78 protein-coding genes are annotated in these 82,781 nt (G+C 71.2%); 47 read left to right on the top strand and 31 right to left on the bottom strand.

Translation table 11 applies throughout. The annotated features are described in order from the left end of the window. Positions 1-40: 40 nt before the first annotated feature. On the bottom strand, positions 41-262 hold the full coding sequence (locus ACLZN2_RS32785; RefSeq protein WP_416983030.1) for a hypothetical protein: 222 nt from the start codon (positions 260-262) through the stop codon (positions 41-43). Positions 263-305: 43 nt separating this feature from the next. Next, on the bottom strand, positions 306-1,547 hold the full coding sequence (locus ACLZN2_RS32780) for an anion permease (RefSeq protein ID WP_416983029.1): 1,242 nt from the start codon (positions 1,545-1,547) through the stop codon (positions 306-308). A 150-nt stretch (positions 1,548-1,697) separates the two neighbouring features. On the opposite strand from ACLZN2_RS32780, the gene ACLZN2_RS32775 reads away from it, so the two are divergent. From ACLZN2_RS32775 to ACLZN2_RS32765, 3 genes are all read left to right on the top strand, one after another. Next, on the top strand, positions 1,698-2,354 hold the full coding sequence (locus tag ACLZN2_RS32775; RefSeq protein ID WP_416983028.1) for a class II aldolase/adducin family protein: 657 nt from the start codon (positions 1,698-1,700) through the stop codon (positions 2,352-2,354). 117 nt (positions 2,355-2,471) lie between these two features. Continuing rightward, a complete protein-coding gene (locus ACLZN2_RS32770) occupies positions 2,472-3,608 on the top strand; it encodes an alpha/beta hydrolase (RefSeq protein WP_416983027.1) in 1,137 nt (378 codons plus the stop codon). Between the two features lie 169 nt (positions 3,609-3,777). Continuing rightward, positions 3,778-5,205, top strand: coding sequence for a hypothetical protein (locus ACLZN2_RS32765; RefSeq protein ID WP_416983026.1), 1,428 nt, complete (start codon positions 3,778-3,780; stop codon positions 5,203-5,205). Between the two features lie 31 nt (positions 5,206-5,236). Here the strand turns inward: ACLZN2_RS32765 and ACLZN2_RS32760 are convergent, their stop codons facing one another. Beyond that, complete coding sequence (locus tag ACLZN2_RS32760) at positions 5,237-5,656, bottom strand: VOC family protein (RefSeq protein ID WP_416983025.1); 420 nt, start codon at positions 5,654-5,656, stop codon at positions 5,237-5,239. A gap of 156 nt (positions 5,657-5,812) precedes the next feature. Between ACLZN2_RS32760 and ACLZN2_RS32755 the strand changes: the two genes are divergently transcribed. The 3 genes from ACLZN2_RS32755 to ACLZN2_RS32745 all read left to right on the top strand — a co-directional run bounded on the left by ACLZN2_RS32755 (position 5,813) and on the right by ACLZN2_RS32745 (position 8,899). Then, on the top strand, positions 5,813-7,411 hold the full coding sequence (locus ACLZN2_RS32755; protein WP_416983024.1) for an ABC-F family ATP-binding cassette domain-containing protein: 1,599 nt from the start codon (positions 5,813-5,815) through the stop codon (positions 7,409-7,411). A 347-nt stretch (positions 7,412-7,758) separates the two neighbouring features. Beyond that, complete coding sequence (locus ACLZN2_RS32750; protein WP_004002281.1) at positions 7,759-7,980, top strand: helix-turn-helix domain-containing protein; 222 nt, start codon at positions 7,759-7,761, stop codon at positions 7,978-7,980. Positions 7,981-8,095: 115 nt separating this feature from the next. Then, entirely contained in the window at positions 8,096-8,899 is an 804-nt protein-coding gene (locus ACLZN2_RS32745) for an enoyl-CoA hydratase/isomerase family protein (protein ID WP_416983023.1), read from the top strand. 457 nt (positions 8,900-9,356) lie between these two features. On the opposite strand, the gene ACLZN2_RS32740 is transcribed toward ACLZN2_RS32745, so the two are convergent. Continuing rightward, positions 9,357-10,070, bottom strand: a complete 714-nt coding sequence (locus ACLZN2_RS32740) for a nucleopolyhedrovirus P10 family protein (RefSeq protein WP_416983022.1) — start codon at positions 10,068-10,070, stop codon at positions 9,357-9,359. Positions 10,071-10,158: 88 nt separating this feature from the next. On the opposite strand from ACLZN2_RS32740, the gene ACLZN2_RS32735 reads away from it, so the two are divergent. The 5 genes from ACLZN2_RS32735 to amaP are packed head-to-tail and all read left to right on the top strand — an operon-like array spanning position 10,159 to position 12,510. Next, positions 10,159-10,641: an Asp23/Gls24 family envelope stress response protein gene (locus ACLZN2_RS32735; RefSeq protein WP_416983021.1), complete on the top strand. Its 483-nt coding sequence runs from the start codon at positions 10,159-10,161 to the stop codon at positions 10,639-10,641. A gap of 30 nt (positions 10,642-10,671) precedes the next feature. Beyond that, positions 10,672-10,857, top strand: coding sequence for a hypothetical protein (locus tag ACLZN2_RS32730; RefSeq protein ID WP_133910355.1), 186 nt, complete (start codon positions 10,672-10,674; stop codon positions 10,855-10,857). Continuing rightward, entirely contained in the window at positions 10,854-11,273 is a 420-nt protein-coding gene (locus tag ACLZN2_RS32725; RefSeq protein WP_416983020.1) for a hypothetical protein, read from the top strand. Before ACLZN2_RS32730 ends, ACLZN2_RS32725 begins: the two co-directional genes overlap by 4 nt. Continuing rightward, the gene (locus ACLZN2_RS32720) at positions 11,270-11,926 is read left to right on the top strand and encodes a DUF6286 domain-containing protein (protein ID WP_416983019.1); all 657 of its coding nucleotides are present in this window, start codon (positions 11,270-11,272) and stop codon (positions 11,924-11,926) included. Before ACLZN2_RS32725 ends, ACLZN2_RS32720 begins: the two co-directional genes overlap by 4 nt. A 5-nt stretch (positions 11,927-11,931) precedes the next feature. Further along, positions 11,932-12,510 (top strand): alkaline shock response membrane anchor protein AmaP, encoded by a 579-nt coding sequence (gene amaP, locus ACLZN2_RS32715; RefSeq protein WP_416983018.1) that lies wholly within the window; start codon positions 11,932-11,934, stop codon positions 12,508-12,510. Positions 12,511-12,616: 106 nt separating this feature from the next. Here the strand turns inward: amaP and ACLZN2_RS32710 are convergent, their stop codons facing one another. The 5 genes from ACLZN2_RS32710 to ACLZN2_RS32690 form a co-directional block, all read right to left on the bottom strand. Continuing rightward, positions 12,617-13,372, bottom strand: coding sequence for an SDR family oxidoreductase (locus ACLZN2_RS32710; RefSeq protein WP_416983017.1), 756 nt, complete (start codon positions 13,370-13,372; stop codon positions 12,617-12,619). A gap of 5 nt (positions 13,373-13,377) precedes the next feature. Beyond that, positions 13,378-15,165, bottom strand: coding sequence for a glycoside hydrolase family 15 protein (locus ACLZN2_RS32705; RefSeq protein ID WP_416983016.1), 1,788 nt, complete (start codon positions 15,163-15,165; stop codon positions 13,378-13,380). 166 nt (positions 15,166-15,331) lie between these two features. Then, positions 15,332-15,646, bottom strand: a complete 315-nt coding sequence (locus ACLZN2_RS32700) for a hypothetical protein (protein ID WP_416983065.1) — start codon at positions 15,644-15,646, stop codon at positions 15,332-15,334. A gap of 101 nt (positions 15,647-15,747) precedes the next feature. Then, positions 15,748-16,329 (bottom strand): RNA polymerase sigma factor, encoded by a 582-nt coding sequence (locus ACLZN2_RS32695; RefSeq protein ID WP_416983015.1) that lies wholly within the window; start codon positions 16,327-16,329, stop codon positions 15,748-15,750. Then, positions 16,326-17,882, bottom strand: a complete 1,557-nt coding sequence (locus tag ACLZN2_RS32690; protein WP_416983014.1) for a sodium:solute symporter family protein — start codon at positions 17,880-17,882, stop codon at positions 16,326-16,328. The genes ACLZN2_RS32695 and ACLZN2_RS32690 overlap by 4 nt, the downstream gene beginning before the upstream one ends. Before the next feature lie 248 nt (positions 17,883-18,130). On the opposite strand from ACLZN2_RS32690, the gene ACLZN2_RS32685 reads away from it, so the two are divergent. From ACLZN2_RS32685 to ACLZN2_RS32675, 3 genes are all read left to right on the top strand, one after another. Then, the gene (locus ACLZN2_RS32685) at positions 18,131-20,284 is read left to right on the top strand and encodes a carbon starvation CstA family protein (RefSeq protein ID WP_416983013.1); all 2,154 of its coding nucleotides are present in this window, start codon (positions 18,131-18,133) and stop codon (positions 20,282-20,284) included. Next, the gene (locus ACLZN2_RS32680) at positions 20,281-20,472 is read left to right on the top strand and encodes a CstA-like transporter-associated (seleno)protein (RefSeq protein ID WP_416983012.1); all 192 of its coding nucleotides are present in this window, start codon (positions 20,281-20,283) and stop codon (positions 20,470-20,472) included. The genes ACLZN2_RS32685 and ACLZN2_RS32680 overlap by 4 nt, the downstream gene beginning before the upstream one ends. 72 nt (positions 20,473-20,544) lie before the next feature. Beyond that, complete coding sequence (locus ACLZN2_RS32675) at positions 20,545-21,504, top strand: hypothetical protein (protein ID WP_416983011.1); 960 nt, start codon at positions 20,545-20,547, stop codon at positions 21,502-21,504. Positions 21,505-21,538: 34 nt separating this feature from the next. On the opposite strand, the gene ACLZN2_RS32670 is transcribed toward ACLZN2_RS32675, so the two are convergent. The 3 genes from ACLZN2_RS32670 to ACLZN2_RS32660 all read right to left on the bottom strand — a co-directional run bounded on the left by ACLZN2_RS32670 (position 21,539) and on the right by ACLZN2_RS32660 (position 23,728). Beyond that, positions 21,539-22,339, bottom strand: coding sequence for an SURF1 family protein (locus ACLZN2_RS32670; RefSeq protein ID WP_416983010.1), 801 nt, complete (start codon positions 22,337-22,339; stop codon positions 21,539-21,541). 82 nt (positions 22,340-22,421) lie between these two features. Continuing rightward, entirely contained in the window at positions 22,422-22,655 is a 234-nt protein-coding gene (locus ACLZN2_RS32665) for a hypothetical protein (RefSeq protein ID WP_079061473.1), read from the bottom strand. Between the two features lie 80 nt (positions 22,656-22,735). Then, a complete protein-coding gene (locus ACLZN2_RS32660) occupies positions 22,736-23,728 on the bottom strand; it encodes a DEDDh family exonuclease (RefSeq protein WP_416983064.1) in 993 nt (330 codons plus the stop codon). A gap of 137 nt (positions 23,729-23,865) precedes the next feature. Between ACLZN2_RS32660 and ACLZN2_RS32655 the strand changes: the two genes are divergently transcribed. The 4 genes from ACLZN2_RS32655 to ACLZN2_RS32640 all read left to right on the top strand — a co-directional run bounded on the left by ACLZN2_RS32655 (position 23,866) and on the right by ACLZN2_RS32640 (position 26,234). Continuing rightward, positions 23,866-24,600 (top strand): VIT1/CCC1 transporter family protein, encoded by a 735-nt coding sequence (locus tag ACLZN2_RS32655; protein WP_416983009.1) that lies wholly within the window; start codon positions 23,866-23,868, stop codon positions 24,598-24,600. 121 nt (positions 24,601-24,721) lie between these two features. Next, a complete protein-coding gene (locus tag ACLZN2_RS32650; RefSeq protein WP_416983008.1) occupies positions 24,722-25,348 on the top strand; it encodes a sterol desaturase family protein in 627 nt (208 codons plus the stop codon). Continuing rightward, positions 25,345-26,067: a lysoplasmalogenase gene (locus ACLZN2_RS32645; protein WP_416983007.1), complete on the top strand. Its 723-nt coding sequence runs from the start codon at positions 25,345-25,347 to the stop codon at positions 26,065-26,067. The genes ACLZN2_RS32650 and ACLZN2_RS32645 overlap by 4 nt, the downstream gene beginning before the upstream one ends. After that, entirely contained in the window at positions 26,064-26,234 is a 171-nt protein-coding gene (locus tag ACLZN2_RS32640) for a DUF6281 family protein (protein WP_416983006.1), read from the top strand. Before ACLZN2_RS32645 ends, ACLZN2_RS32640 begins: the two co-directional genes overlap by 4 nt. 87 nt (positions 26,235-26,321) lie before the next feature. Here ACLZN2_RS32640 and ACLZN2_RS32635 read toward each other — a convergent pair whose 3' ends face one another. Beyond that, positions 26,322-27,851, bottom strand: a complete 1,530-nt coding sequence (locus ACLZN2_RS32635) for a S8 family peptidase (protein ID WP_416983005.1) — start codon at positions 27,849-27,851, stop codon at positions 26,322-26,324. 252 nt (positions 27,852-28,103) lie between these two features. On the opposite strand from ACLZN2_RS32635, the gene ACLZN2_RS32630 reads away from it, so the two are divergent. The 3 genes from ACLZN2_RS32630 (at position 28,104) to moaA (ending at position 31,249) form a co-directional block, all read left to right on the top strand. Further along, complete coding sequence (locus ACLZN2_RS32630; RefSeq protein ID WP_416983004.1) at positions 28,104-28,460, top strand: DUF485 domain-containing protein; 357 nt, start codon at positions 28,104-28,106, stop codon at positions 28,458-28,460. Beyond that, on the top strand, positions 28,457-30,085 hold the full coding sequence (locus ACLZN2_RS32625; protein WP_416983003.1) for a cation acetate symporter: 1,629 nt from the start codon (positions 28,457-28,459) through the stop codon (positions 30,083-30,085). The genes ACLZN2_RS32630 and ACLZN2_RS32625 overlap by 4 nt, the downstream gene beginning before the upstream one ends. Positions 30,086-30,259: 174 nt before the next feature. Continuing rightward, a complete protein-coding gene (gene moaA / locus ACLZN2_RS32620; protein ID WP_416983002.1) occupies positions 30,260-31,249 on the top strand; it encodes a GTP 3',8-cyclase MoaA in 990 nt (329 codons plus the stop codon). Positions 31,250-31,267: 18 nt separating this feature from the next. Here moaA and ACLZN2_RS32615 read toward each other — a convergent pair whose 3' ends face one another. Both ACLZN2_RS32615 and ACLZN2_RS32610 read right to left on the bottom strand, forming a co-directional pair. Further along, positions 31,268-31,483 (bottom strand): hypothetical protein, encoded by a 216-nt coding sequence (locus tag ACLZN2_RS32615; protein ID WP_416983063.1) that lies wholly within the window; start codon positions 31,481-31,483, stop codon positions 31,268-31,270. A 196-nt stretch (positions 31,484-31,679) separates the two neighbouring features. After that, the gene (locus ACLZN2_RS32610) at positions 31,680-32,054 is read right to left on the bottom strand and encodes a DUF3099 domain-containing protein (RefSeq protein WP_416983001.1); all 375 of its coding nucleotides are present in this window, start codon (positions 32,052-32,054) and stop codon (positions 31,680-31,682) included. A gap of 202 nt (positions 32,055-32,256) precedes the next feature. Here ACLZN2_RS32610 and ACLZN2_RS32605 point away from each other — a divergent pair, with 202 nt between their 5' ends. Then, complete coding sequence (locus tag ACLZN2_RS32605; protein WP_416983000.1) at positions 32,257-32,535, top strand: GlsB/YeaQ/YmgE family stress response membrane protein; 279 nt, start codon at positions 32,257-32,259, stop codon at positions 32,533-32,535. Between the two features lie 118 nt (positions 32,536-32,653). On the opposite strand, the gene tyrS is transcribed toward ACLZN2_RS32605, so the two are convergent. From tyrS to ACLZN2_RS32590, 3 genes are read right to left on the bottom strand one after another with little or no spacing between them, the layout of a single operon-like run. Then, the gene (gene tyrS, locus ACLZN2_RS32600; RefSeq protein ID WP_416982999.1) at positions 32,654-33,922 is read right to left on the bottom strand and encodes a tyrosine--tRNA ligase; all 1,269 of its coding nucleotides are present in this window, start codon (positions 33,920-33,922) and stop codon (positions 32,654-32,656) included. A 53-nt stretch (positions 33,923-33,975) separates the two neighbouring features. Then, positions 33,976-35,370, bottom strand: a complete 1,395-nt coding sequence (locus ACLZN2_RS32595) for a metallopeptidase TldD-related protein (RefSeq protein WP_416982998.1) — start codon at positions 35,368-35,370, stop codon at positions 33,976-33,978. After that, positions 35,367-36,890, bottom strand: a complete 1,524-nt coding sequence (locus ACLZN2_RS32590) for a TldD/PmbA family protein (RefSeq protein ID WP_416982997.1) — start codon at positions 36,888-36,890, stop codon at positions 35,367-35,369. Before ACLZN2_RS32590 ends, ACLZN2_RS32595 begins: the two co-directional genes overlap by 4 nt. A gap of 240 nt (positions 36,891-37,130) precedes the next feature. On the opposite strand from ACLZN2_RS32590, the gene ACLZN2_RS32585 reads away from it, so the two are divergent. From ACLZN2_RS32585 to ACLZN2_RS32575, 3 genes are read left to right on the top strand one after another with little or no spacing between them, the layout of a single operon-like run. Continuing rightward, positions 37,131-42,380 carry a DEAD/DEAH box helicase gene (locus ACLZN2_RS32585; RefSeq protein WP_416982996.1) on the top strand — a complete coding sequence of 1,750 codons (5,250 nt, stop codon included), beginning with the start codon at positions 37,131-37,133 and terminating at the stop codon, positions 42,378-42,380. Continuing rightward, on the top strand, positions 42,377-45,391 hold the full coding sequence (locus tag ACLZN2_RS32580; protein WP_416982995.1) for a helicase-related protein: 3,015 nt from the start codon (positions 42,377-42,379) through the stop codon (positions 45,389-45,391). The genes ACLZN2_RS32585 and ACLZN2_RS32580 overlap by 4 nt, the downstream gene beginning before the upstream one ends. Next, on the top strand, positions 45,388-49,794 hold the full coding sequence (locus ACLZN2_RS32575; RefSeq protein ID WP_416982994.1) for an Eco57I restriction-modification methylase domain-containing protein: 4,407 nt from the start codon (positions 45,388-45,390) through the stop codon (positions 49,792-49,794). Before ACLZN2_RS32580 ends, ACLZN2_RS32575 begins: the two co-directional genes overlap by 4 nt. A gap of 42 nt (positions 49,795-49,836) precedes the next feature. On the opposite strand, the gene ACLZN2_RS32570 is transcribed toward ACLZN2_RS32575, so the two are convergent. Together ACLZN2_RS32570 and ACLZN2_RS32565 are read right to left on the bottom strand one after the other, a co-directional pair. Then, positions 49,837-50,025 (bottom strand): DUF397 domain-containing protein, encoded by a 189-nt coding sequence (locus ACLZN2_RS32570; protein ID WP_416983062.1) that lies wholly within the window; start codon positions 50,023-50,025, stop codon positions 49,837-49,839. A gap of 2 nt (positions 50,026-50,027) precedes the next feature. Next, complete coding sequence (locus tag ACLZN2_RS32565) at positions 50,028-50,879, bottom strand: helix-turn-helix domain-containing protein (protein ID WP_416982993.1); 852 nt, start codon at positions 50,877-50,879, stop codon at positions 50,028-50,030. Between the two features lie 160 nt (positions 50,880-51,039). Between ACLZN2_RS32565 and ACLZN2_RS32560 the strand changes: the two genes are divergently transcribed. The 11 genes from ACLZN2_RS32560 (at position 51,040) to ACLZN2_RS32510 (ending at position 60,596) form a co-directional block, all read left to right on the top strand. Continuing rightward, positions 51,040-51,507, top strand: coding sequence for an ATP-binding protein (locus ACLZN2_RS32560; RefSeq protein ID WP_416982992.1), 468 nt, complete (start codon positions 51,040-51,042; stop codon positions 51,505-51,507). Between the two features lie 134 nt (positions 51,508-51,641). Next, a complete protein-coding gene (locus tag ACLZN2_RS32555; RefSeq protein ID WP_416982991.1) occupies positions 51,642-51,914 on the top strand; it encodes a hypothetical protein in 273 nt (90 codons plus the stop codon). A gap of 114 nt (positions 51,915-52,028) precedes the next feature. Further along, the gene (locus ACLZN2_RS32550) at positions 52,029-52,943 is read left to right on the top strand and encodes a helix-turn-helix transcriptional regulator (RefSeq protein WP_416983061.1); all 915 of its coding nucleotides are present in this window, start codon (positions 52,029-52,031) and stop codon (positions 52,941-52,943) included. A gap of 31 nt (positions 52,944-52,974) precedes the next feature. Beyond that, complete coding sequence (locus ACLZN2_RS32545) at positions 52,975-55,203, top strand: McrB family protein (RefSeq protein ID WP_416982990.1); 2,229 nt, start codon at positions 52,975-52,977, stop codon at positions 55,201-55,203. Continuing rightward, positions 55,200-56,459 (top strand): McrC family protein, encoded by a 1,260-nt coding sequence (locus ACLZN2_RS32540; RefSeq protein WP_416982989.1) that lies wholly within the window; start codon positions 55,200-55,202, stop codon positions 56,457-56,459. Before ACLZN2_RS32545 ends, ACLZN2_RS32540 begins: the two co-directional genes overlap by 4 nt. Positions 56,460-56,569: 110 nt before the next feature. Further along, a complete protein-coding gene (locus ACLZN2_RS32535) occupies positions 56,570-57,706 on the top strand; it encodes an SEC-C metal-binding domain-containing protein (RefSeq protein ID WP_416982988.1) in 1,137 nt (378 codons plus the stop codon). A gap of 84 nt (positions 57,707-57,790) precedes the next feature. Next, entirely contained in the window at positions 57,791-58,075 is a 285-nt protein-coding gene (locus ACLZN2_RS32530; RefSeq protein WP_416982987.1) for a type II toxin-antitoxin system Phd/YefM family antitoxin, read from the top strand. A gap of 5 nt (positions 58,076-58,080) precedes the next feature. After that, positions 58,081-58,467, top strand: coding sequence for a type II toxin-antitoxin system VapC family toxin (locus tag ACLZN2_RS32525; protein WP_416982986.1), 387 nt, complete (start codon positions 58,081-58,083; stop codon positions 58,465-58,467). A 181-nt stretch (positions 58,468-58,648) separates the two neighbouring features. After that, positions 58,649-59,368 carry a 3-oxoacyl-[acyl-carrier-protein] reductase gene (fabG, locus tag ACLZN2_RS32520; RefSeq protein ID WP_416982985.1) on the top strand — a complete coding sequence of 240 codons (720 nt, stop codon included), beginning with the start codon at positions 58,649-58,651 and terminating at the stop codon, positions 59,366-59,368. Positions 59,369-59,373: 5 nt separating this feature from the next. Then, complete coding sequence (fabI, locus tag ACLZN2_RS32515; protein ID WP_416982984.1) at positions 59,374-60,141, top strand: enoyl-ACP reductase FabI; 768 nt, start codon at positions 59,374-59,376, stop codon at positions 60,139-60,141. Between the two features lie 125 nt (positions 60,142-60,266). Beyond that, positions 60,267-60,596: a hypothetical protein gene (locus ACLZN2_RS32510; protein ID WP_416982983.1), complete on the top strand. Its 330-nt coding sequence runs from the start codon at positions 60,267-60,269 to the stop codon at positions 60,594-60,596. Between the two features lie 15 nt (positions 60,597-60,611). Here ACLZN2_RS32510 and ACLZN2_RS32505 read toward each other — a convergent pair whose 3' ends face one another. Then, positions 60,612-61,298 (bottom strand): FadR/GntR family transcriptional regulator, encoded by a 687-nt coding sequence (locus ACLZN2_RS32505; RefSeq protein WP_416982982.1) that lies wholly within the window; start codon positions 61,296-61,298, stop codon positions 60,612-60,614. 63 nt (positions 61,299-61,361) lie between these two features. On the opposite strand from ACLZN2_RS32505, the gene ACLZN2_RS32500 reads away from it, so the two are divergent. The 4 genes from ACLZN2_RS32500 (at position 61,362) to ACLZN2_RS32485 (ending at position 63,890) form a co-directional block, all read left to right on the top strand. Then, positions 61,362-62,729 carry a CynX/NimT family MFS transporter gene (locus ACLZN2_RS32500; protein ID WP_416982981.1) on the top strand — a complete coding sequence of 456 codons (1,368 nt, stop codon included), beginning with the start codon at positions 61,362-61,364 and terminating at the stop codon, positions 62,727-62,729. A 44-nt stretch (positions 62,730-62,773) separates the two neighbouring features. Then, positions 62,774-62,887 carry an SGM_5486 family transporter-associated protein gene (locus ACLZN2_RS32495; protein ID WP_416982980.1) on the top strand — a complete coding sequence of 38 codons (114 nt, stop codon included), beginning with the start codon at positions 62,774-62,776 and terminating at the stop codon, positions 62,885-62,887. 168 nt (positions 62,888-63,055) lie between these two features. Continuing rightward, positions 63,056-63,271 (top strand): hypothetical protein, encoded by a 216-nt coding sequence (locus ACLZN2_RS32490; RefSeq protein WP_416982979.1) that lies wholly within the window; start codon positions 63,056-63,058, stop codon positions 63,269-63,271. A gap of 100 nt (positions 63,272-63,371) precedes the next feature. Further along, positions 63,372-63,890 (top strand): SixA phosphatase family protein, encoded by a 519-nt coding sequence (locus ACLZN2_RS32485; RefSeq protein ID WP_416982978.1) that lies wholly within the window; start codon positions 63,372-63,374, stop codon positions 63,888-63,890. 83 nt (positions 63,891-63,973) lie between these two features. On the opposite strand, the gene serB is transcribed toward ACLZN2_RS32485, so the two are convergent. The 3 genes from serB to ACLZN2_RS32470 form a co-directional block, all read right to left on the bottom strand. Continuing rightward, positions 63,974-65,194: a phosphoserine phosphatase SerB gene (gene serB, locus ACLZN2_RS32480; protein WP_416982977.1), complete on the bottom strand. Its 1,221-nt coding sequence runs from the start codon at positions 65,192-65,194 to the stop codon at positions 63,974-63,976. A 244-nt stretch (positions 65,195-65,438) separates the two neighbouring features. Then, a complete protein-coding gene (locus tag ACLZN2_RS32475) occupies positions 65,439-65,843 on the bottom strand; it encodes a hypothetical protein (protein WP_416982976.1) in 405 nt (134 codons plus the stop codon). 129 nt (positions 65,844-65,972) lie between these two features. Beyond that, the gene (locus ACLZN2_RS32470) at positions 65,973-67,961 is read right to left on the bottom strand and encodes a streptophobe family protein (RefSeq protein WP_416982975.1); all 1,989 of its coding nucleotides are present in this window, start codon (positions 67,959-67,961) and stop codon (positions 65,973-65,975) included. Between the two features lie 233 nt (positions 67,962-68,194). Here ACLZN2_RS32470 and ACLZN2_RS32465 point away from each other — a divergent pair, with 233 nt between their 5' ends. Next, positions 68,195-70,747 (top strand): FHA domain-containing protein, encoded by a 2,553-nt coding sequence (locus ACLZN2_RS32465; RefSeq protein WP_416982974.1) that lies wholly within the window; start codon positions 68,195-68,197, stop codon positions 70,745-70,747. 94 nt (positions 70,748-70,841) lie between these two features. On the opposite strand, the gene ACLZN2_RS32460 is transcribed toward ACLZN2_RS32465, so the two are convergent. The 3 genes from ACLZN2_RS32460 to ACLZN2_RS32450 all read right to left on the bottom strand — a co-directional run bounded on the left by ACLZN2_RS32460 (position 70,842) and on the right by ACLZN2_RS32450 (position 73,736). Then, positions 70,842-71,588 (bottom strand): transglycosylase SLT domain-containing protein, encoded by a 747-nt coding sequence (locus ACLZN2_RS32460; protein WP_416982973.1) that lies wholly within the window; start codon positions 71,586-71,588, stop codon positions 70,842-70,844. A 298-nt stretch (positions 71,589-71,886) separates the two neighbouring features. Then, positions 71,887-73,041 (bottom strand): S-adenosylmethionine:tRNA ribosyltransferase-isomerase, encoded by a 1,155-nt coding sequence (locus ACLZN2_RS32455; RefSeq protein ID WP_416982972.1) that lies wholly within the window; start codon positions 73,039-73,041, stop codon positions 71,887-71,889. Further along, positions 73,038-73,736: an SDR family NAD(P)-dependent oxidoreductase gene (locus ACLZN2_RS32450; RefSeq protein WP_416982971.1), complete on the bottom strand. Its 699-nt coding sequence runs from the start codon at positions 73,734-73,736 to the stop codon at positions 73,038-73,040. Before ACLZN2_RS32450 ends, ACLZN2_RS32455 begins: the two co-directional genes overlap by 4 nt. A gap of 240 nt (positions 73,737-73,976) precedes the next feature. On the opposite strand from ACLZN2_RS32450, the gene ACLZN2_RS32445 reads away from it, so the two are divergent. Both ACLZN2_RS32445 and ACLZN2_RS32440 read left to right on the top strand, forming a co-directional pair. After that, entirely contained in the window at positions 73,977-75,155 is a 1,179-nt protein-coding gene (locus ACLZN2_RS32445; protein WP_416982970.1) for a GAF domain-containing sensor histidine kinase, read from the top strand. Beyond that, positions 75,148-75,789: a response regulator gene (locus tag ACLZN2_RS32440; RefSeq protein WP_416982969.1), complete on the top strand. Its 642-nt coding sequence runs from the start codon at positions 75,148-75,150 to the stop codon at positions 75,787-75,789. Before ACLZN2_RS32445 ends, ACLZN2_RS32440 begins: the two co-directional genes overlap by 8 nt. A 235-nt stretch (positions 75,790-76,024) precedes the next feature. On the opposite strand, the gene ACLZN2_RS32435 is transcribed toward ACLZN2_RS32440, so the two are convergent. Continuing rightward, a complete protein-coding gene (locus ACLZN2_RS32435; RefSeq protein ID WP_416982968.1) occupies positions 76,025-76,813 on the bottom strand; it encodes a hypothetical protein in 789 nt (262 codons plus the stop codon). A 153-nt stretch (positions 76,814-76,966) separates the two neighbouring features. On the opposite strand from ACLZN2_RS32435, the gene ACLZN2_RS32430 reads away from it, so the two are divergent. The 3 genes from ACLZN2_RS32430 to ACLZN2_RS32420 all read left to right on the top strand — a co-directional run bounded on the left by ACLZN2_RS32430 (position 76,967) and on the right by ACLZN2_RS32420 (position 79,380). After that, positions 76,967-77,764, top strand: coding sequence for an ABC transporter ATP-binding protein (locus ACLZN2_RS32430; RefSeq protein ID WP_416982967.1), 798 nt, complete (start codon positions 76,967-76,969; stop codon positions 77,762-77,764). A gap of 88 nt (positions 77,765-77,852) precedes the next feature. Next, positions 77,853-78,287 (top strand): NfeD family protein, encoded by a 435-nt coding sequence (locus ACLZN2_RS32425; protein WP_416982966.1) that lies wholly within the window; start codon positions 77,853-77,855, stop codon positions 78,285-78,287. A gap of 142 nt (positions 78,288-78,429) precedes the next feature. After that, positions 78,430-79,380 (top strand): SPFH domain-containing protein, encoded by a 951-nt coding sequence (locus ACLZN2_RS32420; protein WP_416982965.1) that lies wholly within the window; start codon positions 78,430-78,432, stop codon positions 79,378-79,380. 119 nt (positions 79,381-79,499) lie between these two features. Here ACLZN2_RS32420 and ACLZN2_RS32415 read toward each other — a convergent pair whose 3' ends face one another. From ACLZN2_RS32415 to ACLZN2_RS32405, 3 genes are all read right to left on the bottom strand, one after another. Next, positions 79,500-80,006 carry an HNH endonuclease gene (locus ACLZN2_RS32415; protein WP_416982964.1) on the bottom strand — a complete coding sequence of 169 codons (507 nt, stop codon included), beginning with the start codon at positions 80,004-80,006 and terminating at the stop codon, positions 79,500-79,502. A gap of 166 nt (positions 80,007-80,172) precedes the next feature. Then, a complete protein-coding gene (locus ACLZN2_RS32410) occupies positions 80,173-80,712 on the bottom strand; it encodes a YbhB/YbcL family Raf kinase inhibitor-like protein (protein ID WP_416982963.1) in 540 nt (179 codons plus the stop codon). Positions 80,713-80,757: 45 nt separating this feature from the next. Then, positions 80,758-81,540: a sporulation protein gene (locus ACLZN2_RS32405; protein ID WP_416982962.1), complete on the bottom strand. Its 783-nt coding sequence runs from the start codon at positions 81,538-81,540 to the stop codon at positions 80,758-80,760. Between the two features lie 150 nt (positions 81,541-81,690). On the opposite strand from ACLZN2_RS32405, the gene ACLZN2_RS32400 reads away from it, so the two are divergent. Beyond that, positions 81,691-82,341, top strand: coding sequence for a DNA-3-methyladenine glycosylase (locus ACLZN2_RS32400; RefSeq protein WP_416982961.1), 651 nt, complete (start codon positions 81,691-81,693; stop codon positions 82,339-82,341). Positions 82,342-82,781: the final 440 nt, after the last annotated feature.

Here is an 82,781-nt window from a genome sequence, read left to right as displayed (position 1 = left end):
CCCCCCCCCCCCCCACCCCGGGGGTGTCCGAACTCGTGGGTCAGGCCACGATCAGGGAGATCCCGTACGCCACCGCCGCCGCGCAGGCCGCGAAGCACACATACGCCCCCGTCACCGCGAGGCCGGCCGAGCCGCCCTCCGCGGAGGCCCGCTCCTGGCGGGACAGGCCCATGACGCCGAGGGTGAACAGGGCCACCAGGCCCACCGTGACCACGAGACTCACGCCGAAGACGGAGCCCAGGGCCGCCCAGTCGATGTCCATGCTGCTTCTCTTCCTTCGTACCGTTCGTACCGGGTGGGCGGGCTCAGACGGCCGGCGCCGTCGGCTCGGTGGTGGTGGCGGTGGCCGGGGAGGGGATGGTGGCCGTCAGGTCCTCGGAGACCGGGCCCACCGGGGGCGGGGTGACGGCCGCGATCGCCGTGGTGACCACGCCGGCCGGCTCCCCGTGGTGGTCGTTGACGTTGGTGTGGTCGACGACCTCGCGGCGGGAGATCTTCCAGATCGCCGCGCTGGAGGCGACGAGGAAGACCAGGACCAGGCCCGTGCCCCAGTCGCCCAGGTCGGTGACCGACTCGGCCAGCGCGCCCACCAGGGCGGCCGCCGGGAGCGTCAGGCCCCAGGCCACGAACATCCGGGTCGCCGTCGACCAGCGGACCACACCGCCCTTGCGGCCGAGGCCCGCGCCCATCACCGAACCGGAGACGGAGTGCGTGGTGGACAGGGAGAAGCCGAGGTGGGAGGAGGCCAGGATGACCGTCGCCGCGCTGGTCTGGGCGGCGAAGCCCTGCTGCGGCTGGAGGTCGGTCAGGCCCTTGCCCATGGTGCGGATGATGCGCCAGCCGCCGAGCCACGTGCCGAGCGCGATGGCCAGACCGGCGGAGAGGATGACCCAGGTGGGCGGGTCCGAGTCGGGGGCGACGGCGCCGCCCGCGACCAGGGCGAGGGTGATGATGCCCATCGTCTTCTGCGCGTCGTTCGTGCCGTGCGCCAGGGAGACCAGGCCGGCCGAGGCGATCTGGCCCGCGCGGTAGCCCTTCGCGGCGGCCTTGCCGTCGGCCTTCCTGTGGAGCGTGTAGGACAGCCGGGTCGCGAGCATCGCGGCGACGCCCGCCACGATCGGAGCCGCGACCGCCGGGATCAGGACCTTGGTGACGAGGACGTCACCGTGCACCGCGCCCAGGCCGGCCGAGGCGATGGTGGCGCCGATGAGGCCGCCCATGAGGGCGTGGGAGGAGCTGGAGGGCAGACCCACCAGCCAGGTCAGCAGGTTCCAGAGGATCGCGCCGACCAGGGCGGCGAAGATGACCTCGGGACGGATGCCGGTCTCGTCGACGAGACCCTTGGAGATCGTGTTCGCGACCTCCACGGAGAGGAAGGCGCCCACAAGGTTCAGCACGGCGGACATGGCCACCGCGACCTTGGGCTTGAGTGCACCGGTCGAGATGGTCGTGGCCATCGCGTTCGCGGTGTCGTGGAAACCGTTCGTGAAATCGAACGCGAGTGCGGTTACCACCACAATCGCGAGGATCAGCGAGAAGTTTTCCATTTACCCAGGCAATCGTTCGAAGTCATTGGCTCGTTGAAGTTAGGTAACCTGAGTGAACGGAAGGTTAACTGAGGTGGGCGTCAGGGTGTCCGAATGTTGGACTCGACGGCTTCCCGTGTCGGCGACCGCCGCCCCTGGCAGGATCGGGGCATGGGCGAACAGCTGAGCGACGAACAGCGGGCATGGGCGGCGCTCGTGGCGACGGCCCGCCGCACCGTCACCGACGGCCTCGTCGTCGGCACCTCCGGCAACGTCTCCGTACGGGTCGGCGACACCGTGCTCGTCACCCCCTCGGGCGTGCCCTACGACCGCCTCACCCCGGACGACGTCACGGGCGTCGACCTCACCGGCCGACAGGTGCTCGGCACCCTCGTCCCGACCAGCGAGCTGCCCATGCACCTCGCCGTGTACCACCACACCGACGCCCGCGCGGTCGTCCACACCCACGCGGTGCACGCCACCGCCGTCTCGACCCTCGTCACCGAGCTCCCGACCGTCCACTACATGGCCGGCGCCCTCGGCGGCCCCGTGCGGGTCGCCCCCTACGCGACGTACGGCACCGAGGAGTTGGCCGGGAACACCCTCCGCGCCCTGGCCGGCCGCACCGGCTGCCTCCTCCAGAACCACGGCACCCTCACCTACGGCGCCACCCTCGACCAGGCGTACGACCGAACGGCCCAACTCGAGTGGATGTGCCACCTCTGGCTCACGGCGTCCTCGGTACCGGGTCTGACCCCGAACCTCCTGACGGAGGACCAGCTGGCGGAGGCGGGCGAGCGCCTACGGGGCTACGGCCAGCGGGGCTGACGGGCTGACTTCCGGCCCTCCGCCACCCCGCGTCACCCCCAGCCCCACCTTCACTGTGGGGGTGCAGGTGGTCCGCCACCGCTGGCCGCGAAGAGCGATGGCCAGGACACTGGACGGGTGCGCACTGTCACAGCGACGGCCGCCGCCGTCACCGCAGCCCTGGTCGCCGGCGCCGCCAGTGTCGCCGCCGGCCGGTTCGCCAGCGACGCCGCACTCAAGGCGCGGCCCGGCCGCCCCCTGCCCACCGAACCCCGGCTCACCGTGCACGGCACGGCCGCCGGCCAGGTGACCCTCACCCGGCACCTCGCCGCCCTGCGCCCGGGCACCTACGGCCTCGCCGGCGACGGCTCCCACGCGGTCGTCGGCCCCGTCATCCCCGGCGCCGCGCACTCCGCCGACACCGTCGTACGCCGCCTCGAACGCGTGACGCACGGCACCCTCGACCCCGGCGACACCGTCTGGCTCACCCCCAATCTGTACGTCGGCACCCCGCGCGGCACCCTGGGCCTGGACCACGCCGACGTCGACGTGCCCGGCGAACTCGGCAACCTGCCCGCCTGGTTCGTCCCCGCCGCCCGCCGCACCTGGGTCATCGCCGTGCACGGCCTCGGCACCACCCGCGAGCACGCCCTGAACCTCCTGGCCTTCCTGCACCACCGCCGCTTCCCCGTGCTCGCCCTGTCCTACCGCGGCGACCTCGGCGCCCCCCGCCCCACGGACGGCCTGGGCCACCTCGGCCAGACCGAGTGGCGCGACCTGGACGCGGCGATGCGCTACGCCGTCCGCTACGGCGCCGAGCGCCTCGTCCTGCTCGGCTGGTCCACCGGCGCCACCATGGCCCTGCGCGCCGCGGCCCGCTCCGGACTGCGCGACCGCGTCTCCGGACTCGTCCTGGACTCCCCGGTGCTGGACTGGCCGTCCACCCTGCGCGCCCTCGCCGCCGCCCGGCACACCCCCGGCGTGCTGCTGCCGCTCGCCGTCCGCGCCGCCCAGGGCCGCACCGGTCTGCACGCCGCCCCCGACGGCCACGGCGACGAGATCGCCGACCCGGCCCGGCTGACGGTCCCGACGCTGATCTTCCACGGCCCCGACGACACCGTGGCCCCCTGGCACGCCTCCCGCCGCCTCGCCGCCCGCCGCCCCGACCTGGTCGCCCTCCACACCGTCGCACAGGCCCCGCACAGCGCCATGTGGAACGCCGACCCGGCGGCCTACGAGGAGGCACTGCGCCGCTTCCTCACCCCCCTCAGCTGAACCTCGCGCCCCTCCCCGCCATACCGGTGCCGAAGGTTCCGTTTAACCCCGTACCACTGGCCTGAACGCGTCTCCTCACCGCTCTTCGGACCCCGTGCGTTGGCCAGTCCCGTAGCCCGCCGTGACATTCCGTTTGGGTTTTCGGACCGTCAACCGGAAGACTGCACCCGTGACGTCCCGTATCCCGCGCGACTCCAGGCTTCGACTCGTCCGCCCGCGACCCCTGGCCGCCGCCCCCACAGCTGTGAACCAGCGGCGCCCGCGCCGCCCCGCGCCCCGCCCCCCGGAGGGCACTCCGGCCCCGGCGGAGCTGGCCAGAATGGCACGCTCAGGTCTGGCCGCCGCGGCCCGTGTCGCGCACTGGGCCGACAGCGTCCTCGGCCCCGGTGGTGACGCCGCGACCGCCGACGGCAAGGCCACGCTCTCCGACACGACCGCCGAACGCGCGGCCCGCGATCTGGCCCTGACCCCGGATCAGGTCCGCCACGACTGGGACACCGCCCGGCTGGCGGGTCTCGTCGAGGTGCACGGCGCGAGCGCCCGCCCCGGCTGGCGGCTGCGCGCCTGGAACCGCGACGACAGCGCCGTACTGCGCGGCTGGGTCGCCCTCTTCGACGCCTGGTCCCTCGCCACCCCGGAACCCGCCGAGGAGGAGCCCGCCGCCGTCGCCGAGGTCGTCTCGGCCATGCCGCAGGTGCTCTCCTTCCTCCAGCTGTCCGCCGGACCCGTCCCCGTGGACCAGCTCCTGGACCTGCTGCGCCAGCGCGTCACCGAACTGCGCACCGAGCGCTGCGAGATCCCCTACGCCGCCGACGCGACGGCCCCCGCGACCCCGGTGGCCGAGGCCGACGCCGACTCGGCCGAGCCCGCCCAGGACGCCGAACTCGCCCCCCTCCTCGACTGGGCCCTGCACGCGCTCGCCTCCGTCGGCGCCCTCACCTGCGGCGACGGCCAGGCCACGCTCACCCCGCTGGGCAACTGGGCGGTGTGGGTCAAGCTGGAGCAGATCTGCGTCGCCGCGCAGAGCCCGGCCGGCAACATCGAGCAGGCCGCCGAGGACATGCTCCGCGGCTGCGCCCAACTCCGCCCCAACGCGGCCCGCGCCGAGTACCGCGCCTGGCTCGCCGCCCGCCCCGTCGGCAGCGCCGTCACCGAACTGCTCGTCGCCGCCCGCGGCGAGGACGCCCTGCTGCGCGGCCTGGCCTTCGAGGCGCTGCGCGTCGTCGGGGCCCCCGCCGAGCCCGACGTACGGGCCGTCGTCGAGGTGTCCACCCTCAGGCCGTACGCCCTGCTCTGGCTCGCCGAGCACGACGGGGTCGACCCCGAGGACGCCCACGAGGTGCTCACCCGCGAGGAGGCCACCTGGCTGTGGGTCGACACGGCCGCCGCCGTCGCCGACCACGGCGAGGCCCCGATGCTCGTACGGCATCTGGAGTCCGCGCTGCAGCCGACCGTGCCCGCGCTGCTCGCCGAGGTGCGCGCCGTCGGACACCCGCGCACCGTGCAGGTACTGGTGGCGCTGGCCGCCGCGCACCCCGACCCGGCGCTGGCCAAGGCCGTCCGCCGGGCCGCCTTCCAGGTCCACACGGGCGGCTGACCCCCGGGGCTCCGCCCGGGGCCCCGGGCCGTCAGGCCTGGATGTCCGGCGCGTAGGTGCCGAAGCTCCAGATGTTGCCCTCCAGATCGCGGGCCATGTAGTCGCGGGAGCCGTAATCCTGGTCCGTCGGGGGCATCAGGACGTCGGCGCCGTGCTCCACGGCCCTGCGGTGGTGCGCGTCCACGTCGTCCACCACGACGTACACCCCGCACGGGCCCGCGTCCTTCATCGCCGTGTCGAACACACCGCCGCTGCCCTTCGAGCCGAGCATCACCGCGCCGTTGCCCTGCACCAGCTCGGCGTGCATCACCACCCCGACCCCGTCCACAACGCCTTCGTACACCGACAGCTCGGTGAACCCGAAGGCCTCCGTGAGCTGTCGTATCGCCGCCTTCGCGTCGGCGTACACCAGCGTGGGGTAGATGCTCGGGCGGCCGCTCGTGACTGTCATGCAGATCACTCCCTCGTCAAGATCGAACACCTGAACCCAGAAAAAGTGCTTGCACGGGCCCGTTAGACTGGCCTCATGGCCATTCTCCTCGCGCATTAGACGGCGGGAACGTCCTCAGCCGCCCAACCCGCCCCGACCCCGCACAGGAGTCTGACCGTGATCTCCGCCTCCGGCATCGAGCTGCGCGCCGGTGCCCGCATCCTCATCGAGAGCGCCTCCTTCCGTGTCGCCAAGGGCGACCGCATCGGCCTGGTCGGGCGCAACGGCGCGGGCAAGACGACCCTCACGAAGGTCCTGGCAGGCGAGGGCATCCCCGCCGCGGGCCAGGTCACCCGCTCCGGCGAGGTCGGCTACCTCCCGCAGGACCCGCGCACCGGCGACCTCGACGTCCTCGCCCGCGACCGCATCCTGTCCGCGCGCGGCCTCGACGTCCTCATCCGCAAGATGCGGGAGAACGAACAGCGCATCGCGAACGGCCAGGGCGCCACCCGCGACAAGGCGATGCGGCAGTACGAGCGCCAGGAGACGGAGTTCCTCACCAAGGGCGGGTACGCCGCCGAGGCCGAGGCCGCCACCATCGCCGCCGCGCTCAACCTGCCCGACCGCGTGCTGGGCCAGCCCCTGCACACGCTCTCCGGCGGTCAGCGCCGCCGTGTCGAACTGGCCCGCATCCTGTTCTCCGACGCGGACACCCTCCTGCTCGACGAGCCGACCAACCACCTCGACGCCGACTCGATCGTCTGGCTGCGCGACTACCTCAAGACCTACCGCGGCGGCTTCATCGTCATCAGCCACGACGTCGACCTGGTCGAGACGGTCGTCAACAAGGTGTTCTACCTGGACGCCAACCGGTCCCAGATCGACGTCTACAACATGGGCTGGAAGCTCTACCAGCAGCAGCGCGAGGCCGACGAGAAGCGCCGCAAGCGCGAGCGGCAGAACGCCGAGAAGAAGGCCGCGGCCCTGCACTCGCAGGCCGACAAGATGCGCGCCAAGGCCACCAAGACCGTCGCCGCCCAGAACATGGCCAAGCGCGCCGACCGGCTGCTCGCCGGCCTGGAGGCGGTCCGGGTCTCCGACAAGGTCGCCAAGCTCCGCTTCCCGGAGCCCGCGCCCTGCGGCAGGACCCCGCTGATGGCCGAGGGCCTGTCGAAGTCCTACGGCTCGCTGGAGATCTTCACCGACGTCGACCTCGCCATCGACAAGGGCTCCCGGGTCGTCATCCTCGGCCTCAACGGCGCCGGCAAGACCACCCTGCTGCGGCTGCTGGGCGGCGTGGAGCAGCCCGACACCGGCGAGGTCCGCCCCGGTCACGGCCTCAAGCTCGGCTACTACGCCCAGGAGCACGAGACCCTCGACCCGGACCGCACGGTCCTGGAGAACATGCGCTCCGCCGCCCCCGACATGGATCTTGTCGAGGTCCGCAAGGTGCTCGGCTCGTTCCTGTTCTCCGGCGACGACGTCGACAAGCCGGCGGGAGTGCTGTCGGGCGGCGAGAAGACCCGGCTCGCCCTGGCGACCCTCGTGGTCTCCTCGGCGAACGTCCTCCTCCTCGACGAGCCCACCAACAACCTCGACCCCGCCAGCCGTGAGGAGATCCTCGGCGCGCTGCGTACCTACAAGGGAGCGGTCGTCCTCGTCACCCACGACGAGGGCGCGGTGGAGGCGCTCCAGCCCGAGCGGATCATCCTGCTGCCCGACGGCGTCGAGGACCTGTGGGGCTCCGACTACGCGGATCTCGTCGCCCTGGCGTGATCGAATGGATGATCCACTGATGTGGATCATCCGCCTGGATCATTCGGCCTACCGGTGATCCATCATCTGTGTGAGATCTCCTCGTATCGAGGTGTGTCCTACATCCATTTCGCGGCCGATCCCTTTGTCGACAAGGGATCGGCCGTCGTGCGTCTCTGACCTGGTACTTCGTGAAAGAACCCGTTCGGCGGTACGAACATCTCCGGGTGGAATCACAGATTCCGGTTGTGGGGACGCGCTCCTGTCGTCAAAACCCTCTCGCACGGACCTTGCCGAATGGGTGGCCATCGGGCCCCGGAGGGGTGATCATGAGGGGACCAGAGCGCACTTCCCATGAGGAGGCACGGGTGGCCGAGACTCTGAAGAAGGGCAGCCGGGTGACCGGCGCCGCGCGCGACAAGCTCGCGGCAGACCTGAAGAAGAAGTACGACTCCGGTGCGAGCATCCGGGCGCTGGCCGAGGAAACCGGTCGCTCGTATGGCTTCGTACACCGGATGCTCAGCGAGTCGGGCGTCACGCTCCGTGGGCGTGGCGGTGCGACGCGAGGCAAGAAGGCCGCCTCGTCCTGACCCGGGCGGCCCACCGGCTTCGATGGTGCCACCCGGTCGGTCGACCGATCGGCCGGGTGGTTACTGTGCAGTCACTTAGCATCGCTCTGTAGACCGCACGCATCGGAGGCGCCCCATGGCCACGCCCGACCAGGAACTCGTTCCCCTGCTCGACAAGGACGGCGTACGGCTCACCGTCGACGACGCGCTCGCCACGGTGACGCTGACCAACCCGGCCAAGCGCAACGCGCAGAGCCCCGCGATGTGGCGGGCGCTCGCCGAGGCCGGGCGGTTGCTGCCGGGCTCCGTCCGGGTGGTCGTGCTGCGCGGCGAGGGCAAGTCCTTCTCCGCCGGCCTCGACCGGCAGATGTTCACGCCCGAGGGGATCGAGGGCGAACCCTCCTTCATCGACCTCGCGCGCAGTGGCGACGCCGAACTCGACGCCGCCATCGCCGGGTTCCAGGAGGGCTTCACCTGGTGGCGACGCAGCGACGTCGTGACCGTCGCCGCCGTCCAGGGGCACGCCATCGGCGCGGGCTTCCAGCTGGCGCTCGCCTGTGACGTGCGCGTCGTCGCCGACGACGTGCAGTTCGCCATGCGCGAGACCAGCCTCGGCCTGGTGCCGGACCTCACGGGCACGCATCCCCTCGTCTCCCTCGTCGGCTACGGCCGTGCGGTCGAGCTCTGCCTGACCGGGCGGTTCGTGGGGGCGCAGGAGGCGGTGAGCTCCGGGCTCGCGAACATCGCGGTGCCGGTGGAGGAACTCGACGCGGCGGTACGGGAACTGGTCGTGGCGCTGCTGGGTGCGCCGCGGGAGGCGGTGATCGAGACCAAGGCGTTGTTGCGTGGGGCCGGGGAGCGTGGCTACGACGAGCAGCGTGCGGCGGAGCGTGCCGCTCAGGGTAGGCGGCTGAGGGACCTTGCCGGCCTCGGCGAATGACAGCGTGAGTTTGCCGGTACCCGGCGCTGGTCGCTGTGCCCACCCGTTCCGCCCTGCGGAACGACTGCCCACGGCGAGGTGGGACGGCTGCCCGCAGCGAGGCGGAACGATTGCCTGCGGCGAGGTGGGACGGCTGCCCGCAGCGAGGCGGAACGAATTGCCCGCGGCGAGGTGGGACGGCTGCCCGCAGCGAGGCGGAACGAATTGCCCGCGGCGAGGCGGGACGGCTGCCCGCAGCGAGGCGGAACGAATTGCCCGCGGCGAGGCGGGACGGCTGCCCGCAGCGAGGCGGAACGAATTGCCCGCAGCGAGGCGGGACGGCTGCCCGCGGCGAGGTGGGACGGCTGCCCGCGGCGAGGTGGGACGATTGCCCGCGGCGAGGTGGGACGGCTGCCCGCGGCGAGGTGGGACGGCTGCCCGCAGCGAGGTGGGACGTGCTGCGGAGCAGCGGCGGTGATCAGTTCACCGCTGTGACCAGTACCGTCACCGTCGGGTGATCCGGTAGGGATCTGCTCACTGTCTCGCGGACCTCTCTTGCCACGTCCACGGCTCGGTGGTCCGGGTGGACCACGATCTCCACGCGTGCGTGCCGGTGGGGCAGGGCCGCGGGAGTGGCGTTCTCGAGGGTCTCCAGGCGTACTGCCCTGCCCAGTGCGCCGGTCGTGCCCGTGACCCCGGGTACCGACAGGGCCGCCTCCGCCGCTACGGCCTCCTCGCCGGTGAGGGGCGGGCCGGCGGGCGGTGTGGCCGGGGGCGGTACGGGGTCCGGGGTGGGCGCGTCCTCGTCGAGGAGGTCCGTCACCCTCAGGTCCACCTCTGTCACCGTCAGGCCGAGTCGTTCGGTCGCGGCCGTGGCCAGTGCCTGGCGCAGGCGGGCCGCCGTCGTCGGGAGAGGTTCCGAGGGTGGTGCCGCGAAGTCCGCCGTCACCCGGAGGGGCCCCGGCGGCAGACCGCTCGGCGGAGGCGGTACGACGGGTTCGTCCGCGTCCGCCGGATCCGCGGGGGCGAGCCGGAGCACCCCGAGCCGTACCCCCGGCACTTCTCGAACCGCCTTCCGCAGTACGCCCTTCGCCGCCTCCTCCGCGATCCACGCCCCGTCGCGCGGGCCGCCCAGGGGCAGGAGTCTGCCCAGGCCCAGCTGATGCCGTACCGCACTCGTCCACCCGTCCATTCCTCCAGCCTGCCGCATCCCCGGGGCGCGGCGGCGCAACGGCGCTTACCGTGGTCGAAGGGACGACGACCGAGAAGGACGTACGGCCATGACTGAGGCAACGGAGCAGACCCGGACCCAGAGCACGGACGGCGGCACGGAGGCCGTCTCGACCCGCAAGCCGACCCGGCGCGGCGGCGGCGACCCCTCGACCCGGGGGCGGACCACCATCGCCGACGGGGTGGTGGAGAAGATCGCGGGTCTCGCGACCCGGGACGTCGTCGGCGTCCATGCGATGGGCAGCGGCCTCAGCCGCACCTTCGGCGCGGTGCGCGACCGGGTGCCCGGCGGGACCAAGTCCGTGACGCGCGGCGTCAAGGCCGAGGTCGGCGAGGTGCAGACCGCGCTCGACCTGGAGATCGTCGTCGACTACGGCGTCTCGATCACCGAGGTCTCCCGGGACGTCCGGGAGAACGTGATCGCGGCCGTGGAGCGGATGACCGGCCTGGAGGTCGTCGAGGTCAACATCGCGGTGAGCGACGTGAAGCTCCCCGAGGAGGAGGAAGAGGAGCCGGAGCCCCGCATCCAGTGACATAACGGCCGACGAGCGGAGGAACACAGCATGAGTAGGGCCGTGATCGGGATGATCGCCGGCATGGCACTGGGCTTCGCCGGATACTTCGGCGGGTTCGGTGCCTTCCTCCTGGTGGCAGCCCTCGGCGCCATCGGGTTCGTCGTGGGCAGACTCCTGGAAGGGGACATGGAGGTCGGGGACTTCTTCCGTACGCGTGACGACCGGCGCAGGTGACGGACGTGAGCGAGGGGGCGGGCGCGGTCGGCCGACGGCCCGCCGACGTCCCGCCGGGTGAACGCGGGGCGACCCGCATCGCGGACCGGGTCGTGGCGAAGATCGCCGCGCAGGCCGCGCTGGAGGCGGTCCGCCCGCTGCCCCCCGAGGCGGCCCGCCCGCATGCCACGGTTGTGGTCCGCTCCCACTCTCAACCGAGTTCGAGCGGGGGGACCCCCACCGATGCCGCGCACGTCCACATCCACCTCGAACTCGACTACCCCACCGACATCGGCCCCCGCTGCCACGCGGTGCGTCGACATGTCACCGAGCGGGTAGGCGCGTTGGTGGGAATGCAGGTTCCGGAGGTCGCCGTCCAGGTGGAACGGCTGCACCTGACGGCGGCCCACGGCGCGGCACACGGGAGGACGCGATGAGCGAGCCCCGGGGCTCGGAGGCCACCACACCCCTGCCCGTACTGGACAAACCCACGGAGACGGGCGACCCGCCGGAGATCCCCGGCACCGCCACCGGTACCGGCACCGGTGAGGTGCACCGTTTCTGGTCGGCGCGCCGTGTCCCGGCGGCGATCGTCGCGGCCCTGCTGTTCGTCGTCGCGGGCGCCTTCCTCTACGACGTCGCCGCCGTCCGCGCGGGCCGGGCCGCCCTCGCCTGGCGGCGCGAACTCGCCACCCAGCTCGCCGAACGCCCCCTCGACGACACCTGGGTGCTGGTCGGCGCGGGCGTCGCGGCGGCCCTCGGCCTGTGGCTGATCCTGCTGGCCGTCACCCCGGGCCTCAGGGCCGTCCTGCCGATGCGGCGCATCCACCCCGACGTCCGGGCCGGCCTCCACCGGGACGCGGTGGCGCTGGTGCTGCGCGACCGGGCCATGGAGGTCGCCGGTGTCCAGTCGGTACGGGTCCGGGCCCACCGGCGCAGGGCCGACGTCCGCGCCCTCTCCCACTTCCGCGACCTGGACGCCGTACACGCCGACCTGGACACCGTGCTGACGGAGGCGATCCGGGGACTGGGCCTCGTACGTCCGCCGCATCTGTCGGTCCATGTGCGGCGGCCCGGGAAGAAGGGGTGAGGGTGATGCTCAGGACGGTCAACCGTGTGCTGCTGGGCCTCGTCGGCCTGGTGCTCGTCGCCGTCGGAGGTGCGGTGCTGGCCGTGGGACTGGGGGTCTCGCCGCCCTCCTGGTGGATCCACGACGGCCCCCACGACGTCCTGCTCAGCACCGCCGAGCGCACCAAATGGAGGGACGAGAGCTGGTGGTGGCCGACGGTCATCGCCGTCCTCGCGGTCCTCGTGCTGCTCGCTCTGTGGTGGCTCACGGCCGTGCTGCGCCGCCGCCGGCTCGGTGAGGTCCTGGTGGACACGGGCGACGGCGCGGGCGCGCTGCTGCGGGGCCGCGCCCTGCAGAGCGTGCTGACGGCCGACGCGGGCGCGCTGGAGGGAGTGGCCCACGCCCACGTCCATCTGACGGGCCGCAGGGACGCTCCGACAACCCGGGTACGCCTACGCCTGGAACCCCACGTGGACCCGGGAACGGCCCTGCGCGAGCTGGCCGACCAGGCCTTGGCCCACGCGAGGGACTCGGCGGCCCTGAAGTCCCTGCCCGCAGACGTGCGGCTGAGGGCAGCCAAACACAAGGCAACAAGGGTGAGTTGAAGCCAACCTTCAGGGAACGCACCTAAGGGGCGCGGGGCTGTGTCGATTTGCGCTCCGCCGCGTGGGCGCGAACAACCCCCACGACCCGCACCCGGCAACGAACCCCTCAAAACCCGTGCCGCATCCCGCCGTCCACGGGCACCATCACCCCGGTGAGATAGGACGCGGCCGGCGACAACAAGAACGCCGCCGTTCTCCCGAACTCCTCCGGCGTCCCATACCTCCGCAGCGGAATCCGCGACTCGTGCGCGGCCCGAGTGGCCTCGGGGTCGGCAGACAGCCCGTCCAGCTCCCGCACCCGGTCCGTGTCGATGCGCGCCGGAAGCAGCCCGACGACCCGGATCCCGCGCGGACCCAGCTCGTCCGCGAGCGACTTGGCGAAGCCCGCGAGCCCCGGCCGCAGCCCGTTCGAGATCGTCAGCCCCGGGATCGGCTCGTGCACGGAACCGGACAGCACGAACCCGATGACACCGCCCGCCTCCAGCTCTGCCGCCGCCGCCCGCGCGAGCCGCACCGCGCCCAGGAACACCGACTCGAACGCCGACTGCCACTGCTCGTCGGTGTTGTCCGCGACGAACCCCGGTGGCGGCCCGCCCACGCTCACCAGCACCCCGTCGAAGGCGCCGAAGGTCTCCCGGGCGGTGGCGACGAGCCGCGCCGCGGCCTGCGGATCGGCGTTGTCGACGGCCACCCCGACGGCGTTCGGCCCCAGTTCGGCCGCCGCGTCCGCGACGCGCCGGTCGTCCCGTCCGGTCACGACCACCTTCGCGCCGTCCGCGACGAGCTCGCGCGCGGTCGCGTTGCCCAGGCCGCGCGTGGCCCCGGTGACGACGTACACCCGGTCCTTCAGTCCAAGATCCATGGGCCCTATCCTGCCCGCTCGCCCCCGTACAGGGCGAGGGCGGTGTTCACCAGGCCGAGGTGGCTGAAGGCCTGCGGGAAGTTGCCGAGATGGCGGCCGGCGACCGGGTCGTACTCCTCCGCCAGCAGTCCCACGTCGTTCGTGAGGCCCACCAGCCGTTCGAACAGCTCCCGTGCCTCCTCGGGGCGGCCCGTCTCCCGCAGCGCGTGCGCGAGCCAGAACGAGCAGGCGAGGAAGGTGCCCTCGTCCCCGGGCAGGCCGTCCACCGTCTCGCCGTCGGTGCTGTAGCGGCGCACCAGGCCGCCGTGGCCGAGCTCCTCGCGGACCGCGTCGACCGTGCCGACCACGCGCGGGTCGTCCGGCGGCAGGAAGCCGAGGCGCGGGATGAGCAGCAGGGCGGCGTCCAGGTCACGGGAGCCGTAGGACTGGGTGAAGGTGTTGCGTTCGGGGTCGTAGCCCTTCTCGCACACCTCCCGGTGCACCTCGTCGCGCATCGCGCGCCAGCCCGCCAGGTCGCCGCGCAGCGCCGGGTCGTCCTCCAGCGTGCGGACGGCCCGGTCGGCGGCCACCCACACCATCACCTTCGAGTGCACGAACTGCCGGCGGCCCCCGCGCACCTCCCACAGCCCCTCGTCCGGCTGCCGCCAGTTCTCGCTCAGCCAGCTCATCAGCGCGCACTGGATCGCCCACACATGCGGTTTCGTCGGCAGGCCGGCGGCGCGCGCCAGGGCCAGCGAGTCGATGACCTCGCCGTAGACGTCCAGCTGGAGCTGGTTCACTGCCGCGTTGCCGACGCGTACGGGGGTGGAGCGGGCGTAGCCCGACAGCCAGGGCAGTTCGAACTCCGGCAGCCGGCGTTCGCCCGCGAGCCCGTACATGATCTGCAGGTCGGCCGGGTCGCCGGCGACGGCCCGCAGCAGCCAGTCCCGCCAGGCCTCGGCCTCGTCCTGGTAGCCGGCGGACAGCAGTGCGCCCAGGGTGAGGGTGGAGTCACGCAGCCAGCAGTAGCGGTAGTCCCAGTTGCGCACCCCGCCCAGCTGCTCGGGCAGGGAGGTGGTGGGGGCGGCGACGATGCCTCCGGTGGGCCGGTAGGTGAGCGCCTTCAGGGTGATCAGGGAGCGGACCACGGTGTCCCGGTGCGGGCCGTCGTAGCGGCAGCGCGCGGCCCACTCCTGCCAGTCCCGGACGCTGGAGCGCAGGGCCCGGTGCGGGTCGATCTGCGGTGGGCGCCGCTCGTGCGACGGGTGCCAGGTCAGCACGAACGCGACGGACTCGCCCGCGCCGAGCGTGAACTCCGAGTGGGTGGCGAAGTCCTCGCCCCAGGTGCGTACGGCCGGTTCGCTGCGCAGCCACACCGAGTCCGGCCCGGCGACCGCCACCCGGTGGCCGTCCGCCCGGCGCATCCACGGCACGATCGAGCCGTGGTCGAAGCGCAGCCGCAGATCGCAGTGGACGGCGACCCGGCCGCGCAGCCCCTCCACGATCCGCACCAGATCGGGATGGCGGTCGCGCTGCGGCATGAAGTCGGTGACCCGGACCGCGCCCCCGTCGGTCTCCCACTCCGTGTCCAGGACGAGGGTGTCGGGGCGGTAGGCGCGCCGGGTGCAGGCGCCGTCGACGCCCTTCGGGGCGATGCGCCAGTGGCCGTTGTGCCGGTCGCCGAGCAGGCGGGCGAAGCAGGCGGCGGAGTCGAAACGGGGCAGGCAGAGCCAGTCGACGGAGCCGTCCCGGCCGACCAGGGCGGCGGTCTGTTCGTCGCCGATGAGGGCGTAGTCCTCGATGCGGGGGTGCACGCCAGTGCGGGTTCCCGGCGGGCCGGGCGGGCAATCAGGGGTGCGGCCGGGGGAGTGACGGCCAGGGCCTGTTCTGAGTTGCCCCGCCTGCGCCCCGACGCCCGGCACGCCGATCGCACGCACCGAACGCCGCTGCGCCCGCGCTGCGCGCGGACGACGGGGCAACTCAGAACAGGCCCTGGCTCACGGTGTCGCCCGTCCCCGAGAAGATCACTCCGGGCCGGGCGGCGGGCGCCTGGTTGAGCACCCACAGGCCGATCAGGGTGGCCAGGGCGAAGACGACGGCGATCAGCACGGCCAGCACCAGCCTGCGCCGCCGCTCGCGCCGCAGCCACTCACCGCGCGCGGTGCGGTAGGCGTCGGGGGTGGAACGCGCGGGCCGCACACCGCCGGCGAGCGCTTCGAGGGCCTCCTGCAGCTCCCGCTCGGTCCGGGTGCGGTCGGGTCCGGTGTGACGGTGACCCAAGGCCTCGGGGCCCATGTCCTTCATCGCCTCGGGTGCCATGTCCTTCGTCGCCTCGGGGCCGGTGTCGTTCATCGCCTCGGGTCCGGTGCCACGCGACGGAGTCGCATCTCGATGAGTCATCGCCGGGCCTCCATCGCCTGGGTGAGCGCGGCGAGGCCGCGTGAGGTGTGGGTCTTGACGGAGCCGCAGGAGATACCCATCGCGGCGGCGATCTCGCTCTCCTTCAGGCCCAGCCAGTGCCGCAGCACGAGCGCCTCGCGCTGCCGGGCCGGCAGCTGCTGCAGGGCGTCGATCAGCACCCGCTGGTCGTCGCGGAGCAGCGCGGCGCTCTCGGCGGAGGCGACGGTCTCGTCGGGCAGTTCCGGCGGGCTCTCGACATGACGGCGGGCGACCTGGAGGTGACGTATCCGCATCCGGGTCAGATTGCAGACGGTGGAGCGCAGATAGGCCTCGGCCGCCTGGACGTCCCGCAGCCGCCGCCACTTCCGGTAGATCTGGTAGTAGGCCTCGGCGACCACGTTCTCCGGATCGTCCGCGCCGAGCAGCACGGCGAGCCGCAGCATCGACGAGTAGTGCAGCTCGAACAGCCGGGCGAGTCCGGCCTCGCGTTCCAGCTCCGCCGGGTCGGTCACGGCGAGCGCGAGCGGCTCGGCGTACGTCTCCGCCACGGGGGCCGGGATCGGGGGTCTGCGTCTCACGGGTGGTTCGCTCCCGTCGTGCGGGGCCGCCTGACGGTCAGGCGGGAGGGCAGGTCGGTGGTGTCCGCGCCGCGTGCGACGCCGAGGCGTTCCAGGGCCGCGGTGCCGGCCACCGCGACGGTCAGATTGAGCAGCAGGGCGGCGAGCCCGGCGTAGATCTCCAGCGGCCCGAACCCGAGGGTGACGATGGAGGAGAACCCCTCGCGGACGACCAGGAAGGTCCCGGCCGCCATACCGGTGGCCCACCCGGCGAGCAGCGCGCGCGGATGCAGCCGCCCGGTGAACAGCCCGACGGCCACGGCGGGGAAGATCTGCAGGATCCACACCCCGCCCAGCAGCTGCAGGTTGACGGCGTCCTGGTCGCGCAGCCCGAACACGAACGCCACCGCCCCCACCTTCGCGGTCAGCGACACCGCCTTGGCGATGCGCACCTGCCGCTTGGGCGTGGCCGTGGGCTGCACGTACTCGACGTAGACGTTGCGGACGAAGCTCGTGGCGGCCGCGATCGACATCACCGCGGCCGGCACCAGCGCGCCCACGGTGATCGCGGCGAACACCAGCCCGGCCAGCGGCGCCGGCATCAGCCGGTCCACCAGCATCGGTACGGCGGCCTCGGCGCCGCCCTCCGGAGCGCGCACCCCCGCCGCGAGCGCCGCCACGCCGAGGAAGCCGAACAGGGCGAGCAGCCCGGTCCAGGCGGGCAGCGCCACCGACACCTTGCGCAGGGTGCGCGGCCCGTCGGCGGCGAACCCGGCGGTGAGGACGTGCGGGTACATCAGCAGTGCCAGCGCGGAGCCGAGCGCGAGGGTGGCGTACGCGGGCTGCTGGGCGGGGGTGAGGACCAGCGGCGAGTGGGCCACGTCCGTGCCGCCCAGCCGCCGTGCCGCGCCCTCGAACACCGGCCCGGGCCCGCCGAGCTGCCGCAGCACCAGCCAGCACACGGCGGTCAGCGACACGAACACCGCCACCGCCTTCAGCGCCGAGATGACCGCCGGCGCCCGCAGCCCGTGCCGGTACGTCGCCACCGCCAGCCCCGCGAACAGCGCCACCATCACCAGGTCCCCGGCCGCGCCCCGCGGGTACACGCCCCCGGCGGTCAGCACCGCCCGTATTCCCAGCAGCTGCAGCGCCAGATACGGCATGGTGGCGAGGATCCCGGTCAGCGCCACGACGAGGGCCAGCGGCGGTGAGCCGTAGCGGCCCCGCACGAAGTCGGCGGCGGTGACATAGCCGTGCCGCCGGGCCACCTCCCACAGCCGGCTCAGCAGGACGAAGGCGAGCGGGCAGACGATCACCGTGTACGGCACCGCGAAGAACGCGGGCGCCCCGTTGCCGTACGCGAGGCCCGGTACGGCGGTGAAGGTGTACGCGGTGAAGATCGTGCCGCCGAGCAGCAGCCAGGTCCACACCGGGCCGAGGGAGCGGTCGGCCAGCGCCCAGCCCTCCAGGGCGGGCAGCCGGTCGCTGGGGCGCAGCCGGCGGGCGGTCACGGCGAGCAGCGACGCCCCGCCGATGACGGCGAGGAACGTCGTGGTCATGGCGCCGTCGGCCATGGGTCACCGCCTTTGGTGTGCCTGAGCCCTCACCGCTTCAGTTGCGCGGGAGGCCGGTTCGGTTGACGCGAACCGGCGGGAAATCCTCTGGAAAATCGACGGGAATTCGCTGTCAACCGGTGTCGGGGGGTGGGCAACTCTTGCACAGACCGACAGCGAACGGGAGAGCCGTCCTCGCTGGTACCGGTCGCCGATCTCGCCCGCCTCGGATCCCGAGGCGTACCGCACCGCCCAGGTGAGGAGCCGCCATGCCTGCGTCAGCCCTGCCCGAAACCGGCCGTCCCGTGCCGGAAAAGTCACGTATGCCACTGAAGTCCATCGCGCTGTGGACCGGTGTCGCCCTGCTCGGCGCCGTCGCCTGGGGCGTCCTCGCGCTCTCCCGCGGCGAGGAGATCTCCGCGGTCTGGCTGGTGGTGGCCGCGCTCGGGTCGTACGCCATCGCCTACCGCTTCTACTCCCGGTTCATCGCCCGCCGGGTCCTGAAGGCCGACGACAGCCGCGCCACCCCGGCCGAGCGGCTGGAGGACGGGGTGGACTACCACCCCACCGACCGCCGGGTGCTGTTCGGCCACCACTTCGCGGCCATCGCCGGCGCCGGCCCGCTGGTCGGCCCGGTGCTGGCCGCGCAGATGGGCTATCTCCCGGGCACGATCTGGATCATCACCGGGGTGATCTTCGCCGGCGCGGTCCAGGACATGATCGTGCTGTTCCTCTCCATGCGCCGGGACGGCAAGAGCCTCGGCCAGATGGCCCGGGACGAGATCGGCAGGGTGGGCGGCGCCGCGGCGCTGATCGGCGTCTTCGCCATCATGATCATCCTGCTCGCGGTGCTGGCGATGGTCGTCGTCAACGCCCTCGCGGAGTCCCCCTGGGGCACCTTCTCGGTCGCCATGACCATCCCGATCGCCCTCTTCATGGGCTTCTACCTGCGCTATCTGCGACCCGGCCGGGTCGTGGAGACCAGCGTCATCGGCGTGGCCCTGCTCCTGCTGGCCATCCTCGGCGGCGGCTGGATCCAGAACTCCTCGCTCGCCGAGTACTTCCTCTGGAGCCCGGAGACCCTTGTCTTCTGCCTCGTCGGCTACGGCTTCGTCGCCTCCGTGCTCCCGGTGTGGATGCTCCTGGCGCCCCGTGACTACCTGTCGACGTTCATGAAGGTCGGCACCATCGCCCTGATGGCCGTGGGCGTGGTGGTCGCCGCCCCCACCCTCAAGGCCGGTGCTGTGACCGAGTTCGCCTCCACGGGCGCCGGGCCGGTCTTCGCCGGATCCCTCTTCCCCTTCCTGTTCATCACCATCGCCTGCGGCGCCCTCTCCGGCTTCCACGCGCTGGTCTCCTCCGGCACCACCCCCAAGCTCATCCAGAAGGAGTCCCAGGTCCGGCTCATCGGCTACGGCTCGATGCTCACGGAGTCCTTCGTCGCCGTCATGGCGCTGATCGCCGCCTGTGTCCTCGAACCCGGCCTGTACTACGCCATGAACTCCCCGGCCGCGCTGCTCGGCCCGACCGCGCAGAGCGCCGCCGAGGCGGTCAAGGGCCTCGGCTTCGCCATCACCCCCGACCAGCTGACCGCCGCCGCCAAGGCCGTCGAGGAGCAGACGCTCGTCGGCCGCTCCGGCGGCGCCCCCACCCTGGCCGTGGGCATGTCGGAGATCTTCTCCAGCGTGTTCGGCAGCGGCCTCAAGGCCTTCTGGTACCACTTCGCCATCATGTTCGAGGCGCTGTTCATCCTCACCACCGTGGACGCCGGCACCCGCGTGGGCCGCTTCATGCTCCAGGACATGCTCGGCAACGTCTGGAAGCCGATCGGCCGCGTCACCTGGAAGCCCGGCATCTGGATCACCAGCGCCCTCGTCGTCGGCGCCTGGGGCTACTTCCTGTACGCCGGTGTCACCGACCCGCTCGGCGGGATCAAGCAGCTCTTCCCCCTCTTCGGCATCGCCAACCAGCTGCTCGCCGCGGTCGCCCTCGCCGTCACCACCACCATGCTCGTCAAGTCCGGCAAGGCACGCTGGGCCTGGGTGACCGGCGCCCCGCTGGCCTGGGTCGTGGCCGTCACCTTCACCGCCGGCTGGCAGAAGGTGTTCTCCGACAACCCGAAGATCGGCTTCTTCGCCCAGCGTGACGTCTACTCAGACGCCGCCGACGCGGGCAAGCTCCTGCCGGGCGCCACGGACATGGACGACATGCACACCATCGTCCTCAACAACACCGTCGACGGCGTCCTCATGGCCGTCTTCCTGCTGCTCGTCAGCATCGTCCTGGTCAACTGCGCGGTGGTCTGCGTACGGGCCCTCCGCGCGGGCGGTCCGCTGCCGACGACCGAGACGCCGTACGTCGCCTCCCGCATCGACGTCCCGGAGCGGCGGGACAGCGAGCCGCTGGTGGGAGCCGGCTCATGACCGCCGTACGCAGGGCGGTGGACCTCCTGCGCTGGTACGCCCGTGAACTGACCGGCGAGGCCGAGTACGACCGCTACTGCGCCCGGCACCGCCGCCGCCACCCGCACGCCCCGGTGCCGACCCGCCGGGAGTACCAGCGGATGCGCACGGTACGGCGCGAGGGGGAGTCGCCCGGCCGCTGCTGCTGATCCGGAGACGGGCGTGTCCGTCGTACGGCACGCCCGCCCCTCCCGAACACCCACTGCCGCCCAGGGACCGAGATGCTGAGACGCCGCCCCTCCCTGCTGATCCGCCCCGCGCTCGACGACGACCTCCTCCACACGACCCTGGCCGAACTCCGGCCCGCCCCGCAGCTCCACGGCCTCGGCGCGGGCAGCACCCGTCCCGTCTGGGAGCCCGCGGCCCGGCTGCTGCACGGCACCGGGCGGGACTGGGACCGCAGGGCGCACCGCGTCTTCGTCCTGGCCCGGCAGCTGCCGACGATGGTCTCGCAGCGCTGGGCCGTGGACCGGCCCGGCGACGGGGACGCCCTCGTCCTGCGGGCCTGCGTGGAGACGCTTCGCGCGCCCGCGGAGGGGCATGCCGCCGTGCGCGCGGCCGAGCGGACCTGTCTGCGGGCCGCCGACGCCTGTCCCGAGGACCCGACGCCATGGCTGGCCCTGCTGTCCCTGATGCACTCCTGCGCCGTACCGGTGAAGGACGCGGTGCCCGTGTGGGGCGAGGCGGTCGGGCGGGCGCCGTGGCACCGGACCGCGTACCACCGGCTCCTGGAGTACCTCTCCCCGCGCGCTCACGGGACGCTCCCGGACGTGATGGACTTCGCCTGGCAGGCCGCCGCCCGCGCACCGCACGGTTCCCCGGTGGCCCTACTCCCGGTGGCCGCCCGCGTCGAGCTGACGGCCCATCGCCGGGGGGCGTCGCCCCTCGAGGCCCTCGGAGCGAGCGGCAACTGGAGCGAGCCGCGCGCGGTCCAGGAGATCGACGTCGCCCTGACGGGCTGGTTCCGCACCGCCGCCCCGGCCCACGCCGAGGCCGTCACCGACCTCAACCTCCTGGCCTTCGCACTGACCCGCGCCCACCGCCCGGACGAGGCCGCACCCGTCTTCCGGCGCCTCGGCCGCCACATGACCCGCCACCCGTGGGACCTGCTGCCCGACCCGGAACGCACCTTCGTGTACTGGAGAGACAGCCTGACGGGCGACCGACGGCAACGGAACTAGACCGGAGCAGGCGAACTAGACCGGAGTGGGCGGACTAGACCGGAGTGGGCGCCGCTTCCTTCTCCGCCGCCGCAGCCGCCGCGGCCGCCGCCGTACGGTCCCGGCGCTCACGGCGGACCAGGACCACCCAGCCGACGGGGACGCCCGCGGCGAACAGCCACCACTGGATGGCGTACGCGTAGTTCAGCGCGGAGTCCTCGCTGCCGGGCTTGCCGACGAGCTCCGGGGTGTCGCCCTTCGGTTCGGGCGCCGTCTGCGCGATGTACCCGCCGAGCACCTCGGCGCCGAGCCGCTCGGCCTGCTCCTCGCTGTTGATCAGCATGACCTGCCGGTCCGGCAGGCCCTTGAGGTCCTTGATGCCGCTCGCCGCGGTGGTCTCGTCGGGCATCAGCCGCCCGGTGACGGTGACCTTGCCTGCGGGCGGCGCGGGGACCTTCGGGAACGCGGTCTGGCTCGGCCCGTCCGCGGGGATCCACCCCCGGTTGACCAGGAGCACCTTGCCGTCCGCCAGCACGAACGGCGTGAGGACGTGGAAGCCGACCGTCTCGTCGGCGTTGACCCGGCGCCGTACGACGACCTCGTGCGCGGTGTCGAAGGTGCCCGTCGCGGTCACCGCGCGGTAGCGCTCGTCGCGGGTGACGGTGTGTCCCGGGGACGTCAGCCGCTCCACCGGCACCGGCTTCGCGGCCAGCGCGTCGGCGACCAGCTGGTTGCGCGCGGCGCGCTCGTCGTGGCGGTGCATCTGCCAGAAGCCCAGCCGGATCATCGTGGGGATGAGCAGGAGGGCGACCAGCGTGAGGATCACCCACTGCCGGGACAACAGGAAGCGGTACACCCCACGACCGTACCTCTCGGGTCGTGGGGTGCTGTCGGAGGGGTGCCGTAGGCGGAAGGGGCCGGACGTGGTCCGGGACGGGTCAGACGCGGTCGATGATGCCCGCCTTCCCCTCGGCCCGCGCGCAGTGGGCACCGCAGTACCAGTGGCCCTCGACCTCGACGCCCTGGCCGATGATCTGGACCCGGCAGTGCTCGCAGATGGGGGCCATGCGATGAATCGCACAGGAGAAGCAGTCGAAGACATGGACCGCGCCCTGCGCGTGCACCTCGAAGGTCATTCCGTAGTCATTGCCGCAAACTTCGCATCTCGCCATGCGCCACAGGGTGAGCGCTCGCCCCCGCCCGGGCGAGCGGGCGGCGGGCGAGTCGCACGGCAATCACCCGTACGTACGGCTCACTCGTCGGCGGCCTCGACATCGCGCAGCAACTGCCCGAACGCCGCCTCGTCCACGACCGGCGTCCCGAACTGCCGTGCCTTCACCACCTTCGACGTGCCGGAGTCGGGATCGTTGGTCACCAGCAGACTGGTCAGCCGGGACACACTGGTCGCCACATGCAGCCCCGCCTCGGTGGCCCGGTCCTCCAGCAGTTCGCGGTCCACGGACGTGTCGCCCGAGAACGCGACCCGCATACCCTGCTTGAGCCTTCTGCCGTCCTCGTACCGCCCGGGGTTCGGGTACGGACACGCGGGCCGCTTGCGGGACGGCCGCCAGCCGCCCGGCCGGTAGCCGCCGTAACCGCCGCCGCCCTGGCGGCCGATGCGGGGCGCGGGCCCGTCGTTCCACTCGGTCAGCGGCCGGCACTCGAGCAGCGGCAGCCGCACCCCGCCCGCCGCCGCGGCCCGCAGGCTCGGCCGGAACGCCTCCGCGAGGACACGCGCGTCGTCGAGGGCGTGGTGCGCCTGCCGCTGGACGACGCCGAAGTGGGCCGCGAGCGACTCCAGTTTGTGGTTGGGCAGCGGCAGCCGCAGCTCCTTGGAGAGCGCGATGGTGCACAGCCGCTGCTTCACCGGCGCCTCGCGCTCCGCGCGCGCGTACTCCCGGGCGATCATCTGCCAGTCGAACACCGCGTTGTGCGCGACGAGCACCCGCCCCGCGAGCCGCGCCGCGAACTCCTCGGCCACGTCCTGGAAGAGGGGCGCGCCCTCCAGTACCTCGCTCGTCAGACCGTGTATCCACACCGGCCCCGGGTCGCGCTCGGGGTTGACCAGCGTGTACCAGTGGTCCTCGACCTCACCGCGCGCGTCCAGCCGGTAGACGGCGGCGGAGATGATCCGGTCGTCCCGGGCCAGTCCGGTGGTCTCCACGTCAACGACCGCGTACCCCTGGGGATACGCGGCCGGCCACTCCGTGGGGGAGGGCGCTGTGGTCGTGCGGTCTGCGAGCATGGTCATTGAGGATACGGGGCGCCACCGACACCGCGGCGCGGAAGTCCGCGAGACGCCCCGTAGTGACGACCGGGGTGACGACCGGAGCGACGAGTCGATACGACACCGGTGACGTACCGGATGCCATCCTCCCTTCCGTGACGGAACGTGAGACGCGACCCGAGCCGGAACCACCCCACGACGAGGCCCACGAGGGCACCCTCGGCTCCCGGCTGAACTGGCTGCGCGCCGCCGTGCTCGGCGCCAACGACGGCATCGTCTCCACCGCGGGCCTGGTCGTCGGTGTGGCCGGCGCCACCGACGACCGCGCGGCGCTGCTGACGGCCGGTCTGGCCGGTCTGCTGGCCGGCTCGATGTCCATGGCGGCGGGGGAGTACGTGTCGGTGTCCACCCAACGGGACTCCGAGAAGGCCGCCCTCGCGCAGGAGCGGCGCGAGCTGCGCGAACAGCCGGAGGCCGAACTGGAGGAACTCACGGAACTGTTGGAGGAACGCGGCCTCACCCGCGAGGTGGCCCGCGCGGCCGCCGTCCAGCTGACGGAACGTGACGCCCTGCGGGCCCACGCGCGCGTGGAGCTCGGTATCGACCCCTACGACCTCACCAACCCCTGGCACGCGGCCTGGGCGAGCTTCCTCGCCTTCACGGCGGGCGCCCTGCTGCCGCTGCTGGCGATCGTGCTGCCGCCGGGCGACTGGCGGCTGCCGGTGACGGTGGTCTCGGTGCTGGGCGCGCTGGCCCTCACGGGCTGGAGCAGCGCCCGGCTGGGGGCCGCGGCACCCGGGCGGGCGGTCCTGCGGAACGTCTGCGGGGGAGCGCTGGCGATGGGGGTGACGTACGCGGTGGGGGCCCTGCTGGGGGCGGCGGGGGTGTGAGACGGCTCGGCGTCCGGCCCGGCTCTTGGCGGAGATCGCCAACAAGCAAGCGCGTACCCCCGGAAATACTTGTGGGTAACAACGTCTAGCCCCGGCCGACCTGCGGTTCTACGGTGCCCCCATGCCGAACCTGCCCGATGTCGTGCTGTGGTCGATACCCGCCTTCGTGCTGCTCACCGTGGTCGAGGTGATCAGTGTCCGAATTCATCCAGCCGCCGAGGGCGCTGCGGCCGGATACGAGACGAAGGACGCCGTGACGAGCGTCGGCATGGGGCTCGGGAGCCTCGCCTTCGACTTCCTCTACAAGATCCCGATCGTCGCGATCTACACGGCGATCCACGAGCTGACGCCCCTCCGCGTCCCCGTCCTGTGGTGGACGGTCCCGCTGATGCTGCTCACGCAGGACTTCTTCTACTACTGGTCCCACCGCGGCCACCACGTCGTCCGCATCCTGTGGGCCTGTCACGTCGTCCATCACTCCAGCGAGAGGTTCAACCTCACCACCGCGTTGCGCCAGCCCTGGACGACCCTCACCGTCTGGCCGTTCTACGTCCCACTCATCGCCCTCGGCGTCCACCCCGCCGCGCTCGCCTTCTGTTCCTCCGTCAACCTCGCGATCGTCAAGGACATCAAGACGGCGAGCAGTTGGAGCGAACGGGCGGGGCGGGTGTTCCGGGGCCCGGGTTGGCAACCGGCCGAGGCGCCCGCCGCCGCGCCGGCGCCGGTCGAGGAGAGCAGCGTCGCGTGACTCTCCGCCCCCGTTGCCTCCTCGCGACGTTCGCCGTCGCCACCGCCGTCGACCTCGGCTCCCTCGCGGCCGACTGGCACCCCGGTCACGCCGTCGCCAAGCCGCTCCTGATGCCCCTGCTCGCCGCCTGGGCGGCCGTGCGTGGCGCACCCCGCCTCCTCGTCGCCGCCCTCCTCTGCGGCTGGGGCGGCGACGTCCTCCTCCTCTCCGACGCCGAGCCCGCCTTCCTCGCCGGCATGGCGTGCTTCGCGGCGGGACACGTCTGCTACCTCGTGCTCTTCACGCGACACGGCCGCCCCCGCATGCGTGCCACCGTCCTCGCCCCCGCCTACGCCGCCGTCCTGATCGCCACCCTCACCCTCCTGTGGCCCGATCTCCCGCCCGGTCTGCGCGCCCCCGTCGCCGCCTACAGCACCCTGCTCACCGCCATGGGGTACACCGCCGCCGCCCGGATCGGCCCCGTGGCCGGTGCGGGCGGCGTGCTGTTCCTGCTCTCCGACACCCTCATCGCGACCGGCGTCGCCGACTGGCCGCAGCCGCCACGCCCCGACCTGTGGATCATGCTCACCTACACCGCCGCGCAGTTCCTGCTGGTCAGGGGCGCCCACGGCGAGCGGGCGGCGCCGACGACGGCAATCGCGGCACTCTCCGAGGCGCTCATGCCCACGCCGCCGGATCAACCCGCCATTTTCCGCACGGGCAGCCGCGCCGGGGGATGAAGGGCTTCCAGGTCACCTACGGGGGGCGGACGTACCGGGACGTCGCGAACGCGCAGTTCGAGGTGGCCATCGCCGTGGGGGACTCACCGGGCGACGCGGTCTTCGTCGCCGTCCGCTCCGGCGACGAACTCCCGCCCGAGGTGAAGGAACTGCTCAAGGGCTCATGACGTGGGTGCGGGGTGCCGGGGGGACTCTCCCGCCCCGGCACCCCGCACCGCGTCCTCGTGCCTCGCTAGTTCATGACCGCCGCACGGCTACTTCACGGCGCGCAGCGCGTTCACGATGCCGAAGCCGTAGAAGCCGTTGACCCGCTTGGAGCCCACGCACGTCGCGTCCACCACGCCGTCACCGTTGCCGTCGTACGGCTCGGTGGGGCAACCCGGGTTGTCCGCCTGCGCCTTGAGCAGCGCCTGCAGCTGGGCCGGGGAGGCGAACGGGTACTTCGACTTCAGCAGCGCCGCCACGCCGGCCACGTGCGGGGACGCCATCGAGGTGCCCTGCAGGAAGCCGTACGTGTTGTTCGGCAGCGTCGACAGGATGCGACCGTTGGCCGACGGCGTGTCCGGGATCTTGTACTTGTCGCCGCCCGGAGCCGCCACGTCGACGGCGCCCAGGCCGTAGGTGGAGTAGTACGACTTGGCACCGGTGACGCCCGTGGCGCTGACCGTGACCACTCCCGGCAGCTGCGTCGGCACGTCGAAGCACTCGTGCGGGTCGACCGTCCGCGTCACCGGCGTGGAGTCGTCGGGGCTGGAGGAGTCCACCAGGGCGTCGGAGTCGAGGTCGTGGTTGGAGTTGCCCGCCGAGGCCACATTGATCGTGCCCTTCTTCTGGGCGTACAGCTGGGCCCTGTTGACCGCGTCGACAATGGCCTTCTGGTCGGGGTCGTCCATGCAGTTGTACAGCCATGGATCAACGTAGTAGCTGTTGTTCGTGACCTCCACGCCGTGGTCGGCGGCGAACACGAACGCGCAGACGACGTTCTCCGGGTAGAAGAGGCCGTCCTTCGGGTCGCTCACCTTGATGCCGGCGACCTTCACGCCCGGGGCGACCCCCGCCACGCCTATCCCGTTTCGGGCCGCGGCGATCTCGCCGGCGACATGCGTGCCGTGGTAGTCGTCCGCGGTGTACGGCCGCCAGGCGCCCTCGCTGGTGTCCGCGACGCCGCCCACGCAGTTGGCGGACTGGGACGCCGAGAAGTTCGGCGCGAGGTCCGGGTGGGTGTCGTCGACGCCGGTGTCGATCACGGCGACGGTGACCTTCTTGCTGCCCGGGTTGATCTCGGCGGCCTTGTCGGCGCCGATGGCCCGCAGGTCCCACTGGTCGGCCTCGAGCGGCTCGCTCTGGCCCGCCGCGTCGGACGCCTTCTCGATCTTCGCGGCCTCAGCCTTCGACAGGACCTGCGCGGCCCCCTCGTCGGTGGTCCCCGCGGCGGTCAGCGGCGCGGTACGCGTGGCACCCGCCGACTGCACACCGCGCACCGCGCGTATCTGCGCGCCGAAGTCGGGGTTCGCCGAGTGCACGACGAGCACGCCGATCTTGTCGTACGACGCGACCAGGGTGCCGTCGGCCGCGGCGATCGCCTTCTTCACCGACTCGATCGTGCGGTGGTCCACCTTCGTGTTGACGACGTACGCCAGCGTCCCGGCCTCGGCCGCCTGGGCGGTCGACGCCGTGACGGGAGCCGCGGTGGCGGCCGTCGGCAGGAATCCGACGGCGGCGGTCAGCGACAGCACGACGGGCACCGCGAGAGCGAGGCGGCGTCTGGAAGGCAGATGAGCCATGGGGTCTCCACATCATCCGGAACAAGGGGGACCCGCCCGCGGCGTCTGGGCAGGTACATGACGGGTTGTGCTCCGCCGAAACTATCTCCCCGACTCGCCGGCCAGCAATGACTCCCGGAAGATCGAAGCCGCGACTTACGAAAGAACCCGATCGGTTGAACCCGCCCTCGCGTGCCGCCGTGCCCTTGGGAAGGGAGCCCGTGCACGATCGAGCCCCCGCCCGACCCGCCATCCGCAATGCGAGGAGACTCCGTGGCCACCGAGACACCGCCCCCCTCGAATACCCAAGCCCAACTCCCCTCCACCGAGGAGTTCGTCGCGGTGCAGGAGAGCGCGGAGTTCGGTGAGCTGCGCGGCTCCTACCGCGGCTTCGCCTTCCCGCTGACCGTCGCCTTCATCGCCTGGTACCTGCTCTACGTCCTGCTCTCCAACTACGCGGGCGACTTCATGGGCACCAAGCTCTTCGGCAACGTCAACGTGGCCCTCGCCCTGGGCCTCGCCCAGTTCCTCACCACGTTCCTCATCGCCTGGTGGTACGCGCGCCACGCCGCCGCCAAGCTCGACCCCAAGGCCGAGGCCATCAAGACCCGGATGGAGGGCGGCGCATGAGCCCCGCACAGCACACCACCCTGCTCGCCGCCGGTGCGGCCAGTGAGCACCGGGCGCTGATCATCACCCTGTTCGCGGTGTTCGTCGCGGCGACCCTCGTCATCACCGTCTGGGCGGGCCGCCAGACCAAGGACGCGGCCGACTTCTACGCGGGCGGCCGCCAGTTCACCGGCTTCCAGAACGGCCTCGCCGTCTCCGGCGACTACATGTCCGCCGCGTCCTTCCTCGGCATCGCGGGCGCCATCGCCCTCTTCGGCTACGACGGCTTCCTGTACTCCATCGGCTTCCTGGTCGCCTGGCTCGTCGCCCTCCTCCTGGTCGCCGAGCCGCTGCGCAACTCCGGCCGCTACACCATGGGCGACGTCCTCGCGTACCGCATGCGCCAGCGCCCGGTCCGCACCGCGGCCGGCACCTCGACCATCGTCGTGTCGATCTTCTACCTGCTGGCCCAGATGGCCGGCGCGGGCGTCCTGGTCTCCCTGCTCCTCGGCATCACCAGCGACGGCGGCAAGATCGGCATCGTCGCCCTGGTCGGCGTACTGATGATCGTCTACGTCACGGTCGGCGGCATGAAGGGCACCACCTGGGTCCAGATGGTCAAGGCGGTCCTGCTGATCGCCGGCGCCCTGCTGCTGACCTTCATGGTCCTGCTGAAGTTCGACTTCAACGTCTCGGACCTGCTCGGCTCGGCCGCCGACAACAGCGGCAAGGGCGCCGCCTTCCTGGAACCCGGCCTGAAGTACGGCGCCACCGGCACCACCAAGCTGGACTTCATCTCCCTCGGCATCGCCCTGGTCCTCGGCACCGCCGGCCTGCCGCACATCCTGATCCGCTTCTACACCGTCCCCACCGCCCAGGCCGCCCGTAAGTCGGTCATCTGGGCCATCGGCCTGATCGGCTCCTTCTACCTGATGACCCTCGCCCTCGGCTTCGGCGCCGCCGCGCTGATCAAGCCGGACGAGATCGTCGCCTCCAACAAGGCGGGCAACACGGCCGCACCGCTCCTCGCCCTGCACCTCGGCGGCGTCGACTCCAACTGGGGCGCGATCCTGCTGGCCACCATCTCCGCGGTCGCCTTCGCCACCATCCTCGCGGTCGTCGCGGGCCTGACCCTGGCCTCGTCCTCCTCCTTCGCCCACGACATCTACGCCAACGTCATCAAGAAGGGCGAGGCCTCCGAGAAGCAGGAGATCAACGCGGCCCGCTGGGCCACCGTCGGCATCGGCGCCGTCTCCATCCTCCTCGGCGCCCTCGCCCGCGACCTCAACGTCGCCGGCCTGGTCGCCCTCGCCTTCGCGGTCGCCGCCTCCGCCAACCTCCCGACCATCCTCTACAGCCTCTTCTGGAAGCGGTTCACCACCTCCGGAGCCCTCTGGTCGATCTACGGCGGCCTCGTCACCGCGGTCGGCCTGGTGCTGTTCTCCCCGGTCGTCTCCGGCAAGCCCACCTCGATGTTCCCGGACGTCGACTTCCACTGGTTCCCCCTGGAGAACCCCGGCATCATCTCCATCCCCGTCGGCTTCCTCCTCGGCATCGTCGGCACCCTCCTGTCGAAGGAGGAGCCCGACCAGGGCAAGTACGCCGAGCTGGAGGTCCGCTCCCTGACGGGCACCGGAGCCCACTGATCCCCTCCGGGAAAAGCGGCCGCGTCGTCACCCCCTGCGACGCGGCCGCGTCCTGCTTCGCGGGATCGGGCTCTCTCGCTGTCAGCGGCGTCACGTAGGCTCACAGGTGACGACAGAAAGAACGCGATCCACCGCTCCACCGATCCACCAATCCACAACGGGGAGGGGGCCCACGTGCTCATCGACACCTACGGCCGAGTGGCCACCGACCTGAGGGTCTCGCTGACCGACCGGTGCAACCTGCGCTGTACGTACTGCATGCCCGAGGAGGGCCTGCAGTGGCTGGCCAAGCCCGACCTCCTCACGGACGACGAGATCGTCCGCCTCATCGACATAGCGGTCTCCACGCTCGGCATCGAGGAGGTCCGCTTCACCGGCGGCGAACCGCTGCTGCGCCCCGGCCTCGTCGGCATCGTCGAGCGGGTGGCGGCCCTGACCCCGCGCCCCCGGATGTCCCTGACGACCAACGGCATCGGCCTCAAGCGCACCGCCACCGCCCTCAAGGCGGCCGGCCTGGACCGGGTCAACGTCTCCCTCGACACCCTTCGCCCGGACGTCTTCAAGACCCTCACCCGCCGCGACCGCCACCACGACGTCCTCGACGGCCTCCAGGCCGCCCGCGACGCCGGCCTCACCCCGGTCAAGGTCAACACCGTCCTCATGCCCGGCCTCAACGAGGACGAGGCCCCCGACCTCCTGGCCTGGGCGGTGGAGCACGACTACGAACTCCGCTTCATCGAACAGATGCCCCTGGACGCCCAGCACGGCTGGAAGCGCGAGGACATGGTCACCGCCGGAGACATCCTCGCCTCGCTCCGCACCCGCTTCGACCTCACCCCCGAGGACCAGGGCGAGCGCGGCTCCGCCCCCGCCGAACGCTGGCTGGTCGACGGCGGCCCGCACCGCGTGGGCGTCATCGCCTCCGTCACCCGCCCCTTCTGCGCGGCCTGCGACCGCACCCGCCTCACCGCCGACGGCCAGGTCCGCACCTGCCTCTTCGCCCGCGAGGAGACCGACCTCCGCGCAGCCCTGCGCTCCGACGCGCCCGACGAGGAGATAGCCCGCATCTGGCGCCTGGCGATGTGGGGCAAGAAGGCAGGCGCGGGCCTGGACGACCCGTCGTTCGTCCAGCCGGACCGCCCGATGTCCGCCATCGGGGGCTAGGACCCTTCTGCCGGGACTTCAGACGTCCCGCGCGTCCCAGTCGCTCAACGGAACCACGTCCTTCAGGAACCCCCGCACCCCGAGAAACTGCGAAAGATGCTCCCGGTGCTCCTCACACGCGAGCCACGTCTTCCGCCGCTCCGGCGTATGAATCTTCGGGTTGTTCCACGCCAACACCCACACCGCATCGACACGGCACCCCTTGGCGGAACAGATGGGAGTCTCGTCAGTCACAGTTCCGTCGTTCCGTCTCACTGATGCACACAAAAAAGGCGACGCCGAGCAGCCACGGGGGGAGCTGCCCGGCGTCGGTCCGTCGCTCCGACGGGGGATGCGGAGCGCGTACGAAGTATGTCACGGCCGACCCGTCGCACGGCACCGGAACAGCATGATTGATCTGAGCTTTTCTTGAGGTTGGCGCACGGGCACCTCATGGCCGCTGCTCAGCCTGGTCCTCCGGAACCGATTCCGTCCCGGAACCGTCCGAGCCGTCCGCCCGAGGCGGCGCGATCATGGGCTGTACACGGGCGGTGACGAACGTGGAGGGCAACCCCGGCGCGTTCTCCCGCCCCGCATTGGCGATCACCACCGCGACATAGGGCAGGACCGCCCCCAACACGAGTGCCACGATCGCGACATGACGTTCCACGTTCCAGAGGGTCGCCGCGAGGATCACCGACACCGTACGGATCGCCATCGAGATCACGTACCGCCGCTGCCGGCCGCGCACGTCGTCCTGGAGCCCCTGCCGGGCGCCGGTGATCCGGAACACCTGGGCGTTCCCGCCGCCACCATGCTTCCGCATCACATTCCACCGTCCGCCCACATCGAACTCTCCCCGGCACTCCACGTTACGCCGCGGCTGCGCCGCCATCGAGACCGGGTCGCCCGCCGCCTGGGCGTACGTCGTGCGCCTTGGCACGTATGGTCGCACCCGACATGCGCCGTACGGGCCACGGAACCAGACTGAGGGCAATGCTCACGTCGGGCCGTACGAGGAGGCAGCCATGGGCTGGTTGTGGGCGATCATCGTGGGATTGGTACTGGGACTGATCGCCAAGGCGATCATCCCGGGCAAGCAGCACAGCCCCCTCTGGCTGGTCACCATCTTCGGCATCATCGGCGCGATCATCGGCAACGCGATCGCCCGCGGCTTCGGCGTGGAGGAAACAGCGGGCATCGACTGGTGGCGCCACCTCTTCCAGTTGGGAGCAGCGATCGTGGTGGTAGCCCTGGGAGACAGGGCGTACACGGCAACGCTCGGCAAGAGAAAGCAGCGGGCGTGAACGGGAAGGCGCCCCGATGGAGTGAGGCGCCCCAAAGGGGCAGCCTCAAGGGGCGCGGGGAACTGCGCGATCAACCACGACGAACCCGCGGCCGGCAGAAACCCGCACCCCTACGGCGCTACGCTCCCGTCAACTCAACGGCGGCAAGATTCCTCTTCCCCCGCCGCAGCACCAGCCACCGCCCGTGCAGCAGCTCTTCCTCGGCCGGGACGGAGTCCTCCGCCGTGACCTTCACGTTGTTCACGTAGGCCCCGCCCTCCTTCACGGTCCGCCGCGCAGCCGACTTGCTGGCCACCAGCCCGACCTCCGCGAACAGGTCCACGACCGGCCCCAGCTCGGCGACCTGGATGTGCGGCACCTCGGACAGCGCCGCCGCCAGCGTCCGCTCGTCGAGCTCGGCCAGCTCACCCTGGCCGAAGAGCGCACGGCTCGCGGCGATCACGGCGGCCGTCTGGTCGGCGCCGTGCACCAGCGTCGTCAGCTCCTCGGCCAGCGCCCGCTGCGCGGCCCGCGCCTGCGGCCGCTCCTGGGTCTGCTGCTCCAGCTCCTCCAGCTCCGTACGGGACTTGAAGGACAGGATCCGCAGGTAGCCGGAGATGTCCCGGTCGTCCACGTTCAGCCAGAACTGGTAGAACGCGTACGGGGTGGTCATCTCGGGGTCGAGCCAGACTGCACCGCCCTCGGTCTTGCCGAACTTGGTGCCGTCCGCCTTGGTCATCAGCGGCGTCGCCAGCGCGTGGACCTCCGCGTGCGGTTCCAGCTTGTGGATCAGGTCCAGGCCGGCGGTGAGGTTGCCCCACTGGTCGCTGCCGCCCTGCTGGAGCGTGCAGCCGTAGCGCCGGAAGAGCTGGAGGAAGTCCATGCCCTGGAGGATCTGGTAGCTGAACTCGGTGTAGCTGATGCCCTGGTCGGACTCCAGGCGCCGGGCCACGGAGTCTTTCGTGAGCATCTTGTTGACGCGGAAGTGCTTGCCGATGTCCCGGAGGAACTCGATCGCGGACAGGCCCGCGGTCCAGTCGAGGTTGTTGACCATCACGGCCGCGTTCTCGCCCTCGAAGGACAGGAACGGTTCGATCTGGGAGCGCAGCTTGCCGACCCAGCCGGCGACCGTCTCCGGGTCGTTCAGTGTGCGCTCAGCCGTCGGGCGGGGGTCGCCGATCAGGCCCGTGGCCCCGCCGACCAGCGCCAGCGGCCGGTGACCGGCCTGCTGGAGCCGACGCACGGTGAGCACCTGCACCAGGTGCCCCACGTGCAACGAGGGCGCGGTCGGGTCGAAGCCGCAATAGAACGTGACGGGACCGTCCGCGAGCGCCTTGCGCAAGGCGTCCTCGTCGGTGGACAGGGAGAACAGGCCCCGCCACTTCAGCTCGTCGACGATGTCCGTCACGGTTCTCGTATCTCCTTGAAAATTGAAAAAGTGGGCTCGTGGTCAGTACGAGGTTATACGCCCTGACTGACAGAGCTCATATTGAAATCCGGCACCCGCAGCGCCGGCATCGCGGCCCTGGTGAACCAGTCGCTCCACTCCCGGGGCAGCGTCTTCTCCGTGCGCCCGGCCTCCACGGCCCGGCCCAGCAGATCGACCGGCGACTCGTTGAACCGGAAGTTGTTCACCTCGCCCACGACCTCGCCGTCCTCGACGAGGTACACGCCGTCCCGGGTCAGACCGGTCAGCAACAGGGTCGCCGGGTCGACCTCGCGGATGTACCACAGGCAGGTCAGCAGCAGCCCGCGCGTGGTGCTCGCGACCATCTCCTCCAGGGAGCGGTCCGTGCCGCCGTCGAGGATCAGGTTGTCGATCGCGGGGGCGACGGGCAGCCCGGTCAGGGTGGCGCTGTGCCGGCTGGTGATCAGGTTCTTCAGCCGGCCCTCGCCGACCCACTCGGTGGCGGTCAGCGGCAGCCCGTTGTCGAACACCGACGAGTCGCCCCCGGAGGAGTGGGCGAGCATGAAGGGCGCCGACTCCAGACCCGGCTCGTGCGGGTCGCTGCGCAGGGTCAGCGGCAGCTCGGTCAGCCGCTCGCCGAGACGGGTGCCGCCGCCGGGCTGGGAGAACACCGTCCGGCCCTCGGCCGCGTCCCGGCCCGACGCCGACCACATCTGGTAGATCAGCAGGTCCGCGACCGCGGTCGGCGGCAGCAGCGTCTCGTACCGCCCGGCGGGCAGTTCGATCCGCCGCTTCGCCCAGCCGAGGCGTACGGCGAGCTCGGCGTCGAGCGCCGCCGGGTCGACGTCCTTGAAGTCCCGCGTGGAGCGTCCCGCCCAGGCCGAGCGCGTACGGTCCGGGGACTTGGCGTTGAGCTCCAGGGTCCCGTTCGGCTGGTCGTGCCGCAGCCGCAGCCCCGTGGACGTGCCCACGTACGTCGACACCAGCTCGTGGTTGGCGAAGCCGTACAGCTCGCGCCCGCCCGCACGCGCGCGTGCGAAGGACTCGCCCAGCGCGGGCGCGAAGTCGGCGAACACGGCGGACGACGTCTCCGCGGGCGCCTCGGTGAACTCGGGGGACACCGAATCACCGGTGACCAGGGGCTGCGCGTCCTCGGCGGGCCCCGCACCGCGCGCGGCGGCCTCGGCGGCCCGCACCAGCGGCTCCAGTTCGTCGGCGGTCACGGCGGCCCGCGAGACGACCCCGGAGGCGGTGCCCTCCTTGCCGTCGACCGTCGCGATCACGGTGAGCGTACGCGAGCGCGTGACGCCGTTGGTCGTCAGCGCGTTGCCGGCCCAGCGCAGGTTCGCCGTCGACTGCTCGTCGGCGATCACCACGCACCCGTCGGCCCGCGACAGCCCGAGGGCGCGCTCGACGACCTCGTGCGGCTTGTTGGTACGGGCGCTCATCGACCGGCCTCCTGCGTGGTGTTCAGAATGTTGACGCCCTTGAACAGGGCCGACGGGCAGCCGTGCGACACGGACGCGACCTGCCCCGGCTGGGCCTTGCCACAGTTGAAGGCACCACCGAGGACATAGGTCTGCGGACCGCCGACCGCCGCCATGGACCCCCAGAAGTCGGTGGTCGTCGCCTGGTAGGCCACGTCCCGCAGCTGCCCGGTGATCCGCCCGTTCTCGATCCTGAAGAACCGCTGGCCGGTGAACTGGAAGTTGTACCGCTGCATGTCGATGGACCAGGACCGGTCCCCGACCACATAGATCCCCCGGTCGACACTCCCGATCAGATCCTCGGTCGACATCCCCGCCGGATCCGGCCGCAGCGACACGTTGGCCATGCGCTGCACCGGCACATGCCCCGGCGAGTCGGCATACGCGCACCCGTTCGACCGCCCCAGGCCGGTCAGCTTCGCGATCCGCCGGTCCAGCTGGTAGCCGACGAGGGTGCCGTTCTTCACCAGGTCCCAGGACTGGCCCTCGACGCCCTCGTCGTCGTACCCGATCGTCGCCAGGCCGTGCTCGGCGGTGCGGTCGCCGGTGACGTTCATCAGGTCTGAGCCGTAGCGCAGCTTGCCGAGCTGGTCGAAGGTGGCGAAGGAGGTGCCGGCGTAGGCGGCCTCGTAGCCGAGCGCGCGGTCCAGCTCGGTGGCGTGCCCGATGGACTCGTGGATGGTCAGCCACAGGTTGGACGGGTCGACGACCAGGTCGTACAGCCCGGCGTCCACGCTGGGCGCCCGCATCTTCTCCGCGAGCAGCTCCGGCATCCGCTCCAGTTCGTCGTCCCAGTCCCAGCCGGTCCCGGTGAGGTACTCCCAGCCCCGGCCGACGGGCGGCGCGATCGTCCGCATCGAGTCGAACTCGCCGCTGGACTCGTCGACGGAGACCGCCGTCAGCGACGGATGCAGCCGCACCCGCTGCTGGGTGGTCACCGTCCCCGCCGTGTCGGCGTAGAACTTGTTCTCGTGAACGGTGAGCAGCGAGGCGTCGACATGATTGACCCCGGCGCCCGCCAGCAGCCGGTGGCTCCACTCGGCCAGCAGCGCGGTCTTCTCCTCGTCGGGCACGGTGAACGGATCGATCTCGTACGACGAGATCCACGTCCGGTCGGCGTGCACGGGCTCGTCGGCCAGCTCAACCCGCTCGTCGGCCCCCGCGGCCTTGATGACCTGCGCGGACAGCTTGGCCATCGCCACGGCCTGCGAAGCGACCCGGGCGGCCGCGTCCATCGTCAGATCCACGCCGGACGCGAACCCCCACGTCCCGCCGTGCACCACCCGCACCGCGTACCCCAGGTCGGTCGTGTCCGACGACCCGGACGGCTTGGCGTCCCGCAGCCGCCACGACGCACTGCGCACCCGCTCGAACCGGAAGTCGGCATGCTCGGCCCCGAGCGCACGCGCGCGTGCGAGAGCGGCGTCGGCGAGGGCGCGTAGGGGTAGGGCCGTGAAGCTTTCATCGATGGTATGAGGCACCTGCGTCTCTTCCTGTTGGCATGGCAGTGACCGGTGGTCGCTCCGATCATGTCGCGGAGACCGGTATGCGGACCATACGTTTCCGGCAGCGCGCCCGGTGATATGTGAACGCCCTGTCGGCACCGGTCGTGCGGGACAGTAGGGTGGATCAGTTGCGTGGTGTGCTTCCCCATGGGCGTCGGCTCGCGGACACAGCGTGACAGAGCGGATTCACGAAGTTCGAGGGGGCCCTGTCGATCCATGGACGTTTTCGGTGTCCATCACGACCTCATCGCCGAGTACGAGGCGTTCACGAGCTCACTCGTCGCGGTGCGGGACCCGGACATCGAACGCCACCTGGACGACGAACGGCGGCGCCGGACCCGCTGGCCCGACCCCAAACTCGCCCTGAACCCCACCTTCCGCAGCGGCGGAACCGTTGCCGCGATGTGCGACGACGGCCTGCTGCACTCGACGTGCCGGGAGTACTTCCGGCACAAGGAGCACGAGAACGACCCCGGCAGCCGGACCCTCTCCCTCCACCAGCACCAGCGGGAGGCCATCGTGGCCGCCGACCGTGGTGACTCGTACGTCGTGACCACGGGCACCGGCTCCGGCAAGAGCCTCACCTACATCGTGCCGATCGTCCACCAGGTGCTGCGCGACCCCAATCCCGACGGGATCTCGGCGATCGTCGTCTATCCCATGAACGCGCTGGCCAACAGCCAGCTCCACGAGCTGAAGAAGTACCTCACCTGGGGTGTCCCCGAGGACCGTCGCAAGGTGACCTTCGCCCGGTACACCGGCCAGGAGGACTCCGAGCAGAAGCTCCAGGTCCTGCGGAACAAGCCGGACATCCTGCTCACCAACTACGTGATGCTGGAGTACCTGCTCACCCGCCCCGACGAGCGGCGGGAGCTGATCGGGGCCGCCCGGGGCCTCCGGTTCCTCGCTCTCGACGAGCTGCACACCTACCGGGGCCGCCAGGGTGCCGATGTGGCACTCCTCGTACGACGGCTGCGGGACGCCTGTGAGGCGCCGAACCTCCAGTGCGTCGGGACGTCGGCGACGATGGCCACCAGCGTCACCTTCGCCGAGGCCCGCGAGGAGATCGCGAAGGTCGCCACACGCCTGTTCGGTACGGAGATCCGCCCGGACCGTGTCATCGGCGAGACGCTGGAGCGCTCGACCGACCCGGGCACCGACGTCCTACCCGGCGTCCATCCCCGAGCCCCTCTCGCCGACGCCGTACGCCGTGCGGCAGCCGACCCCGACGAGCTGCCCACCGGGTACAAAGCTCTCAGCAACGACCCTCTTGCCGTCTGGGTCGAGGACACCGTCGGACTCGCCGTTGAGGAACCCGGCGGGCGCCTCGTACGCCGTCCCCCGCTCACGATTCCGCAGGCCGCCGGGCTGCTCGCCGACGCGAGCGGGAAGCCCGCCGAGGACTGCCGCCGGGCCATCGAGGCGGTGCTGAAGGCCGGAGCCAAGGCCCGGCACCCGCAGCTCGGCAGGCCGCTGTTCGCCTTCCGGCTGCACCAGTTCCTGTCCAAGGGCGACACGGTGTACGTCAGCTTCGAGCCGCCCGGTCACCGCCACCTGACCAGCCAGTACCAGACCCGGGTCCCCGACCACCGGGACAAGCCGCTCGTGCCCCTGCACTTCTGCCGGGACTGCGGCAAGGAGTACCTGGTGGTCACCCGCCCCACCGAGCACGAGGGGGCGCTCTTCGAGGCGCGCGAGGATCCGGACGCGCCGGCGGCCGACGGCGACGGCTTCCTGTACGTGAGCGACGACCGGCCCTGGCCCGAGGAGCACGACCAGGAGGCGGTGTTCCGGCGGCTTCCGGCCAGCTGGGTCGAGACGGACGACGACGGACGGTCCTCGGTCGTGAAGGCACGCTCGGGAGATCTCCCCCAGGAGGTGTGGATCGGCCCCGACGGCCGCGCCGCCGAGCCGGGCACGGGCCTGCGCGCCTGGTGGATCGCCGCCCCGTTCCGCTTCTGCCTGCACTGCCGCACCTCGTACGAGCAGCTGCGCCTCAAGGACCTCGCCAAGCTGGGCACCTTCTCCGCGGAGGGCCGCAGTTCCGCGGTCTCGCTCATCAGCTCCCGTGTGGTGCGCTCCCTGCGGGAGCAGCCGGAACTGAGGAAGCGGGCGCGCAAGCTCCTCACCTTCGTCGACAACCGTCAGGACGCCAGTCTCCAGGCCGGCCACTTCAACGACTTCGCCCTCGTCAGCCAGGTACGCGGCGCCCTGTACCGGGCCCTCGAGACGGCGGGGGAGCCGGGGCTGACCTACGACCGGCTCCCGCAGGCCGTGTTCGACGCCCTCGCCCTGCCCCTGGACACCTACGCCAAAGTGCCGACCGCCAGGTTCCACCAGCGCGACCTCGCCCAGTCGGCACTGCGTGAAGTGCTCGCGTACCGCGTCTACGCCGACCTGGAGCGCGGCTGGCGCGTCACCATGCCCAACCTCTCCCAGACCGGTCTGCTGCGTTTCGACTACACCGACCTCGCGGAGATCGCCGCGACCGACGAGTGCTGGGAGGGGTGCCACCCTCTGCTCACCGGTGACACGGCCGACCACCGCGAGCAGCTGGCCCGCAACCTCCTCGACGAGCTGCGCCGCGCGCTGGCTGTCGAGGTGGAGTGCCTCACCCAGGAGGGCTTCGACCGGCTCGGCAGCGTCAGCGAAACACACCTCGTGGCGCCGTGGGCCCTCTCAGCACGCGAACCACGCGTCCGGGCCCGCATGGCGTACGCGGGGCCCGGCAGGACCGGTACGGCGGCCGACGCGGTGCATCTCAGCGGTCTGGGCGGTTACGGCCGCTACCTGCGACGCATCGGCCAGTTCTCCTCGCTGCCCGGCCAGGCGGGCAGGCGCATCCCGGTCGCCGACGCCGACGCGGTCATCCGCGACCTGATGCGCGTACTGCGCGAGTGCGGACTGCTGGCCGTCGTCCAGGAGGAGCGCGACGGCTCCTACGGCCATCAGCTGCGCGCTTCCGCCCTGCGCTGGTTCCCCGGCGACGGCACACGTCCCGAGCCCGACCCCGTGCGCAAGGTGACCGACGCGGACGCCGACGTCCGCGTCAACCCGTACTTCCGCGACCTCTACCGCGCCGGAGCCGCCGGGCTCACCGGCATCCGGGCCCACGAGCACACCGCACAGGTCGACTCCACCATCCGCCGCCTCCGCGAGGACGCGTTCCGTGAGGGCGACCTGGAGATCCTCTACTGCTCCCCGACGATGGAGCTCGGTGTCGACATCGCCGAGCTCAACGCCGTCGGCATGCGCAACGTCCCGCCCACCCCGGCCAACTACGCGCAGCGTTCCGGGCGCGCGGGCCGCAGTGGGCAGCCCGCGCTCGTCACCACGTACTGCTCCACGGGTTCCCCGCACGACCAGTACTACTTCCGCCGCCCCGGCCTCATGGTCTCCGGCAGCGTCACCCCGCCCCGCCTCGACCTCGCCAACGAGGAGCTGATCCGTTCCCACGTCCACGCCGTCTGGCTCGCCGAGACGGGCGTGCACCTCGGCAGCCGTCTCACAGACGTGCTGGACGCGGAGACCGCCGATGGGGACGGGCGGTGGCCGCTGGCCCTGCTGCCACAGGTGAGGGCCGACCTGGACAGCGAGACGGGGCGACTCCGGGCGATCAGCCGGGCCACCGAGGTCCTAACCCCGCTCGGCGACGAGCTCTCGAAGTCCTCCTGGTGGTACGAGGGCTGGGTGGAGCGCACGGTCCGCCAGGCGCTGGGCAGCCTGGACGCCGGGTGCGAGCGCTGGCGCCGGCTGTACCGCACGGCCCGCACCGAGGTCGAACAGCAGCACCGCCGGGCCAACGACCTCTCCCTCAGCCGCAGGGACCGCGACATCGCGGCCGGCCGGCGGGCCGAGGCCGAGAACCAGCTGAGGCTCCTGCGCAACGAGGCCGACAGCGAGTCGTACAGCGACTTCTACACCTATCGCTACTTCGCCTCCGAGGGCTTCCTGCCCGGCTACTCGTTCCCCCGGCTGCCACTGGCCGCGTACGTCCCCGGGGAGCGGTCCGCCGGGATGTACGGCCAGCGCAACGGCGCCTACATCCAGCGGCCCCGCTTCATCGCGATCGGTGAGTTCGGGCCCGGCGCGCTGATCTACCACGAGGGCAACCGCTACACCATCGACCGGGTGACGGTCCCGATGGGCGACCGGCCCGGGCAGGTGGCGACCAGCGACATCAGGCTGTGCGAGGCGTGCGGCTACTGGCACGACCGCGTCGAGGGCGCCGACCGCTGCGAGAACTGTGACGTCCCGCTCCACCGCACCCTGCCCAAGCTGATGCAGCTCACCCAGGTGCACGCGGAGCCGCGCCGCCGGATCTCCTCCGACGAGGAGGAGCGCCTGAAGCGGGGCTTTCACCTGCGGACCGTCTACCGGTACGCGCCCGGCGGCGCCTACGAGGCCCAGGTACGCGGCGTCGACGGCACCCTCCTCGCCGAGGTGGCCTATGGCGACTCCGCGACCGTCCGCGTCCTCAACCTCGGCTACCGCAAGCGCGAGGCCAAGGACCGCTCGGGACAGGGCTTCTGGCTGGACCCGGTCACCGGCCGCTGGCTGTCGGAGAGCAAGGCGGCCCGCCGGACGCAGGAGGAGTCGGCCGAGGAGGAGGCCCTCGCGACCTTCGACCGGGCCCAGCGCACCCTCCAGGTCATCCCCTACGCGCAGGACACGAAGAACATCGCCGTGTTCCGGCTGGCCGAGCCGGTGGACGACGTCACCGCCGTCTCCCTGCGCTACGCGCTGGAACGCGGGATCGAGGCCCACTTCCAGCTGGAGGACTCCGAGCTGGAGAGCGAGGACCTGCCGGACGCCGAGCGACGCGGCCGGACCCTGTTCGTGGAGAGCGCGGAGGGCGGCGCGGGCGTGCTGCGGCGCCTGTACGACGACGATGACGCCCTCGCGCTGGTGGCGAGGGAAGCCCTGCGGATCATCCATTACGACGAGGACGGCAAGGACCTCGACCGCGCGGAGGGCGCGTCCGAGCGCTGTGAACTGGGGTGCTACGACTGCCTGTTGTCGTACTCCAATCAAGGCTTCCACCGGCGTATCGACCGGCACACCGCCGCCCCCTGGCTGGTCGCCCTGGCGCGGTCCTGCACCCGCGACGACTCCCGACGTGGACGGGCGTCGGCCCCCATGCGCCTGCGGGAACCCCAACGCCCGTCCACGCCGGACACGCCGGTCGAGGCGTTCGTACGGCTCCTCGAGGACGGCGGCCACCGTCTCCCCGACGAGACCGTCGGCGAGATCGCCGACATCGTCTACCACCTCCCCGGCGCCGACGTCGCCGTGTTCCTGGAGCACGAGGGGGCCCGCCACCTCGGCGAACAGGACGAGTACCGCATGATGGACGAGGGCTGGCTGGTGATCAGGGCCGGCGCCGAACCCGACTGGAAGGACACCGTGCGCGCATACCCCGACGTCTTCGGCATCGGCCGCGACCACAGGGGAGGCGACCGATGAGCACCGCGGCAGACCGGGCGCCCGGCACCCTCGTACGCGCCCGGGACCGCGACTGGGTCGTGCTGCCAGGCAGCACCGAGGAGCTGGTGCTCGCCCAACCGCTGGACGGCGACCGGGAGTTCGTGGCGGCTCTCTTCCCCGACGAGGTCGGCGAGCCGGGCTTCGGCCGGCCGAAGGCCCTGTCCGGCGAGGCCGGGGACTTCGCCTCCGCGTCGTTGCTGCGCACCGCCCTGCGCATCGCCTCGACGGCGGGCGCGGGCCCCTTCCGCTCCCTGAACTCGGTCGCCGTCGAACCCCGCCAGTACCAGCTGGTGCCGCTGATGATGGCGCTGCGCATGGATCCCGTGCGCCTGCTGATCGGCGACGACGTCGGGATCGGCAAGACCGTCGAGTCGGCCCTGATCGCCAGGGAGCTCATGGAGCAGGGCTCCGCCCGCAACATGGCCGTGCTGTGTTCTCCCTCGCTGGCCGAGCAGTGGCAGCGCGAGCTGCGCGACAAGTTCGGGATGGAACCGGAGCTGGTCCTGCCGTCCACGGCCGCGCGGCTGCAGAAGGCGATCGACGACCCCAACCTGTCGATCTTCGACCACTACAAGGTCACGGTCGTCTCCACCGACTTCATCAAGCAGGACGAACGCCGCGACGCCTTCCGCCACCACTGCCCCGACATCCTCATCGTCGACGAGGCCCACAGCTGCGTCGGCACCGGCGGCAACGAACAGCAGAAACGGTACGAACTGCTGTCCGCGCTCGCCGACCGCACCGACCGAGACCGCCACCTCATCCTCGTCACCGCCACTCCGCACAGCGGTGACCCGCAGGCGTTCGCCAAGCTGACAGGCCTGCTCGACCCGTCCCTGCGGACCCTCGACACCACCCGCTCCGCCGACCGCGACAAACTCGCCCGCCACTTCGTGCAGCGCCGCCGCCACGACATCAAGCGGTACGTCGGCCAGGAGACGCCCTTCCCCGAGGACCGGGACACCCAGGACGCCCTCTACCGGCTCGACACCGAGTACGCCCGTCTCGTCGCCGACGTCCTCGCCTACACCCGCCGGCAGGTGCGCGGCCCCGGCGGGGAGCACCACCAGCAGATGTCCTGGTGGACGGCGCTCACCCTGCTGCGCTGCGTCCTGTCCTCGCCCGCCGCGGCGGCGGCGACCCTGCGCACCCGCTCCATGATCGCCGCCACCCGTACCGCCGCCGAGGCCGCCAAACTGGGCGCTGCCGCCGCGTTCGAGCTGACCGACGACGAGACCGCCGAGGGCATGGACCTGGTGCCCGGCGCCCTCCCCGGGGACGAGTCCACCGCGTCCGGGGCGCCGGGCCCGGACCGCAGGAGCGAGGTCGAGATCCTCACCGAGTTCGCCGCGCGCGCGGACACCCTCGCGGGACTCGAAAAGGACGCCAAACTCCGCATTCTCGTCGACCGGGTCAAACGGCAGCTCGTCGACGGCTACGACCCGATCGTCTTCTGCCACTACATCCCGACCGCCGAGTACGTCGCCCAACACCTCAAGGAGGAACTGGGTCGCAGCGCGAGCGTCGAGGCGGTCACCGGCACCCTCCACCCCGACGCCCGTCAGGCCCGGGTCGACGAACTGACCGCCCGGCGCGGCCGACACGTCCTGGTCGCCACGGACTGTCTCTCCGAGGGCGTCAACCTCCAGGAACACTTCGGCGCCGTCATCCACTACGACCTGTCCTGGAACCCGACCCGCCATCTCCAGCGCGCGGGTCGCGTGGACCGGTTCGGCCAGCCGCGCCGCCGCGTCCGCGAGATCACCGTCTACGACACAGACACCGGCATCGACGGCCTCGTCCTGAAGGTGCTCATCCAGAAGCACAAGGACATCGCCGACCAGACCGGCGTGGCCGTCCTAGTCCCCGACCAGGGCCGCGGCGTCCTCGAAGCCCTGGCCAGCGCCCTGCTGTTGCGCGGCCGGCAGCCCGAGGGACAGCTCACTCTCGACTTCGAGGACGACCCCGACTTCGGCCGGGCCCGCGAGGCCCTGCACAAGGAGTGGGAGTCGGCCGCCGAGCGGGAGTCCAAGGTGCTGACGAAGTTCGCGCACTCCGGGCTGCGTCCCGAGGAGGTGGAGGCCGAACTGGACGCGCTGCGGCAGGCGTTGGGGGACCCCGGCGACATCGCCGTGTTCACCCGTGAGGCCCTCGCCCAGCTTGGCGCCCAGCCGACCGGTGACGCCCGCGACCGGGGCTTCAAGGCCCCCGTCGACCCGCTGCCCACCGGCCTCAAGCACGCCCTCGGCTTCTACGAGGACACCGACCAGAGCACGGCCCCCGGCGCCGCGCCCAAGGCGAAGGCCAAGGGCCGGGCCAAGTCGGCTGCCCGCGACCTCGTCTTCCGCGAGGACCTCCCGGTCGCCCGCGGGGAACACGCCCTGTCCCGCACGGACCCCGCCGTACGCGCCCTGGCCCGCTACCTCCTCGACGCGGCCGTCGACACCGACCTACCGAAGGAGGAGCGCCCCGCCCGGCGCCTGGGCGTGATCCGCACCGCGGCCGTGGACCGCCGTACCGTGCTGGTGCTCGCCCGCTATCGCTTCCGCCTCACCCTGCCCGGCCGGACGTCCGCCGACGATCGGCGCGTCCTCGTCGCCGACGACGCCCAGGTCCTCGCCTGGCGCACCGCCGACGACGGCCACCGCACCTGGCTGTCCGACGAGGAGACCGCCGCCCTGCTCACCGCCACCCCCGACCTCAACACCCTGCCCGCCCTGCGCGACCAGCAGGCGGCACGGGCGGCGGCGGAACTGAGGGACGAAGAGGTGGAGGCGCACCTGACCGAGCGCGGACGGCTTCTCGCCGACCGGCTGCGCGACGCCCATCAGCGAGTCCGCGAGGCCGCGGGCCAGCGTGGCCGTGAGCGCGGCGCCGCGGCCGTACGCCGCATCGACGTCGAACCGTCCGGCGACCCGGACCTGCTCGGCGTGTACGTGTACCTCGCGGCCCCCGCCGCACAGCAGCCCGTTCCCGGAGGAGACCGGTGACCGCCCTCGCCCCCGACCGCCTCCCCGCCTCCGCCGCCGTCCGGGTGGAGGGCGGGCTGCTCTCCGCCGACCTCCTCGCCAAGATCCGGGCCGGCGACCCCGAACTGCCCGGCAGCGCCCCCACCGACTACGGCCTCGGCCGCGGCGTACGCATCGAGGACGCCGCCAGCCGCAAGTGGACCGCCCTGCGCGCCGCCTACACCTCCCTCCAGGAGGAACTGGCGGAACTTGACGGCCAGGTGGATCCGACGAAGGCGACCCGTGTCTGGCTTCTCACGCTCCTGGAGGAACTCGGCTACGGCCGCCTCGCCCCCCGCCGCCGCGGCATCAGGCTCTCCGGCCGCGACCCCTACCAGGTCAGCCACCAGTGGCAGGAACACGTCCCGGTCCACCTCCTCGGCTGGACCACCCGCCTCGACGGCTGGTCGGCGGGCAGCTCACGCGCCCCCCAGTCGATGATGCAGGAGCTGCTGAACGCCTCCCCGGACCACCTCTGGGGCATCCTCTCCAACGGCCGAGTCCTGCGCCTGCTGCGCGACTCCACCGCGCTCGTCGGCTCCGCGTACGTCGAGTTCGACCTGGAGGCGATCTTCGGCGGCGGCGACTTCTCCGACTTCCTCCTGATGTACGCGCTGCTGCATGCCACGCGCCTGGAACTGGTTCCCAAGCCGGAGAAAAGGCGCAGGGGCGCGGCGGCGGCCGAGGAGGACGAGGAGGACACCGACGAGGAGAGTGACCTCGCGGTCCTCGACGAGCTGCCGCTCACGCCCGCCGACTGCCGCCTGGAGTGGTGGCGGGACTACGCCGTCGAGACCGGCATCCGCTCCCGCAACCTCCTGCGCGACCAGGTCGCCCAGGCCCTGTCCATCCTCGGCACGGGCTTCCTCCAGAACAACCCGCCCCTGGCCGACGCCATCACCACCGGCGGGCGCCGCGCCTTGGACGACTTCCACCACGAACTGCTGCGCCTCGCCTACCAGTTGATCTTCCTCTTCGTGGCAGAGGACCGCGACGCCCTCCTCACCCGCCCCAAGCTGCGGGCCAAGAAGGCCGAGGTGAAGGCGAACCAGGCGGCCCGCGACCGCTACAGCCTCTACTTCTCCACCGCCCGTCTGCGCCGCATCGCCGCCCGCCGCAAGGGCGACCACCACACGGACCTGTGGCAGGGCCTGGTACGGGTCCTGAACGCGCTGGGACGGGACGGCGGCGAGCCCGCGCTGGCCCTCCCCGGGCTGGGCGGTCTCTACTACCTCCCGGAGCCGGGCGAGACCGACGAGGAGACCCGGCCGACCCGTCTGCCGGGCGGAGTCGAGCCCCTGCGCGCGGCGAAGCTGCCGAACGAGCGCCTGCTGGAGGCCGTACGCCTGCTCTCCCGCGTCACGGACAAGGGCCGCGTCACCCGCGTCGACTACCGCCACCTCGGTGCCGAGGAACTGGGCAGCGTCTACGAGTCCCTGCTCGAACTCGTCCCGGCGCGCCGCCCGGACAGCGAGGTCTTCGAACTCAAGGACCTCGTGGCGGGCAACAAGCGCAAGCTGACGGGCTCGTACTACACCCCGTCGTCCCTCATCGAAAAGCTCCTCGACAACGCCCTCGACCCGGTCATAAAGCGGCATGAAGCCTCGGGGATCCCGGATCACCTGCTCCGGATCAACTTCGTCGACCCCTCCTGTGGCTCGGGCCACGTCCTGGTCGCGGCGGCACGGCGCATCGCGCTTCGGTACGCCCAGATGACGCACGGCGAGAGCCAGCCCGCCCCGGAACTCGTCCGAGAGGCGATGGCCAAGGTCGTACGGCACTGCGTGCACGGCGTCGACCTCAATCCGCTCGCCGCCGAACTGGCCAAGGTGTCGCTGTGGCTGGAGTCTCTGACCCCGGGCGAGCCGCTCGCCTACCTCGACGACCGCGTGAAGACCGGAAACGCCGTGCTGGGGGCGACCCCGGCGGCCCTGGAGAAGGGCATCCCGGACGGCGCCTTCGAGAAGCTGGAGGGCGACGAACAGTCCGTCGTCACCAAGCTGCGCCAGCAGAACGACAGGGAGCAGAAGGGCGAGTCGCAGCTGCCGCTCGACGAGCCCGTCGTGCGCACGAGCACGGCGACCGTACGGGTCGCGGCGGAGGAGCTCGCGCGCATAAGGGACCACAGCCTGGCCGAGGTGCGGCAGCACGCCCGTGCGCACAAGGAGTTCGAGAGCCGGCCGGAGCTGCGGCACATGAAGCGTGTCGCGGACGTCTGGTGCGCGTCCTTCCTGTGGCCCAAGCACAAGGGCGCGCCGACGGCGATCACGACCAACGTCCTGCGGGAGGTTGAGGAAGACAAGGACGACAAGCCGCTGGAGGAGGAGGCGGCCGAGCTGATGCTGAAGGACATCGTCCGCCGGAACCAGTTCTTCCACTGGCACCTGGAGTTCCCGCGCGTCTTCCGCGTCGAGAACCCCGAGGACAAGGACGCCAACCCGGACACCGGCTGGCAGGGCGGCTTCGACGCGGTCCTCGGCAACCCGCCGTGGGAGCGGGTCAAGATCCAGAAGAAGGAGTGGTTCGCGGCCCGGGACGAGGAGATCGCGGCGGCCGACACCGCGAGCATTCGCGACCGCATGATCGAGGCCCTCGCCACGAGCGTGGACGAGGAGGGCCGGCCCAACGAGGGCGACCGGCGACTGTACGCGGAGTACCAGTTCGACCAGCGGGAGTCCAAGGGCCAGGTCACGATGTACCGGAAGTCGGGCCTGTTCCCGAAGACCGGCTTCGGGGACGTCAACACGTACGCGGTCTTCGCGGAGAAGGCACGGCAGTTGATCGGGCCGGAGGGGATGGCGGGGCTGGTTCTGCCCACCGGGATCGCCACGGACAAGACGACGGCGGGGTTCTTCTCGGATCTGGTGGAGCAGCGGCAGATGGTGGCCGTGCTGGACTTCGAGAACGAGGAGAAGCTGTTTCCGGCGGTTCATCATTCGTATCGGTACTGCCTGTTCACCGTGGCTGGGCGTGATCGGGCGGGCGAGACGAGCGAGGTGCGGCTCGCATTCCGTGCGCGGCGACCGGATCAGGTGGATGCGCGTGCCTTCACTCTGGATGCGGAGGGGATCGCACGGATTAACCCCAACACGGGGACAGTGCCGGTTTGTGAGAGCCCGGAACACCTGAGGGTGCTGGAGTGGCTGCACAAACGCGTGCCCCTGCTGCGGCGGCATGTCAGTGGCGGTCCGAGGGATCCTTGGAAGCTTGGAAACGGCCCCTTCCTGCGAATGTTCGATATGGCCACGGCCTCCAAGCGGTTCCGCTCGGCCGAGGCGCTTCTCGCCCAGGGCGGAACCCGCGAGGGCACGGTCATTGTGAAAGGCGACGCGCGCTATCTGCCGCTGTACGAGGGAAAGTTCCTGCACCATTACGACAGTCGATTCAGCACGTTCGAAGGAGCCACTGAGGCTCAGCTCCGCATGAACACACTGCCGCGGTTGGAGATCGCGGCCCACCGGGATCCCCTGGCACTGCCCTTGCCGCGCCACTGGGTCGATGAGTGTGAGGTCGAGGACAGGCTCGTCGAGGACAGGCGCAAGCTGGGCCAGGTCTGGTCCCACGGGTGGCTGATGGGCTGGAGGGACGTCTGCCGAGCGGTTGATGAGCGCACGGTTATCGCGTCGGTGACGCCCAGAACAGCTGTTGGGCACAAGTTCCCTCTGATCCTTTTGCAGCAGGGGGCAGAACTACTCCTGGCCAATCTGAGCTCCTTCGTTTTGGACTTCGCCGCTCGCCAGAAGTACGCAGGGGCGTCACTGGCCTACTTCCTTTTCGAGCAGCTCCCCGTTCTACCCCCAACCGCCTACGACCTCTCCGCCCCCTGGACCCAGGACACCCCCCTCGCCGACTGGATCCGCCCCCGAGTGCTCGAACTCACCTACACCTCTTATGAGATGGCCCCCTGGGCCAAATACCTCGGCGACGACGGCCCGCCCTTCGTCTGGGACAACGAGCGCCGATTCCTGATGCGCGCCGAGCTGGACGCCGCGTACTTCCACCTGTACGGGATCGAGCGCGCGGACGTGGACCTCGTCCTGGACAGCTTCCGGGCGTTCAGGAACAAGCAGCCGGAACTGTTCGAGGAGACGAAGAAGGAGATCGTCAGGGTCTACGAGGCGATGGCGGAGGGCCGCTCGTTCACGCACCCCTCCCTCACCCCGCCCCCCGCCGAGGGCCCGCGTCACCCTCCCGGCACGAGCCCGCTCACTCGGGTCACCCCCGCCGGGGGTCCCCAGAAGCCCCCGCCGACACCGGCGGCTCAGAAGAAGCGGCGGGGCAAGTCCGTCCCGGCTCAGTTGGGCGGAGGCCTGTTCGGGCTGGACGAGGTCGAGGGCGGTGACATCCAGCTGGACATGCTCAACATGTTCGGCGAGGACGAGTAGAAGCAGGCCGGGCACGGGACCTGCTCCCGTGCCCGCCCGCTCTTACCGCGACGAACCAGCCGCGAGTGCGGTGAAAGCCGCCCAGGTGGCCGGCGTGACGACGAGAGGACGGATCCCCTTGTCCTTGGAGTCGCGGATATGGACAGCTTCGGGACACATGGCGACCTCGACGCAGTTGTCGCCCTCGCTGCCGCTGTAGCTGCTCTTGAACCAGTTCAGCTCATCGGTCATGCTCATAGCGCTCCTCGCATCTGTTCCAGCAGCTTCACCGTAGCCCGGCAGTCCAGGGCCTGTGAACGCAGCTTGCCATAGCGCTGGAGCAGGACGCTGACGTCCTTGGGGTCGGAGATCAGAACGCTCGACCGTTGCCCCTCGGTGTAGCCGATCCATTGGTGCGCCTGTGTCTCGGCCAGGTACATCTGACCGTCGATTCCGCAGTGGTCCTCCTGCACGGTGGGCATGATCTGGATCTCGACGTTGCGCCGGGTGCCCACGTCAAGCAGGTGATCGATGACCTGCCTGGTCACCTCGGAGCCTCCCATCCGCCGTTCCAGGACGCTCTGCTCGATGATGAAACTGAAGGCGGTGTTCGCCCTGTTGGTGATGAGCTGCTGACGGTCCAGCCGCGCTTCCACCTCGCGTTCGATCTGCTCCTCCGTCACGGGCGGCAGACGCAAATCGAACACCGCGCGGATGTAGCTCTCCGTCTGCAACAACCCCGGAACCGCCCGACACTCATACGCATACAGAGAGATCGCCTCCTCCTCGATCCCCGCCCACTGAAGAAACCACGACGCCAGCCCCGCCTTCCGGCGAAGGCTCCGCGCCGCCGCCGTGAGCACCTTGACTCCGACCGCCCCCAGTACCTCCTCCGACCGCGACGGCAGATCCCCCGGAGGGAACCGTTTGCCCTGCTCGATCTTGGCGACGTACGCGGCGGAGTACCGTACCCGCCCCCCGAACTCCTCCTGCGTCAGCCCGCCGGCCTCCCGTAGCGCCTTCAGAACCGCCCCGAAGGTCTTGAGACCATCGGAGATTTCCACTTCGTTGTTCGTACCGCAGTTTCCGCCGTCACCCGCCGCCATCGTCGTACGCCTCCCGTGCTCACGTCCTCGGTCAACTCCCCGCAACCAGGCCATGGTCACGGGGTGTGACTCACCCAGTCCAGAGTGTGCACTGATACAACGCCGTCTGTATGGGCGTCGTGCCTGTTGGTGTGGCCTGAGCGGCTGAAACCTTGAGCTCATGCAAGCCCCCCACCCTCAAGTGGCCGTCACCGTACGTGTGTTCGCCCAGCGTTTCTCCGCCACCCGCCGCGGTGCCCGCCTCGCCCGTCGCCTCGCGGTTCACCAACTCGACCTCTGGGGCATCCCGTACGGCAGCCCCGCCTCCGACGCCGTCGAACTCGTCGTCGCCGAACTCGCCGCCAACGCGGTCCTGCACGGGCGAGTACCCGGCCGCGACTTCGAGCTCAGGCTGCGCTGCGACCGTGTCGCGGACGTCGTGCGCGTCGAGGTCTCCGACACCCACCCCTGCCGTCCGGAGCCCCACGATCCCACCCCCGGAACCGCCGACGCCGAGGGTGGCAGAGGCCTGCTCCTCGTGGCGGCGGTCGCCGTCCGGTGGGGTGTCACCGACCGTACGGGGCCCGGCAAGACCGTATGGGCCGAGTGTGCGCTGACCTCCAAAAACACCCGCTTCACGCCAAGTTGACGATCATATTCCGCAACGCCCCACTGTTCCTGGTGAGTTGTGGTTTGAGTCTGTGTCGGTGGTGCCGGGTACGCTTATCGCTCTCTCGGAGTTGACGGTCAACTCTTCGACGGGCGACGGCTGTGGAGGCGTACGTGGTCGGACGCGAGATCGCGGCGGCGGACCATCCGAGCAAGGAGGTCAGGGCGGTCCTCAAGCGGCTCGTCGACGACGGCTGGACCCTTCGGTCGGAGGCCCACTGGGGCACGCTGTACTGCCCCTGCGACGATCACTGCACGGTGATCAGGGTCGGCGGCACGCCGAAGAATCCCGGCCAGGAGGCGCGCCGTATCCAGCGCAAGGCGAAGTGGTGCCCGCTCCCGCCGGGTGACGCGCGTGCCGCCCTGCGTGGCGGCGTTGTCAATTGACAACGGGATCGGGGTCGGCGAAGCTTGCGCCAGGGGGCGTTCCCTGGAAGGAAGGCGCGGGTGTAGCGGAGCCAGGAAGAGCGAACAGGCATACGCATGGGGGGCTGGGGCGTGATGGGGATGGAGTACGAGTTCCACTTCGTCGTGGACGGGATCAGTGTCGAGGACGACGAGGCTGCCGGGATCGTCAGTGAGGCCTTCGACGGGTTGCTGACCCGTCACCGAGGCCGGCATTTCCTGGACGTCTCCGAGAGTGGAGCCAGCGCCATCGACGCCGCGCACCGCATCGTCGTAAGACTCCGGAAGGCCCTGCCCCGGCTGCGGCTGCTGCGTACCGACCCCGACCTCGTGGGCGTCTCGGACATCGCCGAGCGCGTCGGGCGCTCCCGCCAAAACGTCCAACAATGGGTCAACGGCGAGCGGCGGCAGGACAAACAACCCTTCCCCGACCCTGAGGGCATCACGGGCCGATCACCCGTGTGGCGCTGGGGGGACGTCAACGCCTGGCTCGGCCAGTTCGGCGAGGGTGACGACGTGCACCCGCCCACCCGTGACGAGGCTCTGGCCATCGACTTCATGCTGCCGAAGTGGCAGCGAACCCTGGACGACGGCCTGCCCCTGGTGCACTTCACCGCCGCCGAGACCGGCGACGAGCGGGACCAAGAGCGCGAGACCGTCCAACGGCTCTTGGAGGGCACGCTGGCCCTGCCCGGCGTCCTGGAGCGGATGGCCGCGATCCCCCGGACGGAACACCAGCGGCTCACCGTCGTCTGCGCGGTGCTACCCGACCGGCTGAGGAGCGTCGTCTCCCGCATCGGCCACGACGAGGTCTGGGCCGTACTCGCCTACCAGGGCGCGGAGGGCGAACTGCACCTCCAGCCCGTCGGCACGGCCAAGGCCCCTGGGGCCGTCCCGGTCTCCAGCCTCGGCCTGGGGCGCGATGCGACCGTCGGCGACCTGCTCCTCGTACAGACGAACGGACCGGACGACATTCCGGTCACCCCGACCACTCCGGTCGGCCTGGACTGAGCCGTACGGCCGCACCCGTACCCTGCGAAGAATGGACGCCGTGCCCAGCATCACCACCGTCGTCGCCCGTGCCCTCCACACCGCCGCCGTCGCCCTGCGCGAGGACGCCCCACAAGACGGCCTGGTCTACGGGGAGCTGTGGGGGAGAGTGCTCGCCCGGGAGCCACGGCTGGAGAACGAGTGGCGGCAGGCGCTCGACGAGTCCCCGCAGGAGAACAACACCCCGTTCAAGGACTACGTGAACCGGTCCGCCGGCAACCTCGTGCAAGCGGGGTGGCTGCACAGGAGCCAGCGTCGCTGGTATCTGACCGGGCTCGGCCGGGACGCGCTCGACGACTGGTCGGATCCGGTCGACTTCTATGGGGAGGCCTCCCGCCGGTACCGCAGGTGGGAGAGGGAGAAGCAGGCCTGCCTCGTCGCCGTGACCGCGCTGGACAGGCTGCCCGACAGCGGTCACTGGGTGGTCCTTACGGAACTGGCCGATGCCTTCCTCGTGAACCCCGGTGTCCTCGCTCCCTTCCTGCTCGGTTACCGCCCGCGCGGCTGGTACCTCGCGCTCGGGGAGGACGGCGTCGCGGGCGACGGTCTTCCGCTGTGGCCCCACGAGCGCGACCTCTGGCGTTCCCTCCTCGACGAGGAGGGTGTGCTCGACACCGGCCGCAGCAGCCTGGACACCGTACGAGCCCTGCCCGACCGTCGGATGCCCGTGTGGGACGCGCTCACGGCGGTCGGCCAGCCGGCCGAGGCGGGCGACGCCGAACCGGAGCTGCCCCGACAGCTGTGGATCATCCGGGGAAAGGACGCGGCCAGCGGTATACCGCTCATTCGGGGGCTGTGGCGCGAGGAGTCCGTGATCACCTTGGACACAGGGCTCCTGCCGTTCGGAGTCGGCGGCCACGACCTGACCGGCGTCCGCCGAGTCGTCGAGGCGGCCCTGCCCGCCACCGCCCCGACTCGTCGTGAGGCCGTCGCCAGGGAACTGGACGCCTTCCTCAACCGGATGCGCCCGGGTGACATCGTGCTCTCCACCGACGGCTTCGACACCTACGTCGGAGTCGTGAACGGCCCGGCCTCCCACACCGCGGACCAGCTGTCGCGGCCCGTCGAGTGGCGCAACCTCGACAAGCCCCTGGACTTCTTCAAGGACCTGCCCTCCGGCCTGTCCGGGGTGGTCCAGGACGCGGACTCACAGGTCCTGGAGGCCACCGACTACGCCGAGACGGTCCTCGCCCTCACCGAGGACATGCCTCGGACCCCGCGCGTGCCCAAGGGCCCGGCCGTGCTGCCCGATGCCACCGCCGAGCTCGCCGCCAAACTCAACATGCCCGACCCCAACTGGCTCCAGGACTGCGTCGAACTCCTCCGCGCCACCCCGCAGCTGATCTTCCACGGGCCGCCCGGCACCGGCAAGACGTACATCGCCCTCGCCCTGGCCCGCCACCTGGCCGGCGCCTCCGCCGCGACGAACGTACGGCTCGTACAGTTCCACCCCGCCTATGCCTACGAGGACTTCTTCGAGGGCATCCGCCCGCGCCTGAGTGGCGGGAAGGACGCGGGCGAGGACGGCGGCGGCGGTCTCGGCTACGACCTCGTCCGAGGGCCGCTGCGCAAGCTCGCCGACGAGGCGGAACGGCGCCCTGCCGAGGTGTTCGTCCTCGTCATCGACGAGATCAACCGCGGCCACCTGGCCAAGATCTTCGGCGAGCTGTACTTCCTTCTGGAGTACCGCGAAGAGCGCGTCCACCTCCTCTACGGCTCCGACGACGGCCGGGGCTTCCGCCTCCCGCCCAACCTCCACATCCTGGGCACCATGAACACCGTCGACCGCTCCGTGGCCTACATGGACGCGGCCATGCGCCGCCGCTTCTCCTTCGTCGAACTCCACCCCGACACACCGCCGGTGTCCGGAGTACTGGAGGCGTGGCTCCGCGGGCGGGCGGAGGAACGCGGTGAGGACCCGGCCACCGCCGACGACTCCTATGCCCGGCTCCTCGACGAGGTCAACCGGATGCTCGCGGAGGACAACCCCGCGGACCGTTCCTTCCGCGTCGGGCCGTCGTACTTCATGCAGGACCTCGCCCACAACGGCGACGGCGCCCTCGAACGCCTGTGGCGCACCCAGATCATCCCGCTCCTCACCGAGCACCACTGGGGCAGTGGCGTGGAGGTGGAGACGGTGTACGCGCTCGACACCCTGCGCGACCGGCTCGGCATCCAGCCGCCCACCGCCGACGGCACCGACGACCCGGCCGACTCGTGAACCTCCGCCACACCCGCTCCCATCGGTGCGGCGACCTTGCGAGGCCCATCGAGCTGAAGGAGGGCGGCGGCTGGACCGTCCGGGACCTCACACCGCCCCAGCTGGCGACGCTCGCGGACCACCCGGAGCTGCTCGCCCTGCACCCCGAGAACGCGACCCGTTGGAGACTGAAGGCGAAGGACCGCGTCGGCTCCGTACGGCTGGGCTCGGGCGAGGGCACCGTACAGCTGACCATCACCCCCAAGGTGCCCGTCGACCGCCTCCTTCACCTCGTCGCCTACGCCCCCGACCGCGTCCGGTTCGACCCCCGCCCCGTCACCGCCGAACCCCGCCCCGACCTCCTGCCGGCCCTCGGCCACGCCTTCGTCTCGGCCGCCGGACACGCCCTGAGCCAGGGCGTCCTCCACGACTACCGGGAGACGTACGACACCCTGCCCGTCGTACGCGGGCGCATCCGCCACGCCGACCAGATCCGCCGTCGGCCCGGCGTCCCGGTCCCCCTGGAAGTCGTCTACGACGACCACACCCCCGACATACCGGAGAACCGCCTCCTCCTCGCCGCCGCGCGCCGTCTCCTCCGTGTCCCCAGCCTTGACCCCGGCCTCCGGGCCGCCCTGCAACGGCTCACCGCCCGCCTCGAGGGCGTGACCCTCCTGCCCTCGGGAGCCCGCCCGCCCCAGTGGACCCCCGGTCGCCGCAACGCCCGCTACTCCCACGCTCTCGTCCTGGCCGAACTCGTCCTGCGCGGAGGCTCGTACGAATTCGGCGACAGCCGCTACCTCGCCGTCGACGGCATGCTCGTCGTCATGTGGCGGCTCTTCGAGGCCTACCTCGCCCGGGCGGTCGGCGAGGCACTGCGCCATCGTGTCGGGGGCCGGCCTGAGCCCCAGGACCGCAGCCACTTCCTCGACGCGGCGGGCCGGCACCCGCTCAAGCCGGACCTCGTGCACTACCTGCCCTCACCACATGACGGCGTCCAGCGCCCGGCCGCCGTCGTCGACGCCAAGTTCAAGACCAAGCCGCAGCGGGGCGACCTGTACCAGATGACGGCGTACTGCATGCGTCTCGGCCTCGGCGAGGGGCACCTCGTGTACGCCTCGGGGAGCGAAGGAGTCGTCGAAGTGCCGGTGGGGGAGGGGAGGTTGAGGCTCTTCAGACACGTCGTCGACCTGTCCCGCCCCTGGCGGGAACTCGCTGCGGCCGTCGAGGCCCTCGCGGAGTCCGTCGACGCGGCGCGCACGGCGCGCGCCGTGTGACGGGCGGGAGGCGCCGGTGGGGTCCCGGAGCCGGTCCGGCGTACTGCTCGGACGGGTGATCACTCACGGTTCCCCGGTGGTGCCGACCCAGGCCGCACTACGGTGAGTTCATGGCCAGCAAGCGCCGCGTATCCGGCAAGAACAAGAAAACCCGTCGCGCCTCCGTCCCCCGCCAGGTGGCTCGTGTGGCCCTCACTCCCGCTCAGGACGCCGAGGAATGCGAGCGCCTGGCGGAGCAGTACCCCGAGGACAGGGAGGAACTGCTCCGCGAAGCCGCCGACGCCTGGCGGAGCGCGGGAGAACACGACCGTGCCCTGGCACTCTACGAGCGACTGCTCGACCCGGAGTCGGGCGGTTGCCAGGAGCCGGACGTGGTCGACGCGTGGCGCATCCACACACTGTGGGACGCGGGCCGCGAGGACGAGGGCCGCGCCGCGGCCTCCTCGTTCCGCGCGCGGCACCCCAGGGACGCGGAGGCATGGAGCCTCGTCGCCGAGATCTTCGAGTGCGCGGACGAGACGGCGACGAGCGCTGAGTGGTACACGACCGGCGTCACGCACGCCCTCGGCGCCGGCGCTCCGGTGACGGCGGACGTGGTTGAGGACTTCCGTGACTCGTTCGGCCTGAAGCAGCTCCTCATCGGCCGCCACCGCGTGCGGCGCCAGCTCGGTGAGCCCCACGACGACTGGGACGACGTGGCCGACGAACTGCACGAGCGGCGCGCGTCGCCCGTGGTCGGCCGGGTGCGCCCGCTGGACGAACTGCACGACCCGCTCCGCCGGAAAAGGCTGGCTGAGGGAGACCCCACCGCATTGCAGGCCGAGATCGAGCAGCTCGCTGCGGAACTGTACGAAGAGGGAGGAGCGACCACAGGGCCGCTGAAGACGTGCGTCCTGTTCTGGCCGCCGGACGAGTTCGCGCAGCTCCTGGAACGCTGGCCGCCGGTCGTGGACGCGTACGGCGACAACCACCTCGACCACCTCCGGCAGGTCGAACGCACCCTGCGCGAACTGTCGGACCAGGGCGCCGTACACCTGGCAGTCGGGCGGTCCACGGTGAGCGGGCTGGAGGCGCATGTGGACGAGAAGGGCGGATCCCCCGACACGTCGGCCGCTCGCTCCGGGTACGCGGCCGAACTGGCTCGCAAGGGGCAGTCCGTCGACTGGCCGCCGGCCCGCAACGGGCCCTGCTGGTGCGGTTCGGAGCGCAAGTACAAGAAGTGCTGCGGAAATCCCGCGATCGGGTGAATGCCATAGTCAGTGGGCGCTCGGTTGTAGGTACAATTGTGTAGACGTAGGCACAAGGCTCGACCGGGACTGAGGGAGTTGGCTGTGAGCACCATTTCCGTACGCGAGTTCTCGTACAACCCGAGCGCTGTCTTCGCCCGCGTCGAAAAGGGCGAAGCGATCCAGGTCACCCGGCACGGGAACGTGATCGCGATACTGTCGCCGGCCGGCGGGCCCATGGAGCGGTATGCGCACCTGGTGGCGCAAGGAAAGATCAAGCTGAAGCCGGTCACGGCTGCCGACCGGCACAGCATGCCGCACTACGAGGTACGGGAGGACGCCGACCCCGTGGCGCTGCTCCTGGCCGAGCGCGAGGCGGACGACCGTTGATCTACATGGATACCTCGGCGCTGGTCACATGGATGACCCGCCGCAATCACTGGGCCGACCTGGACGCCTTCCTCGATCAGCGAGTCACCGAGCCCCTCGCCGCGAGCACGCTCGGCTTCGTGGAGACCGTACGGACCCTGGATCTCATGGGGCACTTCCCGAAGGCGATGGACGACCTCGATGCGCGGATCACGGAGATCCTCCTCACCCGAGAGGTGCGTGACGGCGCGGCCGTACTGGTCGGGCGCCTGAGAACACTGGACGCGATCCATGTGGCCAGCGCACTGTCCCTGCGTGACGATCTGACCGCACTCGTGACGTACGACCGCAAGATGCTCGAGGTGGCCCGTGCCGAGGGCCTGTCCGTCCATGCCCCCGGAATGGCGGACTGAGGCCGCTCGGCCTGCGTCCGACGACGGGGGGCTGTCTGTGGAAACCCTACAGACAGCGCCCCGTGGCCCTGTCACCCCCGGCTTCGGCACCCGGTACGCCGGACCGATAGGTTTCGAGGGAAGCCGCCTGCCGTCCAGGTCCCGGGCAGGTGTGTCAGATCCCTATGGAAAGGGTGATCCGTTGAGCCGCTCGGTTCTCGTCACCGGAGGAAACCGGGGCATCGGCCTCGCCATCGCCCGCGCGTTCGCCGACGCCGGCGACAAGGTCGCGATCACATACCGTTCTGGCGAACCGCCGCAGGCACTCACCGACTTGGGCTGCCTGGCCGTCAAGTGCGACATCACCGACCCCGAGCAGGTGGAGCAGGCCTACAAGGAGGTCGAGGAGGCGCACGGCCCCGTCGAGGTCCTGATCGCCAACGCCGGCATCACCAAGGACCAGCTCCTGATGCGCATGTCCGAGGAGGACTTCACCTCGGTCGTCGACACCAACCTCACCGGCACCTTCCGCGTCGTCAAGCGCGCCAACCGCGGCATGCTGCGCGCCAAGAAGGGCCGGGTCGTCCTGATCTCCTCGGTCGTCGGCCTCTTCGGCGGTCCCGGCCAGGCCAACTACGCCGCCTCCAAGGCCGGCCTGGTCGGCTTCGCGCGCTCCCTCGCCCGTGAGCTGGGCTCGCGCAACATCACCTTCAACGTCGTCGCACCCGGCTTCGTGGACACCGACATGACCAAGGTGCTCACCGACGAGCAGCGCGAGAACATCGTGAAGCAGGTCCCGCTCGGCCGGTACGCGCAGCCGGAGGAGATCGCCGCGACGGTGCGGTTCCTCGCCTCGGACGACGCCTCGTACATCACTGGAGCCGTCATCCCCGTTGACGGCGGACTGGGAATGGGTCACTGATCACCATGAGCGGAATTCTCGAGGGCAAGCGCGTCCTGATCACCGGTGTGCTGATGGAGTCCTCCATCGCGTTCCACACCGCCAAGCTGGCCCAGGAGCAGGGCGCCGAGATCATCCTGACCGCGTTCCCGCGGCCCACGCTGACCGAGCGCATCGCCAGGAAGCTGCCCAAGCCCACCAAGGTCATCGAGCTCGACGTGACCAACGCCGAGCACCTGGCCCGCCTGGCCGACGTCGTCGGCGAGGAGCTCGGCGGCCTCGACGGCGTCGTGCACTCCATCGGCTTCGCGCCGCAGGACGCGCTCGGCGGCAACTTCCTCAACACGCCGTTCGAGTCCGTCGCCACCGCCATGCACGTCTCGGCGTTCTCGCTGAAGTCGCTGACCATGGCCTGCCTGCCGCTGATGCAGAACGGCGGCTCGGTCGTCGGCCTCACCTTCGACGCGTCCTTCGCCTGGCCGCAGTACGACTGGATGGGCCCGGCCAAGGCCGCCCTGGAGGCCACCAGCCGCTACATCGCGCGCGACCTGGGCAAGCAGAACATCCGCTGCAACCTGGTCTCCGCGGGCCCGCTCGCCTCGATGGCCGCCAAGTCCATCCCGGGCTTCGACGAGCTGGCCTCCGTCTGGGACAACCGTTCCCCGCTGGAGTGGGACCTCAAGGACCCCGAGCCGGCCGGCCGCGGTGTCGTCGCCCTGCTGAGCGACTGGTTCCCGAAGACCACCGGCGAGATCGTCCACGTCGACGGCGGTCTGCACGCCATCGGCGCCTGACGCCACCTTTTCCGTGTCACCCGTCCGGCCTATCCGGCCGGGCGGGACACGCCCGCGAACAGGCACTATGAAGTGCGCGTTCACCCACGCGCCGCCCTCCCCAGCTCTGCCGAGGAGGTTCCCTTGTGCGTCTGTTCCGTGCTCTCGCCCCCGTCACCGCCGCCGTCGCGCTCGTGCTCTGCGCGCCCCATGAGGCGCTGCCCCACGAGCACCCCGAACCCTTCGGCGCGGAGTGCCGCACCACCGTCGACGGCTCCCATGTCGTCGCCCATTGCCACAACCCCTACGCCGACACCGACCGCGTCACCCTGCACATCGAGTGCGCGCGCTGGTGGGACCTCGACACCGACGGCACCCCCGTCGACGCCGGCCCCGCCCGGACGGTACGGCTCACCGGGCGCTGCTGGAAGGAGGTCGGCAGGGCCTGGGTCACCCACCAGAAGGTGAACGGATGATCACCGGCAGGCCGGTCAGGCGGTCCCGGTGATCCGGCCCGGGCGGCAGGACAAGGGATAGCCGGCCGCCTCCGCCGCGGCCGTCTCCGCGTCGCCCGCGCGGATCGCGTCCATCAGCCGCGTGTGGTCCATGTACGTCTCCGGCGTCAGCTCGTCGCCGACGTCCTCGCGCAACCAGTCCCGCAGCACCTCGCCCAGGTCGGCGTGGAGCGCGGTCATGACGTCGTTGTGGGAGGCGGCCACCACCGCGAGATGGAAGGTCGCGTCGGCCGCCACGAAGGCCTCCGCGTCCCCCGACTGCCAGGCCTCCTCACGACGCGAGAGCAGCGCGTCCAGCTGCTTGAGGTCCTTCTCCGTGCGCCGCTCGGCCGCCAGCCGTGCCGCCCCCGACTCCAGGTTGGACCGCAGCTCGGCGATGTGCCGGGGGTCGGCGCCCGCGAATCGCCGGTGCATCACGCCCGCCAGCTCACTGGTCGCCACGACGTACGTTCCCGAACCCTGCCGGATGGCCAGCAGCCCGTTGTGCGCGAGGGCGCGGACGGCCTCGCGGACCGTGTTGCGGGCCACACCCAGCTGCTCGACCAGCTCGGGCTCGGTCGGGATCCGCGAGCCGACCGGCCACTCGCCCGAGGTGATCTGGTTGCGCAGCTCGGCGATGACCTGCTCGGAGAGGGCCGAGCGACGGGGATGACTCAGGGGCATGGCACACCTTCGCACAGGGCTGGGGCTGGACGAGTATTCATCCCATGATTCTATGATGGGCCCATGGCGAGCGAGCACACCAGGACGACGACATCCACGCCCACCCGTACGGCGGCGGCAACCGAGCCCCCGCGTGCGGCCACGCACGCGTGGCGTACCCGGCTGCTCATGGCCGGCATCGTGCTGGCCGCGCTCAACCTCCGGCCCGCCATCACCAGCCTCGGCGCGCTCCTGGAGGAGGTCCGCGACGGGCTCGGCATGAGCGGCAGCACGGCCGGCCTCCTCACCTCCGTGCCCCCGCTGTGCTTCGCCGTGTTCGGTGTCACGGCCCCGCGCCTGGCCCGCCGCTTCGGCCCGGGCGCGGTGGTGTGCGCGGGCATGGTGGCGATCACGACCGGCCTGCTCATACGGCCGTACACGGGCGGCACGGCCGGGTTCCTGGCCGCCAGCGCCCTCGCCCTGATGGGCATCGCCGTCAGCAACGTCCTGATGCCCGTCATCATCAAGCGGCACTTCCCCGACCGGGTCGGCTCCATGACCGGCCTCTACTCGATGGCCCTCGCTCTCGGCACGTCCTCGGCCGCCGCGCTCACCGTGCCCCTGACCGGAGCCCTGGGCGGCGGCTGGCGCCCCGGCCTCGCCCTGTGGGCGGCCCTGGCGGCGGCGGCCGTACTGCCGTGGCTGGCGTTCGTACGGCAGCGGCGGGGGGCGCCCGGCACTGCGGGGACTGCGCCCGGCCTGGCAGGGACTGCGCCCGGCCTGGCGGGGGCTGCGCCCGGCCCGGCGGGGTCAGCGCTCGGGGAACCGGCCGCCCCGCACGCGCGCGTGGAGCGGCCGGACGGACCGCGCATCACCCGCAGCCGCACCGCCTGGGCACTCGCCGTCTTCTTCGGCCTCCAGGCCACCGCCGCCTACATCACCATGGGCTGGATGGCGCAGATCTTCCGGGACGCGGGCGTGTCCGCGGGCGAGTCCGGTCTGCTGCTCGCCGTCACCATGGCGATGGGCGTGCCCCTGGCCTACGTCATCCCGCGCGTCGCCTCCCGGCTGCCGCAGCAGGGCCCGATCGCCGTCGTGCTCGGCGTCTGCGGCCTCGTCGGCTATGCCGGTCTGTATCTGGCGCCCGCCGGGGGAGCCTGGGCCTGGGCCGTGCTGCTCGGCGTCGCCAACTGTGCCTTTCCGCTGGCCCTCACGATGGTCGGTATGCGCGCCAGGACCGGCGCGGGCGTGGCCCGGCTGTCCGCCTTCGCCCAGAGCGCCGGCTATCTGATCTCGATGCCCGGCCCGCTGCTGGTCGGCGTGCTCTACCAGCACAGCGGCGGCTGGGGGCTGCCCCTCGCCCTGATGGCGGCGCTGATGCTCCCGCAGATGGCCGCGGGCGTACTGGCGGGCCGCCCCGGCACGGTCGAGGACGAGTCCGCGGCCCGCTGACCCCCGGCGGCCTCGCGGCGGACGGCGGGTGCGAGACTGGGCGCATGGTGCTCGACCCGAACCCCCAGAACGGCCAGAAGAAGATGCTGATCGTCTTCGGCACGTTCCTCGCCATCTTCGTGATCATCGCCGTCATCGCGACGATCGCCGCGCCCTGACGATCGCCGCGCCCTGACGGTGGGGTTAACCCCCCTGTCCCCTAGGGGGTGAGGGTCAGGGTCAAGTGGGTGGATCACCGGATGGGCCGGGGGACGCCGATTCCGTAGCTTCGAGATGTGGCCGCGCGACGCGGACCACCGACCGCTCGAAGACGACCGGAGGCATCCATGTCGGCCCCTGTGCTCACCCGGCCCCGCCCGACCGCCGCCCCGGCCCGGGTCGACACCCGGCTGCCCTGGTGGGCCCTCGCCCTGCCGGTCCTCGCCTTCATCACCCTGTTCGTCCTGATACTGAACCCGTCCGACGCCCACGCCGCCACCGGTGACCCGGCGATCACCCACCTCGTCGAGCGCGTGCAGCGACTGCTCGCGCGCCAGCCGTGACGAGCACGCCCCGGACGCACTCCACACACCCGGGGCGAGCGGCGAAGCCCCATGTCAACTCCCTGCGCCCCATGGCCTGTTTCATGCGAAGCTGGGACTCATGAGCGTCGCAGAACCCCGCAGGATCGTCCTCTTCCGGCATGCGAAAGCCGACTGGCCACAGATGAACGACCACGACCGCCCGCTCGCCGAGCGGGGCCGGACGGACGCCGCCGTCGCCGGGCGCAGACTGGCCGACAGCGGCATTCCCCTCGACCTGGCGCTGTGCTCCACCGCGGTCCGGACCAGGGAGACGTGGAAGCTCGCCGTCCACGAGCTGCCGCACCGGCCGAAAACGGTCTACGAGGAGCGGATCTACGAGGCCTCCCCGGGCGAGCTGATCGCCCTGCTCAACGAGACCCCGGACGACGTGCACAACGTCATCCTGATCGGCCACAACCCGGGCGTCCACGCCCTCACCGACATCCTGACCGACTCGGCCGACAGCGAGGCGCGCGAGCGGATGGCCCGCCGCGGCTTCCCGGCCTCCTCCTTCGCCGTCCTCACCTTCGACGGCTCCTGGAAGTCCCTGGAGCCCGCCGTGGCCACGCTGACCGACTACTGGACGCCCGCCGAGTAGGTGTCCGGCCTGCGCGAGGGCCCGGCACCACAGCGGCACCGGGCCCTCTCCGACCTACGAGGCCCTCCTCGTCGTACGAACGGCTACTCCGTGTGGGTCTCCGCCGCCTCGACCTCTTCGCGCGTGATGCCCAGCAGATACAGGACGGTGTCGAGGAACGGCACGTTCACCGCCGTGTGCGCCGCCTCGCGCACCACCGGCTTGGCGTTGAAGGCCACCCCGAGACCGGCCGCGTTCAGCATGTCCAGGTCGTTGGCGCCGTCACCGATCGCCACCGTCTGCGACAGCGGTACGCCCGCCTCGGCGGCGAAGCGGCGCAGCAGCCGCGCCTTGCCCGCACGGTCCACGATCTCGCCGGTGACCCGGCCGGTGAGTCGCCCGTCGACGATCTCCAGCGTGTTCGCCTGGGCGAAGTCCAGCCCCAGCCGCTCCTTCAGATCGTCGGTGACCTGGGTGAAGCCGCCCGAGACGACCCCCACCTGGTAGCCGAGCCGCTTCAGCGTACGGATCAGCGTGCGCGCGCCCGGCGTCAGCCGGACCTCGGCGCGCACCTTGTCCACCACCGAGGCGTCCAGCCCCTCCAGCAGCGCCACCCGCGCGTGCAGCGACTGCTCGAAGTCCAGCTCACCGCGCATCGCGGCCGCCGTCACCTCGGCGACCTTGTCCTCGCAGCCGGCGTGCGCGGCGAAGAGCTCGATCACCTCGTCCTGGATCAGGGTCGAGTCGACGTCCATGACGACCAACCGCTGGGCACGCCGGTGAAGCCCCGCGTCCACGACGGCGACATCCACCCCGAGCGCCCGCGCGTCCGTGACCAGCGCGGTGCGCAGCGGCTCGGTCTCCACACCGGAGATCGCGAACTCAACGGCCGTGACCGGATACTTGGCGAGCCGGAAGATACGGTCGATGTTGCCGCCGGCCTTGGTGATCTTGGCGGCGACCTTGGCCGTGGCCTCCGCGGTCAGCGGGTGGCCGAGGACGGTGACCAGGGAGCGACCGAGACCGCGCGGGCGGTTGTCGCCGAGACCCGAGATGATCTCTGCCTGCATCTTGATCGACTCGGCCCAGTTGTGGACCGTGCGGCGGAGGTCCCCCTCCATCGACCGGGGCGGCGCGGTCACAAGCGCGCACAGCACCATCCGGCCACGGGTGACCACCTGCTCGATGTCGACCACGTCGACGGAGTAGGCCGCGAGGGTGTCGAAAAGACCGGCCGTGATGCCCGGCCTGTCCTTGCCGAAGATCTTGACAAGGAGCGTGGGGACATCAGAGGCCGCGGTCGGCGAAGTCTGTGAAGCTCTCATGATGTATCCCACCGTATCCGGCACCCCGTGCCTTTCGCCGCAGAGGTCCGTCTAGCGGACACGGAACAGTAGGCGAACCGGCGATGTCGGTTTTGTGAAGCTCCCCGCCCGCCGCAGCGCCGCCCACCAAGCCCGCCCGCCCGGCCGACCGCGGGACCGCTCGCCGAGCCGGTAGCCCAGCTGGTCGCGGCAGTGGTCACGGAGCCAGTCGCCCAGCCGGTCGCCGAGCCGGTCGTGGAAGCAGTCACTGAGCCGCGCCGAGTCGGCCGCGGAGCGAGTCACTGAGCCGACCGCGGGACCGCTCGCCGAGCCGGTTGCCCAGCCGTTCGTGGGACCGGTCGCGGAGCGAGTCACTGAGCCGACCGCGGGACCGCTCGCCCAGCCGGTCGCCGAGCCGGTCGTGGAAGCAGTCACCGAGCCGCGCCGGGTCGGCCGCGGAGCGAGTCACTGAGCCGTGTGCCGAGCCGGTCGCCGGGCTGGAGGTGGGACCGGCCGTCGAGCCCCGGTTGCCCAGCCGTTCGTGGGACCGGTCGCGGAGCGAGTCACTGAGCCGACCGCGGGACCGCTCGCCGAGCCGGTTGCCCAGCTGGTCGCCGAACCGGTCACGGAGCCAGTCGCCCAGCCGGTCGCCGAGCCGACGGTGGGACACGTCGCGGAGCCAGTCACTGAGCCGTGCGCCGAGCCGGTCGCCGAGCCAGCCGCGGACTGGTCACCGAACCGGCCGCGGAACTGGTCGCGGAGCTGGGCACCGAGCCTGATGCCGAGCCGGTCGAGCCGGTCACCGGGGTCGCTTGGGTCGTTTCGGTGGTGGTGGGGGAGGGGGCGGCGGAGGTGGAGGCGGCCCGTCGTCCCCTGAGGGACCCCCCGGCCAGCGAGGACCTGACCCGACCGGCCCCACGACGGTCGGAGCGCCATAGACGTCCCCCTGCCCTTTGTCTCCCCGCCGCTCGCCCCGCCGCTGACCGGCCCGGGACTCACCCGGCTCCTGTCCGGGCCCCGACGGGGACCCGCCGGGCCGAGGGCTCCCGTGAGACCCTGGCCGGCCGCCTTCGCCGCGCCCCTCCCCGGACGCGGGCCCACCCGGTCGGCCGCCTCGGTACCGCCGCCCCGGTCCACCCGCCCCGCCGGGCTGCTCGCCGGGGCGCGCGTCCTGCGGCTCCCGCAGTTCGTCCGGCACCCGCAGATACGGATTGGTCGCGGGGTTGGGCGCCCGGTACGACGCGTCAGGGGCGTAAGGCCCCGCCTCGGCGCTCGCGTACTCCCGCCGGGCCGGCCTTGGCGTCACGTCACCGAGTGCCAGCGGCGCCGCCCGTCGCCCGGCCGCCCCCGTGACACGCGCCAGCAGCGCACCGGCGGCCCCCGCCCCGGCCCCCCACGCGGCACCGAGAAGCAGCGCCATCCCGAGGTGCCCGCGCAGTTCGAGCCCGGCCCCGAACGCGTCGAACCCCAGCACGGACAGCGAGGCGTCCACGGACAACCCCGTCAGCAGCCCGAGGAAGGGCAGCGCCACCGCGGTCACCACCCCCAGCCGCACGGCACACACCCCGGCGAAACCCCAGACCCCCGTCCCCCTCCCCGACCCGCCGCCGACGAACCGGTCGCCCCCGCCCCCACCACCGCCGGCACCACCGATCCCGACCCCGGCGGCGCCCACGGGCGTCCGCACCGCCACCAGCACCCCCGCGAACAGCATCATCACCGCCGTGGCCACCGCCAGCAGCCACACCCGGCTCTCCAGGTCGGCCAGGCGGCCGAGCGTGACCGGCTGGTCGGTGCCGACGGAGAGGAGCTTGTCGAGCGGGTCCGGCAGGACGTTCGTGAGGGCGCCCGTGGCGCGGCCGTCCCACGGGACGAACAGGCCGATCGAGACGCCCAGCCACACCCCGTTCGGCGCGCCCAGCAGCGCCGCTCCCGCGATCCGTTTCGGATGGTCGTCGCCGATCGCCGCGTACGCCGCCGCGGCGAACCCGGCCGCCACGGCCACCAGCAGCACGGTGACGACGGCGGACACCGCGGGCCGTACCACCCGGTGCACGGCCTCCCAGCCGCGCGGCAGCGGGGTGCGGCGCGAGGCCAGCAGGGCGATCAGCAGGATCCCCGCCGACCAGAGGAGCCCGCCCAGCAGCGTGGGCACCGTGTCGACGGTGAAGCCGACCGCAGCCTTCGCGTCGACCAGATCGCCGATCCGGTCGGGCAGCAGCCCCCCGACGTCACCGAGCCCCGGGATCTCCAGCCCGCCGCCCCCGCCACCCCCGCCTGTGCCGGGCAGGTCGTCCAGCCCCAGCGCGCCCCCGTCGAGCGTGATGACGTCGTGCCCCGCCCAGGCCAGCCCGCCCAGCATCGCCACGAACAGCGCGACCACCGTGCCGACCCGCGCGAGGAGTTCGGCCGGCGCGATCACAACTCCGGCCGCCCGCAGGGACCGTAGGAAGAACCAGGACAACAGCAGGGCGCCGACCAGGCTCACCCCCAATGGCGTGATCTCGATCGCGGTGTTCGCTTCGGCCCCCGTCAGGCCGAAGGCCGAGACATCGCCCGACGGCGTGACCGAGCCGCCCGCCCCCAGCGCCACCACGGCCGCCGTCATCGGGCCCAACGAGCCCGCCGCGTCCGCCCCGAGCAGATGCAGACCCAGCGCCGCCGTCCCCGCCATCCCGATCAACGCCCAGCTCACGGCGGCGATCGCGGCCAGCGCCACGTCCACCCACGGCACGCCACGGCCGTACCCCGCGCGCCCGTTGCTGTCCACCCCTGTGCCGGCACTCATGCAGACCCCCCGATCCGCGGTGCGGTTCGGCGAAGATCGCCGTATCCGTCCCCCTCGCGTGCGTTTACCACTCTCCGGGGCGTTTTCAACCCCGTCAACGGCAACGGCCGATGTGCTCGCGCAAGCTCGTCACGAGGCCCGACTTTCGGTCAGGGGGCCGCAACTGAAATAGTTCCCGACGTTGTTCGACATCCCTACACTCCCTGTGACGGGGGTAACTCGGGGGACTACTCATGGGGTATGGAGTGCCGGAACTCGTACTGGAATTGAACGGACGTACCTGGACGCTCGATCCGTCCAGGCCATACACCCTCGGACGTGATCCGCAGGGGGACATCGTGTTCGAGGACGCCAGGGTCTCCTGGCGTCACGCCACGGTCAGCTTCAACGGCAGCAGTTGGGTCGTCGAGGACCACGGCAGCACGAACGGCACGTTCGCGCAGGGGCAGCGGATCACCCGGCTGGAGATCGGCCCCGGCTCGGCGCTGCACCTGGGCAACGCCAACGACGGCCCGCGCGTGACCCTTTCGGGAGCGCAGGCGCCCGTCGCGCAGCCCGCGGCGCGGCCTCAGCAGCAGCCGTACGCCGCGCAGGCCGCGAACCCCGGCTGGGCCGGGCAGCAGGCACCCCAGCCACCGGCCGGGCAGGCCGGCTGGCAGCCGCCGCAGCAGGCCGCGCCGCAGGTCCCGCAACAGCAGGGGCCGAACGAGCAGTACGCGCAGAAGGTGTCCGGTGGGGGCGCGGGGGCGCCGCCGGTCTACGGAGACCGCAGCCCGACCACGTTCCACCAGTTCTCCATCGGCCACGTCATGCGCATCGGCCGTGCCCTGGAGAACGACCTGGTCGTCTCCGACCTCCAGGTCTCCCGCAACCACGCCGAGTTCCGCTCCATGCCCGACGGCAGCATGGAGATCCGCGACCTCGGCTCGCACAACGGCACCTACGTCAACGGTCAGCCGATCGCCAAGGGCGGCACGCAGCTCCTGGGCCCGGCGGACATCGTCGGCGTCGGCCACTCGACGTTCCGGATCGTCGGCGACCGGCTCGAGGAGTTCGTCGACACCGGTGAGGTCTCCTTCTCCGCGCGCCACCTCACCGTCACGGTCGACGGCGGCAAGCAGATCCTCAAGGACGTCTCCTTCGGCGTTCCGGAGAAGTCGCTGATCGCGGTCATCGGACCGTCCGGTTCCGGCAAGTCGACGCTGCTCAAGGCGTTGACCGGCTACCGCCCGGCCAACCAGGGCGATGTCCTCTACGACAACCGGAACCTGTACAAGCAGTTCGCCGAGCTGCGCCAGCGCATCGGTCTCGTCCCGCAGGACGACATCCTGCACAAGGAACTGACCGTCAAGAAGGCCCTCAAGTACGCGGCCAAGCTCCGCTTCCCGGCCGACACCACGACCGCCGAGCGCGAGGCCCGCATCGACGAGGTGCTGCGCGAGCTGAAGCTGGACATCCACAAGGAGAAGAAGGTCACCTCCCTCTCCGGCGGCCAGCGCAAGCGCGTCTCCGTGGCCCTGGAGCTGCTCACCAAGCCGTCCCTGATCTTCCTGGACGAGCCGACCTCCGGCCTCGACCCGGGCATGGACCGCGACGTCATGCAGCTGCTGCGCGGGCTCGCCGACGACGGCCGCACCGTCCTCGTCGTCACCCACTCGGTGGCCGAGCTGGCGCTGTGCGACAAGCTGCTGGTGATGGCGCCGGGCGGCGCGGTCGCCTACTTCGGCCCGCCCGAGGAGGCGCTGAACTTCTTCGGCTACGACACCTGGGCCGATGTCTTCTCCGCCTTCGAGAACTACCGCGACTACGACTGGGCGGGCCGCTGGAAGGGCTCGCAGCACTACCAGATGTACGCCGCGGACATCGACGCCGTCGCGCCGCAGTCCGTACAGATGCCGCCCATGCAGGCCATGAGGCCGCCGAAGCCGCAGGGCTGGATGTCGCAGTTCATGACGCTGGTGCGCCGCTACACCTCGGTCATCGCGTCGGACAAGGGCTTCCTCGCCCTGTCGGTGATCCTGCCGGTCGTCCTCGGCTCGGTGAGCCTGCTCATCGATTCCGGCAACAGCCTGCTGCCCAACCCGGTCAACCCCAAGAGCGGCCGGATCATCCCCAACGGCACGGCCACCACCGTGCTGCTGATCCTCGCGGTCGGCGCCTGCTTCGCGGGCGCGGCGAACTCCGTCCGTGAGCTGATCAAGGAACGGGTCATCTACGAGCGTGAGCGCGCCACCGGCCTGTCGCGCTCGGCGTACCTGATGTCCAAGGTGTTCGTGCTCGGCCTGGTCACCGTGTTCCAGGGGCTGCTGGTCGGCGTCATCGGCTTCTCCAGCCGGGAGATCCCGCAGGAGGGGCTGATCCTCACCAACGCCCCGCTGGTGGAGCTGTGCCTGCCGATCATGGCGCTGGGCTTCACCTCGATGATGTTCGGCCTGATCATCTCCTCGCTGGTGAAGACGGCTGAAAAGACCATGCCGCTGCTGGTCATGTTCGCGATCATCCAGGTGGTGTTCACCGGCTGTCTGTTCGCCCTGAACGGCTCGATCGGCGTCAACGAGTTCTCGTACCTGATGCCCTCGCGCTGGGCGGTCGGTGCGGCCGGCGCCACGCTGGACTTCAACAAGATCAGCCCGCCCAAGGACGGCGGCGACACCGACCCGCTGTGGGAGCACACCGTCGGCGCCTGGAGCCTGGACATGATCGCCCTGATCGCCCTCGGTGTGATCTGCGGCTTCTTCGTGGCCCGCTTCCTGCGCCGGCACGAGCCCGAGGTCATGCGCAAGTAGTCCGTCCCGCACGCACGCCGAAGGGCGGCACCCGGTCGTGGGGTGCCGCCCTTCGGCGTGCGTGCGTCAGTGCGTGCGTCCGTGCGGAGGCGGATCAGTACGCGCTGTTGACGTTGTCCATGGAGCCGTACTTGTCGGCCGCGTAGTTGCAGGCGGCGGTGATGTTGGCGACCGGGTCGTAGATGTTCCAGGACGTGCCGGCGACGTGGTAGGCCTTGAAGGTCGGCGGGATGACCTGCAGCAGGCCCTTCGACGGGATGCCGTTGACGGCGTTGATGTCCCAGTCGTTGATGGCGTTCGGGTTGCCCGAGGACTCGCGCATGATGTTGCGCTTGATGCCGTCGTAGGAGCCCGGGATGCCGTGCTTCTTCATGATGTCGAGCGACTCACGGATCCAGCCGTCGAGGTTGTTGGCGTAGCTCTTGGCGGCGACCGGCTTGACCGCGGCGCGGTGCACGGAGCGGCTCGCGGCCTGCTTCGCCCTGTGCGCGGCGGCGGCCTTCTGCGCGGCGGCCTTGCGGGCGGCCTCGGCGGCCGCCTGCTTCTTCGCGGCGACGGCCTTGCGCGCGGCCTCGGCGTCGGCCTTCTTCTGGGCGACGGCGTCCGCCGCGGCCTTCTTCTTCGCCTCGATGGCCTCGATCTTCGTGTTCGAGCCGGCGAGCTGGTCGGTCACGCTGCCCTTCACGTCCCGCACCGGCTCGGTGCTGTACGCGACACGGGACGTGGAGACGGCGTCCGTCGTGGTCGTGTGGGCGTCGGCCGGGACCACCGAGAAGGCGAGGGCGGCCGCGCCGAGGGTGGCGGCACCGGCGATCGCGATCTTGTGAGTGTTCTTGGGCATGGCGAATGACCTCTTCGAAGGAGCGCGGAGGTCGCTCGTCCGACGATGGACACGGTGCTCTTGGCACGAACGAACGCCGCGGACGAACCCGCGGCGCTGAGCGACGAGAGCAATTCTTAGCGGCCGCAAAATGGCCAGGCAAAGGTGTGACCTACGATCCCCGGTAGTGGATCAGGGAAGGGCAAAACGGGACAGACTGGAACGTCTGCCCCGTTCGCGCGTGACCTGTATGTCTCCTATTCGCCTTCGTACGTGATGTGCGCCCTATGCGAGGCCTCACATCACCGGGCCGCGCTTCTCACCCGCAGTTGCTCAAGCAATGCTCTGTGTGAGTGCCCTGGCCGGGGCTCTGGGGCAGGAGGAGATGGACATCCCCGAACTCGTGCCACAGATAGCCCCCTCGCAACGCCTCGTCGTACCCCCGGTCGATCGCGGCCCGCCCCGCCACCGCCTCCAGCATCAGCAGATGCGAGGCCTCCGGCTCGTGCAGCCCGGTCAGCAGCCCGTCCACCACCCGCACCCCGTGCCCGGGCGTCACCACGAGGTCCGTCCACCCCTCACGCGCGCGTACGACCCCGTCGGCCCCCGCGGCCGACTCCACCGCCCGCACGGCCGTCGTCCCCACGGCGATCACCCGCCCGTCCCCGGCCCGCACGGCGTTGATCAACCGCGCCGACGCCTCCGGCACCGCGAACCGCTCCGGATACGGCGGCTCGTGCACCTCCGCCGAGGCCACCCCGGTGTGCAGCGCCACCGGCGCGAACTGCACCCCCCGGCTCACCAGCTCCGCCACCAGCCCCGCCGTGAAGGGCCGCGCCGCACTCGGCATCTCCGCGCTCCCCGCACCGTCGGCCGACGGCAGCGCGAACACCGTCTGATACACGGACAACGGCTGGTCCCGTTCCGTATAGGAGTAACGAATGGGCCGCCCGTGCTCCCGCAGCAGCCCCGGCACAGGGTCCCCACCTCTGCCGCCCATGTCATCCTCGTCGCCGTTCTCCGCCCCGGCGGCCACCCGCGCCCACCACAGCCGCCCGCTCCCGGGGCTCAGCGCCTCCTCCAGCGTCAGCCGCACACCCCCGGGCAGCCGCACCCGCGTCCCGGCGGGCCCTCCCGCACGCGCGCGTGTCGTTCCCTTCCCGTCCGGATCCCGCAGCTCGACCGCCCACCGCCCCTCACCCCCGTGCGCGGAGTCACCCCGCGTCGAGAAGTGCACCACCACGCGCGCGTGCCCGATCCGCCCGTCCACGGCCGCCGCCAGCGTCGCGGAGGTGTTCACCACCAGCAGGTCCCCGGCCCGCAGCAGACACGGCAGCTCCCGGAACACGTGATGCGCCGGCTCCGTCCCCCGTGACACCAGCAGTCGTACGTCGTCCCGCTCCCGCCCCGGCCCGCGCTGCTCCGCCGGCACCCGCGCCGACAGCTCCTCCGGCACTCTCACCGCCAGCGTCATCGCCGTCCCTCCAGCAGCGCCGGAGCCCCGTACCGCCCGCTCACCGGACGCTCGTCCAGCAGCCGCAGGAACGCCGGCACCACACTGCCCGGCTCCGGACGCGGATCGTCGTCGTCCGGTACGGCCGCCGCGTACAGGTCCGTCGCCATGTCCCCGGGGTCCACCGCCCACACCCGCAGCCCCGGCTCCTCCTCGCCCAGCACCGCCGCGAGATGGTCCAGGGCCGCCTTGGACGCCCCGTAGCCTCCCCAGGTCTCGTAGGCCTCCGCGGCCGCGTCCGAACTGACCGTGATCACCGCGCCGGCCCGCGCCGCCCGCAACAGCGGCAGCGCCTCCTGGACCAGCCCCAGCGCCGCCACCACGTTCACCTCCAGCGCCCGACGCAGCCCCTCCAGCGGCAGCTCGTCCAGCCGCACCAGCGGCTCCGCGCCCAGCGCGCTCGCGTTGCTCACCACCAGGTCGCACCCGCCCAGCCGCCGGGCGGCCGCGACCAGCGCCGACCGGTGCTCGGGATCCGTGACGTCCCCCGCGAGCGCCCGCACGCCCCTCCCGTGCCCCGACACCCAGGCCGCCGTCTCCTTCAGCACCCCCTCGTTCCTGGCGTCCAGCACCAGATCCCAGCCCCGCGCGGCGAGCGCCTCCGCCAGTGCCCGCCCCAGCCCCTTCGAGGCCCCCGTGATGATCGCTACCGGCATGACAACCGTCCCCTCGTCACCCCGCCTCCGCTCGGCGGTGACCCCAACCTAGGAACCGGCCCCTCGCCCCCGCCTCCGACGCCAGACCGGGTCCGCAGGGGCCCTTCGACGTACGCCCGCACACCCGGTCCGCGCGCCCTACACCGCCGTACCGAGGCCCTTCGACCTAGGACCCCCGCCCTACCCCCCGCCGGCACAGGTCGGATCCGGGCTGTCACACCCCGCCGGTACCGTGAAGACATGAGTGAAGGTCCCCGGTCCGGCCTCGCCGCGGTGAGCTCCGCGCTGCTGGCCATGAGCAGGCATCTCGAGGTGCGCGACGTCCTCAAGACGATCGTCGCCTCCGCCCGCGAGCTGCTCGACGCCCAGTACGCCGCACTGGGCGTCCCGGACGACCACGGAGGCTTCGCCCAGTTCGTCGTCGACGGCGTCACCGACCAGCAGTGGAGAGCCATCGGCCCCCTGCCCCGCCAGCACGGCATCCTCGCCTCGATGCTCCAGGAGGCCCGCCCCGAGCGCCTCGCCGACGTGCGCAAGGACCCCCGCTTCGAGGGCTGGCCCTCCGCCCACCCCGACATGTCCGACTTCCTGGGCCTGCCCATCCGCGACGGCGACGAGGTCATCGGCGCCCTCTTCCTCGCCAACAAGCTGCGTCCTGTGGGGGGAAGCCCCCCACACCCCCCGCGCGAGAAGCCCGAGGGCGGCTGCGGCTTCACCGAGGAGGACGAGGACCTGCTCGCCATCCTCGCCCAGCACGCGGCCATCGCCCTCACCAACGCCCGCCTCTACGAACGCAGCCGCGAACTCACCATCGCGGAGGAACGCTCCCGGCTGGCCCACGAACTGCACGACGCGGTCGCCCAGAAACTGTTCTCCCTGCGCCTGACCGCCCAGGCGGCCGCCGCCCTCGTCGACCGCGACCCCTCCCGCGCCAAGGGCGAGCTCCAGCAGGTCGCCGCCCTCGCCGCCGAGGCCGCCGACGAACTGCGCGCCGCCGTCGTCGAACTGCGCCCCGCCGCCCTCGACGAGGACGGCCTCGTCGCCACCCTGCGTACCCAGGTCCAGGTCCTCGACCGCGCCCACACCGCGCGCGTGACCTTCACCAGCCACGGCGTACGTGCCCTGCCCGCCGCCCAGGAGGAGGCCCTGCTGCGCGTCGCCCAGGAGGCCCTGCACAACGCCCTGCGCCACTCCGGCGCACAGCACGTCGACGTGACCCTCCACAAGCGCGGCCCCGACACGGTGCTGCGCGTCACGGACGACGGCAGTGGCTTCGACCCCTCGGCGATCCGCAGAGCCGGCCGCCACCTCGGCCTGGTCTCCATGCGGGACCGGGCGAGCGGGGTCGGCGGCGGCCTGACGGTGGAATCGGCGCCCGGCAAGGGCACCACGATCGAGATGGAGGCCCCCGGTGGCTGACGCAATCAAGGTGCTGCTCGTCGACGACCACCAGGTCGTCCGCCGCGGTCTGCGCACCTTCCTCGAGGTCCAGGACGACATCGAGGTCGTCGGCGAGGCCGCCGACGGCGCCGAAGGAGTCCAGCGCGCCGAGGAACTGCAGCCCGACGTCGTCCTGATGGACGTCAAGATGCCCGGCATGGACGGCATCGAGGCCCTGCGCCGCCTGCGCGAACTGGACAACCCCGCGCGCGTGCTGATCGTCACGAGCTTCACCGAACAGCGCACGGTGGTCCCGGCCCTGCGCGCCGGCGCCGCCGGATACGTCTACAAGGACGTGGACCCCGACGCCCTCGCCGGTGCCATCCGCTCGGTCCACGCCGGCCATGTCCTGCTCCAGCCGGAGGTCGCCGGCGCCCTGCTCTCCCAGGAGGAGACCAACTCGGGCCAGGGCAGGGGCGGTTCCCTCACGGAACGGGAACGCGAGGTGCTCGGCCTGATAGCGGACGGCCGCTCCAACCGCGAGATCGCCCGCGCCCTGGTCCTCTCCGAGAAGACGGTCAAGACCCACGTCTCGAACATCCTGATGAAACTCGACCTCGCCGACCGCACCCAGGCCGCCCTGTGGGCCGTACGCAACGGACTAGCCGGCTGAGCCACCGTCCGGCCGCGGGCCGGTGGTGACTGCCCACGCAATTCCCCGCACCCCTAGGGTGTCGCAGTCACCACGCCCCCCAGCCACCCGCGTAGCTGCGGCCGCTTCAAACCGCCGCAGCTGCGGGCAGTCGTGCCGCTGGGGCGGCACGGGTGGGCGCAGCGGCACCCAGCAAGCGCGGGCAAGCAAAACCCACCCCCGGCCGACCCCAACCCCGCTCACCGCACCGCGAGGCTCACCGCACCCCCCGCTCCTGCTCCTCCACATAAGAGTTGTACGCCGCAACCTGCGCCCGCCGCCCCGTCCGCTCCACCGGCCGCAACGCCTCCGCCCGCGCCGCCATCTCCCCCGAACTCACCGCACCCCCATGCCCGCTCTCCCGAGCGAGCGACACCAGCAACCCCACCCGCCGCGCCAGCTCCAGCACCCGCACCGCCCGCGCCGGATACCCCGGCGCCAACACCTCCCGCCCCACCTCGGCCCGCGCCCGGTACGCGTCGATCGCCGCCTCCGCCACCGGCCCCGACCCCGCCACATCCAGCTTCGACAGCACCGCCGTAGCCTCCCGCAACGCCTCCGCCAGCTCCCGCTCGGCCTCACCCAGCGACGGCACATCGGCCGGCGGAGCCTCCCGCACCGGCAGACAGTGCCACACCACCTCGACATGGACATCGCCCGCGGGCCCGGCCTCGGACACCTCCGGCACCAGCCCCAGCGCGGCCCCGTGACAGACCACCGCCTCCTCCGCCTCCAGCGCCCGCGCGTTGAACTCCGGCGGCCCGCTCAGCCCCAGCGGATGCCCCGGCGCGGGCAGCGCCACCCGCAGCCCCCGCACCCCCAGCGCCCGCAGCCGGCCCAGCGCCAGCGTCAGCCCGACGGGCGCCGGCTCACCGGGCAACCCCTCCACCCGGTGCACGGCGTCCTCCCCGACGACGGCGAGTACGGCGTCGTCCGGAGAGACAAGTCCGGCCAACAGGGCATTTCCCCAAGCGGCAAGGCGACCAGAGCGCGGTTCCGAGAGCATGCCCCCACCCTAAGGACCGGACCGATGGAACGGGGCGCCCGACCGGTGGCGTAGATTTTCCCGAGGGGCCGCGCCCACCCACGCGCGGCGGTCCAGCCACAGGCACCCGCGACAACCGAGACCGGCCACACTGCAAGGGGAGACAACGCGCTCATGAGCGATGTTCTGGAGCTTCAGGACGTATCGGTGGTCCGCGAGGGCAGGGCTCTGGTCGACCAGGTCTCGTGGTCGGTCAAGGAGGGCGAGCGCTGGGTCATCCTCGGCCCCAACGGAGCCGGCAAGACCACCCTCCTCAACATCGCCTCCACCTACCTCTTCCCCAGCTCGGGCACCGTCTCCGTACTCGACGAGACCCTCGGCGCCCCCGGCACCGACGTCTTCGAACTGCGCCCCCGCATCGGCGTGGCCGGCATCGCCCTCGCCGACAAGCTCCCCAAGCGCCAGACCGTCCTGCAGACCGTCCTCACCGCCGCCTACGGCATGACGGCCGCCTGGCAGGAGGAGTACGAGGCCGTCGACGAGCAGCGCGCCCGCGCCTTCCTCGACCGCCTCGGCATGAGCGAGTACCTCGACCGGAAGTTCGGCACCCTCTCCGAGGGCGAGCGCAAGCGCACCCTCATCGCCCGCGCCCTGATGACCGACCCCGAACTGCTCCTCCTCGACGAGCCCGCCGCCGGCCTCGACCTCGGCGGCCGCGAGGACCTCGTACGCCGGCTCGGCCGCCTCGCCCGCGACCCCATCGCCCCCTCCATGATCATGGTCACCCACCATGTCGAGGAGATCGCCCCCGGGTTCACCCACGTCCTCATGATCCGCCAGGGCAAGGTCCTCGCCGCGGGCCCCGTCGAACTCGAACTCACCTCCCGCAACCTCTCCCTCTGCTTCGGCCTCCCGCTCGTCGTGGAACAGGTCGGCGACCGCTGGACCGCCCAGGGCCTGCCGCTGTCCTGACCCCGCCCCAGGACCTGACGCCCTCCTGCCCCCGCCCTGCCCCTGTGCGCCCTGTCCGCAACGGGACATACGGTCCTACCATGACCCTGTGAACGACATCGAGGCGTGGGTCTGGTGGCTCGTCGGCGCGGCAGCGCTCGGAATCCCGCTCGTGGTCACCGCGATGCCGGAGTTCGGCATGCTCGCCGTCGGGGCGGTCGCCGCCGCGATCGGCGCCGGCCTGGGCCTCGGCGCCGTGGCCCAGGTGCTCGTGTTCATCGTCGTCTCGGTCGCCCTCATCGCCGTGGTGCGCCCCATCGCGGCCCGGCACAGCGCACAGCGCCCCCAACTCGCCACCGGAGTGGACGCGTTGAAGGGCAAACAGGCCGTCGTGCTGGAGCGCGTCGACGGTTCCGGGAACGGCCGGATCAAACTCGCCGGAGAGATCTGGTCGGCCCGCGCCCTCGACACCGACCGCACGTACGAAGTCGGTGAGGAAGTCGACGTCGTGGAGATCGAGGGGGCCACGGCGATCGTCATCTGACCTTGCACAACTCCCGCACGACGCAAGTGAGGCGAAGGCCTCCCGAGGTACGCGACGGTCTGTCAGACTCGACCAGCAAGATCTTCACAACCGTAGGATCTTCCGAAAGCGCTCGAGGCGGAGAAGGGGACGGGGACGCACGATGGAACCGGTCATCATCGTCTTGATCATTCTGGTGGTGTTGGTCTTCATCGCCCTGATCAAGACCATCCAGGTCATCCCACAGGCGAGCGCCGCCATCGTCGAGCGCTTCGGCCGTTACACACGCACGCTGAACGCGGGCCTCAACATCGTGGTCCCGTTCATCGACACCATCCGCAACCGCATCGACCTGCGTGAACAGGTCGTCCCGTTCCCGCCGCAGCCGGTGATCACCCAGGACAACCTGGTCGTCAACATCGACACGGTCATCTACTACCAGGTCACGGACGCCCGCGCCGCGACCTACGAGGTCGCCAGCTACATCCAGGCGATCGAGCAGCTCACCGTCACCACGCTCCGCAACATCATCGGCGGCATGGACCTGGAGCGCACCCTGACCTCCCGTGAGGAGATCAACGCGGCCCTGCGCGGCGTCCTCGACGAGGCCACCGGCAAGTGGGGCATCCGCGTCAACCGCGTGGAACTGAAGGCGATCGAGCCCCCGACCTCCATCCAGGACTCGATGGAGAAGCAGATGCGCGCCGACCGTGACAAGCGCGCCGCGATCCTCACCGCAGAAGGTACGCGCCAGGCGGCGATCCTCACCGCTGAGGGTGAGAAGCAGTCCCAGATCCTGCGCGCCGAGGGTGAGGCCAAGGCCGCCGCCCTGCGCGCCGAGGGCGAGGCCCAGGCCGTCCGCACGGTCTTCGAGGCCATCCACGCCGGCGACCCGGACCAGAAGCTCCTCAGCTACCAGTACCTCCAGATGCTTCCGAAGATCGCCGAGGGCGACGCCAACAAGCTCTGGATCGTCCCCAGCGAGATCGGCGACGCCCTCAAGGGCCTCTCCGGCGCCATGGGCAACTTCGGCGCGATGGGTGGCGGTTCCCCCTCCAACGGCGGTACCGAGAAGAAGATCCCAGAACGCCGAGAGAAGCCGTCGATCGACTGACAGCACGACAAAACACCGTTCCCCGCGCCCACATAAGGGGCGCGGGGAACTGCGCGAAATGCCACAACGGCCCGGCAGCCGAAGAACGACAGACCCGCTACGGCGAACCGCCAAGAGGTCTAAGCCGCGTCCAGCGACAGCCACTCCGGCAGCGCAGCCAAGTCGTCCTGCCCCAGCGCAAGCAGCATCGCATCCTGCGGAGTCGGCTCGAACGGCTCCCGCAGCAACGGCATACCCGCCTGCTCCGGAGTCCGGTCCGCCTTACGGTGGTTGTCCTCCGAGCAGGACGCCACCGTGTTCAGCCAGGTGTCCTGACCGCCCTGCGCGCGCGGCACCACATGGTCCACCGTGGTCGCCCGGCGACCGCAGTACGCGCACCGGTGCCGGTCCCTGACCAGCACCCCCCTCCGCGACCACGGCGCTTGTCTTCGGAACGGAACCCGTACGTACCTGCACAGCCTGATCACCCGAGGCGCCGGTATGTCCACATCGGCGCCCCGCATACGCAGTTCGGGGTGGGCCTGCTCGACGACGGCCTTGTCCTGGAGCACCAGGACGACAGCTCGGTTCAACGTCACCGTAGACAGCGGCTCGAAGCTCGCGTTCAGGACCAGCGTGTCACGCATCCAGCCCACCTCCCCATTGCATCTGCCCGCCCTCCGGCCGGCTCGGATCAACTCTGGACGGGCACGCCGAGATGGACAACGCAATAAAAAATGCCCGCCCCTGATCACTTCCAAGACCAGGGCCGGGCAAACGTTCAATGAACGATGAGCTGACTGTCCCTCCGCGCTATCCCTTCGCGGGGTTCTCGTACTCACCGATCAGCTGAGCGCGGGCGATCGCGTGGAACCGCAGGTTGAACCCGACGACGGCAGGCGAGGCGTCGGCGTCCGGACCGAGCTTCTCCTGGTCCACCGCGTACACCGTGAAGACGTACCGGTGCGGCCCGTCCCCCGGAGGCGGCGCGGCACCGCCGAAGTCCTTGCTGCCGTAGTCGTTGCGCGCCTGTACGGCACCCTCCGGCAGCCCCTCGAACTTGCCGCTGCCCGCCCCCACCGGCAGTTCGGTCACCGAGGCCGGGATGTCGAACAGGACCCAGTGCCAGAACCCGCTGCCCGTCGGGGCGTCCGGGTCGTAGCAGGTCACGGCGAAGCTCTTGGTCTCGGCCGGGAAGCCCTCCCAGCGCAGCTGCGGCGAGGTGTTCCCCTCCGCGTGGACCTGCGCGGCCTTGAGCGTCGCGCCCTCCTGGACGTCCTCGCTCGTCACCGTGAACGACGGCACGGGCGGGTGGAAGTCATGGGGGAGCGGCCGCCGCTTGAGCTCGGTCACCTCGGTACCTCCTGAACGATGCTGATGGACTCGGTGACTCCGAGCCTAGAACCAGTTGCGCTTGCTGCCGACCTCGGACAGCCACTGGTTGAGGTACGACGCCCAGTCGGTCGTGTGGAAGTCGTTCTGACCCACCTGGAAGGACCGGAAGGTGTCACTGCCCTCGCTGAACAGCCCCGGCTTCTTGTCCATCTCCAGCACGACGTCCATCGCGTGCTCGTCGGCGACGAAGCTCAGCTCGACCTGGTTCAGCCCCCGGTACTGCGACGGCGGGAGGAACTCGATCTCCTGGTAGAACGGCAGCTTCTGTCGCGTACCGCGGATGTGCCCACGCTCCATGTCCGCGCTCTTGAACCGGAAGCCCAGCTGGATGAACGCGTCCAGGATCGCCTTCTGCGCCGGCAGCGGGTGCACGTTGATGGGGTCCAGGTCACCGGAGTCCACCGCGCGGGCGATCGCCAGCTCGGTCGTGACACCGATGTGCATCCCGCGCAGCGCCTGCCCGTCGATCATCGTCACGGGGGTCTCCCAGGGGATCTCCAGCCCGAACGGCACTGCGTGCACCGCACCCGCCTGGAGCTCGAAGGCACCACCCAGCTGCAGCTTGGTGAACTCGATGTCCTGCTTGTACTCCTGGTCGCCGCCCTCGACCTCGACCTTGGCCTGCAGCCCGACGGACAGCCCCTCGATGTTCTGGTTGACGGAACCGCCCTGGATCCGCACCTCGCCCTGGACGACACCGCCCGGGACGACGTTGACCTCCGTCAGCACCGTCTCGACCGAAGCCCCGCCGGCCCCCAGACTCGCGAGCAGCTTCTTGAACGCCATGACTCTCCCTCTACGACTACTTCTGACGGGATCCCTTGATCCCTACAAACGCGATCCGGCCGTGACCGGTTCCGCGTCCCACACCCTGGCAAGCCGAGCGCCCGCTGACCACCCCGGCGCACCCGTCGTTCTCCACTACGCTCGGAGGGCATGATCGCGACCCCCGACCGTACGCCCCTTTCCAGGGCCTTCTTCGACCGCCCTGTCCTGGAGGTCGCCCCCGACCTCCTCGGCCGCCTCCTCGTCCGTACGACCCCCGACGGTCCGATCACCCTGCGCCTCACGGAGGTCGAGGCCTACGACGGCCAGAACGACCCCGGCTCCCATGCCTACCGCGGCCGCACGCCCCGCAACGAGGTGATGTTCGGTCCCCCCGGACATGTGTACGTCTACTTCACCTACGGCATGTGGCACTGCATGAACCTCGTCTGCGGCCCCGACGGCCGGGCGAGCGCGGTCCTGCTCCGCGCCGGTGAGGTGATCGAGGGCGCCGAGCTGGCCCGCAAACGTCGACTCTCGGCCCGTAATGACAAGGAACTGGCCAAAGGCCCCGCCCGTCTGGCCACGGCCCTGGACGTGGACCGCGCCCTCGACGGCACGGACGCGTGCACCGCCGACGAGACCCCACTGCGCATGCTGACCGGCACCCCCGTCCTCTCCGACCAGGTACGCAACGGTCCGCGCACCGGAGTCGTCGGCGAGGGCGGCGACGGTGACGTCCATCCCTGGCGCTACTGGGTGGCCGACGACCCGACGGTGAGCCCTTACCGGGCCCACGTCCCCAGGAACCGCCGAAGTTGACTCGCCTTTGACAGGGGCGTAACGTAGCCCGAGCCGCTTGAACCGGGTACGGCATTCGCCAGCAGCCGGAAGCGGCCAACCCACTACCTACGACATCCCTCAGCGGGGGCGATTTCGGCATGTCCGCATGCCTGAATTCGAACTCGCGGGAACTCGATTATGAGTTGCCGAGGGAATCGGCTAACGTAGTGAATGTCGAAAGGCCGACGGGCGAAAGCCGGAAGCCCGAAGACAAACCCACCGACTGGGAATCGGACACCGAAAAGGTCTGATAGAGTCGGAAACACCGAAGGGAAGCCCGGAGGAAAGCCTGAGAGAGTCTCTCGGGTGAGTACAAAGGAAGCTATCGTTCCTTGAGAACTCAACAGCGTGCCAAAAATCAACGCCAGATTAGTTGATACCCCGTCCCCGGCAGTGATAGCCGAGGATGAGGTTCCTTT

It is taken from the genome of Streptomyces sp. T028 (assembly GCF_048159505.1).
Lineage (GTDB): Bacteria > Actinomycetota > Actinomycetes > Streptomycetales > Streptomycetaceae > Streptomyces.
The sequence above is the reverse complement of the archived record's forward strand: the minus strand, read 5'-3'. Positions and strand labels throughout refer to the sequence as shown.

Excerpts from the sequence above, each read along its gene's own strand:
- ACLZN2_RS32450 (WP_416982971.1), bottom strand. The coding sequence starts at position 73,736 with ATGCCGGTAGCGATCATCACGGGGGCCTCGAAGGGGCTGGGGCGGGCA.
- ACLZN2_RS32710 (WP_416983017.1), bottom strand. The coding sequence starts at position 13,372 with ATGGATCTTGGACTGAAGGACCGGGTGTACGTCGTCACCGGGGCCACG.
- ACLZN2_RS32400 (WP_416982961.1), top strand. The coding sequence starts at position 81,691 with ATGATCGCGACCCCCGACCGTACGCCCCTTTCCAGGGCCTTCTTCGAC.
- ACLZN2_RS32680 (WP_416983012.1), top strand. The coding sequence starts at position 20,281 with ATGACCGCCGTACGCAGGGCGGTGGACCTCCTGCGCTGGTACGCCCGT.
- ACLZN2_RS32635 (WP_416983005.1), bottom strand. The coding sequence starts at position 27,851 with ATGGCTCATCTGCCTTCCAGACGCCGCCTCGCTCTCGCGGTGCCCGTC.
- ACLZN2_RS32735 (WP_416983021.1), top strand. The coding sequence starts at position 10,159 with ATGACTGAGGCAACGGAGCAGACCCGGACCCAGAGCACGGACGGCGGC.
- ACLZN2_RS32650 (WP_416983008.1), top strand. The coding sequence starts at position 24,722 with ATGCCGAACCTGCCCGATGTCGTGCTGTGGTCGATACCCGCCTTCGTG.
- ACLZN2_RS32665 (WP_079061473.1), bottom strand. The coding sequence starts at position 22,655 with ATGGCGAGATGCGAAGTTTGCGGCAATGACTACGGAATGACCTTCGAG.
- ACLZN2_RS32445 (WP_416982970.1), top strand. The coding sequence starts at position 73,977 with ATGAGTGAAGGTCCCCGGTCCGGCCTCGCCGCGGTGAGCTCCGCGCTG.
- ACLZN2_RS32580 (WP_416982995.1), top strand. The coding sequence starts at position 42,377 with ATGAGCACCGCGGCAGACCGGGCGCCCGGCACCCTCGTACGCGCCCGG.
- ACLZN2_RS32435 (WP_416982968.1), bottom strand. The coding sequence starts at position 76,813 with ATGCTCTCGGAACCGCGCTCTGGTCGCCTTGCCGCTTGGGGAAATGCC.
- ACLZN2_RS32535 (WP_416982988.1), top strand. The coding sequence starts at position 56,570 with ATGGCCAGCAAGCGCCGCGTATCCGGCAAGAACAAGAAAACCCGTCGC.
- ACLZN2_RS32610 (WP_416983001.1), bottom strand. The coding sequence starts at position 32,054 with ATGCGGAAGCATGGTGGCGGCGGGAACGCCCAGGTGTTCCGGATCACC.
- serB (WP_416982977.1), bottom strand. The coding sequence starts at position 65,194 with ATGAGAGCTTCACAGACTTCGCCGACCGCGGCCTCTGATGTCCCCACG.
- ACLZN2_RS32455 (WP_416982972.1), bottom strand. The coding sequence starts at position 73,041 with ATGACGCTGGCGGTGAGAGTGCCGGAGGAGCTGTCGGCGCGGGTGCCG.
- ACLZN2_RS32685 (WP_416983013.1), top strand. The coding sequence starts at position 18,131 with ATGCCTGCGTCAGCCCTGCCCGAAACCGGCCGTCCCGTGCCGGAAAAG.
- ACLZN2_RS32430 (WP_416982967.1), top strand. The coding sequence starts at position 76,967 with ATGAGCGATGTTCTGGAGCTTCAGGACGTATCGGTGGTCCGCGAGGGC.
- ACLZN2_RS32785 (WP_416983030.1), bottom strand. The coding sequence starts at position 262 with ATGGACATCGACTGGGCGGCCCTGGGCTCCGTCTTCGGCGTGAGTCTC.
- ACLZN2_RS32760 (WP_416983025.1), bottom strand. The coding sequence starts at position 5,656 with ATGACAGTCACGAGCGGCCGCCCGAGCATCTACCCCACGCTGGTGTAC.
- ACLZN2_RS32730 (WP_133910355.1), top strand. The coding sequence starts at position 10,672 with ATGAGTAGGGCCGTGATCGGGATGATCGCCGGCATGGCACTGGGCTTC.
- ACLZN2_RS32405 (WP_416982962.1), bottom strand. The coding sequence starts at position 81,540 with ATGGCGTTCAAGAAGCTGCTCGCGAGTCTGGGGGCCGGCGGGGCTTCG.
- ACLZN2_RS32420 (WP_416982965.1), top strand. The coding sequence starts at position 78,430 with ATGGAACCGGTCATCATCGTCTTGATCATTCTGGTGGTGTTGGTCTTC.
- ACLZN2_RS32745 (WP_416983023.1), top strand. The coding sequence starts at position 8,096 with ATGGCCACGCCCGACCAGGAACTCGTTCCCCTGCTCGACAAGGACGGC.
- ACLZN2_RS32585 (WP_416982996.1), top strand. The coding sequence starts at position 37,131 with ATGGACGTTTTCGGTGTCCATCACGACCTCATCGCCGAGTACGAGGCG.
- ACLZN2_RS32780 (WP_416983029.1), bottom strand. The coding sequence starts at position 1,547 with ATGGAAAACTTCTCGCTGATCCTCGCGATTGTGGTGGTAACCGCACTC.
- ACLZN2_RS32505 (WP_416982982.1), bottom strand. The coding sequence starts at position 61,298 with ATGCCCCTGAGTCATCCCCGTCGCTCGGCCCTCTCCGAGCAGGTCATC.
- ACLZN2_RS32775 (WP_416983028.1), top strand. The coding sequence starts at position 1,698 with ATGGGCGAACAGCTGAGCGACGAACAGCGGGCATGGGCGGCGCTCGTG.
- ACLZN2_RS32545 (WP_416982990.1), top strand. The coding sequence starts at position 52,975 with ATGGACGCCGTGCCCAGCATCACCACCGTCGTCGCCCGTGCCCTCCAC.
- ACLZN2_RS32605 (WP_416983000.1), top strand. The coding sequence starts at position 32,257 with ATGGGCTGGTTGTGGGCGATCATCGTGGGATTGGTACTGGGACTGATC.
- ACLZN2_RS32720 (WP_416983019.1), top strand. The coding sequence starts at position 11,270 with ATGAGCGAGCCCCGGGGCTCGGAGGCCACCACACCCCTGCCCGTACTG.
- ACLZN2_RS32565 (WP_416982993.1), bottom strand. The coding sequence starts at position 50,879 with ATGGCGGCGGGTGACGGCGGAAACTGCGGTACGAACAACGAAGTGGAA.
- ACLZN2_RS32490 (WP_416982979.1), top strand. The coding sequence starts at position 63,056 with ATGTCGGCCCCTGTGCTCACCCGGCCCCGCCCGACCGCCGCCCCGGCC.
- ACLZN2_RS32640 (WP_416983006.1), top strand. The coding sequence starts at position 26,064 with ATGAAGGGCTTCCAGGTCACCTACGGGGGGCGGACGTACCGGGACGTC.
- ACLZN2_RS32690 (WP_416983014.1), bottom strand. The coding sequence starts at position 17,882 with ATGGCCGACGGCGCCATGACCACGACGTTCCTCGCCGTCATCGGCGGG.
- ACLZN2_RS32465 (WP_416982974.1), top strand. The coding sequence starts at position 68,195 with ATGGGGTATGGAGTGCCGGAACTCGTACTGGAATTGAACGGACGTACC.
- ACLZN2_RS32485 (WP_416982978.1), top strand. The coding sequence starts at position 63,372 with ATGAGCGTCGCAGAACCCCGCAGGATCGTCCTCTTCCGGCATGCGAAA.
- ACLZN2_RS32470 (WP_416982975.1), bottom strand. The coding sequence starts at position 67,961 with ATGAGTGCCGGCACAGGGGTGGACAGCAACGGGCGCGCGGGGTACGGC.
- ACLZN2_RS32570 (WP_416983062.1), bottom strand. The coding sequence starts at position 50,025 with ATGACCGATGAGCTGAACTGGTTCAAGAGCAGCTACAGCGGCAGCGAG.
- ACLZN2_RS32550 (WP_416983061.1), top strand. The coding sequence starts at position 52,029 with ATGGGGATGGAGTACGAGTTCCACTTCGTCGTGGACGGGATCAGTGTC.
- ACLZN2_RS32675 (WP_416983011.1), top strand. The coding sequence starts at position 20,545 with ATGCTGAGACGCCGCCCCTCCCTGCTGATCCGCCCCGCGCTCGACGAC.
- ACLZN2_RS32495 (WP_416982980.1), top strand. The coding sequence starts at position 62,774 with ATGGTGCTCGACCCGAACCCCCAGAACGGCCAGAAGAAGATGCTGATC.
- ACLZN2_RS32415 (WP_416982964.1), bottom strand. The coding sequence starts at position 80,006 with ATGCGTGACACGCTGGTCCTGAACGCGAGCTTCGAGCCGCTGTCTACG.
- ACLZN2_RS32740 (WP_416983022.1), bottom strand. The coding sequence starts at position 10,070 with ATGGACGGGTGGACGAGTGCGGTACGGCATCAGCTGGGCCTGGGCAGA.
- ACLZN2_RS32560 (WP_416982992.1), top strand. The coding sequence starts at position 51,040 with ATGCAAGCCCCCCACCCTCAAGTGGCCGTCACCGTACGTGTGTTCGCC.
- ACLZN2_RS32625 (WP_416983003.1), top strand. The coding sequence starts at position 28,457 with ATGAGCCCCGCACAGCACACCACCCTGCTCGCCGCCGGTGCGGCCAGT.
- ACLZN2_RS32525 (WP_416982986.1), top strand. The coding sequence starts at position 58,081 with ATGGATACCTCGGCGCTGGTCACATGGATGACCCGCCGCAATCACTGG.
- amaP (WP_416983018.1), top strand. The coding sequence starts at position 11,932 with ATGCTCAGGACGGTCAACCGTGTGCTGCTGGGCCTCGTCGGCCTGGTG.
- ACLZN2_RS32700 (WP_416983065.1), bottom strand. The coding sequence starts at position 15,646 with ATGGGCCCCGAGGCCTTGGGTCACCGTCACACCGGACCCGACCGCACC.
- fabI (WP_416982984.1), top strand. The coding sequence starts at position 59,374 with ATGAGCGGAATTCTCGAGGGCAAGCGCGTCCTGATCACCGGTGTGCTG.
- ACLZN2_RS32595 (WP_416982998.1), bottom strand. The coding sequence starts at position 35,370 with ATGAGCGCCCGTACCAACAAGCCGCACGAGGTCGTCGAGCGCGCCCTC.
- ACLZN2_RS32460 (WP_416982973.1), bottom strand. The coding sequence starts at position 71,588 with ATGCCCAAGAACACTCACAAGATCGCGATCGCCGGTGCCGCCACCCTC.
- ACLZN2_RS32660 (WP_416983064.1), bottom strand. The coding sequence starts at position 23,728 with ATGCTCGCAGACCGCACGACCACAGCGCCCTCCCCCACGGAGTGGCCG.
- ACLZN2_RS32500 (WP_416982981.1), top strand. The coding sequence starts at position 61,362 with ATGGCGAGCGAGCACACCAGGACGACGACATCCACGCCCACCCGTACG.